Origin of the sequence: Roseovarius sp. MBR-6 (genome assembly GCF_040547525.1) — a bacterium.
In the GTDB taxonomy this organism is placed as follows: Bacteria; Pseudomonadota; Alphaproteobacteria; order Rhodobacterales; family Rhodobacteraceae; genus Roseovarius.
Genome location: NZ_JBEPPW010000008.1, coordinates 56,560 through 157,974, shown reverse-complemented (window position 1 = coordinate 157,974; position 101,415 = coordinate 56,560). Strand labels below are relative to the sequence as shown.

Genomic DNA, 101,415 nt, shown 5'->3' with positions numbered 1-101,415 from the left:
ACGTCAAACTCCCTTCAATCGTTCCAGTATTTGGCACCATAAAGCGCCCACCAAAGCCCGAGCAGCGCCCACCCGCGGTCGGGCCCTCGCGCGGCTCAGAAAATCACGCCAACCGTCCCCTTCAGGCCACGAACGTTCCCCCGTGCCGCATCGATCATGTTGTGTCAGGTGTCGAACGCTCGGCCCGGCCCTTGCCGGTGGATTTAACCCCGCGCGCCATATCTTGTTTCCACGGCGCAAATCCTCTAAACGCACGCCCAAGCGGTCGCAGCCTACCCGCTTTAAAAAACAAGGACACGAGATATGGATACCATCGTCATCTGCTCCGGCGGGCTCGATTCCGTCACGCTTGCCCACAAGGCCGCCGCCGAGCGCAGGCTCGTGGCACTTTTGTCGTTCGATTATGGCCAGCGCCATGTGAAGGAACTCGATAGCGCCGCCGCCTGCGCGCGCCGTCTGGGGGTGGCGCACCGCGTGGTGGATCTGCGCAGCGTCGGTGCCGCGCTGTCGGGGTCGGCGCTGACCGATGAGGTCGCCGTGCCCGACGGGCATTACGCCGAAGAGACCATGCGCATCACCGTGGTCCCCAACCGCAACGCGATCATGCTGGCCGTGGCCTTCGGCATGGCAGCGGCGCAAAAGGCGGATGCCGTGGCGGCGGCGGTGCATGGCGGCGATCATTTCATCTACCCCGATTGCCGCCCCGGTTTCATCGCGGCGTTCCAGGCGATGCAGGATGCCGCGCTTGAGGGCTATGCCGAGGTGACGCTCTGGACACCCTATGTGACCGGATCGAAGGCCGACATCGTGCGCGATGGCGCGCGGCTTGGCGTGCCTTTCGCCGAGACATGGTCGTGCTACAAGGGGGGGCTGCGCCATTGCGGGCGCTGCGGCACCTGCGTGGAGCGGCGCGAGGCGTTTCATCTCGCGGGCGTGCCGGACCCCACGGAATACGACGACCCGGATTTCTGGCGCGCAGCGGTGGAGGGGCGGTAATGTATCGGATCACCAAGGAGTTTCACTTTTCCGCCTCGCATCAGCTCTTTGGCCTGCGCGAGGGGCATCCTTGCGCGCGGCTGCACGGGCATAATTATATCGTGGTGGTGGAACTCGCCGCCGAGGAGTTGGGTGAGACCGGCTTTGTGCGCGATTATCACGATCTGGGCGCGCTCAAGGCCTATATCGACAACGAGCTTGACCACCGCCACCTCAACGAGGTTCTGGGCGATGGCTGCGTCACCGCCGAGCGGCTGGCGAAGCATTTCCACGACTGGTGCGCCGCGCGCTGGCCCGAGGTTGCGGCGGTGCGGGTGAGCGAGACCCCCAAGACATGGGCGGAATACCGGCCATGACCGACCCCATCCGCGTCGCGGAAATTTTTGGGCCGACCATTCAGGGCGAGGGCGCGCTCATCGGGCAGCCCACGGTTTTCGTGCGCACGGGCGGTTGCGATTACCGCTGTTCGTGGTGCGACAGCCTTCACGCGGTGGACGCCGAGTATCGCCACGACTGGCAGCCGATGCAGCCCGAAGCGGTGATGGAAGAGGTCGCGCGCCTCTCGGGCGGGCGGCCCTTGCCGGTGACGCTCTCGGGCGGCAACCCGGCGATTCAGCCGCTGGGGCCGCTGATCGAGGCGGGCCGCGCGGAGGGCTATCGCTTTGCCATGGAAACCCAAGGCTCGGTCGCGCGCGACTGGTTCGCGCGTCTTGACATGCTGGTGCTCAGCCCCAAGCCGCCCTCCTCGGGCATGGCGGTGGATTGGGCGGTGTTCGCGGATTGCGTGGCCGCCGCCAAGGGGGCCGAGACGGTGCTCAAGATCGTCATTTTCGACGAGGCGGATTACCTCTGGGCGCGGCAGGTGGCGGGGCGCTATCCTGACCTGCCGCTGGTGCTCCAACCCGGCAACCACACGCCGCCCCCGCCCGAGGATGACAGCGCGGTGGTCGATCACGACGGGATCAACGCGCGGATGCGCTGGCTGGTCGGGCGGGTGGTCGCCGATGGCTGGTTTGCCGCGCGGGTGCTGCCGCAGCTTCACGTGACGCTCTGGGGCAACCGGCGCGGGGTTTGAGAGGAGAAAGGCGATGGCCGAGAATATCTATGAGGGGCTGAAACAGCTGGGCGGGGTCACGAAGCAACCCCAAAGCCCCGAGGAGGCGGAACTGGAGCGCGTGGCCAATCCGCAGGCCGATGTGGCCTATGCGGTGCGCTTTACCGCGCCCGAGTTCACCTCGCTCTGCCCGATGACCGGCCAGCCGGATTTCGCGCATCTGGTGATCGATTACGTGCCGGGGGCCTGGCTGGTGGAATCGAAATCGCTCAAGCTCTACCTCACCAGTTTCCGCAATCACGGCGCGTTCCACGAGGATTGCACGATTTCCATCGCGCGGCGGCTGGTCGATTTCCTTTCGCCGCAATGGCTGCGCATCGGCGGCTACTGGTATCCGCGCGGCGGCATCCCCATCGACGTGTTCTGGCAAACCGGCCCCGCGCCCGAGGGCGTCTGGCTGCCCGATCAGGGCGTGCCGCCCTATCGTGGGCGGGGGTAGGGGGTGGCACCCGTCATCCTCGGGCTTGTCCCGAGGATCTCTTGTTCCGGGCGAGATCCCCGCTTTCGCGGGGATGACGCCGGTCCGAACCCTCAGCAGGGCACGGTGCGATAGGTGCCGTCACCGTTGGCATAGGCGCACTGGTTGGTGCGCGTGTTGCGCGCGATGAGCGTGCCCGCAGCAGCCCCCGCAAGCGTCGAGGCCACGATCCAGCCCGCGCTCACGTCAAAGGCGGCCGCGCCGATGAGGCCCACGCCCGCGCCGATGGCGGCGCCGGTCAGTTCCCGGTTGTCGGTGGTGTCGAGGCACCCGGCGAGCGCAAGCCCCGCCACTGCCCCGATGATCGTGTTGCGTATCATGTCATGCTCCTGTTCTGCCTGTTACCGATATAGGTATTACGCGACGCGGATGGAAATATTCCCGCGAAAAATACCGCATCGGCAATGAATTGCCGGTCAGGGGATGGGGGGCACCACCTTGCGCCGCGCGCCAGAGAGCGCGTTGCCGGCAATCGCCGCGAGCAGGATCGCGCCGCCCGCGAGCGTGCTCGGCTCGGCCTGTTCGCCCAGAAACAGCCAGACCCAGACCGGCCCGAGCACGACCTCGGCCATGGAGAGAAGCGTCAACTCGGCGGCGGGCAGGCTGCGCGAGCCAAGCGTATAGAGCACGAGCCCGGCACCCACCTGAAACACGCCCATGCCCGAAGCGATGCCCGCGTCGCGCGGCGAGAGTGCAAGCGAGAGGCCAAGGCCCGCACAGATCGCCGCCATCGCCACCGTCCCGATCAGCCCCGAGAGCAGGACGGCGGGCATCATCTCGACCGATTTGCCACGCCGCAGCGCCACGGTGAATACCGCGAAACCAAGCGCCGAGCCGAGAGCCGCAAGATTGCCCCGGAGCGCCGCGCCAGAGGTCTTGTCCCAGACCATCACGGCAATGCCGCACAGCGCGACCAGCATGGCGATCCATGTGGCGCGGCGCACACGCTCGCCGAGAAGCACGCGCCCGAGCAGCGCCGCCATCAGCGGGGCGGCGGCGAAAAGCATCATCGCATTGGCGACCGAGGTGGTCTGAAGCGCAAAGATCGCGCCCGTGTAGGCGGCGACGAGCGCCACCCCGGCGATGAGGCCGGGCCATCCCATCGCGGCAATCAGCGAGAGGGGCGCGCGCCCGCTGCGCAATCGCACCACGGCATAGAGAAACACGCTCATGGCAATCGAGCGGTAGAACAGGATCTGCCAGACAGCGGCGTCGTCGATGAGGCGGATGCCAAGGCCCACGGTGGACCACAGAACGCCCGCCATGAAGACCAGAAAATAGCCCGACATGTCCCGCTCGGGTGTGGCGGCGGTCAGGCTCATGGCGCGCGCTCTTCCTCGGGCATGAGCGGGGGCAGGGGGCTGCCGGGGGCAAAGGTGGTCTCGGCGGTGACGGGAATGGCATCGCCGCGCCGCGCCGCGCGCAATTCCCGCCAGCCGATATAGAGCCCTGCGCCGATGATGAGCGCCATGCCGGTGAGGGTTGCCTGCGATGGCACCTCGGCCCAGACCAGATAGCCGAGCACCACGGCGAAGGGCAGGTAGGTATAGTCGAAGGGTGCCACAAGGCTGGCGGCGGCCACCTGATAGGCGCGCGAGGCCAGCATATAGGCCACCATCCCGATCGCGCCCAGACCGGCGAGGCGGGGCAGGTCGGCGATCACGCCGTCGGGCAGGCCCCAGCGAAGATGGGCCGTTTCGGGTGTCAACGGCACCAGATGCGCCACGCCCCAGCCGATGGGCACGATCATCACCCCCGAGAAGCAGAGCGTGTAGAGCCCGACCGTGAGCGTGCTTTCACGTTCGCCGATGCGGCGCGCGATGATCTGCGAGGCGGCATAGGTGAGCGCGCAAAGAAGCGGCAGCACCGCCACCATCGAGAAATGACCGCCCATCGGGTTCATGGCGATGACCACGCCCGCGAATCCCACGACAAGCGCCGCCGCGCGATGCGCGCCGATCCGCTCGCCCAGAAAGAGCGCGGCCATGAGCGCCGTCATCAGCGGCGCGGAGAAAAAGATCGTGCTGACTTCCGCCAGCCCCATGAACGGGAAGGCCGCGTAGAACATCGCAAAGCCCACGGCAAAGAGAAAGGCGCGCGCCATATGCAAGGGCCAGAGCGCCGAGCGCAGGCTGTGCGGCCCGCCGAGCCACGCAATGAGCGGAACAAGCACCAGCACCGCCACCACCGAACGCGCGAAGAGAAGCGGCCAGACCGGGTAGCTGGTCAGCATCCCCTTCATCACCGCGTCCTGCGCCACGAAAAGCAGCATCGCCACCTCTATGCACACGATCCCCTGCACAGCGCGCGAGGGCACGGGGGCGGGATGGGCGGACATCATCGCCATTGGGGGCCTCCTTGGCCTCGGGGGCAGACAGCCCAAAGGCCTGACCCCGGTGAGCGGGGCGTCTTGGGTCGATCATGCTGTGGGGTGGCGCTTGCGCCGGATGGGATGAGCGTGTCAGGGCGAAAAGCGACTGTCTCGCCTGTTTGCGACGAATATCGCGGGCGTCAGCCCTGCGCGCGGTCCCATGTCGGATGAAAGAGGCCGCCGGGCGAGAGGGTGAATATCTCGGCCCCCGAAGCGGTCACGCCGACCGAATGTTCGAACTGTGCCGAGAGCGACTTGTCGCGCGTCACGGCCGTCCACTCGTCGTCAAGCACCACGGTTTCGGGACGTCCGAGATTGACCATCGGCTCGATGGTGAAGAACATGCCTTCCTCGAGGCGCGGGCCGCTGCCGGGACGCCCGTAATGCAGCACGTTGGGCGGCGCGTGAAACACGCGGCCAAGGCCGTGACCGCAGAAATCGCGCACCACCGACATGCGCTGCGCCTCCACATAGGCCTGAATCGCGTGGCCGATATCGCCGAAGGTGGCACCGGGGCGCACCGCCTCGATTCCCTTCATCAGCGCGTCATGGGTCACGTCGATGAGGCGCGCGGCCTTGCCCGACGGCTTGCCCGCCACATACATCCGGCTCGTGTCACCGAACCAGCCATCGACGATCACGGTCACGTCGATATTGAGGATATCGCCATCCTGAAGCCCGTCATCCTTGCGCCGCTTCTCGTAATCGCGCGAAATGGTTTCTGCCCCGCTCTTGGGGATGGGCGCGCCGGGGATGCCGTGGCAGACAACGTGGTTGACGCTGATGCAGCTTGCGTGGCGATAGCCCTTGTAGCCGATGGTGGCGGATTTGGCCCCGGCGGCGTTGACCTTCTCCTCGATCAGCGCATCGAGCGCCTCGGTCGTCTGGCCGACAAAGACATGGCCCGCCATCTCGTCAAGGATCCGCGCGGCAAGCTGCCCCGCCTTGTGCATACCCGCGAAATCCGCCGCCTCGTGGATGCGGATGCCTTCGCGCGTCTGTCTGCCGCGATGCGGTTCGTTCACGTCATGCCTCGTCGTCTTCGCCGGTTTTCGCTTTAATTAGGGCTATTTGCCGCCAAGGGCCAGAGGTTGCGGCGCGATCGTGGGCAACGAGTGACCGATTGTGATCATGTCGCGCGAAATATCCGCGCAATATGACAGGATCGTGACCCCCGCAGCCTGCGCATGGGCCAGTGCTGCCGCATAGGCCGGGTCAATATCGGCGGCGACGCCGAGAGCGCGCGCATCGCCGCGCTGCACAAGGTAGAAAAGCACGGCGCGCGCCCCCGATTGCGCGACGCGGGCCAGATCGTGCAGGTGACGCGTGCCGCGCGCGGTCACGCTGTCGGGAAATTCGGCAAGGCCGGGTTGGCGCGAGAGGGTGACGGATTTCACCTCCACATAGGCATCGGGCAGGCCGTCGCCCGACAGCAGGAAATCCACCCGGCTTTTCTCGCCATAGCGTTGCTCGGGTCGCACCCGGTCATAGGCGGCCAGCTCTGGGATGGCGCGCGCGGTCAGGGCTGCGCGCAGCACCCGGTTGGCCGCGCCCGTATCGACGCAGACCAGCGCGCCCGGCCCCGTCTCGACCAGCCGCCAGCCATAGCGCAGTTTCCTGCGCGGGTCGTCGTTCGGCTCCACCCATATCCGCGCACCCGGCGCGGCCAGCCCCATCATCGAGCCGGGATTGGCGCAATGCGCCGTGGCCTCGGTCCCGTCATCAAGCCGGATATCGGCCAGAAACCGCTTGTAGCGGCGGATGAGGGTGGCAGGCAGGAGGGGGCTTTGAAAGCGCATGGCGCGGGCCTATACCGGGGCAGGTCGCAGATCAAGGAGGCCGCCATGCCCAACCCCACCGCCGCCATGCTTGTCATCGGGGACGAGATCCTGTCAGGGCGCACGCGCGATGCCAACATGCATTACCTCGCCGGAGAGTTGACGCGCGCGGGTATCGACCTGCGCGAGGTGCGGGTGATCAGCGACGATCCGGAGGCCATCGTCGCCGCCGTGCGGGCCCTTGGCGCCGCCTATGACGTGGTGTTCACATCGGGCGGGATCGGCCCCACCCATGACGACATCACCGCCGAGAACGTGGCGCGCGCCTTTGACCGCCCGATTTCCGTGCGCGATGACGCCCGCGCGATCCTTGCCGCGCATTACGACGCGCGCGGGCAGGAATTGAACGCGGCGCGGTTGCGCATGGCGCGTATCCCCGAGGGGGCCACGCTGATCGAGAACCCGATCAGCGCCGCGCCCGGTTTCACCATCGAAAACGTGCATGTCATGGCGGGGGTGCCGTCCATCTTTCAGGCGATGCTTGCCTCGGTGCTGCCAAAGGTCACGGGCGGCGCACCGCTTCTGTCGCAAAGCTACGAGATCCGGCGCGGCGAGGGCGATATCGCGGCCCCGCTCGGGGATCTGGCCGCGCGCTATCCCGATCTTTCCATCGGCTCCTACCCGTTCATCCGCGAGGGCTGTCACGGCGCGAATATCGTGATCCGGGGGGCCGATGGCGCGCGCGTCGATGCGGCCATGGCCGAGCTTGCCGGGATGTTCCCCGCATGACGCCCGACCTTGACACGCTTTATGCCGTGGCCGAGGCGACTTGGCCGCCCGCCGCGACCCATATCCTCGGCCCGGTCACGCTGCGCGACGGTGAGGGCGGCGGCAAGCGCGTCTCGGCGGCGACCGCGTCGGGGCCGGTGACGGCAGAGGACGTGGCGCGCGCCGAGGCGGAGATGCGCGCGCGCGGTCAGGCCCCCCTGTTTCAGGTGCGGGCGGCAGAGGACAATCTTGACCGGATGCTTGAGGGGCGCGGCTACGGGATCGTCGATCCGGTCAATGTGCTCGTGGCACCGACGGGCGCGCTCACGGGCGAGCGTCCGCCGCGTCTTGCGACATTCGCCGTCTGGGAGCCGCTCGAGATCATGCGCGAGATATGGGCCGAGGGCGGGATAGGTCCGGCGCGCCTCGCGGTGATGGCGCGGGTGAGGGGACCGAAAACCGGCCTCTTCGCGCGTCACGCCGATCAGCCCGCAGGCACGGGATTTGCCGCGATCGCCGCGGGTGTCGCCATGGTCCACGCGCTCGAAGTGCGCGCAGGGCACCGGCGCGCGGGTGTCGGGCGGCTGATGATGGTGCAGGCCGCCCTCTGGGCCGAGGCGCAGGGCGCCGCGCATGTCGCGGTGCTCTGCACCCACGCCAACGCCGCCGCGAACGGGCTTTATGCCGCCATGGGCTTTCGCGTCGCGGGGACGTATCATTACCGCCTGAAGGAGTAGGCCATGACCGACCAACCCACCGCCCTCGATCTGCCCCCCGTCGATCCGCTGCCCGAGGCGACGAGGCGCTATTTCGAGATCTGCGAGGAAAAGCTGGGGATCGTGCCCAATGTGTTGCGCGCCCACGCCTTTGACATCGAAAAGCTTGACGCCTTCACCGCGCTTTACAACACGCTGATGCTGGCCCCCTCGGGGCTCACGAAGCTCGAGCGCGAGATGATCGCGGTGGTTGTCAGTTCCATCAACCGCTGCTGGTATTGCCAGGTGGCGCATGGCGCGGCGGTGCGGGCGCTCTCGGGCGATCCGGCCTTGGGAGAGGCGATGGTGATGAATTACCGCGTGGCGGATATTTCGGCCCGCCAGCGCGCGATGCTCGATTTCGCGGCAAAGGTGACGCAGGCCAGCGCCACCGTCGAGGAGGCGGACCGCGCCGCGCTGCGCGAGCATGGGTTCAGCGACCGCGATATCTGGGATATCGCCAATGTGGCGGGGTTCTTCAACATGTCGAACCGCGTCGCCTCGGCCACCGGGATGGTGCCCAATCCCGAGTATCATTCGCAGGCGCGCTAGGATGCGCGGGCTGGCGGTCCTTGCGCTTGGGCTGCTTCTGGCCCCGGCGGTCCGGGCGCAGGACCTGCCCCTGCCCGAGGGCACCGAGCGCACGGCCGAGGTGATCCGCGAGGCGGGCACGGTTCATCTGCCCACCGGGCCGTTTTCCGGTGGCGCGGTGCCGCGCCAGCGCGTCGATGGCCGCATCACCAGCCGCGCCTGGCGGATGCCGGAACGCGGCCTTGGCACGCTGGCACGGCTTGCCCCCCTGCGCGAGGCGCTGGAGAAGGCGGGTTGGGAACCGGTCTTCGACTGCGCGGCGGACGGGTGCGGCGGCTTCGATTTCCGCTTTGCCACACCGGTGCTGCCCGCGCCTGCCATGTTCGTCAACATCTTCGATTACCGCTATTTTCTGGCGCGGCGCGGCGACGAGCATGCCATGCTCTTCGTCAGCCTCGCGGGCGAGCGTGCCTATGTGCAACTGACCCATGCCGGGCCGGGCGAAGGCCCCGCGCCTGACACCGTGGCGGTTCCGGAATCGGCGACCGGGACCACGGGCGATCTGGTGGCGCGGCTTCGGGCGCAGGGGCATGCGGTGCTGGACGGTCTTGATTTTTCCACCGGGGCCGGGTCTCTCGGAGACGGGCCGCACCCCGATCTTGAGGCGCTTGCGGCCTTCATGGCCGCCTCTCCCGGTGCGCGCATCGCCCTTGTCGGCCATACCGACAGCGTCGGCGGGCTTGAGTCCAACATAGCGTTGTCGCAGGCGCGCGCCGAGGCTGTGCGCCAGCGCCTTATCGCTGTGCACGGGGTCGATGGCACGCGCCTTGAGGCGCATGGCGTGGGCTTTCTTGCCCCGGTCGCGCCCAACACCACGTCCGCAGGGCGCGAGGCCAATCGGCGGGTCGAGGCGGTGTTGCTGGAGTAGCGCCGTCCGGTGTGTTCCGCCTCAGCCGGTGTGCTTTTGGCCCAACACCCGCCCCGCCACAGCGTCGAGCCGCGCCAGAAGCTGCGGATCGCGCTTGTCCGGCGCGGTGAGCAGCGCGAAATCGAGCGCGCGGTCGCAACCATGCGGGCAGGGGGCGCGGACCCCTCCCAGCAGCGTAGGAAGGCGGGCAACAAGGGCGCGGCCCTTGTCGGCATTGCCCGTCAGCGTGGCAATGATGGCGGTGATGTCGACCGCGCCGTGATCCGGGTGCCAACTGTCGTAATCGGTGATCATTGCCACGCAGGCATAGCAAAGCTCGGCCTCGCGGGCGAGCTTGGCCTCGGGCATACCGGTCATGCCGATCACGTCGAACCCCCAGTGATCGCGGTAGAGGCGAGATTCGGCCATGGTCGAGAATTGCGGCCCCTCCATCGCCAGATAGGTGCCGCCGCGATGCACGGTGATGCCCGCGTCCTGCGCCGCCCGTTCGCAGGCGTCCGAGAGGCGCGCGCAGGTCGGGTGCGCCACGCTCACATGCGCCACGCAGCCGGGGCCGAAAAAGGATTTCTCGCGCGCGAAGGTGCGGTCGATATATTGATCGACAAGGACAAAATCGCCCGGCGCAAGCTCCTCGCGGAACGACCCGCAGGCCGAGACGCTGATCACGTCCGTGACGCCCAGCCGTTTCAGCGCGTCGATATTGGCGCGGTAGGGAACCGAGGTGGGGCTATGGACATGGCCGCGCCCGTGACGGGGCAGAAAGGCCATGGGCACGCCGCCCAAGGTGCCGGTCAGGATCGCATCCGAGGGCGGCCCCCAGGGCGTTGCCACCTCCTGCCAGCGGGCCTCTTCCAGCCCGTCGATCTCGTAGAGCCCCGATCCGCCGATCACCCCGATCATGGTATTTGCCATTGCCCAAGCCTTTCACTGTCCCAGCAGAAGGCTTAGGCCGGATCGCGGCAAAAGAAAATGCCCGCGCGGGTCCGTGATCCCGCGCGGGCCGGGCCTGCCCTCCTCCCCGGATCGCAGGCCCGGTGGCGGAGGGTGTCAGCCCAGCATCGCCACAACCTCATCCGTGGTCCAGAGCGCGTTGGCCATGTAACGGAAATTGGTGAGCGCCGCGAGATAACCGTCGCCCTCGGGCAGCATCGCCGCCGCCGTCCCGTCCGAGACCACGGCCACCTCGAACCCCTGTTCAAGGAGTTCGCGCATGTGCCCTTCGGTGCAGAGATTGGCCGACATGCCGGCAAGAATCACCTGATCCACCCCCGCCTTGCGCAATTGCAGCGCGAGGTCATTGGTTTCCGGCCCGTAAACCTTGTGCGGCGAGCAGATGATGGTTTTGCCGTCGAGGATATAGGGCTTGTATTGCGGCATGTAGTCGGCACCCGAGCCCTCGAACCCCTCCATGCTGACGGGGCTCACCCGGTCGAACATGTTGATGGCGTGCATGAGTTTTTCCAGCGCACCCTCGAATTTCCAGCCCTTGTCGGTCGGGTAGTAGTAATGCGGCGAGATGGCGACGGGGATATCCGCGCCCTTGGCGGCCTTGAACAGGCGCTCGATGTTCTCGACGGTGTTGTTGGCCGTGACACTCCCGCCGACCGCGCCCCAGGCGACGCCATCGGGCGACAGAAAGTCGATCTGCGGATCGGTGACGACAAGGGCGGCGCGGGAAAGGTCCAGCACCATGTCGCTTGGCGGCAGGAACGGCTCGGCCGGCGGGGCATAGGGGTTGTCCTGCGCCCGCGCGCCGGTGGCGGCAAGGCCTGTGGCAGCAGCGGCAAGGGCGGCGGTGCCGGTCAGCGCGGCGCGGCGGGTGAATTTGGGGTCGTGATCGTGGTCATGGCAACTGCACATGGGGTCCTCCTTTGGTGAATCCTGTCGGCAGTCTGGAGGGGGTGATGTGCCTTTGCGTCCTGAATCTGTGGCGTCATATCAATTTTCCGTGCCTTTTCTCTCGGGTTGCGGCAGGATCGGATCATGCAGACGCACCCCCATGACCGCATTCTCGACGCGCTCGAGATCAGCGCCGAGCCCTTTGCCATCTGCGCGCTCGAGGGCGTGTGCAGCATGGGGTTGGGGCGCAATCCGCGCGCAACGCTGCATTACGTGCTGGGCGGCGAGGGGGTGCTGTCGGTGCAGGGGCGGGCACCGCTTGACCTTGCGCCGGGGCGGCTGGTGCTGGTGCCCGCGAGCCGCAGCCATTCGCTTGTCAATCGCGGCGGCGCGCAGGCGGGGCTGCCCGCGTGCCGTCCGGCGGGGCTCGATCTGGAAAGCCATGTGGCGCGCGGTGAGGGGGCGGGGGTGATGGTGGTGCTGTGCTCGACGATCTCGCTGGGGCTGCGCGGCACACATGGGCTTATTGATCTGTTGCGCGCGCCGCTCAGCCTTGATGTGGCCGCAAGCCCGGTGGCGGCGCAGGCGATGACGGCGCTGGTGGCGGAGATGGGGACCGAGCGGCCCGGACAGCGCGCGATGGTGCGCGCGCTGCTGCTGCAATGCCTGATCGAGATGCTGCGCACGCGGCTGGAGGCGGGCGATCCTGGGGTTATGTGGCTCGGCGCGCTGGCCGATCCGGGGCTTTGGCGGGGTTTATGCACGATGCTGGACGATCCGGGGCGCCCCCATACGCTCGAAAGCCTCGCCGAGGCGGCGGGGCTGAGCCGGTCCCGCTTTGCCGCGCGATTCCAGGCCGCCTATGGCCAGGGCGCGATGACGCTCTTGCGCGATCTGCGGCTGGCACGGGCGGCGCAGATGCTGGCCGAGCGGCGCGCGCCGGTGGATCAGGTGGCGCGCGCGGTGGGGTTTCAAAGCCGCAGCGCCTTTTCCCGCGCCTTCGTCGCCATGTGGGGGGAAACGCCGCGCGCCTTTCGCGGGCGGCGGGGCGATCAGGCCGCCGAGCGGGTGCAGAACCGTGCCTGATTGCGGCCCCGCGCCTTGGCGGCATAGAGTGCGCGGTCGGCCTCTTCCAGCAGCACCTGCATGGTGGGTGCGGGCAGTCCGGGGCGCGCTTCGGCCACGGTCACGCCAAGGCTGAGCGTGACGGCGATGGGCGCGCGTGCGCCCGGCACGGCAACCGGCGTGGCGCGGATCGCATCGCAGAGCCGCTCGGCCACCTCCTGCGCCTCGGCGCGGGTGGTGTCGGGCAGGGCGATGAGAAACTCCTCGCCGCCGATCCGGGCCAGAAGATCGCCCGCGCGCAGATGCGTGCGCAGACGTTCGGTCACCGCGACAAGCACCGCATCGCCCGCCGCGTGGCCATGGCGGTCGTTGACCTGTTTGAAGAAATCGAGATCGGCCACCATCACGGCAAGGCTCTTGCGGGTGAGCGGCAGGCGCGCGATCTGCCGTTCCAGCCAGGGCAGGGCATGGCGGCGGTTATGGGCCCCGGTCAGCGGGTCGCGCAGCGCCGCCTCGAGCCCCGAGCGCATCTGTGCGCGCAAGGTCTCGTTGCGGCGCTTGCGCGCAAGCTGACGGGCGAGGCGTTCGTCGAATTCCTCGGGCGCGACCGGCGCAAACAGCACGTCATCCGCCCCCATGTCGAGCAGCGTCACCGCGAGCGCCGCGGCATCGCGGTCGAGCAGGACCAGAACCGGCGCGTGGCGCGTGCCCGGCGTGGCCTTGAGGTCAGCCAGAAGGCGCAAGCCCTCCTCGGCCTGCGCGAAACCGAGGGTAAGCACAAAGGCGTCCTGCGCCGCGGGCGGGGGGGCGTCGTCGAGCGCGCGGCAACTCAGCCGGTGCGGCGTGCCCTCGCCGAGAAGGGCGCGCAGCGTCAGCGCTGCGGCGCGGTCGGGGCCGAAGAGGGCCACCTGTCCGGGAAGGGCAAGGGGTGCCCGCGCCTCGGCAAAGCCCGATGTGCTGCCGGTCTGGCCGATCAATTCCTCCTCGGCGTTGCGCTGGCGCAGGAGGTTGCGCAGCCGCGCGAGCAGCAGCGGCTCGGATACCGGCTTTGTCAGCACCTCATCGGCACCCGCACGCAGAAGTGCCAGGCGCTTGGGTGTGTCATCCTCGCTCTGGAGCAGGACGACGGGCACATGGGCAAGACGCTCGACCCGGCGCAGCGCGCGCAGGAGCGGCTCGGCGCTCTGCCCGTCGAGGCGCGCATTGGCAAGGATGAGGTCGGGCGGTTCGGCCGTGGCAAGGCGCAACGCCTCGCGCGCCGTGCCTGCCTGCACCACGCGATACGGCGTGGAGGAAAGCCTGACCTTCAGGACGATGCGGTTGGTGGCCAGATCGTCAACGATGAGAATGGTGCCCGACATTGCGGCTGCGCCTTTGATCTGAGCGTTTACCTTTGCCACAGTCTCGCGCTAAGTGGTTAAGAAAACCTTTCCGGAAATTAACAAAGATGACCATGCGATGACGATAGAGCGGGAATCCGCCGAGACGGTCGCGCTTCAGGCGCTGGCCTGGCTGGCCGGGAATGACGAGTTGTGGCCGGTGTTTCTGGGCGCGACAGGGGCCTCGGAGGCGGATTTTCACGCGCGCGCGGCGGAGGCGGAGTTTCTGGGCGCGGTGCTGGATTTCCTGATGATGGATGATGAATGGGTGGTGGGTTTCTGTGACGCGCAAGGCCACAAATACGATGTGCCGATGCGGGCGCGCGCGGCCCTTCCGGGCGGGCAGGAGATGAGCTGGACATGAGATTGCGCGCCGATGCGGTGCTGTTCGACAAGGATGGCACCCTCTTTGATTTTCACGCCACCTGGAGCCATTGGGCGCATGAGGTGCTGCACGATCTGGCGGCGGGCGATGGCGCGCTTGTGGTGCGGCTTGCCGCTGCGGTCGATTACGACCTTGCCGCGCGCCGGTTCCGCCCGACAAGCCCGGTCATCGCCGGGACCAACCGCGAGGCGGCGGAATGTCTGGCCGGGGCGCTGCCGGGGCGCGGCGTGGCCGCGATCGAGGAGCACCTGATGCTGAGCGCGGCGCAAGCGCCGCTGGCACCCGCCGTGCCGCTTGGGCCCTATCTCGACGGGCTGCGCGGGCAGGGTCTGCGCCTTGGGGTGATGACCAATGACACCGAATACGGCGCGCGCGCGCATCTGGGCGCGGCGGGGGTGCTGGAGCGGTTCGATTTCGTCGCGGGGTTCGATTCGGGGCACGGGGCCAAGCCATCGCCGGAGCCGTTGCTGGCCTTCGCGCGCGCGGTCAGCGTGGCCCCGACGCGCGTGGTCATGGTGGGCGACAGCACCCATGACCTGATCGCCGGGCGCCGGGCGGGCATGGCCTGTGTCGGCGTGCTCACCGGCACGGCGCTGGCCGGGGATCTCATGCCCTTCGCCGATGCGGTCCTGCCCGATATCGGCCATCTGCCCGGCTGGCTGGCGGCGTGACGCGCCATCCGCTCTTCGGGCTGGCGCTGGCCGTGTTCGGGGCGCTGATCCTCACGCCCGATGCGCTTTTCATGCGGCTCTCGGGCATGGCGGGCTATCAGATGGTGGGCTGGCGCGGGGGGCTGATGGGGGCGGTGATGCTGTGCCTCTGGGCCGTCACGGCGCGGGCGAAAGCGCGCGATCTGGCGGCGCTGGCGACGGGGATGGGCGCGCTGCTGGTGGTGACGCAATACGCCAACATGACACTGTTCAGCCTTGGCATCGCGCACGCACCGGTGGCGGTGATGCTTCTGGGGGTGGCGTGCGCGCCGGTCTTTGCCGCGCTTTTGTCCTGGCTGGTGATGGGCGAGCGGACGCGCCCCGCCACCTGGGCCGCCATCGTGGCGGTGCTGGCGGGGCTGGCGCTGGCGGTATCGGGGGGCGACGGCACGGGCGCGGGCAGCGCGGGGTTGGGCCTTGCGGCGGGGCTGGGGGTGGCGCTGGTTCTGGCGCTCAACTTCGTGCTCTTGCGCGCACGCCCCGACATGCCGATCCCGCTCGTGCTCGGGCTGGGGGCGGTGCTGGCGGGGGCGACCGGTTGGGCGGTGACAGGACCGGCGCAGATGACCGAAGGCACGGTCTGGGCCATCGCGGTTTGTGGTCTTGTGATCCTTCCGGTGTCTTTCCTGTCATTGTCGATGGCCTCGCGCCACACCCATGCGTCGAATGTGAGCCTGCTCCTGCTGCTTGAGACGGTGCTTGGCCCGCTCTGGGTCTGGCTGGGCGTGGGGGAACGACCGACGCCGGTGATGCTTGCCGGGGGTGCTGTGGTGGTGGTGAGCCTCGCGCTCTATCTCTGGCATGAGGGGCATCGGCGCGCCGAGGGGAAAAAACGACAGGCTGCGTCGCAAAGCGGCGGGTGACGCGCCCGCACACGGTGTTTCGTGGGGGGCACGAGCACCGGGAGGGCGCGACATGGCCGAAGATCTCAAACGCAGGACACGCAGCGGCGGGCGCGCGGGCAATGCCGCGCGGCGCGGGGGTGCCGCGATCGAGCAGATGCCGTGGAATCCGCCGATCAATATCGACCGACCCGTTGAGCCGCTTTCGCCGGAGGGCGTGCTGGCGATTCATGACGGCGCGATGCGGATCCTCGAAGAGATCGGGATCGAGTTTCTGAACCCCGAGGCGGTGGCCATTCTGCGCGCCTCGGGCGGGTGCGAGATCACTGGCGAGAATGTCCGCATGGGCCGCGATTTCGTCATGGAGATGATCGCCAAGGCGCCCGAAAGCTGGACCATCACGCCGCGCAACCCGGATCGCCGGATCACCATGGGGGGCAATCATCTCAACTTCGGCAATGTCTCCTCGCCGCCCTCCTACTGGGACATGAAGATCGGGCGCAAGGTGTCGGGCACCCGCGAGATGTGCCAGAACCTTCTGAAACTGACGCAGTATTTCAACTGCATCCATTTTGCGGGCGGTTATCCGGTGGAGCCGCAGGACATTCACCCGAGCATCCGTCACCTGGACGTTCTCTATGACAAGCTGACGCTGACCGACAAGGCGATGCACGCCTATTCCCTGGGCGCGGAGCGGGTGGATGACGTGATGGAGATGGTCAGGATTGCCGGGGGCCTCAGCCACGAGGACTTCGAGGCGACCCCGCGCATGTATACCAACATCAACTCCACCTCACCGCTCAAGCATGACTATCCGATGCTCGATGGCTGGATGCGGCTGGCGCGGCGGGGGCAGGGGCTGGTGGTGACGCCCTTCACGCTGGCCGGGGCGATGGCACCGGTGACGATGGCGGGGGCTGTGGCGCAGTCGATTGCCGAGGCGCTCTGCGCGGTGGTGCTGGCGCAGATCATCCGCCCCGGCGCGCCCTGTGCCATCGGCACCTTTACCAGCAACGTGGACATGAAATCCGGCGCGCCCGCGTTCGGCACGCCCGAATACATGCGCGCCACGCAGATGACCGGGCAGTTGGCGCGGTTCTACAGGTTGCCGCTGCGCGCGAGCGGGGTCTGCGCGGCCAATGTGCCCGACGGGCAAGCGATGTGGGAGACCTCCAACAGCCTGTGGTCGGCGGTGCAGGCAGGCGCGCATATGGTCTATCACGCCGCCGGATGGCTCGAGGGCGGGCTGATTGCCTGCCCGGAGAAATTCATCATGGATTGCGAGATTTTACAGCAGATTCAGCGGTATATGGACCCGGTTCTGACGGCGACCGGCCCCGAGGAAATCGCCGTGGACGCGATCCGCGAGGTTGGCGACAAGGGGCACTTCTTCGGCATCCAGCACACGCAGGACCGCTACACCACGGCGTTCTACGCGCCGTTCCTGAGCGACTGGCGCAACTACGAGGCGTGGGAGGCGGCAGGTGCAGTGTGGACGCCCGCGCGCGCGCATCAGGTGTTTCAGGACATCATCGCAGGGTTCGAGGCCCCGCCGATGGACGAGGCCATCCGCGAGGAACTGGCGGGTTTCGTCGCCCGGCGCAAGACCGAGGGCGGGGCGCCGACGGATTTCTGAGATGGGGCCGAAAACGGCATCGGTATTTCTGGCGGGGGTGCGTCGAGGACGTCGCTGAAAGGCCGTGTTTGGCCTTGAGCTGACATTCGCCCCCTGTCCCCCGCGCGGAATCAAGGCGCGCCTTGGCGCGCCGCCGCGCGAGCGCCCGACCGCCCCCCGGGCGGGCGCTTTTTCGACGTTGAAACCCCTACAATCGTTCCAGTATTTGGCACCATAAAGCGCTCACCAACGCTGTTGCAGCGCCCACCCGCGGTCGGGCCCTCGCGCGGCTCCACCAATGTCAGCAACAGGCCACGAACGTTCCCCCGTGCAGCATCGGGCACTTTGTGTCAGGTGTCGAATACTACTGCTCTGCACCTGGCGTAGGACTCCCGGCGCTTCTCGCTGTGGCATGGTTGGCGGATGAGACGCTCGGACATCTGCCTTCACCTTGGCTCCGCCGACCGATCCGAGCGTCAGGATTTGATTATCAACCGCATCGCGTCGCGCAAGCTTGTCTGGCGTGCGGGGATCGTGCTTGCCACGGTCGACGGCCATGGCACCTTCGAGATCATGCGGCGAACGAACATGTCGAAGCCCACGGTTCGGCGCTGGCAAGAGCCGTATCTCGATGAGGGCGTGGCGGGGGGCAGCTCACCCGGTCTGTTCAAGCTGCCGCTCGGACAGACCGCCGGGATGCCATGTCGGCAAAGGCCGCGCCGGATCCTTACCCCTAATCCGAGCTCGATTTATCCCGATTTACACTGAAATCAGTGCGTCCAGACCTGACGGCGATAGGTTGCAAAGTTCTCGCCATAGCCGCCGGGGCGAATGTTGGCCTTGCGCGGTTTGGGGTCCTGCACCACGGCGTCTATGCCATGATCCTTGGCATAGTCGAGCGCCGCCTCCTTGGTGGGAAACCGCAGACGCACCTGCGCCTGAGTGTCGCCCGACGAGGTCCAGCCCATCAATGGATCGACCTCGCGCGCCGTTCCGGGGACGAATTCCAGCACCCAATGCCGTGTTTTGGCGGTGCCCGACTGCATCGCAGTGCGGGCGGGTTTGTAGATGCGCGCAGCCATGGGAACACTCCTGATTTCAGCCTCTGACTTATCCCAAAATGGGGACGATGACGCAAGGGGCAAGGTCAAATGGGCGCACTCGACCGGTTCGCGACATCGGGTTGAGCGTCGCCTCGGTCACATACCGTGACGTAATTGTGTAAAATGCAAAATTTCATGGAATCGTAACAGGTTTGGTGCAAGTCTGTCCGGATGGCACAGGGCGCTTACCCACTTTACTCCAGAGCGGAACGCGTGGCCGATGGCGCGGTGCACGTGACCGGGCTATTGGCCGCCGTGACCGGGGTGGCGATGCTTCTGGCGATGTGGGCGCTCAGGATGGACGGGGTGACGCTCGCGGCGGTGCTGGTCTATTCGCTGGCGCTGATTGCGATGCTCGGGGCCTCGGCGGCCTATCACCTCTTTGCCCATACCCCGGCGCGCCCGGTGCTGCGCCGCCTAGACCATGCGGCGATCTATATCAAGATTGCGGGCACCTTCACGCCGCTCGGCGTGATTTTGAACACCGCTTTCGGCTACGCGGTGCTGGCGGCGGTCTGGGCGCTGGCGCTGGCGGGCGCGGTGTCCAAATTGCGCCGCCCGCGCGGCCAGATGACAACCCATTGGCTGCCCTATATCGCGCTCGGCTGGCTCGGGGTCGCGCTCATCCTGCCGCTTGCGGGTGTGCTGCCGGGGCCAAGCCTTGGCTTCATCGTGGCAGGCGGGCTGCTCTACACGGCGGGGGTGGTGTTCTACGCCTGGGAAAGCCTGCGCTTTGCCAACGCGATCTGGCACCTCTTCGTGGCGCTGGCCACGGGGTGCTTCTTTCTGGGTATCAGCACGGCGCTGGCGACCGCGCTCTGACGCGCCGCCTCAGGCGCGGCGACCGGCCTTGAGATCGGCGAAGAGATCGACGTTGCGGCAATAATCCGGCGCGGTCCCGCTGTCGGGCCGCGCGTCCAGCCAATGCTCGCAGTCACCGGGATTGGCGCAGCCGGTGCAGGCGAGAACGGCATCCCCCAAGTCACCGGGGGTCAGCAACCCCTCCATCATTTTCTCCTCCAGATCAACACCCTGAACCGTGGCCATACGGTCTACAAGGCCGGCGTGATGTTTGAGCGTGCGGGCACTTTGCATGGGAACTCTCCTGTTGATTGCGCAGAAGGGTGCCGCAAAGAGGACATTCACGCTTTGATCTGCGTCAAATCAGGCCCCACGCCTCAGAGCTTTGAGGCCACCCGGCGCACCGTCTCGATGCGCTGCGCATTTGGCGGGTGGGTTCCGAGAAAGCGGTTCCCCGGATCAGGGATCTGCGAAAAGAATTCGACCCCGCGCACCGGGTTATAGCCCGATTTATGGGCGATCACGGTGCCAAGCGCGTCGGCCTCAAGCTCGAACTCCTTGGAAAAGGCGCGCCCGCCCACGCCCGCGCCGAGGCGCGCCGCCTGATCCACAGCACCCTGTCCGGCACCGGTGACGGCGGCAATGCCGCCGAGGATGAGCGCGCCCGCGGCCGCACTTTGCTGCTGGCGCGGGATATGGCCCGCGATGTGATGCGCGGCCTCGTGGCCCATGACGAAGGCCAGCTCATCCGCGTTGCGCACCGAGGCGATCATCGGCAGGGTGAAGGCAAGGATCGGCTGGCCGTTGCGGTCAAGCGTCTGGTAGGCGTTCACGGGCTGTCCGGGGCGGTCATCCACCACGATGCGGAAATCGCAATTGGAGCTTGGCGCGCGGGCGCGGCATTCGCGTTCCGCAACCGGCTCCACCCGCTGCACCACGGTCAGGAACTGCTGCACCTTGTCGCGCGTGACCACGGGCGGGGCCGGGCGCTGCGCGGCGGCGGGCTGCGGCGCGGGGCGGGTGGTCTGACTGGTCTGCGTCACCTCGACACAGGAGGCAAGGCCGATCAGGGCAAGGCAGGCAATCCAGCGCATGACAACTCCTCGTTAAACTCGACTGCCTTCGTTTTAGCAGGGTTGCGCCGCCCCGCCACCCCCTTTGCCCCTGCGCGCCATCGCCCGTTGCAATCCTCCGCCGACGCGATACGCTATCCCCATGTTTTCCATCGAACACGAATTCGACTCGACCGTGATCACCCTTGTGGACGAGGGCGAGGTGCCCTTGGCCGAGGATGTCATCGTCAACGCCTTCGAGGAATGCGTGACGATCGAGCAATACGACCCGCGCACCGACCGGGTGCAGAAGATCACGCTGTCGATGACGCAATTGCGCGATCTGGGTGCAGCGCTCGACCTGCCCGAGGGGGTCTATCTGCGCGAAGCCAGCCCCTGAGCCTTAGCCGCCAATCCGCGCCAGCATCCGCGCGGCGGCGACCGTGGGCGTGATCTCACCGCGCGCGACCTCCTGGGCGAAACCCTCCATCAGGGCGCGATTGGCGGGCGTCTCGAGCCGCGCGAGCAGGCCCTGTTTCACCTCTTCGACGAACCAGCTTTGCGCCTGTGCGATGCGGCGGGCGGCGAAATGCCCCTCCGCGCGTCGCCAGTCGACCAGCGCACGCATCTCGTCCCAGGCCGCCGCCAGCCCGTCCTCGGCCAGCGCCGAGACCGTCAGCGCCTTGGGAAAGCCCTCGGGGTCCTGCGCGCGCTTGCGCAAGAGGCGCAGCGCGCCCGCATAATCCGACCGCGTGCGCATCGCCGCCGGTTTCAGATCGCCATCGGCCTTGTTGACAAGGATGAGATCGGCGATTTCCATGATCCCGCGCTTGACGCCCTGCAACTCGTCGCCGCCCGCAGGCGCCAGCAACAGCACGAAGATATCCGCCATCTCGGCCACCACGGTTTCGGACTGGCCCACGCCCACGGTCTCGATCAGCACCACGTCATATCCCGCCGCCTCGCACAGCATCACCGCCTCGCGCGTGCGCCGTGCCACGCCGCCCAGATGCGTCCGGCTGGGCGAGGGGCGGATGAAGGCGTTCGGATCGCGCGAAAGCCGCTCCATCCGCGTCTTGTCTCCGAGGATCGAGCCGCCTGAGCGCGCCGAGGAGGGATCGACAGCGAGCACCGCCACGCGCAGCCCCTGCGCGGTCAGCATGAGCCCGAAGCTTTCGATGAAGGTGGATTTGCCCACCCCCGGCGTGCCCGAGAGGCCGATACGGATGGCCGTGCGCCCGGCCCGGTTGACCCGTTCGAGAAGCTGCGCCGCCGCCGCGCGGTGATCGGGCCGCGCGCTCTCGATCAGCGTTATGGCACGGGCCAGCGCGCGGCGGTCGCCGTGCAAAACCCTGTCGCTGAGATCGTCCTCGGTCATGGGGCCGCCCTTTGGTGCGGGGTCTTCTTGCCCCGGGCGGCCGCGCGTGTCCAGAGCGGGAGAGATGAGTATTTTTGGAACAGTGAAACGGGGCCGCGCCTCTGGCCAAGCGGGCGCGCCTGTCCGATAAGCGGGGGATGAGCCTGCGACTGCCCATTCTCGACGCTGTTCCCGACCTGCTGGTCGCCTTGCGCGCGCGCGGGCGCGCCGTATTGCAGGCCCCGCCCGGGGCGGGCAAGACCACGGTCGTGCCGCTCGAGATGCTGCGCGCGGGGCTGGTTTCTGGGCGCATCGTGATGCTCGAGCCGCGCCGTCTGGCGGCACGTGCGGCGGCGGAGCGCATGGCCGAGAGCCTTGGCGAGGCCGTGGGCGAAACCGTGGGCTACCGCATCCGGGGCGAGGCGCGGGTATCGCGCGCGACGCGCATCGAGGTGGTGACCGAGGGGATATTGACGCGCATGGTGCAGGGCGCGCCCGACCTGCCCGGCGTGGGCGCGGTAATCTTTGACGAGTTTCACGAGCGTTCCCTCAATGCCGATCTGGGTCTGGCGCTTTGTCTCGAGGTGGCGGGCGCGCTGCGCGAGGATCTGATGCTGCTGGCGATGTCGGCCACGCTCGACGCCGGGCCGGTGGCGGCGCTGATGGGGGATGTGCCGGTGATCACCTCGGAGGGGCGCAGCTTTCCGGTCACGACCCGCTGGCTGGACCGGCCCCTGCCCAAGGGCGCGCGCCTGCCCGAGGTCGTGGCCGATCTTGTGGCGCGGGCCGTGGCCGAGACGGCGGGCGGCGTGCTGGTCTTCCTGCCCGGCGAGGGCGAGATCCGCCGCACAGAGGCGCTGCTGAAAGGTCGCCTGCCATCCGGGTGCCAGATCCGGCCCCTCTTCGGCGCGATGGATTTCGCGGCGCAGCGCGCCGCCATCGCGCCGGTGACTTCGGGGCGCAAGGTGGTGCTGGCCACGGCCATCGCCGAGACCTCGCTCACCATCGAGGATATCCGCGTGGTGGTGGATGCAGGCCGCGCGCGGCGCGCGCGGTTCGATCCCGGCTCTGGCATGGCGCGGCTTGTGACCGAGCGGGTGACCCGCGCCGAGGCGGCGCAACGGGCAGGGCGCGCGGGCCGCGTGGCCGAGGGGGTCTGCTACCGGCTATGGACGCGCGGCGAGGAGGGCGCGCTTGGCCCCTTTCCGCCTGCCGAGATCGAGGCCGCCGACCTGACCGGTCTGGCACTGGAGCTGGCGCTCTGGGGGGCCGCGCCCGAGGCGCTGCCCTTTCTCACCCCGCCCAATCCCGGCAGCTTTGCCGAGGCGCGCGCGCTGCTCACGGATCTCGGTGCGCTCGATGCGCGCGGCGCGATCACCGCGCATGGCCGCCGCCTTGCCGCGCTGCCCTTGCATCCGCGTCTGGCGCATATGCTGAGCGTGGCGGGGCCGGAGGCTGCGGACCTTGCCGCGTTGCTGGCCGAGCGCGACCCGTTGCCGCGTGCCGCGCCTGTGGACCTTGCGCTCCGGCTCGGGGCGGTGCGCGATCCGCGCGGCTATGCCGGGCGTCATCCGTGGGAGGCGCATCGCGGCACGGTGGAGCGTATCCGCACCGAGGCCAGACGCCTGCGGGCGCAGGCGCAGGGTCGTGACGGCGGGCAGAGTGCGGCGGAGATGGCCGCGCTCGCCTATCCGGACCGCATCGGGCTGCGCCGCAAGGGCGAGGCGCCGCGTTTCGTGCTTTCGGGTGGCAAGGGGGCGGTGCTGCCCGAGGGCGATCCGCTGGCGGGGGCGCGGCTCATCGTGGCGACGGACCTTGACGGCGACCCGCGCGAGGCCCGCATCCGGCAGGCCATCGCCATATCCGAGGCGGAGGTTCGCGGGCTTTATGCCGGGCGTATCGGCTGGCACGATGTCTGCGCCTGGGACCGGCGCGTGCGGCGCGTGGTGGCGCGGCGGCGGGAGCGGCTTGGCGCGCTGGTGCTCGACGACCGGACCTGGCCCGACGTGCCGCCCGAGGCGGTGGCGCGCGCCATGCTCGAGGGCGTGCGCGATCTGGGGCTGGTCTGGAGCGCGCCTGCGCGGCGGCTGGCGGCGCGCGTGGCGCTTCTGCGCGCGCGCGATCCGTCCCTGCCGGACATGTCCGAGGCGGCGCTGATGACGGGGCTGGAGGCGTGGCTCCTGCCGCATGTCGCGGGGGTGAAAACGGCGGAGGACTGGCGGGGCTTCGACATTGCCCCGGCGCTTGAGGCGATGCTGACATGGGACCAGCGCCAGACGCTCGACCGCGCCGTGCCGAGCCAGTTCACCACCCCGCTCGGGCGGCGCATTCCCATCGACTATTCCGGCGAGGCACCCGAGATCACGCTGCGCCTGCAAGAGATGTTCGGCCAGACCACCCATCCGGCCGTGGCGGGCCAGCCGCTGCGCGTCACGCTGCTGTCGCCGGCGGGCAGGCCGCTTCAGACGACGATGGACCTGCCGGGGTTCTGGGCCAGTTCCTATGCGGAGGTGCGCAAGGAGATGCGCGGCCGTTACCCTCGTCACCCCTGGCCCGAGGATCCGACCGAGGCCGACCCGACGCTGCGCGCCAAGCCCCGCAACACTTAGTGATTTGCTAAATCATTCATTTGCACTTAAACTATAGGATCAATGAATAAGTCGATCGCCCACCCGAGCAGGGGTCCGAATGGTCAAGATGTCCTCTCTTTCTGCGCGCGCTGGCGCGGCGGCGACGCACCCGCCTGACATGCAGGTCGCGGCGCTTTGCTGGCGCAAGGTGAAGGGACAAAAAGAGATCCTGCTCATCACCAGCCGCGACACCGGGCGCTGGATTGTGCCCAAGGGCTGGCCCATCGAGGGGCTGACGCCTGCGCAATCGGCGCTGCGCGAGGCCTGGGAAGAGGCGGGCGTGCGCGCCGAGGCCGACAAGGCGCGGCCCTGCGGGCAATTCCGCTATGAGAAAATTCTCAAGGATGGCAGCGGCGTGCTCCTGGTGACGCAGGTTTACAAGGTGCGGTTGCGTGCGGATGGTCTGGCGAGCAGCTTTCCCGAGGCGGGCCAGCGTCAACGCCTCTGGGTGCGCCCCAAAAAGGCCGCGCAGATGGTGGAAGAGCCCGAATTGCAGGATATCCTGCGCGCCTTCTGACCCCGCTCAGCGCGGCACAAGCACCCAGTAATCGAGATCGAGCAGCACCTGGGCCAGGTATTTGCCGTCCTCGCCGCGCAGCGTGAAGGGTGCGCCGCCCTTCGTGGCGACCAGCCGCAGGCGCAACGCGCCCACCCCCGGCGCGGGCGTCTCGGCGCGGTCCAGCACCTCGGACCAGGCGCGCAGCGTGTCGCCCGCGAAACACGGGTTGGCGTGGCTGCCTGCGTTCACCGCCACGATCATCTGCGCATTGGCGAGGCCATTGAACGACAGCGCCCGCGCCATCGAGATGACATGCCCGCCATAAATGAGCCGCTTGCCATCCTCGCGCAAACTCGCGTCGAAATGGGTCTTGGCGGTGTTCTGCCAGAGGCGCGTGGCCAGCATATGCTCGGCCTCCTCGATGGTCACGCCATCCACGTGGTCGATCTGCTCGCCCACCGTGTAATCGCCCCAGCGATGCGGCTCTCCGGCAAGGAGAAAATCGTAGCGCGTGAAATCGAGGCCCGCAGGTATCACCAGATCGTCCGCCGCGACCGAGGCGGCAAGCGCAGGCACCACCGGCGCGGGGGCAGGGGCGGCGCTGTCGCGCTTGCGCACCATCACCCAGCGGACAAATTCCATCACCGTCACGCCATGCTGGTTGGTGCCGGAGGTGCGCACATAGACCACGCCGGTCTTGCCAGAGGAGTTTTCCTTGAGCCCGATCACCTCGGATTGCGAGGCGAGCGTGTCACCGGGCCAGACGGGCCGCAGCCAGCGCGCCTCGGCATAGCCCAGATTTGCCACGGCATTGAGCGAGATATCCGGCACCGACTTGCCGAACACGATGTGAAACGCCGCCAGGTCGTCCAGCGGGCTGGCGCGCAGGCCGCAGGCGCGGGCAAATTCGTCCGAGGAATAGAGCGCATGGCGCGCCGGATAAAGCGCGTGATAAAGGGCGCGCTCGCCCCCCGAGACGGTGCGCGGCACGGCGTGGCGGATCACCTCGCCCAGCCGGTAATCCTCGAAGAAGCGGCCCGGGTTTGTCTTGGCCATGCTCACTGCTCTCCCAGCTTGATGTCGGGGGAATAGGTGCCGGGCACCTCCTTGATGACCGCCTGACCGCAGCGCATCACGCCGTTGGCCGCGTCGAACGCATAGGTGGGGTCGCCATGGAGCGACCACCCCTTGTTGAGTGCGGCGGTCACCTTGTGACAGAAGGCCGAGGTGTCATCGGCGGTCAGAAAACGATAAAGCTGCATGGGTTTACCCCGGAAATGGCCAGACGCCCAGCCAGTTGTGAATGAAGGTCATCACAAGGAAGAGCACCACCGTGATGATGACCAGCAGGATGTCGCGCTTGGCCTCGCCCGGTTTCGGGCGGTTCCAGTCCTCGGCACGGTTGATCATCACCACCTCCAGCACCGCCCAGCCAAGCAGGCCGCCAAAGAGGATCAGCGAGGCCAGATCACCATTGACCAGCAGGTGCGCCACCGCCCAGACCTTGACGGCGGTCAGTTGCGGATGGCGGATCGCGCCGCGCAGCCGCCCCTTGGTGGCGCTCATCCCGTAAAGGAACACCGCGCCAAGCATCATCAGGTTGTTGACATGCACCGTCCAGGCGGGCGGGAACCAGACATTCACGAACTCCGCCTGCCGGTAGCCCACCACCATCAGCACCAGACCGGCGAGGATACCCACGGCCGCCAGCCCCTTGCCAGCCTTGCCCATCCGCGCGCGCAGATCGGGGGCCACGCGCTTGAAGAGATGCGCGGCGGTCCAGAGGATCAGTCCGAGGATGAGATAGGTCATTGCGCGCTACTCCGCTGCCAGGTCGCGTATCGCTTGGGCCTGTGCAAGGATGCGCTGCGCCGTGACCACATGCAGATTCTCGACGATCTGCCCGTCCACGACCGCGATCCCCTGACCCGAGGCTCGGCTTTCTTCATACGCGGCAATCTGGCGTTCGGCCAGTTCGATTTCGGCCTCCGTGGGGGCAAAGGCGGCATTGGCGATGTCGATCTGCGCGGGGTGGATCAGCGTCTTGCCGTCGAAGCCCAGATCGCGGCCCTGTTCGCATTCGACACGCAGCCCGTCGTCGTCCTTGAAGCGGTTATAGACCCCGTCCACCGCCACGATCCGCGCCGCGCGTGCCGCCAGAACGATGGTTTGCAGCGCCAGCATCAGCGGCATACGGTCGGGCTGCGCCCTTGTCCGCAGATCCTTGGCCAGATCATTGGTGCCCGCGACCAGCCCCGCGACGCGCGCATGGGCCGCGATTTCGCGCGCGCCCAGGATCGAGAGCGGCGTTTCCATCATCGCCCAGACGGCTATGTCGGGCCCGATGATCTCGGTCAGCGTGTCGATATCCGAGGGTGCGTTGACCTTGGGCAGCAGGATCGCATCGGCCCCGGCATCGGCAAATGCACGCGCATCGGCCAGCCCCCATTCCGTGCTCAGCGCGTTGATCCGCACGATTTTCGCGCGCCTGCCATAGCCGCCCTCTTGCAGTGCCGCGCGCAGCGTGGCGCGGGCCTCGGCCTTGGCGTCGGGGGCGACCGCGTCCTCCAGATCGAAGATGATCGCATCGGCGGGCAGGCCGCGCGCCTTGTCGAGCGCGCGCTCCTTGGAGCCGGGAATATAGAGCACGGAACGATAGGGTTGGGTGCTGGCCATGGTCGCCCTCGTATTTGGGAAATTTTCTTGCGCAGGGATGCCATTTTTCGGCGGAAATGTTCAAGCAGTTTCTGCCGCGACGCAGCATCAAGGGCGGTGACTCCGCGTTAACCAAGTCTTCACGCCTTTTGCGGCATGATTTTCCCGACGGCAGGGACCAACCGGGAAAGGGTATGACGATGAACCGATACGTTCTGGCACTGGCCTTGGCGTCTCTTGCGGGGCCGGTTTCGGCGCAGCAGGGCGCGGCCTGCGCCCCGCGCGAGGCCGTGGTGAAACGTCTGGCCGAGGCGTATGGTGAAACGCGGCAATCCATGGGGCTCGGCTCGCAGGGCGCTGTGATCGAGGTGTTCGCCTCCGACACGTCGGGCAGTTGGACAATCACGGTCACGGGCACCAATGGCATCACCTGTCTGATTGCGGCGGGGCAAGCGTTCGAGAGCATGGCCGGCGCCATGCCCGTGCCCGGGAACGACGCCTAGGCCCCGCGTCCATGCGGCGCGGGGCGCGCTTTCGCTTTCCGGTAAAGATGCAGGTCATCCACATTCCTGCGTGCCGGTGCAGGTGGCATATATGGGCTTGAGCGGGTGTTGAAAGCCGCCGCGCGGTGCCCGCCGCCCGTCACGCCGGACGTGTCCCGCTTATATGGGCGCAGCTTTGGTGCGACGGGTTATATGGGCGCACCTTTGGCGCGGCGGCGCGTTCTGCGCCTTTATTCCGCGCAGTGGCACCAAGCTTCCAACGATCGCTTCAGTTCATTTCCGCCCGCAAGGCACTCCCGCCACGCCTGTTCACAGGCGGCGATCACCACACCCCGTCAAAAATCAACTTGGCCCCCGTCACTGTCAGCAGCACATAAGTGATCGCAAAAAACGCGCGCTCGGGCACGACGCGGTGCGCGCGCACACCGATCCATGCACCGATCAGGGCAAAGGGCGCTAGCATCAGCGCAACGCTCAGCGTCTCGCGCGTGAAGAGGCCAAGAAAGCCGTAGGGCACTGCCTTGGCGATATTTATCACAAAGAAGACCGCCACCGTCGTCGCCTGAAACCCGGTTTTGCCCAGCCCGCGCGACAAGAGATACACCGCCGCAGGCGGCCCGCCCGCATGGCTCACGAAGCTGGTGAACCCGGCCACCATCCCGGCCAGCAGCCCTGCACCCACCGGCAGGGGTCGCGCTGCGCCGCGCACCAGTCGCGCCCGCACCGCCAGTTGCCAGGCCACGAAGCCCACTGCGACCGCCCCGATCAACACCCGCATCAGGTCCGCATCGGCCACCCGGTAAAAGGCCATGCCAAGAGCCACGCCCGGCAACCCGCCCAGCACCAGAACCCGCGTCTCTTCGCGCCCCCATTGCCGCCAATAGGGCCGCAGCGTCGCCACATCGATGACCATCAAAAGCGGCAGCATGATCCCGAGCGCCACACCCGGCGGCGCCACGATCGCCAGAATCGCCGCGCCCGCAAAGGCCGCGCCCGAGCCGAATCCGCCTTTCGATATCCCGGCGAAAAGCGCGGCAAAGACCCCGGCGGCGAAGATCTCCCATGTCACCCCCATCGGCCAAGCCCCCGTTTCCAAACGCCGCTTCTGGCATACGACGGTATGCCGCAGGCACCCACCGCCGCATCGTGACCTGCGGCAGGCTTGCATGACACAGAATTTCAGACTACGCCACGCCGCAACTATGCAACCTGTGGAGACAGATCCAATGGCCAGACCCAAGATCGCGCTGATCGGCGCGGGACAGATCGGCGGCACGCTTGCCCATCTTGCCGCGCTGAAGGAACTCGGCGACATCGTGCTTTTCGACATCGCCGAGGGCACGCCCGAGGGCAAGGCGCTCGATATCGCCGAATCCGGCCCCTCCGAAGGCTTTGACGCGGTGCTCAAGGGCACGCAGTCCTATGCCGATATCGCCGGGGCCGATGTCTGCATCGTCACCGCCGGCGTGGCGCGCAAGCCGGGGATGAGCCGTGACGATCTTCTGGGCATCAACCTCAAGGTCATGAAATCGGTGGGCGAGGGGATCGCGGCCAACGCGCCCGACGCGTTTGTGATCTGCATCACCAACCCGCTCGACGCGATGGTCTGGGCGCTACAGCAATTCTCGGGCCTGCCCGCGCACAAGGTCTGCGGCATGGCCGGTGTTCTGGATAGCGCGCGCTTCCGTCACTTCCTCAGCGTCGAGTTCGGCGTGTCGATGCGTGACGTGACCGCTTTCGTTCTGGGCGGGCATGGCGATACGATGGTGCCCTCGGTGCGTTATTCGACCGTTGCGGGCATCCCGCTGCCGGATCTGATCGAGATGGGCTGGACCACGCAGGACAAGCTCGACGCCATCCTGCAACGCACCCGCGACGGCGGCGCCGAGATCGTCGGCCTGCTGAAAACCGGCTCGGCCTTCTATGCGCCCGCCACGTCGGCCATTGAAATGGCCGAGGCCTATCTCAAGGATCAAAAGCGCGTCCTGCCCTGCGCGGCCTATTGCGATGGCGAGCTGGGCGTGAAGGACATGTATGTGGGCGTGCCCACGGTGATCGGCGCGGGCGGGATCGAGCGCATCGTCGAGATCAAGCTCACCAAGGATGAGCAGGCCATGTTCGACAAGTCGGTCGAGGCCGTGAAAGGCCTCGTGAAGGCCTGCAAGGAAATCGATCCGTCGCTCGCATGACGCAAGGCCGTTAGATTTAGATCAGGGCTGGAGCATATCCAGCCCTGATTCCTTTTGAGATGCAGAAAACGGTTTGAGCGCCGCTTGTGATCACAGGAATTATTCGTGTGATCACAAAATGCAGAATTTCGGCGCAAATTTTCCATCACGGCGAAAAATCCTTTAAATCACCCGTCATTCCGTGCCTATACCTGTTCCGATCACAGCAAAACGGGACAGGTTCATGAACATCCACGAGTATCAGGCGAAGGCGCTTTTGCGGGCTTACGGGGCTCCGGTTTCGGATGGGCGCGTTGTTCTGCGCGCGGAGGAGGCGAAGACGGCGGCGGGGGGTCTTGACGGGCCGGTCTGGGTCGTGAAGGCGCAGATCCATGCCGGGGGTCGTGGCAAGGGCAGGTTCAAGGAAGCGGGTGCCGGCGAGGCGGGTGGCGTGCGTCTGGCGCGCTCGGTCGAGGAGGCCGCCGAGGAGGTGCGCCGGATGCTGGGGCGCACGCTGGTGACCAAGCAGACCGGGCCTGCGGGCAAGCAGGTCAACCGCGTCTATATCGAGGATGGCGCGGGCATCGCGCGCGAGCTTTACCTCGCGCTGCTGGTGGATCGCGGCACGAGCCGCATCTCCTTTGTGGCCTCGACCGAGGGCGGCATGGATATCGAGGAGGTGGCCGAGAGCACGCCCGAGAAGATCCTCAGCTTCGCGGTCGATCCCGCCACCGGCTATCAGCCCTTCCATGGCCGCCGCATCGCCTTTGGCCTTGGCCTCACCGGCGGTCAGGTCAAGCAATGCGTGGCGCTGATGGGCATGCTCTACAAGGCGTTTGTCGAAAAAGACATGGAGATGCTGGAAATCAACCCGCTGATCGTGACCGACAAGGGCGATCTCAGGGTGCTTGATGCCAAGATCAGCTTTGACGGCAACGCGATCTATCGCCACGCCGATATCGCCGAATTGCGCGACACCACCGAAGAGGACCCCAAGGAGCTTGAGGCCTCGAAATACGACCTCAACTATATCGCTCTGGATGGCGAGATCGGCTGCATGGTCAACGGTGCGGGGCTGGCGATGGCCACGATGGACATCATCAAGCTCTACGGGGCGGAGCCGGCCAACTTCCTCGACGTGGGCGGCGGGGCGACCAAGGAAAAGGTCACCGAGGCGTTCAAGATCATCACCTCCGATCCGCAGGTCAAAGGCATCCTCGTCAACATCTTCGGCGGCATCATGCGCTGCGATGTGATCGCAGAGGGCGTGGTCGCGGCAGTCAAGGAGGTCGGCCTCAAGGTGCCGCTGGTGGTGCGCCTCGAAGGCACCAATGTCGAAAAGGGCAAGGAGATCATCAACAATTCCGGCCTCGACGTGATCGCCGCCGACAACCTCAAGGACGGCGCGCAGAAGATCGTGAAGGCGGTTAAGGGGTAGGGCGATTTGCTGGGGGTGATGTTCTTCGGAGGTCTGCTTTTGGGCACGATTTCATACATGGTGGCCATGAAATCCGTCGGTGAGCGGCGCGGGGTCCGCGGCGTGCTGATCCTGATGATCGGCTGCATTGGCGTGCTCTGGGGATTTCAGGCCCTCGCCCTTCATGCACTGCCCGAATGTGCGCAAACCTTTCGTGAATGGGTCTGGGCGATTCTCGTCTTTTCCCCCTCATGCGATACCAACCCGCTTCGCGATGCCACCGAGGGTTTGGGTTTCGGTTTCCGACCCGCCTTTGCAATCATCATCATCTTTCTTTCGTTCCTGGGCCTGGTCATCGCCCGGGGCGAAGCTCGAAAATAGGGAGAACGCCACAATGGCAGTCCTCGTAGACGAAAACACGCGTGTCATCTGTCAGGGCCTCACCGGCTCTCAGGGCACGTTCCACTCTGAACAGGCCATCGCCTATGGCACGAAAATGGTCGGCGGCGTGACCCCCGGCAAGGGCGGCAGCACGCATCTTGACCTGCCGGTGTTCAACTCGGTGCATGAGGCCAAGGCCGTGACCGAGGCCAATGCCTCCGTCATCTACGTCCCGCCCCCCTTTGCCGCCGATTCGATCCTCGAGGCGATTGATGCCGAGATGGAGCTGATCGTCTGCATCACCGAAGGCATCCCCGTCTTGGACATGATGCGCGTCAAGCGGGCGCTGGAAGGCAGCAAATCGCGCCTCATCGGTCCCAACTGCCCCGGCATCATCACGCCCGACGCCTGCAAGATCGGCATCATGCCCGGCCATATCCACCGGCGCGGCTCTGTCGGCGTCGTCTCGCGCTCCGGCACGCTCACCTATGAGGCGGTCAAGCAGACCTCGGATGTGGGCCTTGGACAATCGACCTGCGTCGGCATCGGCGGCGACCCGATCAAGGGGACCGAACATATCGACGTGCTGGAATGGTTCCTCGCCGATGACGAGACGCAGTCGATCATCATGATCGGCGAAATCGGCGGCTCTGCCGAAGAAGAGGCCGCGCAGTTCCTGAAAGACGAGAAAAAGCGCGGCCGCTGGAAACCGACCGCAGGCTTCATCGCCGGACGCACCGCCCCTGCGGGCCGCCGCATGGGCCATGCAGGCGCCATCGTGGCGGGCGGCAAGGGCGGTGCCGAGGACAAGATCGAGGCGATGAAATCCGCGGGCATCACCGTGGCCGAAAGCCCCGCCAGCCTCGGCGAGGCGGTGCTCAAGGCCATCGGCTGACGCATCCGGGCCAGGCCGGGGGCGTGTCCCCGGCCCAGCCCAACCAACAGGGTTCCAAGCTCCTCCGAGGTGCCAAAATGACCGACCAATCCCCCAACGACCAGTTCCACGCCTCCTCCTTCATGCAGGGCGCGAATGCCGAATACCTGGAGCAGCTTTACGCCCGCTACGCCCATGATCCGGGTGCGGTCGATGAGGCGTGGCGCGCCTTCTTCGATCAGTTGGGCGATGGTCACGACGATGTGCGCCGCGAGGCGCAAGGTGCCTCATGGGCGCGCGCCGACTGGCCGCCCATGCCGTCCGATGATCTGACTGCCGCGCTGACCGGCGAATGGCCCGCCGAGCCGGAATTGAAGGACGCGGGCAAGAAGATCGCCGCGAAAGCCGATGAAAAGGGCGTGAAGCTCAGCGATGAGGACGTCAAGCGCGCGGTGCTCGATAGCGTACGCGCGCTCATGCTCATCCGCGCCTATCGCATCCGGGGCCACCTCATCGCCGATCTCGACCCGCTCGGCCTGCGCGAGCAGGGCCACCAGCCCGAGCTTGACCCGAAATCCTACGGCTTCACCGAGGCCGACATGGACCGGCCCATCTTCATCGACAACGTGCTTGGCCTGCAAATCGCGAGCCTGCGCGAGATCCTCGCCATCGTGCGGCGCACCTATTGCGGCACCTTCGCGCTGCAATACATGCATATCTCGGACCCCGAACAGGCCGCCTGGCTCAAGGAGCGGATCGAGGGCTATGACAAGGAAATCTCCTTTACCCGCAGGGGTCGCAAGGCGATCCTGAACAAGCTGGTGGAGGCCGAAGGCTTCGAGAAATATCTCCATGTCAAATACATGGGCACCAAGCGGTTCGGCCTCGACGGTGGCGAGAGCCTCATTCCCGCGATGGAGCAGATCATCAAGCGCGGCGGGCAGTTGGGCGTGCAGGATATCGTCATCGGCATGCCGCATCGCGGGCGGCTCAACGTGCTGGCCAATGTCATGGGCAAGCCCTACCGCGCGCTTTTTCACGAGTTTCAGGGCGGCTCCTCCAAGCCCGAGGATGTCGACGGCTCGGGCGATGTGAAATACCACCTCGGGGCCAGTCATGACCGCGAGTTCGACGGCAACACCGTCCATTTGTCGCTGACCGCCAACCCCAGCCACCTCGAGGCGGTGAACCCGGTGGTGCTGGGCAAGGTCCGCGCCAAGCAGGATCAGTTGAACGATACCGAGCGCACCAAGGTGCTGCCGATCCTCTTGCACGGCGACGCGGCCTTTGCCGGTCAGGGTGTCGTGGCCGAGGGCTTCGGTCTCTCGGGCCTCAAGGGGCACCGCACCGGCGGCACCATGCATATCGTGGTGAACAACCAGATCGGCTTTACCACCGCGCCGCATTTCTCGCGGTCCTCGCCCTATCCCACGGATATCGCGCTGATGGTCGAGGCACCGATTTTCCACGTCAACGGCGACGATCCCGAGGCGGTCGTTCATGCCGCCCGCGTCGCCACGGAATTCCGCCAGAAATTCCACAAGGACGTGGTCATCGACATCATCTGCTATCGCCGCTTCGGCCATAACGAGGGGGATGAGCCGATGTTCACCAACCCCTTGATGTATAAAAAGATCAAGCAGCAGAAAACCACGCTCGCCCTCTATACCGACCGGCTCGTGAAGGACGGTCTCATCCCCGAGGGCGAGGTCGAGGACCTCAAGGCCGCGTTCCAGTCCTTCCTTGCCGACGAGTTCGAGGCGGGCAAGGATTACCGCCCGAACAAGGCCGACTGGCTCGACGGCAAATGGTCGGACCTCAACCCGCACAAGGGCAAGTATGAGCGCGGCGAGACGGCGATCCCGTCCGAGACCTTCAAGGAGGTGGGCGCGGCGCTGACCCATGTGCCCGAGGGGGTCACCGTTCACAAGACGGTCGAGCGCCTGCTCGAGGCCAAGCGCCAGATGTTCGAGACCGGCGAAGGCTTTGACTGGGCCACCGCCGAGGCGCTGGCCTTCGGCTCGCTCCTGACCGAGGGCTATCGCGTCCGCCTCTCGGGCCAGGACAGCACGCGCGGCACCTTCAGCCAGCGTCATTCCGCCTTCATCGACCAGGACACCGAAGAGCGGTATTACCCGCTCAACAATATCCGCGAGGGCCAGGCACCATACGAGGTCATCGATTCGATGCTCTCGGAATATGCGGTGCTCGGGTTCGAATACGGCTACAGCCTCGCGGAACCCAAGGCCCTTACCCTCTGGGAGGCGCAGTTCGGCGACTTCGCCAACGGCGCGCAGATCATGTTCGATCAGTTCATCTCCTCGGGCGAAAGCAAGTGGCTGCGGATGTCGGGCCTCGTGTGCCTGCTGCCGCATGGCTATGAAGGGCAGGGGCCGGAGCATTCCTCCGCCCGGCTGGAACGGTTCCTGACGATGTGCGGCGGCGATAACTGGATCGTGGCCAATTGCACGACGCCTGCGAACTATTTCCACATCCTGCGCCGTCAGCTCTACCGCACCTTCCGCAAACCGCTCATCCTGATGACGCCGAAATCGCTTCTGCGGCACAAGATGGCGGTGTCGAAAACCTTGGATTTCGTCACCGGCTCCTCCTTCCACCGGGTGCTGTGGGACGATGCCCAATACGGCAATTCCGACACGAAACTTGTCGCCGACAAGAAGATCCGCCGCGTCGTCATGTGCTCGGGCAAGGTCTATTACGACCTGCTGGAAGAGCGCGACCGCCGCGGGATCGACGACGTCTACCTGATGCGGATCGAACAGTTCTACCCGTTCCCGGCCATGTCGATGGTCAAGGAGCTGGAGCGCTTCAAGGGCGCGGAAATGGTCTGGTGCCAGGAAGAACCCAAGAACCAGGGTGCCTGGTCCTTCATCGAGCCGAATATCGAATGGGTGCTCACGCGCATCGACGCCAGGCACAAGCGCCCGGTCTATGCCGGCCGCCCCGCTGCCGCCTCGCCCGCCACGGGCCTTGCCAAGCAGCACAAAGCACAACAAGAGGCGCTGGTGGATGCCGCGCTCTCCATCGAAGGAAACAAGTGATGAGCACCGAAGTCCGCGTCCCCACCTTGGGCGAATCCGTCACCGAGGCCACCGTCGCCACATGGTTCAAGAAACCCGGCGATCAGGTCGCTGCCGACGAGATGCTGTGCGAGCTTGAAACCGACAAGGTGACGGTCGAGGTGCCCAGCCCGACGGCGGGCACCCTGGGCGAAATCGTGGCGCAGGAGGGCGAGACCGTGGGCGTCGACGCCCTTCTTGCCACCATCACCGCAGGCGAGGGCAAGGCCGCCCCGGCGAAAGCCGACAAGCCCGAGGTCAAATCCGCGCCGACCGACACGGGCAGCGATAAGGGCGGCGAGAGCATCGACGTCATGGTGCCCACCCTTGGCGAAAGCGTGACCGAGGCCACCGTTTCCACCTGGTTCAAGAAGGTGGGCGACCGTGTCGAGGCCGACGAGATGCTGTGCGAGCTGGAGACCGACAAGGTCTCGGTCGAGGTGCCCGCCCCCGCCTCCGGCACGCTGACGGAAATCCTCGCAGGCGAGGGCGAGACGGTGCAGGCGGGCGGCAAGCTCGCGCTCATGTCCTCGGGCGAGGGCGCGGCAAGCCCCGCCAAATCGGACGCCGCTCCGGCAGAGGAAAGTCCGGCCAAAGCCTCCGGCAAGGATGTCGAAGACGCCCCTTCGGCGAAAAAGGCCATGGCCGAGGCGGGCGTCAGCCGCGATCAGGTCACCGGCTCGGGCCGTGACGGTCGCGTGATGAAAGAGGATGTCGCCAAGGCAGGGCAGGCCCCGAAAGCCGCGCCCGCCGCCCCCGCCCCGGCCGCGCAGGCCCCCCGCGCGCCCTCCCCGGCCGAGGATGCCGCGCGCGAGGAACGCGTCAAGATGACGAGGCTCCGCCAGACCATCGCCCGCCGCCTCAAGGACGCGCAGAACACCGCCGCCATGCTCACCACCTATAACGAGGTCGACATGACCGAGGTGATGGCGCTGCGCAACCAGTACAAGGACGAGTTCTTCAAGAAGCACGGCGTGCGCCTCGGCTTCATGTCGTTTTTCACCAAGGCCTGCGTCCACGCCCTGAAAGAGGTGCCCGAGGTCAATGCCGAGATCGACGGCACCGATATCGTCTACAAGAACTTTGTCCATATGGGCATCGCGGCAGGCACCCCCACCGGCCTCGTCGTGCCGGTCATTCGCGACGTGGATCAGATGGGCTTTGCCGCCATCGAGAAGGCCATCGCCGAGAAAGGCGCCCGCGCCCGCGACGGCAAGCTCTCGATGGCCGAGATGCAGGGCGGCACCTTCACCATCTCCAACGGCGGCGTCTACGGCTCGCTCATGTCCTCGCCCATCCTCAACCCCCCGCAATCGGGCATCCTCGGCATGCACAAGATCCAGGACCGGCCCATGGTGGTGAACGGCGAGATCAAGGCCCGCCCGATGATGTATCTCGCGCTCAGCTACGACCACCGCATCGTCGACGGCAAAGGCGCGGTGACATTCCTCGTGCGCGTGAAAGAAGCACTCGAAGATCCCCGGCGGTTGTTGATGGATTTGTGAGCCCCGCGTGACAGACCCGCTTTATGAATGGGACGCCGCCAAGGCCGAAAACAACATGGCCAAACACGGCGTCCCCTTCACGGCGGTGCAGGGTTTCGACTGGAGCAGCGCGATAGAGGCCGAAGATACACGCTATGACTACGGCGAGACCCGGATGCAGGCCCTTGGCAAGATCGACGGGCGATACCACGTTCTTGTCTATGCTTGGCGCAACGCCCGCATCCGCGTAATCTCGTTGCGCAAGGCCAACCGAAGGGAAATCCCATGAGCATCCGCCCAAAACCGCCCGAAGATTTTGACGAGAACCCACCCCTCGACGCGGATTTCTTCACCCGCGCCCGCCCCGCCACCCCCGGCGAAGCCGCCCGCCTGCGCGCGGCTCTGGAACGGATCGTGAAGGCGCATGAGGCGGGGCGGTCTCTCGACGAGGCGATTGCCAAGGCGCGTGAAACGCTGGCGGTGGGGGGATGAGACGGTCAGATATTCTCATCATCGACGGCAACGGTGCGGTGACGTTCTTGGTGCGCGTGAAAGAGCCCCTCGAAGGCCCGTGCCGGTTGCTTATGGACTTGTGAGGCAGAAGTTTGGTGAATAGCGTAATTGAAATAATCATTGAGCGTTGGCGTTTTCAGGAACGCCAATGCTTTTACGCTTTTTCTGCCGCTGGTGCCGCTATCGGTTACGCTATCGTTACATCAAGTAATTTAGCGTCAGGATCAGCTATAAGATTTTTAATGGCAGCTTTAATTTTGTGGACTTTCTCGATGTTGTGCGGCCTGAAGTTACTTTCACTTTTAAGTTTGGCTCAAAGAATGTCCCTCGCAGCGATGCGACTAAAAGGGAATACTGCGGAACTCAAAATTGCTGACACTGAGTTTATACATGATGACAAAATTGTTGGAAGAAAGATTAGCTGCTATCGAAATCTTCAGGTCATATTTCTTTTAATAGGGGCGCTCGTATACTTGCCCTCGGTTGTTGATTTTGCGCTGGCGTTTGATCTAACACCGATGCCGGCGGATAGATAATGACCCCCGAACTCACCGCCCTCACCCTCGCCGCCCTCCTGCAAGCGGTCCAGTTCCTCCTCTACGCCATCCCGGCGAATCTGGAGCTTGGCCCCGGCTACACCATGTCCGCGCGTGACCGCGAGCCGTCGAAACAACTCTCGCCCAAAACCGCCCGCCTTGGCCGCGCGCTCAACAACCATTTCGAGGGGCTGATCCTCTTCACCATCGCCGTGCTCACCGTCACGCTATCGAACCAATCCACGCAATTCACCGCCGCCTGCGCCTTTACCTATCTCGCCGCGCGCGTGCTCTACATCCCCGCTTACTATTTCGGCCTCAGACCGGGCCGCTCGCTCATCTGGTCCGTGGGCTTCGCCGCCACCCTGCTCATGCTGCTGGCGGCGCTCCTCTAGATGCTTCATCTTGCCCCAAATATTCCGGGGGAGTCGCCCATCGGGCGACGGGGGCAGCGCCCCCGCCCTGACCCAAACGAAAGGAACTGACCCATGGCCTCTTACGACGTGATCATCATCGGCGCCGGCCCCGGCGGCTATGTCTGCGCCATCCGTTGCGCGCAACTGGGCCTCAAGACCGCCGTGGTCGAGGGCCGCGAGACACTGGGCGGCACCTGCCTCAACGTCGGCTGCATCCCGTCGAAGGCCCTCCTGCACGCCTCCCACATGCTCCATGAAGCGGAACACAATTTCGCGAAAATGGGCCTCAAGGGCAAATCCCCCTCGGTCGACTGGAAAGAGATGCTGGCCTACAAGGATGATGTCATCGGCCAGAACACCAAGGGCATCGAATTCCTGTTCAAGAAGAACAAGATAGACTGGCTCAAGGGCTGGGGCAGCATCCCCGAGGCGGGCCGCGTCAAGGTCGGCGATGACACCCATGAGGCCAAACATATCGTCATCGCGTCCGGCTCTGAATCCGCCAGCATCCCCGGCGCGGATGTCACCATCGACGAGAAAATCGTCGTCACCTCCACCGGTGCGCTGGAACTGCCCAGGATCCCCAAGACCATGGTGGTGATCGGCGGCGGTGTCATCGGGCTGGAGCTTGGCTCGGTCTATGCCCGCCTCGGCACCTCGGTCACGGTGGTGGAATATATGGATCAGGTCACCCCCGGCATGGACGCCGAGGTGCAAAAGACCTTCCAGAGAATATTGAAAAAACAAGGGCTTGACTTCGTCATGGGGGCAGGTGTCCACACCGTCGAGACGCTCAAGACCAAGGCCAAGGTCGCTTACAAGCTGCGCAAGGATGACAGCGAGCATCAGCTTGACGCCGATGTGGTTCTCGTTGCCACGGGCCGCAAACCCTATACCGAGGGGGTCGGCCTCGATGCGCTTGGCGTCGAGATGACCAAGCGGGGCCAGATCGCTGTCGGCAAGGACTGGCAGACCAATATCAAGGGCCTCTACGCCATCGGCGACGTGATCGAAGGGCCCATGCTGGCGCACAAGGCCGAGGATGAAGGCATGGCCGTGGCCGAGGTGCTGGCGGGCAAGCACGGGCACGTCAACTACGGCGTCATTCCCGGCGTGATCTATACCCACCCCGAGGTCGCCAATGTGGGCGAGACCGAGGAAACCCTGAAAGAGCAGGGCCGGGCCTACAAGGTCGGCAAGTTCTCCTTCATGGGCAATGGCCGCGCCAAGGCCAATTTCGCGGGCGACGGGTTCGTGAAAATCCTCGCCGACAAGGAAACCGACCGCATCCTCGGTGCCCATATCATCGGCCCCGCGGCGGGCGATCTCATCCACGAGATCTGCGTCGCGATGGAGTTCGGGGCAAGCGCCGAGGATCTGGCGCTGACCTGCCACGCGCACCCGACCTATTCGGAGGCGGTGCGCGAGGCGGCGCTTGCCTGCGGCGACGGGGCCATTCACGCGTGACGGATGCCCCGCGCGTCTCGGTCATCATCCCGGCCTTTCGCGCGCATGACAGCCTGCCTGCCGCGCTCGCCTCGGTGGCGGCGGCGGGCCTGCCGCCCGGAGAGGTCGAGGTGGTCATCGCCCCCGACGATGGTGACGATTACGCAGGGCTTCCGCATCACGGCCTGCGTGTGGTCCGCTGTCCGGCGCATCATGTGGCCAGCGGGGCAGGGGCCGCGCGCAACCGCGCGCTGGCGCAGGCCTCGGGGCGGATGGTGGCCTTTCTCGACGCCGATGACACATGGGAAACGGGCTATCTCGCGGCTCTCTTGCCGCTCGCCGAGGCGCAAGGCGTGGCCTTCGGGCGCACGCGGGTGCTTGATGCGGGTCGCCCGCTTATGGATCTGCCGGACCACCGGAGCGCGCGCCTCGGCATCGCCGATCTTGGCATGGGGGCCAGCTTTCACCCGGTGATGGCGCGCGCGCTGGCAGGGCCGTTTCGCAGCCTGCCTTCACAGGACGTGCTGCATGCTGCCGAGGCGCTCTCGGCGGCTGGGGGCCATGCGCCGCTGGCCCCGATCCATTACAACCTGCATCTCAACGCCCGCAGCGCCACGGCGGATCGCGGCTTTGCGCTGCGCGTGCAGGGGGCCTATGCCCGCATCCTGCGCGATATCGAGACCGGACGCACTGGCCTGCGCCCCGAGCACTGGTCCATGGCCCGCTCGGCCTTCGAGGCCAAGGCGCGCCTCAATCGCGCCTATATGCGGGCCGGGGGCCAGCGTCCGTTTTATGCGTTTCTGAAGGCGCGCGCAGAGCGTTAGGTCGGATGCATCAGAGCCGGATTGCCGAGATTAGCCGCCCGTAATCCGCCTCATTCGCATGGGTGCTGCGGCGGTAGGAATAGAAGCGTTCGGGGTCCGCATAGGTGCAATGGCGCGTCCATTCCGCATGGCCCACGCCTGCGCGGCGCAGCCTGTAAAGGCCATAGCCGGGCAGGTCGAACTGATAACGGTCGCCGTGGCCATTGGCAAAAAAGCGGGCGCTTTCGGGCGTGTGGGCAAGGAACTCCTCGAGCAGTTCGGGGCCGACCTCGTAGGCGCTCTGGCTGATCGTCGGCCCGATCACGGCGGTGATGCTGGCGCGCCGTGCGCCGAGTCCTTCCATCGCCTCGATCGTGGCCTCGAGCACCCCGGCCTGCGCGCCGCGCCATCCGGCATGGGCCGCTCCGATCACGCCGGCATCGGTGTCGGCGAAGAGCACCGGCTGGCAATCGGCGGTCAGAACGGCCAGTGCCACGCCCGGCGTCGCCGTCACCATGGCATCGGCGCGCAGCTTTTCGATCAGAGGGCCGGTGACCGGCACGACATCCGCCGAATGGACCTGATGCACGGTCACAAGGTGACCGGGTGCCACCTGCATCGCATCGGCCACGCGGGCGCGGTTGATGGTCACGATCTCGGCCTGATCCGACGACCCCGCGCCGCAGTTGAGGCCCGAGAATATCCCCGAGGACGCGCCGCCGCGCCGGGTAAAGAACCCGTGGCGCAGGGGGGCAAGCGCGTCGGCGGTGATGATCTCGAGCGTCATGGGTCCAGTCCGGGTGGCGGTGGCGCGCCGGGAGGGTAGAGCCCCAGCACCTTGAAGAGCGTCCCCATTTCCTGCGCGTCGGTCAAGCGCCGATATGCAGCAAGGTGGCTGTCCAGCGCCGCCCCCGAAAGGCCGCGCGCCAGTGCCTCGGCCCGTCGGGCCAGCCCGAGACGCTCCAGAAACACGCCCTGCGGCGTGAGGCGGGTATGGGCAGCGGGGGCGGCGGCACGGGCGAGCGCCTCGAAATCAACATGCGCGGTCAGGTCCGCAGCGCCCGGTGCGGCAAAGGGGTCGGTGGGCGCATGACCCGCCACGGCCTGAAACGTGTCCCCCAAAGAACGCCAGTCGCCATAGTCGATCAGCAGCGCAGCACCGCCATGCCCGGCGATGCGGGCACCGACATGTGCGGCGATGGCCGCCCCCGGCGCGCAGGTCTCCACGATGTCGCCCGGCCGCGTATCCGCCTGCCGGTGATCGAGCGCGGGCAGGGTGCATTCGGGCCCGAGGCCGAGGGTAAGGCGGTCCCGGGTCAGGCCCACAACCCGCTCGTGCCAGCCGCTTTCGCCGCGCTGGAACTGGCGCACGGGCAGCGCGTCAAAGAACTCGTTGGCGACAAGGTAAAGCGGGGCCTCGGGCAGATCCTCCACCCGGCCGCACCATGTCACATCGCCGCGCCCGAGGGTCGCGGCCTGCACCTTGCGCAGGGTGGGCGAGGTCTCGACCAGATGCAGCCGCATCGCGGCGTGAAAGCCGGGAACAGCGCGGGTCGCGCGCAAAAGGTCCGCCATGAGCGTGCCGCGACCGGGGCCGGTCTCTGCCAGCGTGAACGGCGCAGGTGCCCCCTGATCAAGCCAGCACTGCGCAAGGCACAGCCCCAGCAACTCGCCGAACATCTGGCTGATTTCCGGCGCGGTGGTGAAATCGCCGCCCGCGCCGAACGGGTCGCGCGTGGCGTAATAGCCGTGGGATGGGTCCACCAGGCAGGTGGCCATATACTCGGCAAGGCTCATCGGGCCGCTTGCACGGATGCGCGCGGCGAGGGCCCCGGCCAGCGCGGTCATGCAGGCAATGCCCGCCGTCGCGCCCAAAGGACCATGCCAAGCCCGAAGGCAATCATCGGCAGCGACAGCGCCTGCCCCATGGTCAACCCGTAGCCACCGACGTGAAAGGCAAGCCCCAGCGGATTGCCGGGGGTGATGAACTGCGCATCGGGCTGGCGGACGAATTCCACCGCGAACCGCGCCATCCCGTAGCCTGCAAAGAAAAGCCCCGTCAGTGTGCCGGGAAGGCGCAGCGCGCCGCGCCGCCAGCCCAGCCACAAGAGCACCGCGCCGAGGATGAGCCCCTCGAGCGCCGCCTCGTAAAGCTGCGAGGGATGGCGCGCGCACATGCCCGCCAGCGCGCCCGCGCAATCCTGTGCAGCAGACCCTGGAAAGATCACGCCCCAGGGCAGGTCGGTCGGCCGCCCCCACAATTCGGCATTGATGAAATTGGCGATCCGCCCAAGCAAAAGGCCCACCGGCGTCACCATGCAGAGCGCATCCGCGACCGAGACCCAGTTGATGCCGCGCGCGCGCGAAAACAGGATCACCGCCAGCACTACCCCCATCAGACCGCCGTGAAAGGCCATGCCGCCCTCCCAGACCTGAAGGATCTGCGCGGGGTTCGACAGGTAGTAGCCGGGCTGGTAGAACAGCACATATCCCAGCCGTCCGCCCAGGATCACGCCAAGGATCACCCAGGTGAGCAGATCCTCGACATCCGCAGGCTTCATCGGGGCGGCACCACCGGGCCAGAGCGCCGGCCGCTTGACCGTGGCCACGACGATCCGCCAGCCGATCACGATGCCGACGATATAGGCCAGCGCATACCAGCGCAGGGCGAATTCCATGCCGAAGATCGGGATCGTGAAAATCTCTGGCGATATGTCGGGGAAGGGGAGGGCTGCTTGCATGGGGTCTCAATGCCTTTGGCCTGTGGGGAAAGTCAACCTTGTGATCGTCTCGCGCCCGACCATATAAAGGGCGAATGTAACGCCGGAGGTAAGTGCCATGCAGACGCGCAACAAGGTGCTCGACGATCTGAGCCAACTCATGACCAACGCCATGGGCGTGGCGCAGGGCGCGCGCACCGAGGCCGAGACAGCGATGAAATCGCTGATCGACCGCTGGCTGGCGGATCGCGATTTCGTCACCCGCGAGGAATTCGACGCCGTGCGCGCCATGGCGCAGAAGGCCCGCGAGGAGAACGAGGCGCTCAAGGCCCGGATCGAGGCGCTGGAAAAGAGCGCAGGCTGATCGCGGCTTGTGATCACAATTTTCGCGCAGATACGCGGCAAGTGTGAATCTGTAGCAGCAAGAGACTCAATGCCGCTCTGCGGCATGGATCGGACGCGGGTTTCCGGCCAGATGTGATCACACGATTATTTATGTGATCACAAAGCCCCGTTTTTTGCGGCGAATTGTCAGGTTAACCCGGATTTTTATGAGCTTGCAGGTGACAGCCGCGGCAAAAACCTCCAAAACGGACGCAGCTTGTGCGGCCGCCATGCCGCCGCCGACCACCCCAAGGAGGTTTCCATGGCCGAGACCAAGCCGGTTGAACGCCCGCTTTCCCCGCATTTGCAGGTCTATCGCCCGCAACTCACCTCGATCACCTCGATCCTGACGCGGATCACCGGCAACGCGCTGATCATAGCGGCGCTCCTGATCGTGTGGTGGCTGCTCGCGGCCTCGACCTCGGACGCCTATTTCGCGCTGGCCGATGCGGTGCTGACCTCCTGGTTCGGCGATCTGGTGCTGACGCTCTCGCTCTGGGCGGTGTGGTATCACTATCTGGCGGGACTGCGGCATCTTTATTTCGACGCGGGCAAGGGCATGGACATTCCGACGGCGGAGAAACTGGGCTGGGGTTGCATCATCGGCTCGGTCGTTCTGACCGTCATCACGCTGCTTTTGGTCTGAGGAGGTTGTCATGCGTTATCTGACCGCACGCAAACGCGCCGAGGGCAAGGGTGCCTCGGGCACGGGAACCGAGCATTTCTGGTATATGAAACTGTCGGGCGTGGGTCTTGCGCTCATCATCCCGGTGTTTCTGGTGGCCTTCGGGCGCACGCTTGGCGGCGACCGGGCCGAGGTTCTGGACAACCTCGCGCATCCCGCCATGGCAATCCTGACGGCGCTGGTGCTCTTCTTCGGGCTGCGCCACTTCGCCGCCGGGGCGCAGACCATGATCGAGGATTATACCCATGGCAGCACACGCCGGGGCCTGATTATCGCGGTGACCGTTCTAAGTTACGGGATGATCGCCACCGGGCTTTTTGCCCTTGCCAAGATCGCGCTGTGAGGACCTGAAAACATGGCTGCTTATGAATACGAGACGCATGATTATGACGTCGTGGTTGTGGGCGCGGGCGGCGCGGGGCTGCGCGCGACGCTGGGGATGGCCGAACAGGGGCTGCGCACGGCTTGCGTGACCAAGGTGTTCCCGACCCGCTCGCACACGGTGGCCGCACAGGGCGGCATCGCGGCAAGCCTTGGCAACATGGGCCCCGACAGCTGGCAATGGCACATGTTCGACACCGTGAAGGGCTCGGACTGGCTGGGCGATACCGACGCGATGGAATATCTCGCGCGCGAGGCCCCCAAGGCGGTCTATGAGCTGGAGCATTACGGCGTGCCGTTCTCGCGCACCGAGGAGGGCAAGATCTATCAGCGCCCGTTCGGCGGGCACACGACCGAATATGGCGACGGCCCGCCCGTGCAGCGCACCTGTGCGGCAGCCGACCGCACCGGCCACGCGATCCTGCACACGCTCTATGGCCAGAGCCTCAAGCAGAAGGCCGAGTTCTACATCGAGTATTTCGCCATTGATCTGGTGATGACCGATGGTGCCTGCACCGGCGTTGTCTGCTGGAAGCTCGACGATGGCACGATCCACGTCTTCAACGCCAAGATGGTCGTGCTCGCCACCGGCGGCTATGGTCGGGCGTATTTCAGCGCGACCTCTGCCCATACCTGCACCGGCGACGGCAACGGCATGGTGGCGCGGGCGGGGCTGCCGCTGCAAGACATGGAATTCGTGCAGTTCCACCCCACCGGGATTTTCGGTGCCGGGTGCCTGATTACCGAGGGCGCGCGCGGCGAAGGCGGCTATCTGACCAATTCCGAGGGCGAGCGCTTCATGGAGCGCTATGCGCCCAACTACAAGGACCTTGCCCCGCGCGACTATGTCAGCCGCTGCATGACCATGGAAATCCGCGAGGGGCGCGGCGTGGGGGCGGGGGGCGATCACATCCACCTCAACCTGTCGCACCTGCCGCCCGAGGCGCTGCACCTGCGCCTGCCCGGCATTTCCGAGAGCGCGCGCATCTTCGCCGGCGTGGACGTGACCAAGGAGCCGATCCCGGTTCTGCCCACCGTGCATTATAACATGGGCGGTATCCCGACGAACTATTGGGGTGAGGTTCTGAACCCGACCAAGGAGGATCCGGTCGCCGTGGTTCCGGGCCTGATGGCCGTGGGCGAGGCGGCCTGCGCCAGCGTTCACGGGGCCAACCGGCTTGGCTCCAACTCGCTGATCGACCTTGTCGTGTTCGGGCGCGCGGCGGCAATACGTGCGGGCAAGGTGGTGGACGCCGAAAGCGCCGTGCCCGCCACCAACGCGGCAGAGGTCGACAAGGCGCTCGACCGGTTCGACGGGCTGCGCCACGCCAAGGGCGCGATCCCGACCGCCGATCTGCGCCTCGAGATGCAAAAGACCATGCAGGCCGATGCCGCCGTGTTCCGCACCGACAAGACCCTGGCCGAAGGGGTCGCAAAGATGACGGCGGTTGCGGGCAAGATGGGCGATCTTTCGGTTACCGACCGCTCGCTGATCTGGAACAGCGACCTGATGGAAACGCTGGAGCTGACCAACCTGATGCCCTGCGCGCTGGCCACCATTTTCGGGGCCGAGGCCCGCAAGGAAAGCCGCGGTGCGCACGCCTCCGAGGATCACCCGACGCGCGACGACAAGAAATGGCGCGTGCACACGATTGCCCGGATCGGTGAGACGGATGTGGCTCTCAGCTATCGCCCGGTGATCGAGACGCCGCTCACCACCGAGGCCGAGGGCGGCATCAGCTTGAAGAAGATTGCGCCGAAAGCACGCACCTTCTGATGCGGATCGCGTTGGCAAGTCTTGCGCTTCTGGCGCTCGGTGCCTGCGAGGCCACCAATCAGGTGGCCGACGGCATCGCGCGCGAGCGGGCCAAGGCGGTGGTCAACAGCGTTGTCACCCAGAGATTTCCGGGGGTGAACCCCGCCCCCGTCACCGATTGCATCATCGATGCGGCCTCGGCGCGCGAAATCATCCAGATCGCGGGCGCTAGCGTCTCGGGCGTGACGCCCGAGACCGCGCAACAGGTGATCACGATCGCGCAACGCCCCGAAGCGGTGCAATGTATCGCCAGAAACAGCCTGACCCTTTGGGGCGGCTGACACGGAGGAACGAGAGATGGTTCAACTTACCCTGCCCAAGAACTCGCGCATGGTCACCGGCAAGACATGGCCCAAGCCCGAGGGGGCCAAGAACGCGCGCAAGTTCCAGATCTATCGCTGGAACCCCGACGACGGGCAAAACCCGCGCGTCGATACCTATTTCGTCGATCTGGATGATTGCGGGCCGATGGTTCTGGACGCGCTCATTTATATCAAGACGAAAATCGACCCGACACTGACCTTCCGCCGCTCCTGCCGCGAGGGGATTTGCGGCTCCTGCGCGATGAATATCGACGGCATCAACACGCTCGCCTGCATCTACGGCATGGACGAGATCAAGGGCGACGTGAAGATCTACCCGCTGCCGCATATGCCGGTGGTCAAGGACCTGATCCCCGACCTCACGCATTTCTACGCGCAGCACGCCAGCATCATGCCGTGGCTCGAGACCAAGACCAACCGCCCGGCGAAAGAGTGGCGGCAGTCGATCGAGGACCGCGAAAAGCTTGACGGGCTTTATGAATGCGTGATGTGCGCGTCCTGCTCCACCTCCTGCCCCTCCTATTGGTGGAACGGCGACAAATACCTCGGCCCCGCCGCCCTCCTGCACGCCTATCGCTGGATCATCGACAGCCGCGACGAGGCCACCGGCGAGCGGCTCGACGAGTTGGAAGACCCGTTCAAGCTCTACCGCTGCCACACCATCATGAACTGCACGAAAACCTGCCCCAAGGGCCTCAACCCCGCCAAGGCGATTGCAGAGATCAAGAAGATGATGGTCGAGCGGCACGTTTGAGCGAAAGCAGGGAGCATGGAAAGCGACGGATTATGGTTTGCGCTGCTCCTTGCCCTTGGTGCCGGGACGGCGATGCCGATTGGCGCCGCGCTTGCGCTTTCGGCCACCTGTCGAAAACTCCCCGCCGCTGCCACCCATGGCATAGTGGCCTTTGGTGGCGGGGCGCTTCTGGCGGCCATTGCGCTGGTTCTGGTGCCCCATGCACGCGAGGACCTGACGGCTCCGCTTGCGCTCGGAGCCTTCGCCGCCGGGGGCATCGCGTTTTTCGTCATCGACCGCTTTCTCGAAATGCGCGGCGGGCGTGGCTCGCAGCTCATGGCGATGCTGCTCGATTTCCTGCCCGAGGCGATGGCCATCGGCGCGATGCTCGTGGCCGAGATCGAGAGTGCGCTCTTGCTGGCAGGGCTGATTTTCCTTCAAAACCTGCCTGAAGGCTTTGCTGCCTTCCGCGACATCGTGAGCGGCGGCGCGGTGCGGGGGCGCAGGATCGTGCTGCTTTTCGCCGGGCTTGCGCTGCTCGGGCCGGTCTGCGCCGCGCTCGGCTTCGGTTTCCTGTCCGAGATGCCGCAGGTGCTCGGGGTCATCATGATGTTCGCCGCGGGTGGAATCCTTTATCTGATCTTTCAGGACATCGCACCGGCCGCACATGACGGGCACAGCTGGCTGCCCCCGCTCGGCGCGGTTTTCGGCTTCACGCTGGGGCTGGCGGGCGATCTTCTGATCGGCTGAAGGTATGGGCGGCGAGGTGCGCGCATAACCCCGTGCCCCCCGCTTGACGGGCGCGGTGAAAGCAAATATCACCAGCCCAATCGCAGGGGTATAGCTCAGTTGGTAGAGCGACGGTCTCCAAAACCGTAGGTCGCGGGTTCAAGCCCTGCTGCCCCTGCCAATTTTCAAGACCGGACCAGAGGTAAGCGCGCTTCGCGCGATGCGTGTGCGCGGCGGCTCTATACACCTAAACTTTGCCCAAAATACCGCTCAAATGTGTTGAAAATCGGAAATGCCCCGGTTTTGACGCGGGTTCGCCACTTTTGCGCCACATTTGCGCCCCAGTAAAAACATGTATCGGCAATGCCTGAGGGTTGCGCCGGGCCGCGTGGGGGCGTGGAAAAGAGAGTGCTGCTGTTATGGGACCTGATCGTGCCCGGGGTGAGACCCCATCCAAACATTTCTTTCTCGATGCCGAGGAATTTGCCGCGAAGCCGCCTGCGGATGCCGCGACGACGGAAATTGCCGTTCGCAACGCGGTCACGACCATCGGCAAGATCATGCGCGAGGAGCGCACGATGCGCCGCCGTGACGGCCTGCCCGTGCTAGAGGATCAACTGGTGCTCGAGGCCGTCGCACCACCCCGCCGCAAACCCGGCCTGCCCAATCCGGGGCTCTTGATCGCGCGGGTGCGCGGGTGGCGGCCACGACCGGTGCATGCAGGTTGGGCGCTTCTGTTTCTTGCCGTTGTGATCTGGCCGCGGGCGGTGCTCATCGCCATGCTGGCCGTGTTCGTGCTCTGCCTGTTCGGCGTCGCGCTTTTCGGGCAGCCGCGTCTGCAAGCGATCCGTCACGACCTGTCCGCGCGCCTCAGGGAGATTCGCGCGAAAGTTTCGCCGGAGGCCGACGACGACGCGTTCGACCACATGCCGGACCCCTTTGATCGCATCGGCGACGCGGGGCGGAACCGTCTCGGCTCTTGAATTCGCGGTCCGTGCCGCGTATGTCGCGGCAGGACACAGTCAGGAAAGACGGCACAGATGGCAGGCACGAACCCGCTTCAGTTCATTCAGCAGGTCCGATCGGAAGTGGCCAAGGTCGTCTGGCCAACCCGCCGAGAGGTGGTGTTGACGACGGTGATGGTGTTCATCCTCGCCACGCTGACGGCGATTTTCTTCGCACTGGTCGATCTGGCGATCCGGGGCGGGCTTCAGGCGGTGCTGGGCATCTTCGGCTGAGCCGACCGTCTTTTGCCGGTTGACCTTGCACGCTCTCCGGGCGCAACCTGCGGGCGACGGCATGTGAGGGCGCGAGGCACGTGGCAGATACATTCTGGACATTCGGATCGGGCACTGGCGGGACGGGCTCGGGGCAGGATGACCGCAGCGTGTTCGACCGGGCCATCGACGTCCTGCGCGCCGATGTCACCGCTGCGGCGGCGATGGCCACCAATGACGCGCAGGTGCGGCTGCTCTATCAGCGGCAGATTTCCGAGGCGGCAAGCGCATTGGAACGGGCGGCGCGCAGCGGTCAGTTGAGTTGGTCGCAGGCCGCGGATGAGGCGATGATTTTGCGCAACACGACGCTCGAGGCGCTGCGCGGGCGGACCTCGCCGGTCGGGCGCGCGCTCGCAGAGCAGATGAAGGCGTCGGGTCTGAACCGGCAAACTCTTCTGGCCCGCTATACCGAACGGCTCTTCGGGTCCGGAGCGCGGTTTGACCGCTTGTCGGCGGCGGAACAGCAGCGTGTTTATGCCGAGGTCGTGCGCGCCTCCGGGCGGTCGAACCCGCAGGTCAACGCGATGATGCAACGCGCGTCGCGATTTGGCCGGGGACTGATCGTGCTGAGCATCGGAGTATCCGTCTACAATATAGCTGTCGCCGACGATCCCGGCGCGCAGGCGGTCGAAGAGGGCGCGGTGATAGGCGGCGGCATCGCGGGTGGCATCGCGGGCGGCGCGGCGGCGGGGCTCGTCTGCGGCCCCGGCGCGCCGGTCTGTGTCGGCATCGGGGCTTTTGTCGGCGGCGCGCTCGCAGCCTTCGGCGTGAGTCTGTTCTTCTGATGGTCACCGGGCCGACCTGGCAGGTTCTGGAACACCGCGAGCAGTCCGAAGAGCCCGCCATGCGGGTGCGCTGTGCTCCATCCGGCCCCGATCTGTGGGTGCCGGGACGGCATGTTCTGGCGGTGTTCGAGGTCGGGACGGAGTGGCTTCTGTTCGCCGATCACGACAGCCCGTTCGAGGAATCGCTTGAAATCTGTCTCCTGTCGCGGGCGGGACTGACGGATCAGGTGAGCCTTGCGTTTTTCGGCTGGGCAAGTGCCGGGATCGTGCCCGAGCGGATCGCCGAACGTGTCTTTGGCTTCACGTTTCCCGCCACGCGGCGATGGCGGCTGGAGCTGGGCGCGCGCCCTGCACCGGTGCGGCCGCGTCTGGGGGTGCATCGCCACGGGCGCTGGCTCTCGCGGCTCTGGCTCTCGGGTGCGGGGCAGGGTGCAGAAAGCCCTTGAATTCACGGCGAAACGGGGCTAGTTCGCCCCACAGTCCGGATGAAAGGCGCGCGGCGATTCGTGTTGCGCGCCACTTTTAATTTTCGGCGATGCGGTCACAACCGCTTGAAAGAATACAAAAAACCGGCCTCGTGCCGGGAAGCAAGGGCAAGGTCGGCAATGGCAAAGCGGTGGTACTCGGTCAGCGTTCTCTCGAATTTCGAGAAGAAGATCGCCGAGCAGATCAGGCAGTCGGTGATCGACAATGGCCTTGAGGACGAGATCGACGAGGTTCTCGTGCCCACCGAAGAGGTGATCGAGATCCGTCGTGGCAAGAAGGTCACCGCCGAGCGACGCTTCATGCCGGGCTATGTGCTCGTGCACATGGAGATGTCGGACAAGGGCTATCACCTGATCAACTCGATCAACCGGGTGACCGGGTTCCTTGGCCCGCAGGGCCGCCCGATGCCGATGCGCGACAGCGAGGTTCAGGCGATCCTTGGCCGTGTGCAGGAGGGCGAGGAAAGCCCGCGCACCCTCATCCACTTCGAGGTGGGCGAGCGGGTCAAGGTCAATGACGGCCCGTTCGAGGATTTCGACGGCATGGTAGAATATGTCGACGAGGATCATCAGCGCCTGAAGGTGTCGGTGTCGATCTTTGGCCGGGAAACCCCGGTCGAACTGGAATTCACGCAGGTCACGAAACAGACCTGATCCCCGTGAGCCGTGGGAGGCGAGGCGGCCGCGGCCGCCGGACCGCACCACACAACAAGAGAGCCGGAGGGGCGCGCCCTGACGGCGTTGGAAGCGAAGGAGAGGCCGGATGGCCAAGAAACTGATCGGGACGCTCAAGCTTCAGGTGAAAGCCGGGCAAGCCAATCCCAGCCCGCCCGTCGGCCCGGCCCTGGGCCAGCGCGGCATCAACATCATGGAATTCTGCAAGCAGTTCAATGCCAAGACCGCAGACATGGAGCCCGGTGCGCCGTGCCCGACCGTGATTTCCTACTATCAGGACAAGTCCTTTGTCATGGACATCAAGACGCCGCCCGCGTCGCATTACCTGAAGAAGGCCGCCAAGTTGAAGGGCGGCTCCAAGACGCCGGGCCGCACCACGGCGGGCACCGTCACCATCGCGCAGGTGCGCGAGATTGCCGAAGCCAAGATGCAGGATCTCAACGCCAATTCCGTCGAGGCGGCGATGCAGATCATTCTCGGCTCCGCGCGCTCCATGGGCATCGAGGTGAAGTAAGATGGCAAAACTTGGAAAACGGACCCGTGCCCTGCGTGAAGCTTTTGCCGGCAAGGACAATGTGACGGTCGAAGAGGCGATTGCCCTGATCAAGGGAAATGCCAGCGCGAAATTCGACGAAACCGTTGAAGTCGCCATGAATCTCGGCGTCGATCCGCGCCATGCGGACCAGATGGTGCGCGGCGTCGTGGGCCTTCCCAACGGCACCGGCAAGACCGTGCGTGTTGCCGTCTTCGCCCGTGGCGCCAAGGCCGATGAAGCGCAGGCCGCAGGTGCCGACATCGTCGGCGCCGAGGATCTGATGGAGATCGTGCAGGGCGGCAAGATCGAGTTCGATCGCTGCATCGCCACGCCCGACATGATGCCCGTGGTGGGCCGTCTCGGCAAGGTGCTTGGCCCGCGCAACCTCATGCCCAACCCCAAGGTCGGCACCGTGACCATGGATGTGGCGCAGGCGGTCAAGGACGCCAAGGGCGGGCAGGTCCAGTTCAAGGTCGAAAAGGCCGGGGTCATCCATGCCGGGATCGGCAAGGCCTCGTTCGACGCCGAGAAACTGGCCGAGAACCTGCGTGCCTTCGTCTCTGCCGTGCAAAAGGCACGGCCCGCAGGTGCCAAGGGCACCTATGTCAAGAAAATCTCGCTTTCGTCCACCATGGGCGCGGGCGTGTCGGTCGACGTCAACAGCGCCGTCACCGAATGAGATCTCGCCCCGGTCCGTCAAGGGCCGGGGCGGATGGCGGGGCCATGCGGCCCTGTCCTGTCCGAGACGGAGGGTTCGTCGCAACCGCGGCGAATAAATCCTTCCTGAGATGGGGAACGAGATGAGATTCCAGCCGGGCGCTTTGGCTCTCGGGTGATCTTGGCCTCGGGACCCCTTGTTTTGGACCCGAACGCCGTCCCCTCGGGGGTGGCAAACCTGAGCCGGGGGGAAACCCCCAAAGTTGGAGTGAAACTGTGGATAGAGCCCAGAAAGAGAAAGTGGTCGAGGAACTCGGCCAGATCTTCGAAAGCTCTGGCGTCGTGGTGGTTGCCCACTACACGGGTCTGACAGTTGTCGAAATGCAGGATCTTCGTGCCCGCGCCCGTGCGGCAGAGGCATCGGTCCGCGTTGCCAAGAACAGGCTCGCCAAGATCGCCCTTGAGGGCAAGCCCTGCGCAAGCATCGCTGACTACCTCTCGGGCATGACCGTGCTCACCTTCTCCGAAGACCCCGTGGCAGCAGCCAAGGTGGCCGAGGACTTTGCCAAGGCGAACAAGAAGTTCGAAATCCTTGGCGGGGCAATGGGTGAGACGGCTCTGGACCGGGCCGGTGTCGAGGCCGTGTCGAAAATGCCGTCGCGCGAGGAGCTTATTGCCTCCATCGTCGGCTGCATCGGCGCGCCTGCTTCGAACATCGCCGGGGCCATTGGCGCACCTGCCTCGAATATCGCGAGTATCCTCTCGACGATCGAGGAAAAGGCCGAGGCTGCATAAGGCAAGACTGTCACATTCGCGTAGGGTCGTGCCCGACGTTGGAACACATCTAGAAAACGGAAAGAGCTGAAAAATGGCTGATCTGAAAAAACTCGCGGAAGAGATTGTCAATCTGACGCTTCTCGAAGCACAGGAACTGAAAACCATCCTCAAGGACGAGTATGGCATCGAGCCCGCCGCTGGCGGCGCTGTGATGATGGCGGGCCCTGCCGGCGATGCCGGCGGCGAAGCCGCCGAAGAGCAGACCGAATTCGACGTGATCCTGAAATCGGCCGGTGCGTCGAAGATCAACGTCATCAAAGAGGTCCGCGCGATCACGGGTCTTGGCCTCAAGGAAGCCAAGGACCTCGTCGAGGCCGGTGGCAAGGCCGTCAAGGAACAGGTCTCCAAGGCCGAAGCCGAAGAAGTCAAGGCCAAGCTGGAAGCAGCCGGCGCCGAGGTCGAACTCAAGTGATCCCGCCTGTGGCGGGATCATCCCGGGCCTGACCCGGGATCTCCTGCCGCACGGCAGCGCCCCGGGGCCTGTCCGGTGCGTTTCAGGATTACAGAACCAAAAGGCTGGATCCGGGCATATCCGGGTCCAGCCGAACCTGTCTCAGAGAGGCCCCGCCCGTGCCGGGGGTTCTTTCAGGCGAGGTTCTTGCGATCGGGAGGCCGTCATTGGGACGATGGCCGCGAATGGATCGCCCCGCCCTCTCTGAGGCCCTCGGCGCTGGTGCCCGACAGCGACCGCGGCCGGTGAGAAACGAAAGGTGAGATCGACATGGCAAAGAGCTACCTTGGCCAGAAGCGTTTGCGCAGGTATTACGGCAAGATCCGCGAAGTGCTGGAAATGCCGAACCTCATCGAGGTTCAGAAATCGTCCTATGACCTGTTCCTGAACTCCGGCGATCAGCCCCAGCCGCTTGACGGCGAGGGGATCAAGGGCGTGTTCCAGTCGGTCTTTCCGATCAAGGATTTCAACGAGACCAGCGTGCTGGAATTCGTCAGCTACGAGCTTGAAAAGCCCAAGTATGACGTCGAGGAATGCATGCAGCGCGACATGACCTATGCCGCTCCGCTCAAGGTCAAGCTGCGCCTGATCGTGTTCGATGTGGACGAGGATACCGGCGCGAAATCCGTGAAGGACATCAAGGAGCAGGACGTGTTCATGGGCGACATGCCGCTCATGACCCATAACGGCACCTTCATCGTCAACGGCACCGAACGCGTGGTCGTGAGCCAGATGCACCGCTCTCCCGGCGTGTTTTTCGATCACGACAAGGGCAAGACACATTCCTCGGGCAAGCTTCTGTTCACCTGCCGGATCATTCCCTATCGCGGCTCCTGGCTCGATTTCGAGTTCGACGCCAAGGATCTCGTGTTTGCCCGCATCGACCGTCGCCGCAAGCTGCCGGTGACGACGCTGCTCTATGCGATGGGTCTCGATCAGGAAGGCATCATGAATGCCTATTACGACACCGTCAGCTACAAGCTGAAGAAAAAACAGGGCTGGGTCACCAAGTTCTTCCCCGACCGCATCCGCGGCACCCGCCCGACCTATGACATCATCGACGCCAAGAGCGGCGAAGTGCTGTTCGAGGCAGGCAAGAAGGTCACGCCGCGCGCGGTCAAGCAGTTGATCGACGAAGGCAAGGTGACCGATCTTCTGGTGCCGTTCGACCACATCGTCGGGAAATATGTGGCGCGCGACATCATCGACGAGGAAACGGGCGCGATCTATGTCGAGGCTGGCGATGAGTTGACGCTTGAGCACGACAAGGACGGCACGATCACCGGCGGCACGCTTCAGGACCTGCTCGATGCCGGGATCACCGAGATCCCGGTGCTCGATATCGACGGCGTGGCGGTCGGTCCCTACATCCGCAACACCATGGCCGCCGACAAGAACATGGGGCGTGAGACCGCGCTCATGGATATCTACCGCGTCATGCGCCCCGGCGAGCCGCCCACCGAAGAGGCCTCTGCGGCGCTTTTCCAGACGCTGTTCTTCGACTCGGAGCGCTATGACCTCTCGGCCGTCGGCCGGGTCAAGATGAACATGCGCCTTGCGCTCGACAAGCCCGATACGCAGCGCACGCTCGACCGCGAGGATATCGTGGCCTGCATCAAGGCGCTGGTGGAGCTGCGCGACGGCAAGGGCGATATCGACGATATCGACCATCTCGGCAATCGCCGCGTGCGCTCGGTAGGCGAGTTGATGGAGAACCAGTATCGCGTCGGCCTTCTGCGGATGGAGCGCGCGATCAAGGAACGCATGTCCTCCGTCGAGATCGACACGGTCATGCCGCAGGATCTGATCAACGCCAAACCGGCAGCGGCGGCGGTGCGCGAGTTCTTCGGCTCCTCGCAGCTGTCGCAGTTCATGGACCAGACCAACCCGCTCTCGGAAGTGACGCACAAGCGCCGCCTCTCGGCGCTCGGGCCGGGCGGCCTCACGCGCGAACGCGCGGGCTTCGAGGTGCGCGACGTGCATCCTACCCATTACGGCCGGATGTGCCCCATCGAGACACCGGAAGGGCCGAATATCGGCCTGATCAACAGCCTCGCCACCTTCGCGCGGGTGAACAAGTATGGCTTCATCGAGACCCCCTATCGCCGCGTGAAGGGCGGTCAGGTGACCGACGAGGTGGTCTACATGTCCGCCACGGAGGAGATGCGCCACACCGTCGCTCAGGCCAACGCCGCGCTCGACGAGAGCGGGCACTTCGTCAACGAGATGGTCAACACCCGGCAATCGGGCGAATACATGCTCGCCCCCAACGAGAATGTGGACCTGATCGACGTGAGCCCGAAACAGCTCGTCTCGATCGCGGCCTCGCTCATTCCCTTCCTCGAGAATGACGACGCCAACCGCGCGCTGATGGGCTCGAACATGCAACGGCAGGCCGTGCCGACGCTGCGTTCGGAGGCACCGCTTGTCGGCACCGGCATCGAGGGCAAGGTGGCCGTCGACAGCGGGGCCGCGATCATGGCCCGCCGCGCCGGTGTGATCGACCAGGTCGATGCACAGCGCATCGTCGTGCGCGCGACCGAGGATCTCGAAATCGGTGATCCCGGCGTGGATATCTACCGCCTGCGCAAGTTCCAGCGTTCGAACCAGAACAGCTGCATCAACCAGCAGCCGCTGGTGAATGTCGGCGACACGGTCGAGAAGGGCGAGGTCATCGCCGATGGCCCCTGCACCGACATGGGCGAGCTGGCGCTCGGCAAGAACGTGATCGTCGCCTTCATGCCCTGGAACGGCTACAACTACGAAGACTCGATCCTGATCTCGGAACGCATCGTGCGCGATGACGTGTTCACAAGCGTCCATATCGAGGAATTCGAGGTGGCCGCCCGCGATACCAAGCTCGGGCCGGAAGAGATTACCCGCGACATTCCCAACGTGGGCGAGGAGGCGCTGCGCAATCTAGACGAGGCGGGCATCGTCTATATCGGTGCAGATGTGCAGCCGGGCGATATCCTCGTGGGCAAGATCACCCCCAAGGGCGAGAGCCCGATGACGCCGGAGGAAAAACTCCTCCGCGCGATCTTCGGCGAAAAGGCCAGCGACGTGCGCGACACAAGCTTGCGCGTGAAGCCGGGCGATTTCGGCACGGTGGTCGAGGTGCGTGTCTTCAACCGTCACGGCGTGGAGAAGGACGAGCGCGCGCTCCAGATCGAGCGCGAGGAGGTCGAGCGTCTTGCGCGCGACCGTGACGACGAATTGGCGATCCTCGACCGCAACATCTATGCGCGTCTGAAAACGCTCATTCTCGGCAAGGTGGCGGTCAAGGGGCCCAAGGGCGTCAAGGCCAATTCCGAAATCACCGAGGAATTGCTCGGGACGCTGACCAAGGGTCAATGGTGGCAGCTTGCCCTCAAGGACGAGGCCGACGCCAAGATCGTCGAGGCGCTGCACGACCAGTATGAGGCGCAGAAGCGAACGCTCGATGCCCGTTTCGAGGACAAGGTCGAGAAGGTGCGCCGGGGCGACGACCTGCCGCCGGGCGTGATGAAGATGGTCAAGGTCTTCATCGCCATCAAGCGCAAGCTGCAACCGGGCGACAAGATGGCCGGGCGGCATGGCAACAAGGGCGTCGTATCAAAGGTCATCCCGATCGAGGACATGCCGTTCCTTGCCGATGGCACCCCGGTCGATATCTGCCTCAACCCGCTCGGTGTGCCGAGCCGGATGAACGTGGGTCAGATCCTCGAGACCCATATGGGATGGGCCGCGCGCAGCCTCGGGATCAAGATCGACGATGCGCTCAGCGATTATCGCCGCACCGGTGATCTGACCCCCGTGCGCGAGGCGATGCGCCACGCTTACGGCGAGGATGTCTATGAAGAGGGCATCAAGGGCATGGATGACGCCACGCTCGTTGCTGCCGCCGGCACCGTGACGAACGGCGTTCCCATTGCCACGCCGGTCTTCGACGGCGCGAAAGAGGGCGACGTCAACGATGCGCTGCGTCGCGCGGGTTTTGACACGAGCGGCCAATCGGTGCTCTTTGACGGGCGTTCGGGCGAGCAGTTCGCGCGTCCCGTGACCGTGGGCATCAAGTATCTCCTGAAGCTGCATCACCTTGTCGATGACAAGATCCACGCGCGTTCGACCGGGCCTTACAGCCTCGTCACGCAGCAGCCTCTGGGCGGCAAGGCGCAGTTCGGCGGCCAGCGCTTCGGCGAGATGGAGGTCTGGGCGCTCGAGGCTTACGGTGCCGCCTATACTTTGCAGGAAATGCTCACCGTCAAGTCGGATGACGTGGCGGGCCGCACCAAGGTCTATGAGAGCATCGTCAAGGGCGAGGACAATTTCGAGGCCGGTATCCCGGAATCGTTCAACGTGCTCGTCAAGGAAGTGCGCGGCCTCGGCCTCAACATGGAACTCCTGGATGCGGAGGAGGATGAGTAAGCGCCACGCTCCGGACCCTTTCAAAGGGTCCGGTCCGTTTTCTTTTCAAGAAAACGGCGCTCTGCCTCTCTTCACCGCCAGCCTTCAAGGATCAGACAATGAACCAGGAACTTACCAACAACCCGTTCAACCCGGTGGCCCCTGCCAAGGCGTTCGACGAAATCAAGGTCTCGCTCGCCTCCCCCGAGCGCATCCTCTCGTGGTCTTACGGCGAGATCAAGAAGCCCGAGACGATCAACTACCGCACGTTCAAGCCTGAACGTGACGGTCTCTTCTGCGCGCGTATCTTTGGTCCGATCAAGGATTACGAATGCCTCTGCGGCAAATACAAGCGCATGAAATATCGCGGCGTCGTCTGCGAGAAATGCGGCGTCGAGGTGACGCTGCAAAAGGTCCGGCGCGAGCGTATGGGCCATATCGAACTGGCCGCACCCTGCGCCCATATCTGGTTCCTGAAATCGCTGCCCTCGCGCATCGGTCTCATGCTTGACATGACGCTGCGCGATCTGGAGCGGGTGCTCTACTTCGAGAATTACGTGGTGATCGAGCCGGGTCTCACCGATCTCACCTACGGTCAGATGCTGACCGAAGAAGAGTTCATGGATGCCCAGGACGCTTACGGCATGGACGCCTTTACCGCCAATATCGGTGCCGAGGCGATCCGCGAGATGCTGGCCAATATCGACCTCGAAGCCGAGGCCGACCGCCTGCGCGAAGAGTTGAAAGAGGCCACGGGCGAGCTGAAGCCCAAGAAGATCATCAAGCGCCTCAAGGTGGTCGAGAGCTTCCTCGAGTCCGGCAACCGCCCGGAATGGATGGTGCTCACCGTGCTGCCGGTCATTCCGCCGGAACTGCGCCCGCTGGTGCCGCTCGACGGTGGCCGCTTCGCCACCTCGGATCTCAACGACCTTTACCGCCGCGTGATCAACCGCAACAACCGCCTCAAGCGCCTGATCGAGCTGCGCGCGCCCGACATCATCGTGCGCAACGAAAAGCGGATGCTGCAAGAGGCGGTCGACGCGCTCTTTGACAACGGCCGCCGTGGCCGCGTGATCACCGGCGCCAACAAGCGCCCGCTGAAATCGCTTTCCGACATGCTCAAGGGCAAGCAGGGCCGTTTCCGTCAGAACCTTCTGGGCAAGCGGGTGGATTTCTCGGGCCGTTCGGTCATCGTGACCGGCCCCGAGTTGAAACTGCATCAGTGCGGGTTGCCGAAAAAGATGGCACTCGAACTGTTCAAGCCGTTCATCTATTCGCGGCTCGAGGCCAAGGGCCTTTCCAGCACGGTGAAACAGGCCAAGAAGCTCGTTGAAAAAGAGCGCCCCGAGGTCTGGGACATCCTCGACGAGGTGATCCGCGAGCATCCCGTCATGCTCAACCGCGCGCCGACGCTGCACCGTCTGGGCATTCAGGCGTTCGAGCCGATCCTGATCGAGGGCAAGGCGATCCAGCTTCACCCGCTGGTCTGTGCCGCCTTCAACGCCGATTTCGACGGTGACCAGATGGCCGTTCACGTGCCGCTCAGCCTCGAGGCGCAGCTTGAGGCGCGGGTGCTGATGATGTCCACCAACAACGTGCTCAGCCCCGCCAACGGCGCGCCGATCATCGTGCCGTCGCAGGACATGGTGCTTGGCCTCTACTACGTCACGCTGGAACGCGAGGGCATGAAGGGCGAGGGCATGGTGTTCTCGTCGCTCGACGAGGTGCAGCACGCGCTTGATGCGGGCGAGGTGCATCTTCATGCGCGCGTGACCGTGCGCGTGGCGCATATCGACGAGGAGGGCAACGAGGTCTTTTCCCGCGTCGAGACGACGCCGGGCCGCGCCAAGCTTGGCGCGCTTTTGCCGCCCAATGCCAAGGCCCCGTTCAGCCTTGTGAACCGCCTTCTGCGCAAGAAGGAGGTGCAGCAGGTCATCGACACGGTCTACCGCTATTGCGGCCAGAAGGAATCGGTCATCTTCTGCGACCAGATCATGACCATGGGCTTCCGCGAGGCGTTTCGTGCGGGCATTTCCTTCGGCAAGGACGACATGGTGATCCCCGAGTCCAAGTGGCCCCTCGTCGAGGAGACCCGCGCCCTCGTCAAAGGGTTCGAGCAGCAATACATGGACGGCCTCATCACCCAGGGCGAGAAATACAACAAGGTCGTCGATGCCTGGTCGAAGTGTAACGACAAGGTCACCGAGGCGATGATGGCCACCATCTCGGCCGAGCACCGCGATGAGAATGGCGGCGTGAAGGAGCCCAACAGCGTCTACATGATGGCGCACTCCGGTGCCCGTGGCTCGGTCACGCAGATGAAGCAGCTTGGCGGGATGCGCGGCCTGATGGCCAAGCCCAATGGCGACATCATCGAGACGCCGATCATCTCGAACTTCAAGGAAGGTCTGACCGTTCTTGAATATTTCAACTCGACCCACGGCGCGCGCAAGGGCCTTTCGGACACCGCGCTCAAGACCGCGAACTCCGGCTATCTGACCCGGCGTCTGGTGGACGTGGCGCAGGATTGCATCGTGCGCGAGCATGATTGCGGGACAGAACGCGCCGTGACCGTCGAGGCGGCCGTGAACGACGGCGAGATCGTGGCCTCGCTCGCCGAGCGCAGCCTTGGCCGGGTTGCGGCCGATGATATCGTCGATCCCGACAGCGGCGTCGTGCTTGTGTCCAGGGGTCAACTCATCGACGAGCGCACCGCCGACATGATCGAGGTTTCGGCTGTGCAGACCGTGCGCCTGCGCTCGCCACTGACCTGCGAAGCCGAGGACGGTGTCTGTGCCACCTGCTACGGGCGCGATCTGGCCCGCGGCACGCTTGTGAATATCGGAGAGGCGGTGGGGATCATCGCCGCCCAGTCGATCGGCGAACCGGGCACGCAGCTCACCATGCGGACCTTCCACATCGGCGGCGTGGCGCAGGGTGGGCAACAGTCCTTCCTCGAAGCAAGCCAGGAGGGCACGATCAGCTACGAGAACCCGCAGGTTCTGGTGAACTCGCGCGGCGAGACGCTGGTCATGGGCCGCAACATGAAGGTGTTGATCCGCTCCGATGCCGGGGTCGAGCTTGCCAGCCACAAGGTCGGCTACGGCACGCGGATCTTCGTCGCCGAGGGCGACAAGGTGGTGCGCGGGCAAAAGCTCTTCGAGTGGGACCCCTACACGCTGCCGATCCTCGCCGAGAAATCCGGCACGGCGAAATTCGTCGATCTGATCACGGGCCTGTCGGTGCGTGACGTGACCGATGACGCCACCGGCATGACCCAGAAGATCGTGACCGACTGGCGCGCCGCACCGCGCGGCAACGAACTCAAGCCCGAGATCTTTGTCATCGGCGCGGATGGAGAGCCGATGCGCAACGACGCGGGCAACCCGGTGACCTATCCGATGTCGGTGGACGCGATCCTGTCGATCGAGGACGGCCAGGAGGTCGAGGCCGGCGACGTGGTCGCGCGCATCCCGCGCGAGGGCGGCAAGACCAAGGACATCACCGGCGGTCTGCCGCGGGTGGCCGAGTTGTTCGAGGCGCGCCGCCCCAAGGATCACGCGATCATCGCCGAGGTCGATGGCTATGTGCGCTTTGGCAAGGACTACAAGAACAAGCGCCGCATCACCATCGAGCCGGTGGACGACAGCCGCGCACCTGCCGAATACATGGTCCCCAAGGGCAAGCACATTCCGGTTCAGGAGGGTGATTATGTCCAGAAGGGCGATTACATCATGGACGGCAACCCCGCGCCGCATGACATCCTCGCCATCATGGGGGTCGAGGCGCTGGCCAATTACATGATCGACGAGGTGCAGGAGGTGTACCGCCTGCAAGGCGTGAAGATCAACGACAAGCATATCGAGGTGATCGTTCGCCAGATGCTCCAGAAATGGGAAATCGACGAATCGGGAGACACCACCCTGCTCAAGGGCGAGCATGTCGACAAGGTGGAGTTCGACGAGGCCAATGCCAAGGCAGAGGCCAAGGGCGGGCGTCCGGCAACGGGTGGGCCGATCCTTCTGGGGATCACCAAGGCCTCGCTGCAAACCCGGTCGTTCATCTCGGCAGCCTCGTTCCAGGAAACGACCCGCGTGCTGACCGAGGCGTCGGTCCAGGGCAAGCGCGACAAGCTTGTGGGCCTCAAGGAAAACGTGATCGTCGGGCGTCTCATCCCGGCGGGCACGGGGCGCGCGACGCAGGAAATGCGCCGCATCGCAACGGCGCGCGACAGCATCGTGATCGAGGCGCGCCGCGAAGAGGCCGAAGCGGCCGCAGCCCTCGCCGCCCCGATCATCGAGCGGGACATGAGCGCCGACGACGTTTTCGACAACTTCGTCGAAACCCCCGAGAGCCGCGACGACTGATCGCCACCTATCGCCAATTCGGAAAAGCCCGGCCATCTGGCCGGGCTTTTTCGTTGGAAGGGTCGGCAGACGGACCGGGGGGCTGGTGGCCTGGCCTTGACCCGAGGCAGTTAACCCATTGCCGTCTTGTTCAGCGTCTCCAGCGGAATATGACAGCGGATCACATGCCCTGCACCTGCCCCGCGGGCGGGGGGCGTGTCGGTCTCGCAGATCGCCCCGAGCTTGACCGGGCATCGCCGCTGGAACGGACAGCCCCGCGCGGGCGGGGCGAGTTCGGTGGCATCCTCGGCCAGCAGGCGCGGCGCGTGGTCGGGGTCGGGGGCCAGCACCGCCCCCAGAAGCACCTCGGTATAGGGGTGGTTGGGCGCGCCATAAACCGCCGCTGCCGGCCCCGTCTCGCAGATGCGCCCCTGATAGAGCACCGCCACCCGGTCCGACAGCGCGCGCACCACCGTGAGATCATGGCTCACGAAGATGAACGCCGTGCCGTGGCGCGCCTTGAGATCGTTGAGCAGATCGAGCACGGCGGCCTGCACCGAGACATCGAGCGCCGAGGTGATCTCGTCGCAAAGCACAACCTCCGGGCCCGCCGCAAAGGCGCGCGCCACCGCCACGCGCTGTTTCTCGCCCCCCGAGAGCTGACCGGGCCGCCGGTCCAGGTAATGTGCGCCAAGCCGGACGGTTTCGAGCAATTCGGCGGCCCGGTCGGCCAGCGCGCGGCCCTGAAGCCCGAAATAGAGCCGCAGCGGTTGCGCAAGGATTTCGCCCACCGATTGACGCGGGTTGAGGCTCTCGTCGGGGTTCTGGAAAATCATCTGGATGCGGCGCAGGTCCGTCGGGCTTCGGCGCTCGAGGGTGCCCGCCAGCGGCGTGCCGTCGCCAAGCGCGATCCCTCCGGAGGCGGGTGCCAACAGCCCGGCGATGGCGCGCAGGATCGTGGACTTGCCGCTGCCCGATTCACCGACAAGGCCAAGCGTCTCGCCCCGCCGCAAGTCAAGTGTGATCCCCTCGACGGTGGCGGGCGGCGGCGCAGCCCCGCGCAGCCGCGCCAGCCAACCGGGCCGGTCATACCGCACCGAAACCCCGTCGAGCGAAAGCGCGCAGGGGCTGTCCGCCGCGCAGGCCGGGGCGTCGCGCCCCGCACCGCGCGCGACCGCCTCGCCGGGAAAGAGACAGCGCGCGGCCTGCCCGTCCTCGGTGGTGGCCATGTTGGGCCGCTCGGCGCGGCACGCCTCTGTCGCCAGCGTGCAGCGCGGCGCAAAGGCGCAGCCATTGCGCGCCACATCAGGGCCGGGCGGCCGCCCGTCCAATGCGCTTGGCAGACCTTGCGCGCCAAGCCGGGGAATCGCCGCCAGCAGTGCAGCCGCATAGGGATGGGCGGGCGCGCGCAGCACCGCGCGGGCAGGCCCCGTCAGCACCGTCTCGCCGGCATAAAGCACCTGCACCCGGTCGCAGACCCGCGCGATCACCCCCAGATCGTGGCTGACATAGACCATGGCCATGTCCCGCTCGCGCGCCAGATCGCGCAAGAGGTCCAGAATATGCGCCTGTGTCGTCACATCGAGCCCGGTGGTCGGCTCATCGAGCAAAAGCGCATCCGGCTCTCCCGCCAGCGCCATGGCAATCGCCACCCGCTGCTGCTGCCCGCCCGACAGTTCATGCGGATAGCGCCGCAGGGTCGTTTCCGGCTCTGGCAGGCGGACCTGTTCCAGAAGCGCGCAGGCGCGCGTGTGATGGGTCGCGGGGTCGTGGTCGCAATGCAGGCGCAACGCCTCCCCGATCTGCGCGCCGATGCGCTGCGTGGGCGTCAGCGCCTGCCCGGAATTCTGCGGAATGAGGCCCAGCTTGCCCCCCCGGATGCGCGCAAGCTCCGCAGGCGGCAGGCCGAACATGTCGCGCCCGTCATAGATCACCTCGCCCCTGAGCCGTTGCAGGCCGTGCCGCAGATAGCCCATGGCCGCGAGCGCCAGCGTGCTCTTGCCCGACCCGCTCTCGCCGACGATGCCAAGGCTCTCGCCCCGGCACACGCTCAGGTCCACCTCGTGCAGAACCGGCAGGACCGTGCCCGCGCGGCTGCGGAACCCGACGCAAAGCTTGCGGATATCAAGAAGCGGGCGCGCGGCCATCTCAGATCACCGCCTTGCGGCTGCGGTCAAGGCCAAGCGTCTTGGCCAGCGCATCGGCAGTGAGGTTGATGCCGATGATCAGCGAGGACAGCGCCAGCACCGGTGCGATCACGCCCACGGGCGCAAGCGACATGTAGACCCGCGCATCGGAAATCATCAGCCCCCAGTCCGGGCGCGGCGGGGCCACGCCGAAGCCCAGAAACGACAGCGCGGAAAACCCGAGCAGCATCCAGGACCAGCGCATCGCGCCCTCGACCAGCAGCGTGTCGGTGACATTGGGCAGGATTTCGCGCCGCACGATGTCAAAGGGCCGGTGCCCGCGCGCCCGCGCCGCCGAGACGAAATCGCGCGCCACCACCTCATGCGCCGCCGCGCGCGCCACGCGGATCACCGGGATGCCGAAGAAAAACGCCAGCGTCGGCAAGAGCACCTCGCCGCCGGTGCCAAAGACCGTGATCAGCACCAGAAGCGGCAGGATACCCGGCAGCGCGAGGAACGCATCCACCAGCCGCATCGCCACCTCATCGACCCAGCCGCCGCGCAGACCCAGCCAGACGCCCGCAAGCCCGCCCCAGAGCATCGCCACCGGCGTGGCGATGCCGGTGATCACCAGCGCCTCGCGCCCGCCCAGCATCACGCGTGACAGCACGTCGCGCCCCAGATGATCGGTGCCCAGCCAATGCGCCGCCGAGGGCTCGGCCAGCGTGAGCGTGGCCTCCATCGCCTTGTAGTCATAGGGAACGATCCACGGGCTGAAGATCGCCATAAGCGCATGAATCACCACCAGCGTGACGCCGATTGCACCCGAGGGCCGCGCCACGACCTCGCGCAGGAGCGTGCCCGCGCGCCTGCCCCGCGTGGCGGCCAGCGCGCTCATCGCCGCGCCTGATGGCTGCGCAGACGCGGGTTGAGCATCAGGCTCAACAAGTCCGCCACGAGGTTCACGGCCACATAGGTCGCCGCCACGATCATCGTGATCGCCTGCACCACCGGCAGGTCGCGGCTCGAGATCGCGTCGATCAGAAGCCGCCCGAGACCGGGATAGTTGAACACCACTTCCACCACCACCACGCCGCCCAAGAGCCACGCCACGGTCAGCGCGATGACATTGATCGCGGGCAAAAGCGCATTGGGCAGGGCGTGCCGGAACACCACCCGCCAGTAGGGCACGCCCTTGAGCGTGGCCATCTGCACATAATCGCTCGCCATCGCCTCGATCACCGAGGCGCGGATCATCCGCATCACATGGGCGATCATCAGCATCGTCAGCACGGTCGAGGCGAGGATGAATTCGGGAAAGAACTCCAGCGGCGGCGCATCGGCGGGGGTCAGCACGATAGCGGGCACCCAGCCCAGCCAGATCGCGAAAATGAGGATCAGGATCGTCGCGGCGACGAATTCCGGGATCGTCATGGCCAAAATCGCGCCGGTCGAGAACAGAAGGTCCGGCCAGCGGTCGCGCGTCAGCCCCGCGATGACACCCAGCGAAATCGCCAGCGGGATGCCAACGGCCAGCGCCCCCGCCGCCAGCAGAAGCGAGTTGCGCACCCGGTAGCCCACCATCTGCGCGATGCTTTCCTGCCCGTTCGCTGACATGCCGAAATCGCCCTGAACCACGCCCGCCGCCCAACTCAGGTAACGCTCGAGTGCGGGCACCTCAAGGCCAAGCGCCTTGCGGCAGGCGTCAAGCGCCTCGCCATGCGCGTCGCGTTCGAGAATGGCGGTGCAGGCATCGCCGGGCAGGGCCTCGACCCCCAGAAAGATGATCACCGAGACAAGCCACACGGTCACGAGACCAAGCGCCAGCCGCCGTGCGATCACCCCCAACATCGTCGTCTCCCCGCTATGGCCCCCGGAGGCTCGTTTTGTGATGAGCCTAGACCAGCCGTGGCGTCGCCGTCGAGACAAGGTTTCATGTCGGTGCCGGGAAATGCATCACATTCCGCCGCAGGGAGGTGGAAATTGCACTTTGCACATGCGACTAAGTCGCAATCTACTTGACGAAGTTGCGAGCGGCTCGCATATTCCAGCCATGTCACACAGCACCGACAGGATACCCATGCGAGTCCGACGCGAAACAGGCGTGCCTCTCGGGCACCTGGGCCGCCGCCACCTGCTTGCCCTTGCCGCCGCCTTCGCGGGGGTCGGGGCCGCGCGCGCGGCCACCGCGCCGCTGGACGTTGTCGCCACCACCGGCATGATCGCCGATACCGCCCGCGCGATCGGTGGCGATGCGGTCAGCGTGCGCGCGCTGATGGGGCCGGGGATCGACCCGCATTCCTTTCGCCAGACCCGCAGCGACATCGCAGCACTCACCCGCGCCGATCTGGTGCTCTGGCACGGGCTCTATCTTGAGGCGCAGATGGAGGATTTCCTTGCCCGTCTCGGCGCGCGCCAGCCGGTCGTTGCCGTGGGCGAGGCGGTGCCCCCAGGTCTGCGCATTGCGCATCCCGATTACGCGGGACGGTTCGATCCGCATGTCTGGATGGTGCCTGATCTCTGGCGGCATGTGGCCGACGGGATTGCCGTTGCCCTGTCCGGGGCGCGGCCCGAGGCGCAACGGGAGTTTGCCGACAATGCCCGCGCCTTGCGTGCCGATCTTGACCGGCTCGGCCGTTATGCGCGCGACACCCTCGCCACCGTCCCGACCAAGGCGCGCGTGCTGGTGACGGCTCATGACGCCTTTGGCTATTTCGGCCGCGCCTACGGGTTCGAGGTCGAGGGGATTCAGGGCATCTCGACCGAATCCGAGGCGGGCCTCGCCCGCATCGGTGAACTGGTCGAGATGCTGGTCGCGCGCGGCATTCGGGCTGTCTTTGTCGAAAGCACCGTCTCGGAGCGCAATATCCGCGCCCTCATCGAAGGCGCGGCGGCGCGCGGCCACGAGGTGCGCATCGGGGGCGAGTTGTTCTCGGACGCGATGGGCCTTCCCGGCACCTATGAAGGCAGCTATATCGGCATGATCGACCATAATATCACCACCATTGCCCACGCCCTTGGCGGACGGGTGCCCGCGCGCGGCCTCAACGGCAAGCTGGCGGCAGGGGGATGACCATGGCACTCGAACTGGTGCGCGAAAAAACGATTGATCAAAACCCTCTGGCCATTCGCGGCCTGACGGTTTCCTATGCCGAGAAACCGGCGGTCTTCTCGGTGGACGTGAGCTTTGAGGCGGGCCAGATGACGGCCATCGTCGGCCCGAACGGTGCCGGGAAATCGACCCTTCTGAAGGCCGCGCTCGGCATCCTGCGCCCGCTTTCCGGGCAGGTCACGGCCTTTGGCGCGCCGCTTGACCGGGTGCGCGCGCGCATCGCCTATGTGCCGCAACGCGCCAGCGTGGACTGGGATTTTCCGGCGCGCGTGATCGACGTGGTGATGATGGGGCTTTACCGCGATCTGGGCCTTCTGGGCCGTATCCGCCCCCGTCACCGTGCCCGCGCGCTGGAAAGCCTCGCGCGCGTCGGGATGGAGGGCTTTGCCACCCGCCAGATCGGTCAGCTTTCGGGTGGCCAGCAACAGCGCGTCTTTCTTGCCCGCGCGCTGGCGCAAGGGGCCGATCTCTACCTGCTGGACGAGCCTTTCGCCGGGGTCGACGCCGCCACCGAGCGCGCGATCATCGGCGTGCTCAAGGGCCTGCGCGACGCGGGCAAGACCGTCGTGGCCGTGCATCATGACCTGACCACCGTGCCCGCCTATTTCGACCGTGCCTTTCTTCTCAACATCTCGGCCATCGCCGAGGGGCCCGTGGCCGAGGTCATGACCGAGGCCAACCTGCGCGCGGCCTATGGCGGGCGGCTGGGCGCTGTCCAACAGGCGGTCTGAGATGCTCTGGCAGGCTCTCGGCCTCGGGCTTGGCTATAACGCCACGCTGGTCACGCTGGGCGCGGCCATGCTCGGGATCGCGGCGGGGGCGACGGGGGTTTTTCTTTATCTCGCGCGCCGCGCGCTGGTGAGCGACGCGATCGGCCACGCCACCTTGCCCGGCGTGGTGGCGGGGTTTCTGGTGATGGTGGCGCTGGGGGGCGAGGGGCGGTTCCTGCCGGGGCTGATGCTGGGCGCGGCGGTCTCGGCGGGGCTGGGGCTTGCCTGTGTGTCCTGGCTCACGGCGCGCACGCGGCTGCATGAGGACGCGGCCATCGGCGCGGTTCTGTCGGTGTTCTTCGGCGCGGGCGTGGTGCTTCTGACCGTGGTGCAGGTGCTGGAAACCGGGCGGCAGGCGGGGCTTGAGACCTTCCTTCTGGGGGCCACCGCCGGGATGCTGCGCGCCGAGGCGCTGAGCATCGCGGCGGGTGGTGCTGCGGTTCTGGCGCTGGTGGTGCTGCTGCGCCGCCCGATGGTGGCCGTGGCCTTCGATCCCGGGCACGCGGCGGGGCAGGGGATCAACCTGCGCGCGGTCGATCTGGCGATGATGGGGCTGGCGCTTGCCGTCACCGTGGTGGGGCTCAAGGTGGTGGGCGTGGTGCTGATCGTGGCGCTGCTGATCATCCCGCCGGTGGCGGCGCGGCTCTGGTCCGAGCGGGTCGGGGTGATCGTGCTGCTGGCGGGGGCCTTCGGCGGGCTGTCGGGCTATCTTGGCGCGGCCATCTCGGCCACGGCCCCGGACCTGCCCACGGGGCCGCTCATTGTGCTGGCAAGTTTCGCGCTCTTCATCCTGTCGCTGCTCTGTGCGCCCGCGCGCGGCGTGCTGGCGGCGGGGCTGCGCCACTGGCGGTTTCAGCGTCGGGTGCATCTGCGCCAAGGACTTCTGGCGCTGGCCAGTGGCCATCCGGTCTATGAGCCGCTGACGCTGCGGCTGCTGGCCCGCCGGGGCCTTGTGCGCGCCGACGGGGTGGCGACGGAGGCGGGCCGTGCCCAAGCCGCGCGCGCGCGTCTTGACGAGCGACGCTGGCACATGCTGCGCAGCCTGCCGGAATTCGAGGCCGCGGCCGCGCGCCATGACGGGCTGAGCCCCTTGTCCGAGGTGCTGACCCCCGATCAACTGGCCGCGCTCGACAGGCATCTGGGGCCGGAGGGGGCGCTGTGATGGGGGCGGAATTTGTCATGCTCTCGCTCGCGCCGCTGGTGATCGGCGTGCTTGCGGCCATTGCCTGCGCGCTGCCGGGTAATTTCCTGTTGTTGCGGCGGCAGGCACTCATCGGCGACGCCATCAGCCATGTGGTGCTGCCCGGTATCGTCGTGGCCTTCCTGCTCTCGGGTCGGGTGGCGGCGGTGCCGATGATGCTGGGCGCGGGCGGCGCGGCGCTGGTGTCGGTTCTGCTCATCGAGGTGATCCGGCGGTTGGGGCGGATCGAGCCGGGGGCGGCCATGGGCGTGGTCTTTACCGCGATGTTTGCGGGTGGCGTGCTGCTCTTGGAGCAAAGCGCCGCCTCGGGCGTGCATCTTGACGTGCAGCACGCGCTTTACGGCAATCTCGAAAGCCTGATCTGGCTTGACGGGTATGGCTGGGGCGCGCTGCTCGATCCGCAGGCGCTGCGTGGCCTGCCGCCCGAACTGATGCGCATGGCGGTGGTGACGTTTGCCGTGGCGCTCTTTACCGGTGTGCTCTGGCGCGCGCTGGTGATCGCCACTTTCGACGAGGGATTTGCCCGCACACTTGGCCTGCCGGTGCGCGCGCTGTCGCTGGCGCTCGTGGCCGTGGCGGCGATGGCGGCGGTGGCGGCATTCGATGCGGTCGGCTCGATCATCGTCATCGCCATGTTCATCTGTCCGCCCGCCGCCGCGCGGCTGATGACCGACCGGATGGGCGGGCAGGTGGCGTGGAGCCTTGGCTTTGCCACGCTCTCGGCGGTGCTTGGCTATGTGCTGGCGGGCTATGGCCCGCTCTGGCTCGGATATCAGAGCGCGGTCAGCGCGGCGGGTATGATCGCCACCGTGTCTGGCGTGATCCTTGCGCTTGTGGCGCTTGTCGGCCCGCGCCGCCGGGGCGTGGCGGCAGGGCAGGGGGCGTGATCGCGCGTCACGGTGCGATGACGACGCGCAACCGCTCTTTCCCCCAGCCATCCACCGAGCAATGCGCGCGGATGAAGACCTCTCGTGTGCCCTCGGGTAGATCGACGCTGAGCGAGCGCGTAAAGGGCTGTTCGTTGACATGCGGATGATGGAGCAGGCGATAGCCAAGGCGCGTGCCCGTGGCATCGAGCACTTCCCAGCCGTCGGCATAGTGATCCCAACCGGTATCCGGATGCGCGATCGTCACATCCACGCGATAGGCCGCATCGGTTCGCGTCAGGGTGGCATCGACGATTTCCGGCTCTGCCGCCATCGCGGGAGTGGCGGCAAGGCAGGCACAAAGGGCAAGCACATGTCTCATGACGCCATTATAACGCAAACTTTTCCGCCGCGCAGTCACTTATCCGGGCGCATCAGCACCGCGCGCGATTCAGAGGCGAATTCGCGCCGCAAGAGCACCCCGAGCGTCAGCGCCACCGCCAGCAAAAGCGGCCAGGGTCCCAGCAGCCAGGCCGCCGCCGCCAGTGCGAAATAGAGCGCGCGCAAACCCCGGTTGAAGCCGCGCGCGGCGGTGATGTTGATCGCGCCGGCCTTGTGTGCGCGCGGCAATGCGGCGGGGTCCGCAGGGTCATTGGGCACCGCCGCCATGACCACGGCGCAATAGCCGAAAAGGCGATTGGCCCAGACGAACTTCAGGAAGGCATTGGTCAGGAAGATGATGATGGTCAGGATCTTCACCTCCCAGACGATCACCGGATCGGTGCCGGCCGTCAGGTCGTCCGCGATTCCGATGAGCCGCTCCACATCCCCCAGAAGCGCCAGCGCGCCACCAATGGCAATCAGCGTGGCCGAGGCAAAGAACGACGTGCCCTGCCGCAGCTGTCCGATCACCTGCGAATCGAAGATACGCGGATCACGGGCGACGAATTGCACCATCCATTCGCGGCGATACCGCGCCATCAGGTTCGACGTGGAGGGAAACCGCGCGGGCGCGTGTTCGATCAGAAGCGTGACACAGGCCCATCCTGTGATCAGCGCCGCCACCGCCCACAGGTCGAGCGTGGTGAAATGGCCAAGCGCCTGCGCCAGCACCTCCATCGCTCAGAACGGCTGCACGACCACGGTCCAGAGCACCGCGATGGCCCCGAACACGCTGATTTCGTTGAAAACGCGCAGGTAGCGGTCACTCTCGGTGAAGACGCCCCGCCGCGCGCGCAGCACCAGCCGCCCGGTCCAGCCGTAATGCAGCGCCAGCGCCAGCACCAGCGCGATCTTGAGATGCGTCCAGCCCGGCCAGCCCAGCCAATGCGCGAGCAAAAGCCCGGTGGCGATGGCGATGATCCCGAGGCCAAGCGAGAAGCGGTAGAGCCGGATCGTCAGATCCCCGAGCGGGCCGAATTCGCCCAGCCGGTCCCATTCGCGGTGCCAGTAGATGAGGGCGCGCGGCACGGCGAAAATCGACGTCATCCAGCCCATGACGCAGAGAATATGAATGATCTTGACCCAGTCCATGTGCGATGACTGCCCGAGCACGCGAGCCCATGCAAGGCTTCGCGCGCAAGGCGGGAAAAAAGGACTCGCCTTGGGGTCAAATTGGTTATATAAACTTACCAATATCAGGAGATGCTCATGGAAATGCCCGTTCCGAACCCGGCGATCCTGTCGCGCAAGGCCGAACTTGTGGCGCGGCTGCTCAAGGTCCTGCCCGCTGACGCGGTGATCTCGGACCCGGCGGAAACCCGCGCCTATGAATGCGACGCGCTCACCGCCTACAAATGTCCGCCGCTGGTCGCCATACTGCCCGGCTCGACGCAGGAGGTCTCGGACGCGCTGGCGATCTGTCATGAGATGGGCGTGCCGGTGGTGCCGCGCGGGTCCGGCACCTCACTCGCGGGGGGCGCGCTGCCGACGGCGGACAGCGTGATACTCGGCGTCGCGCGCATGAACGCGGTGCTGGAGACCGATTACGACAACCGCCTGATCCGCGTGCAGACCGGGCGCACCAATCTGAGCGTGACCGGCGCGGTGGAGGAACACGGATTTTTCTATGCCCCCGATCCCTCGTCGCAGCTTGCCTGCGCCATTGCGGGCAATATCGCGATGAATTCGGGCGGCGCGCATTGCCTCAAATACGGTGTCACCACCAACAACCTGATGGGCGTGACCATGGTGCTGATGGACGGCACGGTGGTGGAGCTGGGCGGCGCGCATCTCGATGCGGCGGCGTATGACCTGCTGGGCCTTGTCTGCGGTTCCGAGGGGCAGTTGGGCGTGGTGACCGAGGCCACGTTGCGCATCCTGCGCAAGCCCGAGGGCGCGCGCCCCGTGCTGATCGGGTTCGACAGCAATGAGGTCGCCGGGGCCTGTGTCTCGGACATCATCAAGGCGGGCGTGCTGCCGGTGGCGATCGAGTTCATGGACCGCCCCTGCATCCGCGCGACCGAGGATTTCGCCCATGCCGGATACCCTGACTGCGAGGCGCTGCTGATCGTCGAGGTCGAGGGATCGGATACGGAGATCGACGCGCAACTCGCGCTGATCGAGGCGATCGCCCGCCGCCACGACCCGGTGGAACTGCGCCAGAGCAAATCGGCCGAGGAAAGTGCCAAGATATGGCTGGGGCGCAAATCCGCGTTCGGGGCGATGGGGCAGATCAACGATTACATGTGCCTCGACGGCACCATCCCGGTGAGCGCGCTGCCGCTGGTGCTGCGCCGCATTGGTGAGATGTCAAAGGAATATGGCCTTGACGTGGGCAACGTGTTCCATGCGGGCGACGGCAACATGCACCCGCTCATCCTCTTTGATGCCAACAAGCCGGGCGATCTGGAGCTTTGCGAGGAATTCGGTGCCGAAATCCTCAAGCTCTGCGTCGAAGTGGGCGGCTGCCTCACCGGCGAGCATGGCGTGGGGATCGAGAAACGCGACCTGATGGCGCATCAATACGCACCCGACGATCTGGCGGCGCAGATGGATGTCAAGGACGTGTTCGATCCGGGCTGGCTTCTGAACCCGGCCAAGGTCTTTCCGCTCGAGGCCTCCCAAGGGCGGCGCGCCGCCTGAGAGCGATTGATTCGAGTATTTTTGGAACAGTGAAATGACACCCCAGACAGAGGCCGAACTGGCCGCAATCATCAAGGCGGCGGACGGGCCGTTGCGCATCGAGGGCGGCGGCACGCGGCCCGTCGGGGGCGCGACCAATGGCGCGCGACTGTCCACATCGGCCATGCGCGGGATCGAGCTTTACGAACCGGGCGCGCTGACGCTGGTGGCGCGCGCGGGCACGCCTCTGGAGGAGGTCGAGGCGGCGCTGGCGAAAGAAGGGCAGCGCCTTGCCTTCGAGCCGATGGACCATCGCGGGCTGCTGGGCACAGCGGGCACGCCCACCATCGGCGGGGTGGTGGCGGCCAATGTCAGCGGCCCGCGCCGCGTGCAGGCCGGGGCCTGCCGCGATTTCCTTCTGGGCGTGCGTTTTGTCGATGGGGCGGGACGGATCGTCAAGAATGGCGGGCGGGTGATGAAGAATGTCACCGGCTATGACCTCGTGAAGCTGATGGCCGGGAGTTACGGCACATTGGGTGTGCTGACCGAGGTGGCGCTCAAGGTTCTGCCCGCGCCGCAGATGGCGGCGACGTTGCGCCTTGACGGGCTGGACGATGCGCAGGCGGTCACGGCCTTGTCCCGGGCGCTCGGCTCGCCCTTCGAGGTCACGGGGGCGGCGCATCTGCCGGGCAGGGGGACGGTGTTGCGCATCGAGGGCTTTGCCGCGTCGGTGGCCTACCGGGCCGAGCGCCTGGCGGCGCTCCTTGCCCCGTTCGGTGCGGTGGCGGTGGAGGACGATCCCGACGCGGTGGCGGCCACCTGGCGCGATATCCGCGACGTGGCCGCCTTTCACGGGCGCGCGGGCGATGTCTGGCGGCTCTCGGTCAAGCCCTCGGACGCACCCGGCATCGTGGCCGGGCTTGCCGGGGTCGAGGCGCTATATGACTGGGGCGGGGGCCTTGTCTGGCTGCTGGCGCCCGAGGGGCGCGCGAACTCCATCCGCGCGGGCGTCGATGCCAAAGGCGGTCATGCCACGCGGGTGCGGGGCGACGGGGCCGACGCCTTCCATCCCCTGCCCGCGCCGGTGGCGGCGCTTCAGGCCGGGCTGCGGCAGCGGTTCGATCCGCGCGGCCTGCTCAATCCGGGCCTGATGGCGCGCGTGTGAGGGAGAGAGCATGAAAACCGAGTTCACGCCTGCGCAACTGGCCGATCCGAAAATTGCCCGCGCCAACCAGATCCTGCGGTCCTGCGTGCATTGCGGCTTCTGCACCGCGACATGTCCCACCTATCAGGTGCTGGGCGACGAGCTGGACAGCCCGAGGGGGCGGATCTACCTCATCAAGGACATGCTGGAAAACGACCGCGTGCCGGACGAAAAGACGGTGAAACATATCGACCGCTGCCTGTCGTGCCTGGCTTGCATGACCACCTGCCCGTCGGGGGTGCATTACATGCATCTTGTCGATCAGGCACGCGAATATATCGAGGAGCGGTATCGCCGTCCCCTTGGCGACCGCGCCCTGCGCTGGATATTGGCGCGCATCCTGCCCTATCCGATGCGGTTTCGCGTGGCGCTTCTGGGGGCCAGGATCGTGCGGCCTTTTGCGCGGCTGATGCCCGATGCCCGCCTGCGCGCCATGGTGGAGATGGCCCCGAAACACATTCCCCCCGTCAGCCGGAATGACGACCCGCAAAGCTTTGCCCCGAAGGGCGCGCGCAAGATGCGGGTGGCGTTGATGACGGGCTGTGCGCAGCGTGCGCTCAACACCGATATCAACGACGCGACCCTTCGCCTGCTCACCCGGCTTGGCTGCGAGGTGGTGGTGGCCGAAGGTGCGGGCTGCTGCGGGGCGCTGACGCATCACATGGGCAAGACCGCCGAGAGCCACGCCACGGCGGCCCGCAATATCCGCGCATGGGCGCGCGAGATGGACGGCGAAGGCCTCGATGCCATCGTCATCAATACCTCGGGTTGCGGCACCACGGTCAAGGATTACGGGCATATGTTCCGGCTTGAGCCGCTGGCCGCAGATGCCGCGCGGGTGAGCGCCATCGCGATGGATGTGAGCGAGGTTCTGATGCGGCTCGATCTGCCGGAGGGCGGCGACAAGGGCCTGACGGTGGCCTATCACGCCGCCTGTTCGCTGCAACACGGGCAGAAGATCAAGACCTATCCCAAGGACCTGCTGAAACGTGCCGGGTTCACCGTGGCCGAGCCCGCCGACAGCCATCTGTGCTGTGGCTCGGCCGGGACCTACAACCTGATGCAGCCCGCGATCTCGAAGCAGTTGAAGGAGCGCAAGCTGCGCACGCTGGAGGCGGTCAAGCCCGATATCATCGCCGCCGGGAATATCGGCTGCATGATGCAGATCGGCTCGGGCACGGCCGTGCCCGTGGTGCACACCGTCGAGTTGCTCGACTGGGCCACCGGCGGGCCGCAGCCGCCTGCGATGTCGCGCGCGGCCGGGGGGCTTTCGGGGGTTCCCATTCTGCGCTGAACGCGGTCATATTCTGGCCCAGAACCCTTGCTAGCCGGAAAGGGTATTCGCGGACCCGGAGAGACCATGCTGCGTGCGCTTGCCCTTCTTGTCTGTCTTGCCTCACCGCTGGCCGCGCAGGACAGCCGCCTCGAGCGGCTTGACATGGGCGATGCCGCCCGCGCCTGGGAGGCGGTGGGGCGGCTCGAACTGGGCGGGCGCGGGTTCTGCACCGGCGCCCTCATTGCGCCCGATCTGGTGCTGACGGCGGCGCATTGCCTTTATGACAAGACGACCGGCGCGCGACTCGATCCGGCGCGGATCGAATTCATGGCAGGTTGGCGCAACGGGCGCGCCGCTGCCTATCGCTCGGTGCGGCGGGCCGTCACCCATCCCGCCTATGATTTTGCAGGCCAGGTCACCTCTGAGCGCGTGCGCAATGATGTGGCGTTGCTGGAGCTCTATCACCCGATCCGCAACAGCCATGTCACCCCGTTCGAGACCGACGAACGCCCGCGAAAGGGCCAGCAGATCGGTGTGGTGAGCTATGCCAAGGACCGGTCCGAGGCCCCGTCCCTGCAACAGGTCTGCGAGGTTCTGGCGCGACAGGACGGGGTTCTGGTCATGTCCTGCGATGTGAATTACGGCGCGTCCGGCGCGCCGGTGTTTTCGTTCGAGGGGGGCCGCGCGCGCATTGTCTCGGTGGTGTCGGCCATGGCCGAGGTTGACGGGCGCAAGGTCGCGCTCGGCACGCAACTGCTCGAGCCGCTCGACACCCTGCGCGCGGCGCTTGATGCGGGGCAAGGCGTCTTTCAGGAGGCCGCGCCGAAAATGCTGTCCTCGGGCACGCGCCGCGACACGGGCGCCAAATTCGCGCGGCCGTGAGGGGGCTTTTTGCTCTTGTGCTGGCGCTGATGACGGGCGGCGCGGCGCTGGCGCAAAGCGGGCTGGACCGGCTGACGCAGCGTGATCAGCTTTTCGGGTGGGAGGCGGTCGGGCGGCTCGATATCGGGCGCGCGGGCTATTGCACCGGGGTGCTCATCGCGCCCGATCAGGTGCTGACGGCGGCGCATTGCCTTTATGATCGCAGCCGCGCGCCCGTGCGCGCGGGCAGCCTGCGCTTTCGTGCCGGGCTGCGGGACGGGGTGGCGATCGCGGAAAGCGGGATCAGCGGCTATGTGGTGGCGGCGGGTTACGACCCGGCCAGCGGCATGGCGGCGCAGAATGTGCGCCGCGACGCCGCACTTTTGCGCCTTGCCACCCCGATCCCGAGCGCCGTGGCCGCGCCTTTTGCCCTTCATGGCGCGCCCGCGCCCGGACAGCGGGTCAGCCTTGTGTCCTATGGCCGCGACCGCGACGAGGCCCCGTCCTGGCAGCGCGATTGCGGGATGCTGTGGCAGCAGGACGGGTTGATGGCGTTCGACTGTGACGTGATCTTCGGCTCTTCGGGCGCGCCGGTCTTTGCCCGCTCCGGCAGCCGCGCGCGGATACTGTCGCTGGTCAGCGGCGGCACCACGGCGGGGCGTCAGGTGGCGTTCGGGATGGACCTTCCCGCGCTTGTCGACGATCTCAAGCGCGCGTTGCGCGCCCAAGGGGCCAGCCCTGCGGCACCCGGCTTCAAGCGCGCCACGGTCGGGCAGGGGCAGGCCTCTGGCGCGCGTTTCGCACGGCCCTGAGGTGTCTTTCGGGGGTCTTGACAGGCCGCTTTCCCCTTCCCAAATCTGTGTGGTCCCGGTGCCATTACGGGCCGGGCAGATGCGCCTGTCCCGTGAGGGAAGGCAAAATTGTTATCGCTTCAAGGAGGATGACCATGCGTAACTTCGATCTTGCACCGCTTTACCGGGCCACCGTCGGCTTTGACCAGATCGCCGACCTGCTTGACCGGGTGATGGCCAGCGACGTGAGCCAGCCGACCTATCCGCCCTACAACATCGAAAAGACCGCCGATGATGCCTATCGCATCTCGATCGCGGTCGCGGGCTTTGCCGCCGAGGATCTGGGCGTCGAGGTCAAGGAGGGCGCGCTCGTGGTCACGGCGCGCAAGCGCGAGGAGGATGAGGGCCGCACCTATCTGCATCGCGGCATCGCCACCCGCGCGTTCGAGCGGCGCTTTCAACTGGCCGATCATGTCCGCGTGACCGGGGCCAGCCATGCCGACGGGATGCTCCATATCGAGCTTCAGCGCGAGGTGCCCGAGGCCCTCAAGCCCCGCCGCATCGCCATCTCCAGCGCCTACAAGGCGTCCGACAAGGACGTGATCGACGCCGAAAAGGTGAACTGATCCGAAAGGGCTGGCCCGGTCGATCCGCGACCGGGCCTTTGACCTTTACGCCGCCTTGACCATCCGCGCCACCGGGGCGCTCCCTTCGATCAGGGCGCGGTGAAGGGCGATAATGCCCTGCTCCATCTCTCCCGCCCCGATCACGAATTGCACATCCACCCCGCGCGGCGTCTGATGGGCGGCAACCACGTCGATCTCTGCATTTTCCAACGCGACGAGGCCACGGCTGAGCACCTTCAGCCCCTTGAGATCCCGCCCGATGGGCGACACAAGCGCGAGGGTCCGCGCGGAAACCTGCGCCGCCGGATAAAGCGCCTCCAGATCCCGCGCCACGCGCCGCACCGTTTTCAAGGAGGCCTGCACGTAATGGGTGATCGTGTTGGCGTTCGAGGTCTTGGAGACGATCCAGACATTGTGCCGCTTGAGCGCGTCGAGAATCGCGGCGTCATAACCCTTGACGCCCACCATGTCCTGTTCGAACAATTCCAGCGCAACCACCTTGAGACCGGTCACGATCTCGACCGCCGGGGTATCGGTCGGCTGATCGTCGATCAGCGTGCCGGGATCGCCGGGATCGAAGGCGTTGGTGACGCGCAAGGGCACCTCGGCCTGCCGCAGGGTCTTGGCGGCCTTGGGATGAATCGCCTCCATCCCCAGGTTGGAGAGCTGATCGGCCACGTCATAATTGGTGTGCCCCAGCTTGCGCACGGCGTCTTCGCCCACCAGTTTCGGATCGGCCGAGGAGAGGTGAAATTCCTTGTGAATGATCGCCTCGCGCGCGCCCGTGTGGGCGGCGATGCGGGCGAACGTGACCTCGGAATAGCCGCGATCAAACTCGCGCATCAGGCCTTCGCTGCATTGCGCATAGCCGGTCACGATGGGCATTTCGGTCTCGAGATCCACATCGCTCAACCCCGCCGCAATCCGCTCGGCCAAGGTATGCTCGGTCTCGTCGCGCCAGCCGCTGAGGTCGATGAAGCGCGCATTGACGCCCGCGCGCTGCAACAGAAGCGTGGTGACAAAGGCCGAATGCGCCTCGCCCAGACCCGAGAGCAGTTCGCGGATGACCATCATGTGATCGCCAAGGCGAAAATGCCCATAGGAACACAGCCGTTGCAGATCGAAGAGGCAGGACCGCGCGCCCTCAATCCGCTCGCGCACGAATTCATCGGCCATGCTGCGGTCGCCGGGATTGTCGAGGATGTCGCCATGCGCGGCGCGCATCGCGTGGCCCACCTCGGTCAGCGCATCAAGCCAGCCGTGATCGTCATCGTTGTTGGCAAAGCGCGCATAGACGCCCGGTTGCCCGGATTTCTTGTGCTCCAGCAACAGGTTGGTGATGCCGCCAAAGGCCGAGACGACGAACGCGCGCCCATAAAGCGCCGCGCCCGTCCGGTCCCCGATAAACAGTGTGTCCAGCAGTTCATTGACACGGCTCATTGACGTGCCGCCGATTTTCTCGACGGTATGGGTTGGAAATGTCATATCCCTCATGCCGGGGCTTTGCGCCCCGACCCTCTCAGCTTGTTTCGAGCGAATAGGAGCCGTCGGCCTGATGCACTTCCTTGCCGGTCACCGGCGGGTTGAAGCAGCAGGCCATCACAAGCTCTTCGTCGGCGCGCAGGGTGTGGCGGTCGTGCTTGTCGAGCGCATACATGACGCCGGGCTTGATCTCATGCGTCTCGCCAGTTGCCAGATCGGTGATCGAGCCTTTGCCCTGCATGCAATAGACGCTCTCGAAGTGGTTCTTGTATTCGAACGTGTGTTCCGATCCCGGCTCGAGGAACGTGATGTGGAACGAAAACCCCATCCCGTCATCCGCGAGCAGCATCCGCACGCTTGACCATTGCGCATCCGAAACAACCCGGTTGCGTTCTTCCTCGATGATCTTGTTGAAGTCTCTGACGATCATTTTGCGTTACTCCGCAGCTATTTTCTGGGTCTCGGTCACATCCCGCACCGCCTGCGCGAGGATGTCCAGCCCTTTGGCAAATGTGTCTTTCGGCGTGGTCAGCGGAGCAAGCACCTTGACCACCTCATCGCGTGCGCCCGAGGTCTCGATGATGAGGCCCTTCTCAAAGGCCCGCGCGCAGATAGCGCCCGCCAGATCACCGCAGCCCACATCGACGCCCTGCATCATGCCGCGCCCCTTGAGGCGGGCACCGGGGATTGTGTCGGCGATGCGCGACAGCGCGTCGCGCAGCATCGCGGCCTTTTCGGCCACCTCGTTCTGGAAGGTGTCGTCCTTCCAGAACTTCTCCAGCGCCACGCGCGCGGTGACAAAGGCATGGGTGTTGCCCCGGAACGTGCCGTTATGCTCGGCCGGGCCCCAGATATCATGCTCGGGCTTGATCAAGAGCGCGGCAAAGGGCAGGCCCATGCCGGAAAAGCTCTTGGCCATGGGGATGAGATCCGGCTCGATCCCCATTTCCTCGAAGCTGAAGAAGGTGCCCGTGCGCCCGCAGCCGGCCTGAATGTCATCGACAATCAGCAGCGCGCCGTGATCCTTGGCGATCCGCGCGATGCCCTGCATGAAGGCGGTGGAGGCAGCGTTCAACCCGCCCTCGCCTTGCACCGGCTCGATGATGAAGGCGGCGGGCGCATCGACGCCGCTTGACGGGTTGCCGAGCATTTCCTCGATGATGCGCAGGCTGTTCACATCCGCACCAAAGGCACCCTCGAACGGCATATGCGTGGTGCCGCAGAGCGATCCGCCGCCCGCGCCCGCGCGCTTGCCCGCATTGCCGGTGCAGGACAGCGCGCCCATGGTCATGCCGTGAAACCCGTTGGTAAAGGCAATGATGTTGCGCCGACCCGTGACCTTGCGTGCCAGTTTCATCGCGGCCTCGACCGCGTTGGTGCCCGTGGGGCCGGTCATCATCACCTTGTAGTCCATGTTGCGCGGTTTCAGGATGATCTCCTCGAACGCGCGCAGGAAATCGGCCTTGGCACCGCTGTGCATGTCAAGGCCGTGGGTGATGCCATCGGCGGTGATATGGTCAATCAGCGCGGCCTTCATGTCCGGGTCATTGTGCCCGTAGTTGAGCGACGAGCACCCGGCGAGAAAGTCGATATAGGTGCGGCCCGTCGCATCGGTCAGTTCCGAGCCGGTCGCCCTGACGAAGGACGTGGGAAAGCTGCGGCAATAGCTGCGCGCCTCGCTCTCGCGGCGGGCATAGATTTCAAGATCGTCTGATTGCTCAGTCGGCATGGCATGTTCCTTCATGTGATCGGGGGATGGCGGAGAGGGGGCCCGAGGCTCAGGCCGCCTTTTTCATCCGCTCTTTCATGGTGATCGTGACCATGTATTCGGTGTCGTGCAGATCGTCGAAATGCTGTGCTTTCGTGAAATAGGGCGCGCTGGTCAGGGCGGCGTCCTTGATGCTGGTGAACTTGCGAAAGAGCGCCCAGCTCGCGGCATTGTCGCGGGTGATCGTGGTCTGCAGCCGCGTCACGTTCTTGCACACCTCGCGCGACAGAAGCCCGCGCAGCATCAGCGTGCCAAGACCGGTGCCGCGCGCCTTTTCCGAAACGGCGACCTGCCAGACAAAAAGCGTCTCGGGATCGTCCGGCAGGAGATGGCCCGACACCCAGCCCACGATCTCACCGTCCATCTCGGCGACGATGCAGGTGTCGCGGAAATGGTCGCACTGGATCAGGTTGCAATACATGGAATTTTCGTCGAGCGGCTTGCACTCGCGGATCAGGCGCCAGATCGCGGCCCCGTCCTCTGCTCCCGGCTTGCGCAGGGAAGGCATGGTTTTTCGAAACATTTCCATCGCATGTCGCATGAGTGCAGGCCTCTGTTGTTGCTTTGATTGACTAAATAAAATACTTAGCTTATAAAATCAACACCTGATCCGAAAATATCACATCTCCGTCAAACAAGTCTAAAAACGGTGGTTTTCGGGGAATAATCCGTAATTTAAATGTTCAATATGCGAATTAAAGACCACAGGGGGCCAGAGATTGCAATTGAGTGAAAGCTTTGCGACCATTGCTTCGATCACCAAAGGAGGCCGCATGGATCGCACTGACCAGAGCCTGATCGCGCTGCGCCGCATCCTGCGCGCAACCGAGATCTACGGACAGAAACTCGCCAATGCGGCTGGGGTGACTGCGGTGCAGTTCCGCGTGCTGCAAATCGTCGCCGAGCGCGGCCAGACCACCGCCACCGACATCGCGCGCCGGATGCGCGTCAGCCAGGCGACGGTGACCTCATTGGTGGACAAGCTTGTGAAACACGGCATGGTCACGCGCGAGAAATCCGCAGCCGACCGCCGACAGACGAACATCGTCATCACGCCGCGCGGGCGCGACACGATCCGCCGCGCGCCCGATGCGCTGCAACAGCGCTATGTGCGGAAATTCGAGGCGCTTGCCGATTGGGAGCAGGCGCAGCTTGTCGCCTCGCTCGAACGCATCGCAGCCATGCTCGATGCCGACGCGCTGGATGCGTCGCCCGTGCTCGACACGGGCGATCTGCGCGACGCGTCCTGATTGGGCTCAGCCGTAGACGGCTTCCTTGCCGAAATGCTTGGTCAGCATGTAATAGACCACCGCGCGATACTTGTTGCGCTCGGACCGGCCGTAGGTTTCCAGCACCTGATTGATCGCATCCGTCAAGGCGGGGCTGTCGGCAAGGCCCAGCTTCCTGATCAGGAAATTGGTCTTGACCGTTTCAAGCTCTGCGGGCTGTCCCGCCGCCACGGTCGCCGCATCGGCGTTGTAGATCGCGGGGCCACACCCGATGGTCACCTTGGTGAGCAGGGCCATATCCGGCTCCATCCCGCATTTGTTGCGCAAATCGTCTGCGTAGCGCGCAATCAGATCGTCACGTTTTCCCATGAAATCACTCCCTATGTCCCGGCGCCTCCCGGACGGCCATTCACCGCGCCCGCACGAACGCACCGCGGGAAACATACCCAGACAGGCGCGGGCCGCAAAGGGAAAACGCGCAGCCTCTTCCCCGCGCATGTCTTGAACGGCGGAAAACAGTTCTTAAGTGAAAGAAAGGTCTTTGAACCTTGACTCGACGCCGGAGACCCGACGCCATGAGCCAGACGATCACAGCCGAAATCGGTTTGCCGCAAAACCCCACGCGCCGCCGCTCTGACGGCCCGCTTTGCCCTGAACGGCAATCCGCCTGTCATGCGGCGGGCCTGCCGCTTGCCTATGATCCCGCGCAAACGGGCTGGGTGCCATCGGGGGCCATCGACGATTTTCACACGCAGGCGATTGTGCCCTCCGCCTCCGCGCGTCTGGGCTTTCGCGCGTGGCGGAGCGGGGATATTGACCGGTTCCATGCCCTGCTCGACGATCCGGAGGTCTGGGCCTTTCTGCCGCAGCCCTATCCCGCCCCACTCAGCCGTGCCAATGCCGCCACACTTGTCGAGTTGGCCAATGCCAGCCCGCATCACATGGTCCACGCCGTTACGCACCGGGGCGCGCCCATCGGGCAGGCGCGGCTTGAATTCGCGGGGCAAGGCCGCGCCGAGATCAGCTATTGGTTGGGCCGCGCCTATTGGGGTCGGGGGTTTGGCCGCGATCTTGTGCGCGCCTACACGGCCTTTGCGGCGACCGAAGCGGGCGATATCCACACGATCTTCGCCCGGATCCACCCCAAGAACACCGCGTCGCGCCGCGTGGTGCAATCCGCAGGCTACACATACGAAGGGCCGGACCCACAGGATCCGGCCCTCGATCTCTTTTCGCGCGCCGTTCAGTAGCGGTAGTGCTCGGGCTTGAAAGGGCCCTCGGGAGACACGCCGATATAGGCCGCCTGTTCGGGGCTGAGCTGCGTGAGCTTGACACCGATCCGGTCGAGATGCAGCCGCGCGACCTTTTCATCGAGATGCTTGGGCAGCACGTAAACCTCGTTGCCGTAGTGATCGCCCTTCGTCCAAAGTTCGATCTGCGCCAGCACCTGATTGGTGAAGGACGCCGACATGACAAAGGACGGGTGCCCGGTGGCATTGCCGAGGTTCAGAAGACGCCCCTCGCTGAGCAGGATGATGCGATTGCCCGAGGGCATCTCGATCATGTCCACCTGTTCCTTGATGTTGGTCCATTTGTGGTTCTTGAGGGCCGCCACCTGGATTTCATTGTCGAAATGGCCGATATTGCCGACAATCGCCATGTCTTTCATCTCGCGCATATGCTCGATGCGGATCACGTCCTTGTTGCCGGTGGTGGTGATGAAGATATCGGCCGTGGCGACCACATCCTCCAAGAGAACCACCTCGAACCCGTCCATCGCCGCCTGAAGCGCGCAGATCGGATCGGCCTCGGTCACCTTGACGCGGGCACCGGCGCCGCGCAGCGACGCGGCAGAGCCTTTGCCGACATCGCCATAGCCCATCACGACCGCAACCTTGCCCGCCATCATCGTGTCGGTGGCGCGGCGGATACCGTCCACAAGCGATTCCTTGCAGCCGTATTTGTTGTCGAATTTCGACTTGGTCACGCTGTCGTTGACGTTGATCGCCGGGAAGGGCAGTTGGCCCTGCTTGTGCAGATCATAGAGACGGTGCACGCCGGTGGTGGTCTCCTCCGACACGCCCTTGATCTGGTCGCGCAGCTTGGTGAACCAGCCGGGGCTGGCGGCCATGCGCTTGGCGATCTGCGCCTTGATCACCTCTTCTTCCTCGGATTGCGGCACCGGGATGATCTCCTCGCCCGCCTCGGCGCGCGCGCCAAGCAGCACGTAGAGCGTCGCATCGCCGCCATCGTCGAGGATCATGTTCGGCCCATCCGGAAACTGGAACGAGCGGTCGAGATAATCCCAGTGCTCTTCAAGGCTCTGGCCCTTGATTGCGAACACGGGCGTGCCACCCTCGGCAATCGCCGCCGCTGCGTGATCCTGCGTCGAGAAGATGTTGCAGCTTGCCCAGCGGACATCGGCGCCAAGCGCGGTCAGCGTCTCGATCAGCACGGCGGTTTGAATGGTCATGTGCAGGCTGCCCACGATCCGCGCGCCCTTGAGCGGCTTTGCCTCGCCATATTCGGCGCGCAGGGCCATCAGGCCCGGCATTTCGGTTTCGGCGATATCAAGCTCCTTGCGGCCATAGGCGGCAAGCGTGATGTCCTTGACGATGTAATCCTGTGCCATCGGGGGGTGGCTCCTTACCATGCAAATTTGCATGGCAGATAGCACCGGCCCCCCCGATGGGCAATGCGCGTTTATCCGGCCACGCCTTCGGGCGCGGTGGCGGTGGTGCTGTTCCAGTGCTGGCCCGTGGCGACGATGCAGCTGACCCCGTCGGGCCGCGTGACGAAGACGGTAAAACTGCCGGTTTCGTCCGAGGCCCAGACCTCGAGCAACTGTTGCGGGGATTGCAGCCCGCCCCCGGCGAGATGTTCCTTGTAGCGCCCTTCAAGCCGCTCGATGAGGGCCGCGCGCGGCAGGCAGGTCAGGCCCTGCGCCTGCGCCATGTCGGGCGGGGCGAGGGCTGCGGCGCCAAAGATGATCGCGGTGGAGCAAAGACGTTTGAACATGGGGGTCTCCTTTCATGCGGGCGCGGGATGCGCCGGTTTCATGTCAGAAATCTGGGAAACCCCGCGCCGTTTCGCACTAAAACTCGATGCACAAGCGCGTGTGGCGCGCGTGTGCGCCTCTGGCCTTGGCGCGCGCGCCGGGTTAGGTCAGGCCGATGACCAGGCTTACCTTCTCATCTCGCTCGGCACGGCTCCAGTATCACCTTTTGATGGCGCTCTTCCGGCTTGCCGTGACGCGCGGCCTTTATGGCCGGTTCGCGCGGGGCCTTGCGCGATTGTTTCCCGAAGGTAACGCCGTTTCTGTCCACGAGGGTGACGCGCCTCCGTTCCGCATCGCGCTCGGCGACGGTTATTGGACCCGCTTCGCGCTTTATCGTGCGCCCTACGAGCCCGAGGTTGCCGCCGTCCTGCGCGCTTGTGCCGGGGCCACGCCGCTCTTTTGCGATTTGGGGGCGAACAAGGGCTGGTGGACGACCCGCGCCGCGCCGCTTTTTGCACGCGTGATCGCGGTCGAGGCGTCGGCGGCCACCTTCGCCGAATTGCGGGCCAATGCCGCGCACCTGCCCAACGTCACCCTGCACCGGGCCGCCATCCATGCGCGCTCGGGCCAGACGCTCCGCTTTGTGAACACGCATCTCAGCCACGCCTCGGCGCGGTTGATGGGCGACACCCCGGCGGCGGCCGTGGACAAGATCGAGACCGTGCGGACGCTGGCCATTGACGACCTCGTGCCCGAGGGCGTGGCCGCGGTGATCAAGCTCGATATCGAGGGGGCGGAGAGTGCCGCCATCGACGGGGCTGCGCGCGCGCTGGCACAAGGGGCGGTGCTGATCTACGAGGACCACGGCAACGATCCGGCCTGCACGGTCAGCGCGCGCCTTCTTCAGGACGCCGATATGCGGCTGTTTTCCATAGATACGGGCTTGGTTCCCATGCCCGATCTCGCCGCCATCGCGGCGCGCAAGACCGATCCCTACACGGGCTACAACTTTCTGGCCGCGCAGGCCGGATCGCCGCTTTTGGCGGCACTCCGGCGACGTTTTTCGGACAAGTGATCCGTGGGGCAGGGTCCGGCAGGGCCGGAGGGCTGTTCCGTCAGAGGATCGCCATGGCCGACAGCACAAAGGTGCCGATGATCGCGCCATAGACGATCACGACGGCCTGCCAGGAGGCCGAGTGCATACGCAGTTCGCGGTTCAATTCGTCGCGGGTCATATTTGGCCTCCGTATCCTGAGGGTTGTCATCGCGCGACCGGCCTGTCGATCACACCCGCCACATAATGGAAATTTCTGTCCGCACAATGGCTGGAAACAGTTTTATTCATGCGTTTTCGGCAAGGTGTTGCAGCGCAGCATGCATAGCGCACGAAAGCGGAATTCCGGCGTTCGGAACCGGCATCGCGCGCCCGCCTTGACAGGCCCCGTCAGGCGATGACGGAGCCCGCCGATCAGGCCGGTATACCCTGCAACGGCATCACCTCGAGCACGCCCTCGCGCCGTGCCCGGATCGCCTGTGCGGCCGCGTGAGAGCCCGCCAGCGTGGTGAAATAGGGGATGCGGTCATAAAGCGCGACCGCACGGATCTCGCGGCTGTCCTCGACCGCCTGCGCGCCCTCGGTGGTGTTCATCACCAGAGCAATCGCGCCATCCTTGAGCATGTCCACGATGTTGGGGCGGCCCTCATAGACCTTGTTGACCACCTCGCAGGCGATCCCCTTCTCCGTGAGGAAGGCACCCGTGCCGCGCGTGGCGACAAGCGCGAAGCCAAGGCTGGTGAGGATGTCCGCCGTGTCGATCAGTTGCGCGGTCTTGTCGCTGTCGCGCACCGACACGAACACCGTGCCGCCTTCGGGCAGGGTCACGCCCGCGCCCATCTGCGCCTTGAGAAAGGCGCGCGGGAACGACACGTCCCATCCCATCACCTCACCGGTAGAGCGCATTTCGGGGCCAAGGATCGTATCGACGCCGGGGAAGCGGGCAAAGGGCAGCACCGCCTCCTTGACCGAGAACCACGGCATGTCCGGGTCCGCCAGCGTCATCTGGTCAGCCATCGGCAGGGTGCCGGGGCGCGTATCGCGCGGATAGGGGCCGCGATGCGGAAATGCCTCAAGGCTTTCGCCCGCCATGAGCCGCGCGGCGATGGAGGCAATGGCCGAATCCGTGGCCTTGGCCACGAACGGCACGGTGCGGCTGGCGCGCGGGTTCACCTCGATCAGGTAGATGTCATCGCCCTTGACCGCGAATTGCACGTTCATCAGGCCCACGACGCCAAGCGCGCGCGCCAGCGCCTCGGTCTGGCGGGTGATCTCGTCGATGATCCCGCGCGGCAGCGAATAGGGCGGCAGCGAACAGGCGCTATCGCCCGAATGCACGCCCGCCTCTTCGATATGCTGCATGATGCCCGCCACATGAACGCGGGTGCCGTCGCAGAGCGCATCCACATCGCATTCGATGGCCCCCGAAAGATAGCTGTCGAGCAGCACCGGGCTCTTGCCCGACACGACCACCGCCTCGGAAATGTAGCGCTCCAGATGGGCCATGTCGCGCACGATCTCCATCGCGCGGCCACCCAGCACGTAGGACGGGCGGATCACCAGCGGAAAGCCGATTTCCTCGGCGATGGCCAGCGCCTGCGCATCCGTGCTGGCGATGCCGTTATGCGGCTGTTTCAGCCCCAACCGGGTAACGAGCGCCTGAAACCGCTCGCGGTCCTCGGCCAGATCAATCGCGTCGGGCGTGGTGCCGAGAATGGGGATGCCCTCGGCCTCGAGCGCGCGGGCGAGTTTCAGGGGCGTCTGCCCGCCGAATTGCACGATCACCCCGTGCAGCGTGCCGCGCTCCTGCTCCACGCGCAGAATTTCCATGACATGCTCGAAGGTGAGCGGCTCGAAGTAAAGCCGGTCGGAGGTGTCGTAATCGGTGCTGACCGTCTCGGGGTTGCAGTTGATCATGATCGTCTCGTAGCCCACGTCCGAGAGCGCGAAGCAGGCGTGACAGCAGCAATAATCGAACTCGATCCCCTGTCCGATCCGGTTGGGGCCGCCGCCGAGGATCACCACCTTCTTGCGGTCCGAGGGGCGCGCCTCGCATTCCACCTCGCCCATCATCGGGGCCTCGTAGGTGGAATACATATAGGGCGTCTGTGCCTCGAATTCGGCGGCGCAGGTGTCGATGCGCTTGAACACGGCGTGCACGCCAAGGTTCCGGCGCGCGCGGCGCACCTGATCCTCGTCGCGGCCCGTCAGCGTGGCCAGCCGCGCATCGGTAAAGCCCATCATCTTGAGGCGGCGCAATCCGTCCTCGGTCATCGGCAGGCCGTCGCGGCGGATGCGTTCCTCGGCCTCCACGATCTCGCGGATGCGGGCGAGGAACCACGGATCATAGGCCGTGGCGGCGTTGATTTCGTCATCTGTCAGGCCATGGCGCATCGCCTGCGCGATGGTGCGCATCCGGTCAGGGGTGGCCACCGAGAGGGCGCGGGTAATCGCGGCCTTCTCGGGGGCACCCTCGATGGCGATTTCGTCAAAGCCCGTGAGGCCCGTCTCCATCGACGCGAGCGCCTTTTGCAGGCTCTCGTGGATGGTGCGGCCAATCGCCATCGCCTCACCCACCGATTTCATCGCGGTGGTGAGATGCGGCTTGGCTCCGGGGAACTTCTCGAAGGCAAAGCGTGGGATCTTGGTGACGACATAATCAATCGTCGGCTCGAAACTGGCGGGCGTCACCCTCGTGATGTCGTTGTCCAACTCATCCAGCGTATAGCCCACGGCCAGCTTGGCCGCGATCTTGGCAATCGGGAAACCGGTGGCCTTGGATGCCAGCGCCGAAGACCGCGACACGCGCGGGTTCATCTCGATCACCACCATGCGCCCGTCTGCGGGGTTGATCGCCCATTGCACGTTGGAGCCGCCCGTCTCCACCCCGATCTCGCGCAAGACGGCAATCGAGCCGTTGCGCATCATCTGGTATTCCTTGTCGGTCAGCGTCAGCGCCGGGGCCACGGTGATCGAATCGCCCGTATGCACGCCCATCGGATCGACGTTTTCGATGGAACAGACGATGATCGCGTTATCAGCGCGGTCGCGGACCACCTCCATCTCGAATTCCTTCCAGCCCAGAAGGCTCTCGTCGATCAGGATCTGGCTCACGGGCGAGGCATCGAGGCCGGATTTGCAGAAATGGATGTAATCGTCGCGGTTATAGGCGATGCCGCCCCCCGTTCCGCCAAGGGTAAAGGCCGGGCGGATGATCGCGGGCAGGCCCACGTAATCAATCGCCGCCATGCACTCTTCCATGGTGTTGGCGATGGTGGCCTTGGGGTTCTCGATGCCGAGCCGGTCCATCGCCTCGCGGAAGAGCTTGCGATCCTCGGCCATTTCGATGGCCTGCCGGTTGGCACCGATCAACTCCACGCCGAATTTTTCCAGCACGCCCATATCGGCCACCGCCAGCGCGGTGTTGAGGCCCGTTTGCCCGCCCATGGTGGGCAGGAGTGCGTCGGGGCGTTCCTTCTCGATGATGCGCGCCACCACTTCGGGCGTGATCGGCTCGATATAGGTGGCGTCCGCCAGCCCCGGATCGGTCATGATCGTGGCGGGGTTGGAGTTCACGAGGATGACGCGGTAGCCTTCCTCGCGCAGCGCCTTGCAGGCTTGCGCGCCGGAATAGTCGAACTCGCAGGCCTGTCCGATGATGATGGGCCCCGCGCCGATGATCATGATGGATTTGATATCGGTTCTCTTCGGCATGTCGGTCCCCTGACGGCTGGCAGCGGGCGCGGGCCGAAGGGGCCGCGCGCCCAAATTCTCGGGGGTTATAGCTATCGTCCGCCGGGGCGCAAGGGGCATTGCCGACCGGCCCTCAGGACATGCCCGGACCCTCCGGCGCGGTATCGAGAATCACCCGGTCGAGCGCGCCCATCCCCGCGCCATCGCGCTGCGGATAAAGGATCAGCCGGTCGATCACCTGCCCGGCCAGCGCCCCGGCCTCGAAGGTCACGTAACTGGCCTCGGGCGTGGTGAATTGCTCGCGCGCCACCAGATGTGCGCCCAGATAGCCCTCGGCCCGGATCACCGGCGTGCCCGCCTCGGCCTGCCAGTCGAGCGAGACGAAGGTGAAGGGCGCGTCGCGCAGGATCGCCAGCGCGCCGGGTGCGTCCATCCCGCCCTCGATTTCATGTGGCCCGTCGGTGCCGTCGCCCGATTTGCCGGGGCCCGAGATCACAAGGTTGCGCGTCACGAGGCGAAATCCGTCCTCGGCCATCTCGGGCGGGGCCGCGCCCGCACCATGTCCCTCGAACCCGAGCGAAACCGGCCCGGCCCCCGCGGCCCCTGCCAAGAGTGCAAGCACGGCTGCCCCCGTGTGCCGTTTGACCCTCGCTGCCATGTCCCCGCTCCGTGCACGCCCCTCGCGCGCCAGCGTCGCGCGCGCCAGCCACGCTGTCAACGCCATCCCCCTGCGCGAATCCGTGGCAAAGCGACGTTTTTGTGGGTGGCGCGTGCGGGTAGCAAGGCTAAATAGCCCCTACCACGCTGGCGGAGTCATCATGCGGATCAGGTTCGACCACGGCCCCGACGGGGCGGCTTGCGCCTTTGCTGCCCCCGAGCGCCTCATCGTGGCGCAGGAGGCGGCGGAGGTGGCACCTGCGCTTGCCGCGCTCGATGCGGCGCGGGCGGGTGGGGCCTGGGTCGCGGGCTTTGCCAGCTACGAGATGGGCTTCGCGCTCGAGCCGCGCCTTTTGCCTCTGATGCCCGCACGCCGCCGCCTGCCGCTCTTGCAGTTCGGGGTCTATGATGGCCCGCAGGCGGCGGCGGCGCTGGCCGCCTGTCGCGCCGCACTGGGCCGCGCACGGCCCGAATGGGACGCCGCGCGCTATGCGCAGGCCTTCGCGCGGGTTCACGCGCTGATAGGCGCGGGCGACATCTATCAGGCCAACCTGACCTTTCCGCTTGCCCTTGCCGCCACCGGCAGCGCGCAGGCGCTTTTTGCCGCGCTCGCCGCAGTGCAGCCGGTGCGTTATGGTGCCCTGATCGAGGCCGACGGCTTGCCCGCGATCCTGTCGCGCTCGCCCGAGCTTTTCTTTCGCACCGATGCCGCAGGCGGGATCGAGACGCGCCCCATGAAGGGCACGCAACCCCGCAGCACCGACCCGGCCGAGGATGCGCGGCGGCGCTTCTTCCTGCAATCGGACGAGAAGAACCGCGCCGAAAACCTGATGATCGTGGACCTTTTGCGCAACGATATCAGCCGGGTGAGCCTGTCCGGCTCTGTCCGAGTGCCCGAGCTTTTCACCGTCGAGAGCTATGAGACCGTCCACCAGATGACCTCGCGCATCACCGCGCGGCTTTTGCCCGGCACGGGCCTTGCCGCGATCCTCGGCGCGCTCTTTCCCTGCGGCTCGATCACCGGCGCGCCCAAGATCCGCGCGATGGAGATCCTCGCCGGGGTCGAGGCGCGCGCGCGCGACATCTATTGCGGCACCATCGGCTGGGCCGCCCCCGATGGGCGCGCCGAATTCAACGTGGCCATCCGCACGCTGATGCTGGAGGGGGGCGCGGCGCGGCTCGACGTGGGGGGCGGCGTGGTTCATGACAGCACGGCCGCGGGCGAATACGAGGAGGCGCTGTGGAAGGCGCGCTTTGCCCGCCTTGCCGCGCCGGTGACATGAGCGGCTATTCTGCCGCCCGCTTCAGCCCCGCCGCTTCGTCCCGATAAAGGTAGTCGCGGGTCAGCGGCACCGCGTCCTGTTTCGGTGTCATCTGGAACTGGAACACCACCTGATTGTAGAGCCGAAAGGTCAGCTCGCTGGCAATGAGGTAATAGCGCCACATCCGGCAGAACCGATCATCATAGAGCGCGCGCGCCTTGTCGATATTGGCCTCGAACCGCGCGCGCCATTCGCGCAGCGTCTCGGCATAGTGCAGACGCCAGACCTCGACATCGGTGGTCACCAGCTTGTGCCGCTCCACCGCCGACACCGCCTCGGACATGGACGGGCAGTAACCGCCGGGGAAGATGTATTTGAGGATCCACGGGCTTGTCGCCGCAGGCGGCCCCGCGCGCCCGATCGTGTGGATGAGCGCCACGCCGTCATCGGCCAGAAGCCGCCGCACCGTGGCGAAATAGGCGTCGTAATGCGGCACGCCGACATGCTCGAACATGCCCACCGACACGATGCGGTCGAAATGTCCCGTCACGTCGCGGTAATCCATCAACTCGAACCGCGCCCGGTCTGCCAGCCCCGCTTTTTCGGCGCGCATGTTGGCCATGGCGTGCTGTTCGCGCGAGAGGGTGACGCCCGTGACATCGGCCCCGAAGTCGCGCGCGAGCATCAACCCCATACCGCCCCAGCCGCAGCCGATATCGAGCACGCGCATCCCCGGCTCTATCAGCAGCTTCTTGGCGATATGCTGTTTCTTGGCCTCTTGCGCCTCTTCCAGGGTCATGCCCTCACGTGCGAAATAGGCGCAGGAATATTGCCGGTCCGCATCAAGGAAGAGATCGTAGAGATCGCCCGACAGGTCATAATGATGCGCCACGTTGGCCTGTGCGCGCGCCGCCGGGTTGAACTGATCCCACCGCCGCTTGAGCCAGCGCAGCGCCTCCAGCGGGCGGCGGAACGCGGGCTGTCCCTGTGCCGCGATGTTGACCATGGCAAGGCTGAGAAAGCCGTAGACATCATCGCCCTCGACGGTGAAGGAGCCGTCCATATACCCCTCTCCCACCCCCATGTCGGGCGAAAGCACGATGCGGCGCGGCAGGCTCGGGTCGCTCATCGCCACGGAGATTTCGGGGCCATCGCCGGGGCCATAGCTGCGCCGCACCCCGTCGGGATATGTCACATGAAGCCGCCCCTGGCGGAAGAAATGGCGCAACAGCCGGTCAAGCGCACTGGTCCACATCGCACACCTCCAATCCCGCGCCTCATCGGCGCATTCTTCGGCGGTCTGTTCCTGCTCCACTCCCCCCTATTCTACCGAAATCGCCTTGTCTGTAAACGGCTTCTGCCGTGCCCCCGAGACGAACGCATTAGGCCGGTATCGGTGTGCGCAGGACAGGCCGACGCCGAGGGAGGGGCGCTATCGCTGCGTTTCGAGGACGGGCAGGCGGCCTTGCGATCCGGGCCTGGTGGCACGTCAGGACGCGGGTCGCAAAGAAAAAGGGCCGGTCCTCACGGACCGGCCCCCGACATGATCTTTCGGCAGGACCTATTCCTGCTGACCCATGAACATGAGCAGGAACTGGAACATGTTCAGGAAGCTGATGTAGAGGCTCAGCGCGCCGTCATAGGCGGCCTTGTCCAGCCATTCCTGATCGCCATGCGCGGCATGGGCGACATAGGTGCTCTTGATCTCCTGCGTGTAGAAGGCCGTCAGCCCCGCGAAAATCAGCAGGCCGATGGCCGAGATTGCGAACATCATCGCGGGCGATTGCAGAAAGATGTTGAGGATCATCGCCACGATCAGGCCGATCACGCCCATGATCAGGAAGGTGCCCCAGCCCGAGATGTCCTTTTTCGTGGTGTAGCCCCAGAGCGAGAGGCCGGCGAAGGCAATCGCCGTCACGAGAAAGGTCTGCACGATCGAGAAACTGGTAAAGACCAGAAAGATCGAGCTGAGCGAGATACCGATCAGCGCCGCGAAGCCGAAGAAGGCAAGCTGCACGCCCGCAGCCGACGCGCGGCGCATCACAGCGCCCCAGCCAAGGAAAATGAACGCAAGCGGTGCCAGCATCACCACCCATTTGAGCGGCGAGAGATAAAGCGCCGCACCAAGGCCCGAAAGCAGCTTGCCGTTGGGAAGCTGCGCGGCGGCCGCCGAAGGATCGGTGGTCACCGCCAGCCCGGCGATGGCCCATGCCGCCAGCGCGGTGATGAGCATGCCGACGGACATGGTGCCGTAGACCTTGTTCATGTGCGCGCGCAGGCCCGCGTCAATCTCGGCGGTGCGAACGCCCGGCGCCGTCCGGATTGTGTTGAACTCTGCCATAGATACCTCCAGTTGAATGGCCACCCCGTCGCGGGGCTTTGGGGGTAATATCGGCAAGGCAGGCGGGCGTTTCAAGTATTTCCGACGGTTTTCCGCATGTTTTTGCGCGGGGGCCGCGCAACGGCCCGTGAATCACGCAGGCAGGTCCCAGAACGGGCGTCCCGCCTCGTGCTTTGCCTCGGCGCGGGTCAGGCCCAGATCGGCCAGCGCGGCGTCATCCAGCCGCTCGAGCGCGCGGCGCTGCTGCCAGACCGCGATCATGCGCAAAACGGCAGAGCGGTGCGGCAGGTCAAAGGGCAGGGCGGGGGCAAGGGCGCGGGGCGACATGGGTTATCCTTCTCTTGACGTGACGCGGTGGTCATGGTCCATCTCTCGCGTTGATCTTTTCGCGCAATCGGATCAATTTTGAAAATGAATGTTTGTGGAATGCACCATCACAAGGATTGAACGATGCGCAACCTCGACATCGCCACCCTGCGCGCGATCGTCGCCGTGGCCGATCATGGCGGCGTCACGCGGGCGGCGGCCATGCTCAACCTCACGCAATCCGCCGTCTCGATGCAGATCAAGCGGCTGGAAGAGATGCTGGGGCTTGCGCTGTTTGACCGGGCCAACCGGCGCGTGGCGCTCACGGCCTCGGGCGAGCAGCTTTTGCGCTATGCCCGGCGCATTCTCGACCTCAATGACGAGGCCGTGGCGCGGCTGACCGAGCCGGTCTATGAGGGCGAGTTGAGCCTCGGCATCCCGGATGACATCGTCTACCCGGTCGTGCCGCGCGTGCTCAAGCAGATCAACGCCGCCTATCCGCGTGTCAACGTCAACCTGCGCGCCAGCAATACCGTGCGGTTGCGTGCGGCGCTTGCGCGCGGCGAGATGGACCTGATCCTGACCACCGAGGAAGGGGTGGAGCCCGGCGGCGAGACCCTGACCGAAATCCCCCTGCGCTGGAGCGGGGCGCGGGGCGGGCACTGCTGGAAGCGCCGCCCGCTGCGCCTTGCCTTCACGCGCACCTGCATTTTCCGCAGCGTGGTGGAGCGCCGTCTCGATGCGGCGGGGATCGACTGGGAAATGGCGGTCATCTCGGACGATGTGCGCGCGGTCGAGGCGTTGGTGAGCGCCGATCTTGCCGTGGGGGCGCTGCTGGAGACCTCGATCCCGTCGCAGCAAGAAGCGATTGCGGCAGGCGATGCGCTCCCCGATCTTGGGGCGCAGAAAATCAACCTCTATGCGCGCGCGGGCGGCGATCCGCTGATCGGGGCGATGGCCGGGTTTCTGCGGCAGGGCTTCGGCTGCGAGGCGGCGGTGGCGGCGCGGCCCCGCCCGGCGCAGTCGGACGCGGCCTGAGCGCCCCCGAGGTGCCGATACCACCGGGCAGAGCTTGCACGTCAATGGTGGGGCTTACCTGTCGTCGTGACCGGGGGCGGTGGTGACCACGACCTTGCCGGTGGATTTGCGCGCGCGCAGCAACTCGAGCGCCTCGCCCGCGCGCTCCAGCGGCAAAACATGGCTGACATGCGGGCGCAATTGTCCGGCCTCATACCAGTTCAGAAGCCGGCGCAGGCTGTCGGTCACCACCTCGGGGCGGAATGTCAGGTAGCCGCCCCAGTAGAGACCCATCACGCTCAGGTTCTTGACCAGCAGATGATTGGCGGGGATTTGCGGCACCTCGCCACTGGCAAAGCCGATGCTGAGAATCCGCGCCTCGGGACGGCAGGCGCGCATCGCGGCCTTGAACTGTTCGCCGCCCACCGGATCATAGACCACGTCCACGCCGCCAAGCGCGCGGCAGGTCTCGCGGATATCGTCCCTGGCCGCATCGATCAGGTGATCGGCCCCGGCGTCGCGCGCCGCGGCAAGCTTGTCGGCCCCGCGCGCGCAGGCGATGACTCGCGCGCCCATCAGCTTGCCGATCTCCACCGCCGTCAGGCCCACGCCCCCCGCCGCGCCGAGAACGAGCAGCGTCTCGCCCGGACGAAGCCGCGCCTTGTGGTCGAGCGCGACATGGCTCGTGCCATAGGCGATCTGAAAGGCCGCGGCGTCGGTAAATCCCATGGCCTCGGGCAGCACCACGGCGCGCGCCGCCGGAAAGGTGCCGAATTCGGCAAGCCCCCCCTGACCGCCGAACACCGCCACCCGGTCGCCGCGTGCCAGCCCCTCGACGCCGGGGCCAAGTGTCTCGACGGTGCCCGCCACCTCCATCCCGAGGGTAAAGGGGGCCTCGGGCGTGTCCTGATACCGGCCCTCGATCATCAGCAAATCCGCGAAGTTGAGCCCGCAGGCGGCGATGCTGACGCCGATTTCGCCCGGTCCGGGGGGGGACGCGACGATCTCGGCGATGGCGGGGGCGGCTCCTGTCCGGGCGATGTGATAGGCGCGCATGGGGGTCCTCCTCGTCTGCCTGGGCGTTGTGGGTAAGCGGGTGCTGCGGGTCTGTCTATCCGATTCGCGCGCCGGTGGCCCGCGTGATGCTGACGTGATGATGACGTTACGTAAGCATCTATCCAATCGGGTAGATACCCGCATAAATTGCGGGACCTTTGATCAAATCCCTCGCGGTAAGCGCGAAAAATCTTGTAACGCAAAGGAATTTTGGTAGGGTCACGGGAACGCTGCTGGGATGCGTGGCGGTCGTTTGTCGACACGGGGATTTGATCGCCCGTGTTATTGTCAGGTAGTTTATCGAGAGGAAAGAACATGCCGCACCCCGTGGATGTCCATGTTGGCAAGCAGATCCGGCACCGCCGCTGGTTGACGGGTATGACCCAGCAACAACTGGCAGAGGCGGTCGGGATCAAGTTCCAGCAGATCCAGAAATACGAGACCGGCGCGAATCGTGTGAGCGCATCGCGGCTGTGGGATATCGCCGAGGCGCTGGAGGTGGACATTTCGTTCTTTTTCGACGGGCTCACCAAGGAAGAGGGCGGCGGGACGACGCTTCCGGCCGATATCATCGGTGACAAGGAGGCGCTCGATCTGGTGCGCTCCTATTACGCGATCCCGGAAAACCAGCGCCGCCGCCTGTTCGATCTTGCCCGCGTGTTGAGCGAGGTGGCTTGAGGCCATCCGCCCTGCAGGCTATGGCACCCACGAACACTGTGGTGGGGCCGGACAATGGATCACGATGCGATCATGAAAACCGCGCACGCGCTGGCGGATGCCGCGCGGGCGGCGATCCTGCCCTATTTCCGGGGCGATGCGCTCGATACCGAGAACAAGCACGCCTCGGGCGGGTTCGATCCCGTGACGGCGGCCGACCGCGCCGCCGAGCGCGCGATGCGCGACGTGCTGGCGCAGATGCGCCCCGGGGACGGTATTCTGGGTGAGGAATACGGTGCGCAAGAGGGCACAAGCGGTCTGACCTGGGTGCTTGATCCGATCGACGGCACCCGTGCCTTCATGGCGGGCGCTCCCACCTGGGGGGTGCTGGTCGCGGTGGCAAACGGCAGCGGCCCGATCTACGGTCTCATTGACCAACCCTATATCGGCGAGCGGTTCGAGGGCGGATTTGGCCGCGCGCGGATGACCGGGCCGCAGGGCACGCGCGTCTTGCGCACCCGTGGCAGCCGGCCACTGGCAGACTGCGTGCTGTTCACCACCTTCCCCGAAGTGGGCAGCCCCGAAGAGGGGGCCGCTTTCGCCGCCCTGTCGCGGCAGGTGAAACTGACGCGTTACGGGCTCGATTGCTATGCCTATGCGCTGCTCGCCGCCGGACAGATCGATCTGGTGGTGGAGGCGGGGCTGGCGGCCTATGACATTCAGGCCCCGATTGCCGTGATCGAGGCAGCAGGCGGCATCGTGACGGATTGGAACGGGGACCCCGTGCATGAGGGCGGCCGCGCCGTCGCGGCGGCAGGTCCCGAGCAACACGCGGCGGCGCTCAGGATCCTGTCGGGTCTGGCCTGATCTCAGCCGAAGATGCGCGGTTTGAGTTTGAGGATTGTCGCGCCCATTTCCGCGCTGATCTCGCGCGCTGCCGCAAGCGCCTCCTGATGCGCGCCATAGCCCTTGGCGACCGCCGCCTCGATGGTGGCACTCTGCACCAACGCGGCCACAAGCGCCGGATGATCGCGCGCATAGCCCGGCCCGAAGGCCGCATCTATGGCGGCAATGGCCTCCGAGAGATGACGGGCGGAATCGGTCATGGGAGGCTCCTTTCTCGTTGTCCGGAGGAAGTAGCGCGTCCGCCTGCGCGGTAAATCTCGGTCCCTGCGATTGTTTTCCGCGCCTGCACTCCGTATTCAGGCGCAGGACCACACCGACCGCGCGAAAGGGGAGACCATGGCCGAGACCGATGACGACCTGATCCCCGATCCGGCCCCCGAGGCCGAGGATGACACGCCGCTCAGCCGCGCGCGCATCTCGCGCATCATGTATGCGCTCGACACCGGGGACCGCGATCTTCTGTGGTCCGAGATGGAATCGCTCCACGCCGCCGACATCGCCGACCTTCTCGAGCAGATCAATGCCTATGACCGGCGCCGACTGATCACCCTCTACGGTCAGGAATTCGACGGCGAGATCCTGTCGGAACTGGACGAATCCATCCGCGAGGAGGTGATCGGCCTTCTGACGCCCGAGGTTCTGGCCGAGGCGGTGCGCGAGCTTGATTCCGACGACGTGGTGGACCTGGTCGAGGATCTGGAGGACGATCAGCAGGCCGCGATCCTCGATATTCTGGAGGACAGCGACCGTGTCGCGGTTCAGCAATCGCTCACCTATCCGGAATATTCCGCCGGTCGCCTCATGCAGCGCGAAGTGGTCATGGCCCCCGAACACTGGAACGTGGGCGAGGCCATCGATTTTCTGCGCAATGCCGAGGAATTGCCCGAACAGTTCTATCATGTGACGCTGGTCGATCCGCGCCTGCACCCGGTGGGCAATGTCACGCTTGGGCGCCTGATGGCCTCGCGCCGCGCGGTGCCCTTGCGCGATCTGGTGGAAGAGACGTTTCACCTTTTCAAGGTCACCGATGAAGAGGCCGATGTCGCCTATGCCTTCAACCAGTATCACCTGATTTCCGCGCCGGTGGTGGACGAGGACGGGCGGCTTGTGGGCGTCATCACCATCGACGACGCGATGATCGTGCTCGATGAAGAGCACGAAGAGGATATCCTGCGCCTTGCCGGGGTGGGCGAGGAGGGCGGCTTTTCCGGGCCGCTGATGGTGACGATCCGCAACCGGGCGCTGTGGCTTTTCGTCAACCTGCTGACGGCGATCCTTGCCTCTCTGGTGATCAACCGTTTCGCCGATACGATCGACCAGATGGTCGCCTTGGCCGTGCTCATGCCCATCGTCGCCTCGATGGGCGGCAATGCGGGCACGCAGACGATGACGGTGGCGGTGCGGGCGCTGGCCACGCGCGACCTGACCGCGCGCAACGCGCTGCGGATGATCGGACGCGAGATCACCGTGGGCGCGGCCAATGGTGCCGTTTTCGGCGTGGTGATGGCGCTTGTGGCGGGGGTCTGGTTCGGTGTGCCGGTGCTGGCCGCCGTGATCGCAGTGTCCATGCTGCTCACGCTGGTGGCCGCGGCGTTTGGCGGAATCGCCATTCCCAT

At 65.7% G+C, this 101,415-nt stretch carries 107 protein-coding genes and 1 tRNA gene (1 of these 108 only partly in view); 68 read left to right on the top strand and 40 right to left on the bottom strand.

Annotation, left to right across the window (positions count from 1 at the left end; translation table 11 throughout):
* The first annotated feature begins 303 nt into the window (after nucleotides 1–303).
* Genes queC through queF form a run of 4 tightly spaced genes read left to right on the top strand, consistent with a single transcriptional unit; the run spans nucleotide 304 to nucleotide 2,549 of the window.
* The gene (gene queC / locus ABIE57_RS12240) at nucleotides 304–996 is read left to right on the top strand and encodes a 7-cyano-7-deazaguanine synthase QueC (RefSeq protein ID WP_354539310.1); all 693 of its coding nucleotides are present in this window, start codon (nucleotides 304–306) and stop codon (nucleotides 994–996) included.
* Entirely contained in the window at nucleotides 996–1,352 is a 357-nt protein-coding gene (locus ABIE57_RS12235; protein ID WP_354539309.1) for a 6-pyruvoyl trahydropterin synthase family protein, read from the top strand. The genes queC and ABIE57_RS12235 overlap by 1 nt, the downstream gene beginning before the upstream one ends.
* The gene (gene queE / locus ABIE57_RS12230) at nucleotides 1,349–2,071 is read left to right on the top strand and encodes a 7-carboxy-7-deazaguanine synthase QueE (RefSeq protein WP_354539308.1); all 723 of its coding nucleotides are present in this window, start codon (nucleotides 1,349–1,351) and stop codon (nucleotides 2,069–2,071) included. The genes ABIE57_RS12235 and queE overlap by 4 nt, the downstream gene beginning before the upstream one ends.
* Nucleotides 2,072–2,084: 13 nt before the next feature.
* Nucleotides 2,085–2,549: a preQ(1) synthase gene (queF, locus tag ABIE57_RS12225; RefSeq protein WP_354539307.1), complete on the top strand. Its 465-nt coding sequence runs from the start codon at nucleotides 2,085–2,087 to the stop codon at nucleotides 2,547–2,549.
* A gap of 92 nt (nucleotides 2,550–2,641) precedes the next feature.
* On the opposite strand, the gene ABIE57_RS12220 is transcribed toward queF, so the two are convergent.
* From ABIE57_RS12220 to sfsA, 5 genes are all read right to left on the bottom strand, one after another.
* The gene (locus ABIE57_RS12220) at nucleotides 2,642–2,908 is read right to left on the bottom strand and encodes a glucose-6-phosphate isomerase (RefSeq protein WP_354539306.1); all 267 of its coding nucleotides are present in this window, start codon (nucleotides 2,906–2,908) and stop codon (nucleotides 2,642–2,644) included.
* A gap of 96 nt (nucleotides 2,909–3,004) precedes the next feature.
* A complete protein-coding gene (locus ABIE57_RS12215; protein ID WP_354539305.1) occupies nucleotides 3,005–3,910 on the bottom strand; it encodes a DMT family transporter in 906 nt (301 codons plus the stop codon).
* The gene (locus tag ABIE57_RS12210; RefSeq protein ID WP_354539304.1) at nucleotides 3,907–4,935 is read right to left on the bottom strand and encodes a DMT family transporter; all 1,029 of its coding nucleotides are present in this window, start codon (nucleotides 4,933–4,935) and stop codon (nucleotides 3,907–3,909) included. Before ABIE57_RS12210 ends, ABIE57_RS12215 begins: the two co-directional genes overlap by 4 nt.
* Before the next feature lie 164 nt (nucleotides 4,936–5,099).
* Nucleotides 5,100–5,984 carry a type I methionyl aminopeptidase gene (gene map, locus ABIE57_RS12205; RefSeq protein WP_354539303.1) on the bottom strand — a complete coding sequence of 295 codons (885 nt, stop codon included), beginning with the start codon at nucleotides 5,982–5,984 and terminating at the stop codon, nucleotides 5,100–5,102.
* 42 nt (nucleotides 5,985–6,026) lie between these two features.
* Nucleotides 6,027–6,758, bottom strand: a complete 732-nt coding sequence (gene sfsA / locus ABIE57_RS12200) for a DNA/RNA nuclease SfsA (protein WP_354539302.1) — start codon at nucleotides 6,756–6,758, stop codon at nucleotides 6,027–6,029.
* 45 nt (nucleotides 6,759–6,803) lie between these two features.
* Here sfsA and ABIE57_RS12195 point away from each other — a divergent pair, with 45 nt between their 5' ends.
* From ABIE57_RS12195 to ABIE57_RS12180, 4 genes are read left to right on the top strand one after another with little or no spacing between them, the layout of a single operon-like run.
* Entirely contained in the window at nucleotides 6,804–7,526 is a 723-nt protein-coding gene (locus ABIE57_RS12195) for a competence/damage-inducible protein A (RefSeq protein ID WP_354539301.1), read from the top strand.
* Nucleotides 7,523–8,242, top strand: a complete 720-nt coding sequence (locus ABIE57_RS12190; protein ID WP_354539300.1) for a GNAT family N-acetyltransferase — start codon at nucleotides 7,523–7,525, stop codon at nucleotides 8,240–8,242. Before ABIE57_RS12195 ends, ABIE57_RS12190 begins: the two co-directional genes overlap by 4 nt.
* Before the next feature lie 3 nt (nucleotides 8,243–8,245).
* Nucleotides 8,246–8,812 (top strand): peroxidase-related enzyme, encoded by a 567-nt coding sequence (locus ABIE57_RS12185; RefSeq protein WP_354539299.1) that lies wholly within the window; start codon nucleotides 8,246–8,248, stop codon nucleotides 8,810–8,812.
* 1 nt (nucleotide 8,813) lies between these two features.
* On the top strand, nucleotides 8,814–9,719 hold the full coding sequence (locus tag ABIE57_RS12180; RefSeq protein WP_354539298.1) for an OmpA family protein: 906 nt from the start codon (nucleotides 8,814–8,816) through the stop codon (nucleotides 9,717–9,719).
* A gap of 21 nt (nucleotides 9,720–9,740) precedes the next feature.
* Here the strand turns inward: ABIE57_RS12180 and ABIE57_RS12175 are convergent, their stop codons facing one another.
* Together ABIE57_RS12175 and ABIE57_RS12170 are read right to left on the bottom strand one after the other, a co-directional pair.
* On the bottom strand, nucleotides 9,741–10,631 hold the full coding sequence (locus ABIE57_RS12175; protein WP_354539297.1) for an S-methyl-5'-thioadenosine phosphorylase: 891 nt from the start codon (nucleotides 10,629–10,631) through the stop codon (nucleotides 9,741–9,743).
* Nucleotides 10,632–10,766: 135 nt separating this feature from the next.
* Nucleotides 10,767–11,579: a cysteine hydrolase family protein gene (locus ABIE57_RS12170; RefSeq protein ID WP_354539296.1), complete on the bottom strand. Its 813-nt coding sequence runs from the start codon at nucleotides 11,577–11,579 to the stop codon at nucleotides 10,767–10,769.
* 123 nt (nucleotides 11,580–11,702) lie between these two features.
* On the opposite strand from ABIE57_RS12170, the gene ABIE57_RS12165 reads away from it, so the two are divergent.
* Entirely contained in the window at nucleotides 11,703–12,644 is a 942-nt protein-coding gene (locus ABIE57_RS12165) for an AraC family transcriptional regulator (RefSeq protein WP_354539295.1), read from the top strand.
* Here the strand turns inward: ABIE57_RS12165 and ABIE57_RS12160 are convergent.
* The gene (locus tag ABIE57_RS12160; protein WP_354539294.1) at nucleotides 12,611–13,984 is read right to left on the bottom strand and encodes a diguanylate cyclase; all 1,374 of its coding nucleotides are present in this window, start codon (nucleotides 13,982–13,984) and stop codon (nucleotides 12,611–12,613) included. The genes ABIE57_RS12165 and ABIE57_RS12160 overlap by 34 nt on opposite strands.
* Before the next feature lie 97 nt (nucleotides 13,985–14,081).
* Between ABIE57_RS12160 and ABIE57_RS12155 the strand changes: the two genes are divergently transcribed.
* The 5 genes from ABIE57_RS12155 to ABIE57_RS12135 all read left to right on the top strand — a co-directional run bounded on the left by ABIE57_RS12155 (nucleotide 14,082) and on the right by ABIE57_RS12135 (nucleotide 18,322).
* Entirely contained in the window at nucleotides 14,082–14,366 is a 285-nt protein-coding gene (locus tag ABIE57_RS12155; protein ID WP_354539293.1) for a DUF3572 domain-containing protein, read from the top strand.
* On the top strand, nucleotides 14,363–15,058 hold the full coding sequence (locus tag ABIE57_RS12150) for an HAD family hydrolase (RefSeq protein WP_354539292.1): 696 nt from the start codon (nucleotides 14,363–14,365) through the stop codon (nucleotides 15,056–15,058). Before ABIE57_RS12155 ends, ABIE57_RS12150 begins: the two co-directional genes overlap by 4 nt.
* Nucleotides 15,055–15,960: a DMT family transporter gene (locus ABIE57_RS12145; protein ID WP_354539291.1), complete on the top strand. Its 906-nt coding sequence runs from the start codon at nucleotides 15,055–15,057 to the stop codon at nucleotides 15,958–15,960. The genes ABIE57_RS12150 and ABIE57_RS12145 overlap by 4 nt, the downstream gene beginning before the upstream one ends.
* Before the next feature lie 52 nt (nucleotides 15,961–16,012).
* Nucleotides 16,013–17,575 (top strand): trimethylamine methyltransferase family protein, encoded by a 1,563-nt coding sequence (locus tag ABIE57_RS12140; protein ID WP_354539290.1) that lies wholly within the window; start codon nucleotides 16,013–16,015, stop codon nucleotides 17,573–17,575.
* Between the two features lie 402 nt (nucleotides 17,576–17,977).
* Nucleotides 17,978–18,322, top strand: coding sequence for a helix-turn-helix domain-containing protein (locus ABIE57_RS12135; RefSeq protein WP_354539289.1), 345 nt, complete (start codon nucleotides 17,978–17,980; stop codon nucleotides 18,320–18,322).
* A 2-nt stretch (nucleotides 18,323–18,324) separates the two neighbouring features.
* Here ABIE57_RS12135 and ABIE57_RS12130 read toward each other — a convergent pair whose 3' ends face one another.
* On the bottom strand, nucleotides 18,325–18,636 hold the full coding sequence (locus tag ABIE57_RS12130) for an ETC complex I subunit (RefSeq protein ID WP_354539288.1): 312 nt from the start codon (nucleotides 18,634–18,636) through the stop codon (nucleotides 18,325–18,327).
* A gap of 192 nt (nucleotides 18,637–18,828) precedes the next feature.
* Between ABIE57_RS12130 and trhA the strand changes: the two genes are divergently transcribed.
* Entirely contained in the window at nucleotides 18,829–19,479 is a 651-nt protein-coding gene (gene trhA / locus ABIE57_RS12125) for a PAQR family membrane homeostasis protein TrhA (protein ID WP_354539287.1), read from the top strand.
* A 9-nt stretch (nucleotides 19,480–19,488) separates the two neighbouring features.
* On the opposite strand, the gene ABIE57_RS12120 is transcribed toward trhA, so the two are convergent.
* Both ABIE57_RS12120 and ABIE57_RS12115 read right to left on the bottom strand, forming a co-directional pair.
* Nucleotides 19,489–19,752: a DUF6455 family protein gene (locus tag ABIE57_RS12120; protein ID WP_354539286.1), complete on the bottom strand. Its 264-nt coding sequence runs from the start codon at nucleotides 19,750–19,752 to the stop codon at nucleotides 19,489–19,491.
* 83 nt (nucleotides 19,753–19,835) lie between these two features.
* On the bottom strand, nucleotides 19,836–20,552 hold the full coding sequence (locus ABIE57_RS12115; RefSeq protein WP_354539285.1) for a M48 family metallopeptidase: 717 nt from the start codon (nucleotides 20,550–20,552) through the stop codon (nucleotides 19,836–19,838).
* A gap of 121 nt (nucleotides 20,553–20,673) precedes the next feature.
* On the opposite strand from ABIE57_RS12115, the gene ABIE57_RS12110 reads away from it, so the two are divergent.
* The gene (locus ABIE57_RS12110; protein WP_354539284.1) at nucleotides 20,674–20,910 is read left to right on the top strand and encodes a DUF8831 family protein; all 237 of its coding nucleotides are present in this window, start codon (nucleotides 20,674–20,676) and stop codon (nucleotides 20,908–20,910) included.
* Nucleotides 20,911–20,913: 3 nt separating this feature from the next.
* Here the strand turns inward: ABIE57_RS12110 and meaB are convergent, their stop codons facing one another.
* The gene (gene meaB / locus ABIE57_RS12105; protein ID WP_354539283.1) at nucleotides 20,914–21,888 is read right to left on the bottom strand and encodes a methylmalonyl Co-A mutase-associated GTPase MeaB; all 975 of its coding nucleotides are present in this window, start codon (nucleotides 21,886–21,888) and stop codon (nucleotides 20,914–20,916) included.
* A gap of 137 nt (nucleotides 21,889–22,025) precedes the next feature.
* On the opposite strand from meaB, the gene hrpB reads away from it, so the two are divergent.
* Nucleotides 22,026–24,476: an ATP-dependent helicase HrpB gene (gene hrpB / locus ABIE57_RS12100; protein WP_354539282.1), complete on the top strand. Its 2,451-nt coding sequence runs from the start codon at nucleotides 22,026–22,028 to the stop codon at nucleotides 24,474–24,476.
* Between the two features lie 88 nt (nucleotides 24,477–24,564).
* Nucleotides 24,565–25,014, top strand: coding sequence for an NUDIX hydrolase (locus ABIE57_RS12095; RefSeq protein ID WP_354539281.1), 450 nt, complete (start codon nucleotides 24,565–24,567; stop codon nucleotides 25,012–25,014).
* Between the two features lie 6 nt (nucleotides 25,015–25,020).
* Here ABIE57_RS12095 and ABIE57_RS12090 read toward each other — a convergent pair whose 3' ends face one another.
* From ABIE57_RS12090 to ABIE57_RS12075, 4 genes are read right to left on the bottom strand one after another with little or no spacing between them, the layout of a single operon-like run.
* Nucleotides 25,021–26,052: a MaoC family dehydratase gene (locus tag ABIE57_RS12090; protein ID WP_354539280.1), complete on the bottom strand. Its 1,032-nt coding sequence runs from the start codon at nucleotides 26,050–26,052 to the stop codon at nucleotides 25,021–25,023.
* A 2-nt stretch (nucleotides 26,053–26,054) separates the two neighbouring features.
* The gene (locus ABIE57_RS12085; RefSeq protein WP_354539279.1) at nucleotides 26,055–26,258 is read right to left on the bottom strand and encodes a DUF1737 domain-containing protein; all 204 of its coding nucleotides are present in this window, start codon (nucleotides 26,256–26,258) and stop codon (nucleotides 26,055–26,057) included.
* Between the two features lie 4 nt (nucleotides 26,259–26,262).
* Nucleotides 26,263–26,808, bottom strand: a complete 546-nt coding sequence (locus tag ABIE57_RS12080; RefSeq protein WP_354539278.1) for an NnrU family protein — start codon at nucleotides 26,806–26,808, stop codon at nucleotides 26,263–26,265.
* Nucleotides 26,809–26,814: 6 nt separating this feature from the next.
* On the bottom strand, nucleotides 26,815–27,672 hold the full coding sequence (locus ABIE57_RS12075; protein WP_354539277.1) for an HpcH/HpaI aldolase/citrate lyase family protein: 858 nt from the start codon (nucleotides 27,670–27,672) through the stop codon (nucleotides 26,815–26,817).
* A 179-nt stretch (nucleotides 27,673–27,851) separates the two neighbouring features.
* On the opposite strand from ABIE57_RS12075, the gene ABIE57_RS12070 reads away from it, so the two are divergent.
* Entirely contained in the window at nucleotides 27,852–28,154 is a 303-nt protein-coding gene (locus tag ABIE57_RS12070) for a hypothetical protein (protein WP_354539276.1), read from the top strand.
* A gap of 322 nt (nucleotides 28,155–28,476) precedes the next feature.
* On the opposite strand, the gene ABIE57_RS12065 is transcribed toward ABIE57_RS12070, so the two are convergent.
* Nucleotides 28,477–29,229 (bottom strand): sulfite exporter TauE/SafE family protein, encoded by a 753-nt coding sequence (locus ABIE57_RS12065; protein ID WP_354539275.1) that lies wholly within the window; start codon nucleotides 29,227–29,229, stop codon nucleotides 28,477–28,479.
* 151 nt (nucleotides 29,230–29,380) lie between these two features.
* Between ABIE57_RS12065 and mdh the strand changes: the two genes are divergently transcribed.
* From mdh to ABIE57_RS12005, 12 genes are all read left to right on the top strand, one after another.
* The gene (gene mdh / locus ABIE57_RS12060) at nucleotides 29,381–30,343 is read left to right on the top strand and encodes a malate dehydrogenase (RefSeq protein WP_354539274.1); all 963 of its coding nucleotides are present in this window, start codon (nucleotides 29,381–29,383) and stop codon (nucleotides 30,341–30,343) included.
* Nucleotides 30,344–30,566: 223 nt separating this feature from the next.
* The gene (gene sucC / locus ABIE57_RS12055) at nucleotides 30,567–31,760 is read left to right on the top strand and encodes an ADP-forming succinate--CoA ligase subunit beta (RefSeq protein ID WP_354539273.1); all 1,194 of its coding nucleotides are present in this window, start codon (nucleotides 30,567–30,569) and stop codon (nucleotides 31,758–31,760) included.
* Nucleotides 31,761–31,766: 6 nt separating this feature from the next.
* Nucleotides 31,767–32,120 (top strand): hypothetical protein, encoded by a 354-nt coding sequence (locus ABIE57_RS12050; protein WP_354539272.1) that lies wholly within the window; start codon nucleotides 31,767–31,769, stop codon nucleotides 32,118–32,120.
* Between the two features lie 13 nt (nucleotides 32,121–32,133).
* Nucleotides 32,134–33,015: a succinate--CoA ligase subunit alpha gene (gene sucD / locus ABIE57_RS12045; protein WP_354539271.1), complete on the top strand. Its 882-nt coding sequence runs from the start codon at nucleotides 32,134–32,136 to the stop codon at nucleotides 33,013–33,015.
* Nucleotides 33,016–33,092: 77 nt separating this feature from the next.
* A complete protein-coding gene (locus tag ABIE57_RS12040) occupies nucleotides 33,093–36,056 on the top strand; it encodes a 2-oxoglutarate dehydrogenase E1 component (protein WP_354539270.1) in 2,964 nt (987 codons plus the stop codon).
* Nucleotides 36,056–37,579 (top strand): 2-oxoglutarate dehydrogenase complex dihydrolipoyllysine-residue succinyltransferase, encoded by a 1,524-nt coding sequence (gene odhB / locus ABIE57_RS12035; protein WP_354539269.1) that lies wholly within the window; start codon nucleotides 36,056–36,058, stop codon nucleotides 37,577–37,579. Before ABIE57_RS12040 ends, odhB begins: the two co-directional genes overlap by 1 nt.
* A 7-nt stretch (nucleotides 37,580–37,586) precedes the next feature.
* Nucleotides 37,587–37,847 carry a BrnT family toxin gene (locus tag ABIE57_RS12030; RefSeq protein WP_354539268.1) on the top strand — a complete coding sequence of 87 codons (261 nt, stop codon included), beginning with the start codon at nucleotides 37,587–37,589 and terminating at the stop codon, nucleotides 37,845–37,847.
* A complete protein-coding gene (locus ABIE57_RS12025) occupies nucleotides 37,844–38,050 on the top strand; it encodes a hypothetical protein (RefSeq protein ID WP_354539267.1) in 207 nt (68 codons plus the stop codon). Before ABIE57_RS12030 ends, ABIE57_RS12025 begins: the two co-directional genes overlap by 4 nt.
* 116 nt (nucleotides 38,051–38,166) lie before the next feature.
* Nucleotides 38,167–38,607 carry a hypothetical protein gene (locus ABIE57_RS12020; protein ID WP_354539266.1) on the top strand — a complete coding sequence of 147 codons (441 nt, stop codon included), beginning with the start codon at nucleotides 38,167–38,169 and terminating at the stop codon, nucleotides 38,605–38,607.
* Nucleotides 38,607–39,002: an MAPEG family protein gene (locus ABIE57_RS12015; protein ID WP_354539265.1), complete on the top strand. Its 396-nt coding sequence runs from the start codon at nucleotides 38,607–38,609 to the stop codon at nucleotides 39,000–39,002. Before ABIE57_RS12020 ends, ABIE57_RS12015 begins: the two co-directional genes overlap by 1 nt.
* 93 nt (nucleotides 39,003–39,095) lie before the next feature.
* Entirely contained in the window at nucleotides 39,096–40,490 is a 1,395-nt protein-coding gene (lpdA, locus tag ABIE57_RS12010) for a dihydrolipoyl dehydrogenase (protein WP_354539264.1), read from the top strand.
* On the top strand, nucleotides 40,487–41,293 hold the full coding sequence (locus ABIE57_RS12005) for a glycosyltransferase family 2 protein (RefSeq protein WP_354539263.1): 807 nt from the start codon (nucleotides 40,487–40,489) through the stop codon (nucleotides 41,291–41,293). Before lpdA ends, ABIE57_RS12005 begins: the two co-directional genes overlap by 4 nt.
* A 10-nt stretch (nucleotides 41,294–41,303) precedes the next feature.
* Here ABIE57_RS12005 and pgeF read toward each other — a convergent pair whose 3' ends face one another.
* Genes pgeF through lgt form a run of 3 tightly spaced genes read right to left on the bottom strand, consistent with a single transcriptional unit; the run spans nucleotide 41,304 to nucleotide 44,013 of the window.
* Entirely contained in the window at nucleotides 41,304–42,059 is a 756-nt protein-coding gene (gene pgeF, locus ABIE57_RS12000) for a peptidoglycan editing factor PgeF (RefSeq protein WP_354539262.1), read from the bottom strand.
* Nucleotides 42,056–43,120, bottom strand: coding sequence for a class I SAM-dependent methyltransferase (locus ABIE57_RS11995; protein ID WP_354539261.1), 1,065 nt, complete (start codon nucleotides 43,118–43,120; stop codon nucleotides 42,056–42,058). The genes pgeF and ABIE57_RS11995 overlap by 4 nt, the downstream gene beginning before the upstream one ends.
* A complete protein-coding gene (gene lgt, locus ABIE57_RS11990; protein WP_354539260.1) occupies nucleotides 43,117–44,013 on the bottom strand; it encodes a prolipoprotein diacylglyceryl transferase in 897 nt (298 codons plus the stop codon). Before lgt ends, ABIE57_RS11995 begins: the two co-directional genes overlap by 4 nt.
* A 97-nt stretch (nucleotides 44,014–44,110) precedes the next feature.
* On the opposite strand from lgt, the gene ABIE57_RS11985 reads away from it, so the two are divergent.
* The 19 genes from ABIE57_RS11985 to rpoC all read left to right on the top strand — a co-directional run bounded on the left by ABIE57_RS11985 (nucleotide 44,111) and on the right by rpoC (nucleotide 63,498).
* A complete protein-coding gene (locus tag ABIE57_RS11985) occupies nucleotides 44,111–44,356 on the top strand; it encodes an accessory factor UbiK family protein (protein ID WP_354539259.1) in 246 nt (81 codons plus the stop codon).
* 282 nt (nucleotides 44,357–44,638) lie between these two features.
* Nucleotides 44,639–45,022, top strand: coding sequence for a succinate dehydrogenase, cytochrome b556 subunit (sdhC, locus tag ABIE57_RS11980; protein WP_354539258.1), 384 nt, complete (start codon nucleotides 44,639–44,641; stop codon nucleotides 45,020–45,022).
* A 10-nt stretch (nucleotides 45,023–45,032) separates the two neighbouring features.
* Nucleotides 45,033–45,404 carry a succinate dehydrogenase, hydrophobic membrane anchor protein gene (gene sdhD, locus ABIE57_RS11975; protein ID WP_354539257.1) on the top strand — a complete coding sequence of 124 codons (372 nt, stop codon included), beginning with the start codon at nucleotides 45,033–45,035 and terminating at the stop codon, nucleotides 45,402–45,404.
* Nucleotides 45,405–45,416: 12 nt separating this feature from the next.
* Nucleotides 45,417–47,219, top strand: a complete 1,803-nt coding sequence (gene sdhA, locus ABIE57_RS11970; RefSeq protein ID WP_354539256.1) for a succinate dehydrogenase flavoprotein subunit — start codon at nucleotides 45,417–45,419, stop codon at nucleotides 47,217–47,219.
* The gene (locus tag ABIE57_RS11965) at nucleotides 47,219–47,539 is read left to right on the top strand and encodes a succinate dehydrogenase (protein ID WP_354539255.1); all 321 of its coding nucleotides are present in this window, start codon (nucleotides 47,219–47,221) and stop codon (nucleotides 47,537–47,539) included. Before sdhA ends, ABIE57_RS11965 begins: the two co-directional genes overlap by 1 nt.
* 16 nt (nucleotides 47,540–47,555) lie before the next feature.
* Entirely contained in the window at nucleotides 47,556–48,335 is a 780-nt protein-coding gene (locus ABIE57_RS11960) for a succinate dehydrogenase iron-sulfur subunit (protein WP_354539254.1), read from the top strand.
* Nucleotides 48,336–48,350: 15 nt separating this feature from the next.
* On the top strand, nucleotides 48,351–49,064 hold the full coding sequence (locus ABIE57_RS11955) for a ZIP family metal transporter (RefSeq protein ID WP_354539253.1): 714 nt from the start codon (nucleotides 48,351–48,353) through the stop codon (nucleotides 49,062–49,064).
* 84 nt (nucleotides 49,065–49,148) lie between these two features.
* Nucleotides 49,149–49,224: transfer RNA gene (locus ABIE57_RS11950), tRNA-Trp, on the top strand.
* A gap of 238 nt (nucleotides 49,225–49,462) precedes the next feature.
* Nucleotides 49,463–50,026 carry a hypothetical protein gene (locus ABIE57_RS11945; RefSeq protein ID WP_354539252.1) on the top strand — a complete coding sequence of 188 codons (564 nt, stop codon included), beginning with the start codon at nucleotides 49,463–49,465 and terminating at the stop codon, nucleotides 50,024–50,026.
* A 57-nt stretch (nucleotides 50,027–50,083) separates the two neighbouring features.
* Nucleotides 50,084–50,281, top strand: coding sequence for a preprotein translocase subunit SecE (gene secE / locus ABIE57_RS11940; RefSeq protein ID WP_354539251.1), 198 nt, complete (start codon nucleotides 50,084–50,086; stop codon nucleotides 50,279–50,281).
* Between the two features lie 80 nt (nucleotides 50,282–50,361).
* The gene (locus ABIE57_RS11935) at nucleotides 50,362–51,105 is read left to right on the top strand and encodes a hypothetical protein (protein WP_354539250.1); all 744 of its coding nucleotides are present in this window, start codon (nucleotides 50,362–50,364) and stop codon (nucleotides 51,103–51,105) included.
* Nucleotides 51,105–51,551 carry a hypothetical protein gene (locus ABIE57_RS11930; protein WP_354539249.1) on the top strand — a complete coding sequence of 149 codons (447 nt, stop codon included), beginning with the start codon at nucleotides 51,105–51,107 and terminating at the stop codon, nucleotides 51,549–51,551. The genes ABIE57_RS11935 and ABIE57_RS11930 overlap by 1 nt, the downstream gene beginning before the upstream one ends.
* A gap of 159 nt (nucleotides 51,552–51,710) precedes the next feature.
* Nucleotides 51,711–52,244 (top strand): transcription termination/antitermination protein NusG, encoded by a 534-nt coding sequence (gene nusG, locus ABIE57_RS11925; RefSeq protein ID WP_354539248.1) that lies wholly within the window; start codon nucleotides 51,711–51,713, stop codon nucleotides 52,242–52,244.
* A gap of 109 nt (nucleotides 52,245–52,353) precedes the next feature.
* Nucleotides 52,354–52,779 carry a 50S ribosomal protein L11 gene (rplK, locus tag ABIE57_RS11920; protein WP_354539247.1) on the top strand — a complete coding sequence of 142 codons (426 nt, stop codon included), beginning with the start codon at nucleotides 52,354–52,356 and terminating at the stop codon, nucleotides 52,777–52,779.
* Between the two features lies 1 nt (nucleotide 52,780).
* Complete coding sequence (rplA, locus tag ABIE57_RS11915; RefSeq protein WP_354539246.1) at nucleotides 52,781–53,479, top strand: 50S ribosomal protein L1; 699 nt, start codon at nucleotides 52,781–52,783, stop codon at nucleotides 53,477–53,479.
* Nucleotides 53,480–53,733: 254 nt separating this feature from the next.
* Nucleotides 53,734–54,252, top strand: coding sequence for a 50S ribosomal protein L10 (gene rplJ, locus ABIE57_RS11910; RefSeq protein ID WP_354539245.1), 519 nt, complete (start codon nucleotides 53,734–53,736; stop codon nucleotides 54,250–54,252).
* A 73-nt stretch (nucleotides 54,253–54,325) separates the two neighbouring features.
* Nucleotides 54,326–54,706 carry a 50S ribosomal protein L7/L12 gene (gene rplL / locus ABIE57_RS11905; protein ID WP_354539244.1) on the top strand — a complete coding sequence of 127 codons (381 nt, stop codon included), beginning with the start codon at nucleotides 54,326–54,328 and terminating at the stop codon, nucleotides 54,704–54,706.
* 309 nt (nucleotides 54,707–55,015) lie between these two features.
* Entirely contained in the window at nucleotides 55,016–59,152 is a 4,137-nt protein-coding gene (rpoB, locus tag ABIE57_RS11900) for a DNA-directed RNA polymerase subunit beta (protein ID WP_354539243.1), read from the top strand.
* A gap of 98 nt (nucleotides 59,153–59,250) precedes the next feature.
* Nucleotides 59,251–63,498, top strand: a complete 4,248-nt coding sequence (gene rpoC, locus ABIE57_RS11895) for a DNA-directed RNA polymerase subunit beta' (protein WP_354539242.1) — start codon at nucleotides 59,251–59,253, stop codon at nucleotides 63,496–63,498.
* A 110-nt stretch (nucleotides 63,499–63,608) separates the two neighbouring features.
* On the opposite strand, the gene ABIE57_RS11890 is transcribed toward rpoC, so the two are convergent.
* From ABIE57_RS11890 to ABIE57_RS11880, 3 genes are read right to left on the bottom strand one after another with little or no spacing between them, the layout of a single operon-like run.
* Nucleotides 63,609–65,624 carry a dipeptide ABC transporter ATP-binding protein gene (locus ABIE57_RS11890; RefSeq protein ID WP_354539241.1) on the bottom strand — a complete coding sequence of 672 codons (2,016 nt, stop codon included), beginning with the start codon at nucleotides 65,622–65,624 and terminating at the stop codon, nucleotides 63,609–63,611.
* Between the two features lies 1 nt (nucleotide 65,625).
* Nucleotides 65,626–66,501: an ABC transporter permease gene (locus ABIE57_RS11885; protein ID WP_354539240.1), complete on the bottom strand. Its 876-nt coding sequence runs from the start codon at nucleotides 66,499–66,501 to the stop codon at nucleotides 65,626–65,628.
* Nucleotides 66,498–67,454, bottom strand: a complete 957-nt coding sequence (locus ABIE57_RS11880; protein ID WP_354539239.1) for an ABC transporter permease — start codon at nucleotides 67,452–67,454, stop codon at nucleotides 66,498–66,500. Before ABIE57_RS11880 ends, ABIE57_RS11885 begins: the two co-directional genes overlap by 4 nt.
* A 202-nt stretch (nucleotides 67,455–67,656) precedes the next feature.
* On the opposite strand from ABIE57_RS11880, the gene ABIE57_RS11875 reads away from it, so the two are divergent.
* The 4 genes from ABIE57_RS11875 to ABIE57_RS11860 are packed head-to-tail and all read left to right on the top strand — an operon-like array spanning nucleotide 67,657 to nucleotide 71,573.
* Nucleotides 67,657–68,676 carry a metal ABC transporter solute-binding protein, Zn/Mn family gene (locus ABIE57_RS11875; RefSeq protein ID WP_354539238.1) on the top strand — a complete coding sequence of 340 codons (1,020 nt, stop codon included), beginning with the start codon at nucleotides 67,657–67,659 and terminating at the stop codon, nucleotides 68,674–68,676.
* Entirely contained in the window at nucleotides 68,673–69,446 is a 774-nt protein-coding gene (locus tag ABIE57_RS11870) for a metal ABC transporter ATP-binding protein (protein WP_354539237.1), read from the top strand. Before ABIE57_RS11875 ends, ABIE57_RS11870 begins: the two co-directional genes overlap by 4 nt.
* A gap of 1 nt (nucleotide 69,447) precedes the next feature.
* On the top strand, nucleotides 69,448–70,647 hold the full coding sequence (locus tag ABIE57_RS11865) for a metal ABC transporter permease (RefSeq protein ID WP_354539236.1): 1,200 nt from the start codon (nucleotides 69,448–69,450) through the stop codon (nucleotides 70,645–70,647).
* Nucleotides 70,647–71,573 carry a metal ABC transporter permease gene (locus tag ABIE57_RS11860; protein WP_354539235.1) on the top strand — a complete coding sequence of 309 codons (927 nt, stop codon included), beginning with the start codon at nucleotides 70,647–70,649 and terminating at the stop codon, nucleotides 71,571–71,573. The genes ABIE57_RS11865 and ABIE57_RS11860 overlap by 1 nt, the downstream gene beginning before the upstream one ends.
* A gap of 7 nt (nucleotides 71,574–71,580) precedes the next feature.
* Here the strand turns inward: ABIE57_RS11860 and ABIE57_RS11855 are convergent, their stop codons facing one another.
* The 3 genes from ABIE57_RS11855 to ABIE57_RS11845 are packed head-to-tail and all read right to left on the bottom strand — an operon-like array spanning nucleotide 71,581 to nucleotide 73,085.
* Nucleotides 71,581–71,934 carry a hypothetical protein gene (locus ABIE57_RS11855; RefSeq protein WP_354539234.1) on the bottom strand — a complete coding sequence of 118 codons (354 nt, stop codon included), beginning with the start codon at nucleotides 71,932–71,934 and terminating at the stop codon, nucleotides 71,581–71,583.
* A 35-nt stretch (nucleotides 71,935–71,969) separates the two neighbouring features.
* Entirely contained in the window at nucleotides 71,970–72,671 is a 702-nt protein-coding gene (locus ABIE57_RS11850) for a DUF599 domain-containing protein (protein ID WP_354539233.1), read from the bottom strand.
* 3 nt (nucleotides 72,672–72,674) lie between these two features.
* Entirely contained in the window at nucleotides 72,675–73,085 is a 411-nt protein-coding gene (locus ABIE57_RS11845; RefSeq protein ID WP_354539232.1) for a CopD family protein, read from the bottom strand.
* A gap of 117 nt (nucleotides 73,086–73,202) precedes the next feature.
* Here ABIE57_RS11845 and ABIE57_RS11840 point away from each other — a divergent pair, with 117 nt between their 5' ends.
* From ABIE57_RS11840 to ABIE57_RS11815, 6 genes are all read left to right on the top strand, one after another.
* A complete protein-coding gene (locus tag ABIE57_RS11840; protein ID WP_354539231.1) occupies nucleotides 73,203–74,636 on the top strand; it encodes an FAD-linked oxidase C-terminal domain-containing protein in 1,434 nt (477 codons plus the stop codon).
* Between the two features lie 34 nt (nucleotides 74,637–74,670).
* Nucleotides 74,671–75,780: a glycolate oxidase subunit GlcE gene (gene glcE, locus ABIE57_RS11835; protein ID WP_354539230.1), complete on the top strand. Its 1,110-nt coding sequence runs from the start codon at nucleotides 74,671–74,673 to the stop codon at nucleotides 75,778–75,780.
* Nucleotides 75,781–75,790: 10 nt separating this feature from the next.
* Nucleotides 75,791–77,113 carry a glycolate oxidase subunit GlcF gene (gene glcF, locus ABIE57_RS11830; RefSeq protein ID WP_354539229.1) on the top strand — a complete coding sequence of 441 codons (1,323 nt, stop codon included), beginning with the start codon at nucleotides 75,791–75,793 and terminating at the stop codon, nucleotides 77,111–77,113.
* Nucleotides 77,114–77,179: 66 nt separating this feature from the next.
* Complete coding sequence (locus ABIE57_RS11825) at nucleotides 77,180–77,977, top strand: trypsin-like serine peptidase (protein WP_354539228.1); 798 nt, start codon at nucleotides 77,180–77,182, stop codon at nucleotides 77,975–77,977.
* Nucleotides 77,974–78,768, top strand: a complete 795-nt coding sequence (locus ABIE57_RS11820; RefSeq protein ID WP_354539227.1) for a trypsin-like serine peptidase — start codon at nucleotides 77,974–77,976, stop codon at nucleotides 78,766–78,768. Before ABIE57_RS11825 ends, ABIE57_RS11820 begins: the two co-directional genes overlap by 4 nt.
* 134 nt (nucleotides 78,769–78,902) lie before the next feature.
* Nucleotides 78,903–79,373, top strand: a complete 471-nt coding sequence (locus tag ABIE57_RS11815) for an Hsp20 family protein (RefSeq protein WP_354539226.1) — start codon at nucleotides 78,903–78,905, stop codon at nucleotides 79,371–79,373.
* 45 nt (nucleotides 79,374–79,418) lie between these two features.
* Here the strand turns inward: ABIE57_RS11815 and ABIE57_RS11810 are convergent, their stop codons facing one another.
* The 4 genes from ABIE57_RS11810 to ectA are packed head-to-tail and all read right to left on the bottom strand — an operon-like array spanning nucleotide 79,419 to nucleotide 83,152.
* Nucleotides 79,419–80,858, bottom strand: coding sequence for an aspartate kinase (locus tag ABIE57_RS11810; protein ID WP_354539225.1), 1,440 nt, complete (start codon nucleotides 80,856–80,858; stop codon nucleotides 79,419–79,421).
* 34 nt (nucleotides 80,859–80,892) lie between these two features.
* Nucleotides 80,893–81,285 (bottom strand): ectoine synthase, encoded by a 393-nt coding sequence (locus tag ABIE57_RS11805; protein WP_354539224.1) that lies wholly within the window; start codon nucleotides 81,283–81,285, stop codon nucleotides 80,893–80,895.
* 6 nt (nucleotides 81,286–81,291) lie between these two features.
* Nucleotides 81,292–82,584: a diaminobutyrate--2-oxoglutarate transaminase gene (ectB, locus tag ABIE57_RS11800; RefSeq protein WP_354539223.1), complete on the bottom strand. Its 1,293-nt coding sequence runs from the start codon at nucleotides 82,582–82,584 to the stop codon at nucleotides 81,292–81,294.
* 49 nt (nucleotides 82,585–82,633) lie between these two features.
* Nucleotides 82,634–83,152, bottom strand: a complete 519-nt coding sequence (gene ectA, locus ABIE57_RS11795; protein ID WP_354539222.1) for a diaminobutyrate acetyltransferase — start codon at nucleotides 83,150–83,152, stop codon at nucleotides 82,634–82,636.
* Between the two features lie 244 nt (nucleotides 83,153–83,396).
* Between ectA and ABIE57_RS11790 the strand changes: the two genes are divergently transcribed.
* Nucleotides 83,397–83,873, top strand: a complete 477-nt coding sequence (locus tag ABIE57_RS11790; protein WP_354539221.1) for a MarR family winged helix-turn-helix transcriptional regulator — start codon at nucleotides 83,397–83,399, stop codon at nucleotides 83,871–83,873.
* 6 nt (nucleotides 83,874–83,879) lie between these two features.
* Here the strand turns inward: ABIE57_RS11790 and ABIE57_RS11785 are convergent, their stop codons facing one another.
* Complete coding sequence (locus tag ABIE57_RS11785) at nucleotides 83,880–84,221, bottom strand: DUF2853 family protein (protein WP_354539220.1); 342 nt, start codon at nucleotides 84,219–84,221, stop codon at nucleotides 83,880–83,882.
* A 206-nt stretch (nucleotides 84,222–84,427) separates the two neighbouring features.
* On the opposite strand from ABIE57_RS11785, the gene ABIE57_RS11780 reads away from it, so the two are divergent.
* A complete protein-coding gene (locus ABIE57_RS11780) occupies nucleotides 84,428–85,102 on the top strand; it encodes a GNAT family N-acetyltransferase (protein ID WP_354539219.1) in 675 nt (224 codons plus the stop codon).
* Here ABIE57_RS11780 and ahcY read toward each other — a convergent pair.
* Complete coding sequence (gene ahcY / locus ABIE57_RS11775; RefSeq protein ID WP_354539218.1) at nucleotides 85,096–86,484, bottom strand: adenosylhomocysteinase; 1,389 nt, start codon at nucleotides 86,482–86,484, stop codon at nucleotides 85,096–85,098. The two genes, ABIE57_RS11780 and ahcY, sit on opposite strands and share 7 nt — an antisense overlap.
* Before the next feature lie 71 nt (nucleotides 86,485–86,555).
* Entirely contained in the window at nucleotides 86,556–86,870 is a 315-nt protein-coding gene (locus ABIE57_RS11770) for a hypothetical protein (RefSeq protein ID WP_354539217.1), read from the bottom strand.
* A gap of 155 nt (nucleotides 86,871–87,025) precedes the next feature.
* Here ABIE57_RS11770 and ABIE57_RS11765 point away from each other — a divergent pair, with 155 nt between their 5' ends.
* Nucleotides 87,026–87,925, top strand: coding sequence for an FkbM family methyltransferase (locus ABIE57_RS11765; RefSeq protein ID WP_354539216.1), 900 nt, complete (start codon nucleotides 87,026–87,028; stop codon nucleotides 87,923–87,925).
* 393 nt (nucleotides 87,926–88,318) lie between these two features.
* On the opposite strand, the gene carB is transcribed toward ABIE57_RS11765, so the two are convergent.
* Entirely contained in the window at nucleotides 88,319–91,618 is a 3,300-nt protein-coding gene (gene carB, locus ABIE57_RS11760) for a carbamoyl-phosphate synthase large subunit (protein ID WP_354539215.1), read from the bottom strand.
* Nucleotides 91,619–91,730: 112 nt separating this feature from the next.
* Nucleotides 91,731–92,321: a hypothetical protein gene (locus tag ABIE57_RS11755; RefSeq protein WP_354539214.1), complete on the bottom strand. Its 591-nt coding sequence runs from the start codon at nucleotides 92,319–92,321 to the stop codon at nucleotides 91,731–91,733.
* A 94-nt stretch (nucleotides 92,322–92,415) separates the two neighbouring features.
* On the opposite strand from ABIE57_RS11755, the gene ABIE57_RS11750 reads away from it, so the two are divergent.
* The gene (locus ABIE57_RS11750) at nucleotides 92,416–93,537 is read left to right on the top strand and encodes an aminodeoxychorismate synthase component I (protein ID WP_354539213.1); all 1,122 of its coding nucleotides are present in this window, start codon (nucleotides 92,416–92,418) and stop codon (nucleotides 93,535–93,537) included.
* 4 nt (nucleotides 93,538–93,541) lie between these two features.
* Here ABIE57_RS11750 and ABIE57_RS11745 read toward each other — a convergent pair whose 3' ends face one another.
* The 3 genes from ABIE57_RS11745 to ABIE57_RS11735 form a co-directional block, all read right to left on the bottom strand.
* A complete protein-coding gene (locus ABIE57_RS11745) occupies nucleotides 93,542–94,771 on the bottom strand; it encodes a class I SAM-dependent methyltransferase (RefSeq protein WP_354539312.1) in 1,230 nt (409 codons plus the stop codon).
* A gap of 306 nt (nucleotides 94,772–95,077) precedes the next feature.
* Nucleotides 95,078–95,857: a Bax inhibitor-1/YccA family protein gene (locus tag ABIE57_RS11740; RefSeq protein ID WP_354539212.1), complete on the bottom strand. Its 780-nt coding sequence runs from the start codon at nucleotides 95,855–95,857 to the stop codon at nucleotides 95,078–95,080.
* Nucleotides 95,858–95,989: 132 nt separating this feature from the next.
* Nucleotides 95,990–96,184, bottom strand: a complete 195-nt coding sequence (locus ABIE57_RS11735) for a DUF1127 domain-containing protein (RefSeq protein WP_354539211.1) — start codon at nucleotides 96,182–96,184, stop codon at nucleotides 95,990–95,992.
* 123 nt (nucleotides 96,185–96,307) lie between these two features.
* On the opposite strand from ABIE57_RS11735, the gene ABIE57_RS11730 reads away from it, so the two are divergent.
* Nucleotides 96,308–97,201 carry a LysR family transcriptional regulator gene (locus ABIE57_RS11730; protein ID WP_354539210.1) on the top strand — a complete coding sequence of 298 codons (894 nt, stop codon included), beginning with the start codon at nucleotides 96,308–96,310 and terminating at the stop codon, nucleotides 97,199–97,201.
* A 54-nt stretch (nucleotides 97,202–97,255) separates the two neighbouring features.
* On the opposite strand, the gene ABIE57_RS11725 is transcribed toward ABIE57_RS11730, so the two are convergent.
* Complete coding sequence (locus ABIE57_RS11725; RefSeq protein WP_354539209.1) at nucleotides 97,256–98,236, bottom strand: NADPH:quinone oxidoreductase family protein; 981 nt, start codon at nucleotides 98,234–98,236, stop codon at nucleotides 97,256–97,258.
* 315 nt (nucleotides 98,237–98,551) lie between these two features.
* Between ABIE57_RS11725 and ABIE57_RS11720 the strand changes: the two genes are divergently transcribed.
* Both ABIE57_RS11720 and ABIE57_RS11715 read left to right on the top strand, forming a co-directional pair.
* On the top strand, nucleotides 98,552–98,914 hold the full coding sequence (locus ABIE57_RS11720; protein ID WP_354539208.1) for a helix-turn-helix domain-containing protein: 363 nt from the start codon (nucleotides 98,552–98,554) through the stop codon (nucleotides 98,912–98,914).
* Between the two features lie 54 nt (nucleotides 98,915–98,968).
* A complete protein-coding gene (locus ABIE57_RS11715) occupies nucleotides 98,969–99,760 on the top strand; it encodes an inositol monophosphatase family protein (RefSeq protein ID WP_354539207.1) in 792 nt (263 codons plus the stop codon).
* A 2-nt stretch (nucleotides 99,761–99,762) separates the two neighbouring features.
* Here ABIE57_RS11715 and ABIE57_RS11710 read toward each other — a convergent pair whose 3' ends face one another.
* Complete coding sequence (locus tag ABIE57_RS11710) at nucleotides 99,763–99,999, bottom strand: hypothetical protein (protein ID WP_354539206.1); 237 nt, start codon at nucleotides 99,997–99,999, stop codon at nucleotides 99,763–99,765.
* Between the two features lie 136 nt (nucleotides 100,000–100,135).
* Between ABIE57_RS11710 and mgtE the strand changes: the two genes are divergently transcribed.
* Nucleotides 100,136–101,415: the 5' portion of a magnesium transporter gene (gene mgtE, locus ABIE57_RS11705; RefSeq protein WP_354539205.1), read on the top strand. 118 nt of this gene lie beyond the right edge of the window; 1,280 of the gene's 1,398 nt are visible here — the first part of the coding sequence; the start codon lies at nucleotides 100,136–100,138; the stop codon falls past the right edge of the window.

Bases quoted from the DNA above. Each gene is read 5' to 3' on its own strand.
- ABIE57_RS11725 (WP_354539209.1), bottom strand. From the start codon at position 98,236: ATGCGCGCCTATCACATCGCCCGGACAGGAGCCGCCCCCGCCATCGCC.
- ahcY (WP_354539218.1), bottom strand. From the start codon at position 86,484: ATGGCACAGGATTACATCGTCAAGGACATCACGCTTGCCGCCTATGGC.
- ABIE57_RS11785 (WP_354539220.1), bottom strand. From the start codon at position 84,221: ATGGGAAAACGTGACGATCTGATTGCGCGCTACGCAGACGATTTGCGC.
- odhB (WP_354539269.1), top strand. From the start codon at position 36,056: ATGAGCACCGAAGTCCGCGTCCCCACCTTGGGCGAATCCGTCACCGAG.
- ABIE57_RS12160 (WP_354539294.1), bottom strand. From the start codon at position 13,984: ATGTCGGGCACCATTCTCATCGTTGACGATCTGGCCACCAACCGCATC.
- sucD (WP_354539271.1), top strand. From the start codon at position 32,134: ATGGCAGTCCTCGTAGACGAAAACACGCGTGTCATCTGTCAGGGCCTC.
- sdhD (WP_354539257.1), top strand. From the start codon at position 45,033: ATGCGTTATCTGACCGCACGCAAACGCGCCGAGGGCAAGGGTGCCTCG.
- ABIE57_RS12130 (WP_354539288.1), bottom strand. From the start codon at position 18,636: ATGGCTGCGCGCATCTACAAACCCGCCCGCACTGCGATGCAGTCGGGC.
- ABIE57_RS12040 (WP_354539270.1), top strand. From the start codon at position 33,093: ATGACCGACCAATCCCCCAACGACCAGTTCCACGCCTCCTCCTTCATG.
- ABIE57_RS12235 (WP_354539309.1), top strand. From the start codon at position 996: ATGTATCGGATCACCAAGGAGTTTCACTTTTCCGCCTCGCATCAGCTC.
- rplK (WP_354539247.1), top strand. From the start codon at position 52,354: ATGGCCAAGAAACTGATCGGGACGCTCAAGCTTCAGGTGAAAGCCGGG.
- ABIE57_RS11870 (WP_354539237.1), top strand. From the start codon at position 68,673: ATGACCATGGCACTCGAACTGGTGCGCGAAAAAACGATTGATCAAAAC.
- ABIE57_RS12085 (WP_354539279.1), bottom strand. From the start codon at position 26,258: ATGCAGCTTTATCGTTTTCTGACCGCCGATGACACCTCGGCCTTCTGT.
- sdhC (WP_354539258.1), top strand. From the start codon at position 44,639: ATGGCCGAGACCAAGCCGGTTGAACGCCCGCTTTCCCCGCATTTGCAG.
- ABIE57_RS12190 (WP_354539300.1), top strand. From the start codon at position 7,523: ATGACGCCCGACCTTGACACGCTTTATGCCGTGGCCGAGGCGACTTGG.
- mdh (WP_354539274.1), top strand. From the start codon at position 29,381: ATGGCCAGACCCAAGATCGCGCTGATCGGCGCGGGACAGATCGGCGGC.
- ABIE57_RS11860 (WP_354539235.1), top strand. From the start codon at position 70,647: ATGGGGGCGGAATTTGTCATGCTCTCGCTCGCGCCGCTGGTGATCGGC.
- ABIE57_RS12140 (WP_354539290.1), top strand. From the start codon at position 16,013: ATGGCCGAAGATCTCAAACGCAGGACACGCAGCGGCGGGCGCGCGGGC.
- ABIE57_RS12025 (WP_354539267.1), top strand. From the start codon at position 37,844: ATGAGCATCCGCCCAAAACCGCCCGAAGATTTTGACGAGAACCCACCC.
- ABIE57_RS11865 (WP_354539236.1), top strand. From the start codon at position 69,448: ATGCTCTGGCAGGCTCTCGGCCTCGGGCTTGGCTATAACGCCACGCTG.
- ABIE57_RS11840 (WP_354539231.1), top strand. From the start codon at position 73,203: ATGGAAATGCCCGTTCCGAACCCGGCGATCCTGTCGCGCAAGGCCGAA.
- ABIE57_RS11945 (WP_354539252.1), top strand. From the start codon at position 49,463: ATGGGACCTGATCGTGCCCGGGGTGAGACCCCATCCAAACATTTCTTT.
- ABIE57_RS11765 (WP_354539216.1), top strand. From the start codon at position 87,026: ATGACCAGGCTTACCTTCTCATCTCGCTCGGCACGGCTCCAGTATCAC.
- ABIE57_RS11790 (WP_354539221.1), top strand. From the start codon at position 83,397: ATGGATCGCACTGACCAGAGCCTGATCGCGCTGCGCCGCATCCTGCGC.
- ABIE57_RS12195 (WP_354539301.1), top strand. From the start codon at position 6,804: ATGCCCAACCCCACCGCCGCCATGCTTGTCATCGGGGACGAGATCCTG.
- hrpB (WP_354539282.1), top strand. From the start codon at position 22,026: ATGAGCCTGCGACTGCCCATTCTCGACGCTGTTCCCGACCTGCTGGTC.
- ABIE57_RS12170 (WP_354539296.1), bottom strand. From the start codon at position 11,579: ATGTGCAGTTGCCATGACCACGATCACGACCCCAAATTCACCCGCCGC.
- ABIE57_RS11750 (WP_354539213.1), top strand. From the start codon at position 92,416: ATGCGGATCAGGTTCGACCACGGCCCCGACGGGGCGGCTTGCGCCTTT.
- lpdA (WP_354539264.1), top strand. From the start codon at position 39,096: ATGGCCTCTTACGACGTGATCATCATCGGCGCCGGCCCCGGCGGCTAT.
- ABIE57_RS12185 (WP_354539299.1), top strand. From the start codon at position 8,246: ATGACCGACCAACCCACCGCCCTCGATCTGCCCCCCGTCGATCCGCTG.
- ABIE57_RS11875 (WP_354539238.1), top strand. From the start codon at position 67,657: ATGTCACACAGCACCGACAGGATACCCATGCGAGTCCGACGCGAAACA.
- lgt (WP_354539260.1), bottom strand. From the start codon at position 44,013: ATGCAAGCAGCCCTCCCCTTCCCCGACATATCGCCAGAGATTTTCACG.
- ABIE57_RS11880 (WP_354539239.1), bottom strand. From the start codon at position 67,454: ATGTTGGGGGTGATCGCACGGCGGCTGGCGCTTGGTCTCGTGACCGTG.
- ABIE57_RS11965 (WP_354539255.1), top strand. From the start codon at position 47,219: ATGCGGATCGCGTTGGCAAGTCTTGCGCTTCTGGCGCTCGGTGCCTGC.
- rpoB (WP_354539243.1), top strand. From the start codon at position 55,016: ATGGCAAAGAGCTACCTTGGCCAGAAGCGTTTGCGCAGGTATTACGGC.
- ABIE57_RS12115 (WP_354539285.1), bottom strand. From the start codon at position 20,552: ATGCGCTGGATTGCCTGCCTTGCCCTGATCGGCCTTGCCTCCTGTGTC.
- ABIE57_RS12070 (WP_354539276.1), top strand. From the start codon at position 27,852: ATGAACCGATACGTTCTGGCACTGGCCTTGGCGTCTCTTGCGGGGCCG.
- ABIE57_RS11955 (WP_354539253.1), top strand. From the start codon at position 48,351: ATGGAAAGCGACGGATTATGGTTTGCGCTGCTCCTTGCCCTTGGTGCC.
- ectA (WP_354539222.1), bottom strand. From the start codon at position 83,152: ATGGAAATGTTTCGAAAAACCATGCCTTCCCTGCGCAAGCCGGGAGCA.
- ABIE57_RS12180 (WP_354539298.1), top strand. From the start codon at position 8,814: ATGCGCGGGCTGGCGGTCCTTGCGCTTGGGCTGCTTCTGGCCCCGGCG.
- ABIE57_RS11730 (WP_354539210.1), top strand. From the start codon at position 96,308: ATGCGCAACCTCGACATCGCCACCCTGCGCGCGATCGTCGCCGTGGCC.
- glcF (WP_354539229.1), top strand. From the start codon at position 75,791: ATGAAAACCGAGTTCACGCCTGCGCAACTGGCCGATCCGAAAATTGCC.
- ABIE57_RS12210 (WP_354539304.1), bottom strand. From the start codon at position 4,935: ATGGCGATGATGTCCGCCCATCCCGCCCCCGTGCCCTCGCGCGCTGTG.
- ABIE57_RS11740 (WP_354539212.1), bottom strand. From the start codon at position 95,857: ATGGCAGAGTTCAACACAATCCGGACGGCGCCGGGCGTTCGCACCGCC.
- ABIE57_RS11985 (WP_354539259.1), top strand. From the start codon at position 44,111: ATGCAGACGCGCAACAAGGTGCTCGACGATCTGAGCCAACTCATGACC.
- meaB (WP_354539283.1), bottom strand. From the start codon at position 21,888: ATGACCGAGGACGATCTCAGCGACAGGGTTTTGCACGGCGACCGCCGC.
- rpoC (WP_354539242.1), top strand. From the start codon at position 59,251: ATGAACCAGGAACTTACCAACAACCCGTTCAACCCGGTGGCCCCTGCC.
- queC (WP_354539310.1), top strand. From the start codon at position 304: ATGGATACCATCGTCATCTGCTCCGGCGGGCTCGATTCCGTCACGCTT.
- ABIE57_RS12090 (WP_354539280.1), bottom strand. From the start codon at position 26,052: ATGGCCAAGACAAACCCGGGCCGCTTCTTCGAGGATTACCGGCTGGGC.
- ABIE57_RS12215 (WP_354539305.1), bottom strand. From the start codon at position 3,910: ATGAGCCTGACCGCCGCCACACCCGAGCGGGACATGTCGGGCTATTTT.
- sdhA (WP_354539256.1), top strand. From the start codon at position 45,417: ATGGCTGCTTATGAATACGAGACGCATGATTATGACGTCGTGGTTGTG.
- ABIE57_RS12155 (WP_354539293.1), top strand. From the start codon at position 14,082: ATGACGATAGAGCGGGAATCCGCCGAGACGGTCGCGCTTCAGGCGCTG.
- ABIE57_RS11710 (WP_354539206.1), bottom strand. From the start codon at position 99,999: ATGACCGATTCCGCCCGTCATCTCTCGGAGGCCATTGCCGCCATAGAT.
- ABIE57_RS12165 (WP_354539295.1), top strand. From the start codon at position 11,703: ATGCAGACGCACCCCCATGACCGCATTCTCGACGCGCTCGAGATCAGC.
- secE (WP_354539251.1), top strand. From the start codon at position 50,084: ATGGCAGGCACGAACCCGCTTCAGTTCATTCAGCAGGTCCGATCGGAA.
- ectB (WP_354539223.1), bottom strand. From the start codon at position 82,584: ATGCCGACTGAGCAATCAGACGATCTTGAAATCTATGCCCGCCGCGAG.
- ABIE57_RS12120 (WP_354539286.1), bottom strand. From the start codon at position 19,752: ATGCAAAGTGCCCGCACGCTCAAACATCACGCCGGCCTTGTAGACCGT.
- rplA (WP_354539246.1), top strand. From the start codon at position 52,781: ATGGCAAAACTTGGAAAACGGACCCGTGCCCTGCGTGAAGCTTTTGCC.
- ABIE57_RS11720 (WP_354539208.1), top strand. From the start codon at position 98,552: ATGCCGCACCCCGTGGATGTCCATGTTGGCAAGCAGATCCGGCACCGC.
- queF (WP_354539307.1), top strand. From the start codon at position 2,085: ATGGCCGAGAATATCTATGAGGGGCTGAAACAGCTGGGCGGGGTCACG.
- sucC (WP_354539273.1), top strand. From the start codon at position 30,567: ATGAACATCCACGAGTATCAGGCGAAGGCGCTTTTGCGGGCTTACGGG.
- ABIE57_RS11770 (WP_354539217.1), bottom strand. From the start codon at position 86,870: ATGTTCAAACGTCTTTGCTCCACCGCGATCATCTTTGGCGCCGCAGCC.
- nusG (WP_354539248.1), top strand. From the start codon at position 51,711: ATGGCAAAGCGGTGGTACTCGGTCAGCGTTCTCTCGAATTTCGAGAAG.
- ABIE57_RS11805 (WP_354539224.1), bottom strand. From the start codon at position 81,285: ATGATCGTCAGAGACTTCAACAAGATCATCGAGGAAGAACGCAACCGG.
- ABIE57_RS11780 (WP_354539219.1), top strand. From the start codon at position 84,428: ATGAGCCAGACGATCACAGCCGAAATCGGTTTGCCGCAAAACCCCACG.
- trhA (WP_354539287.1), top strand. From the start codon at position 18,829: ATGGCACAGGGCGCTTACCCACTTTACTCCAGAGCGGAACGCGTGGCC.
- ABIE57_RS11850 (WP_354539233.1), bottom strand. From the start codon at position 72,671: ATGGAGGTGCTGGCGCAGGCGCTTGGCCATTTCACCACGCTCGACCTG.
- sfsA (WP_354539302.1), bottom strand. From the start codon at position 6,758: ATGCGCTTTCAAAGCCCCCTCCTGCCTGCCACCCTCATCCGCCGCTAC.
- rplL (WP_354539244.1), top strand. From the start codon at position 54,326: ATGGCTGATCTGAAAAAACTCGCGGAAGAGATTGTCAATCTGACGCTT.
- glcE (WP_354539230.1), top strand. From the start codon at position 74,671: ATGACACCCCAGACAGAGGCCGAACTGGCCGCAATCATCAAGGCGGCG.
- ABIE57_RS11995 (WP_354539261.1), bottom strand. From the start codon at position 43,120: ATGACCGCGCTGGCCGGGGCCCTCGCCGCGCGCATCCGTGCAAGCGGC.
- ABIE57_RS12065 (WP_354539275.1), bottom strand. From the start codon at position 29,229: ATGGGGGTGACATGGGAGATCTTCGCCGCCGGGGTCTTTGCCGCGCTT.
- ABIE57_RS12080 (WP_354539278.1), bottom strand. From the start codon at position 26,808: ATGACCTATCTCATCCTCGGACTGATCCTCTGGACCGCCGCGCATCTC.
- ABIE57_RS12015 (WP_354539265.1), top strand. From the start codon at position 38,607: ATGACCCCCGAACTCACCGCCCTCACCCTCGCCGCCCTCCTGCAAGCG.
- carB (WP_354539215.1), bottom strand. From the start codon at position 91,618: ATGCCGAAGAGAACCGATATCAAATCCATCATGATCATCGGCGCGGGG.
- ABIE57_RS11825 (WP_354539228.1), top strand. From the start codon at position 77,180: ATGCTGCGTGCGCTTGCCCTTCTTGTCTGTCTTGCCTCACCGCTGGCC.
- ABIE57_RS11745 (WP_354539312.1), bottom strand. From the start codon at position 94,771: ATGTGGACCAGTGCGCTTGACCGGCTGTTGCGCCATTTCTTCCGCCAG.
- ABIE57_RS12075 (WP_354539277.1), bottom strand. From the start codon at position 27,672: ATGGCCAGCACCCAACCCTATCGTTCCGTGCTCTATATTCCCGGCTCC.
- ABIE57_RS11755 (WP_354539214.1), bottom strand. From the start codon at position 92,321: ATGGCGTTGACAGCGTGGCTGGCGCGCGCGACGCTGGCGCGCGAGGGG.
- ABIE57_RS11715 (WP_354539207.1), top strand. From the start codon at position 98,969: ATGGATCACGATGCGATCATGAAAACCGCGCACGCGCTGGCGGATGCC.
- pgeF (WP_354539262.1), bottom strand. From the start codon at position 42,059: ATGACGCTCGAGATCATCACCGCCGACGCGCTTGCCCCCCTGCGCCAC.
- ABIE57_RS12150 (WP_354539292.1), top strand. From the start codon at position 14,363: ATGAGATTGCGCGCCGATGCGGTGCTGTTCGACAAGGATGGCACCCTC.
- ABIE57_RS11855 (WP_354539234.1), bottom strand. From the start codon at position 71,934: ATGAGACATGTGCTTGCCCTTTGTGCCTGCCTTGCCGCCACTCCCGCG.
- ABIE57_RS11885 (WP_354539240.1), bottom strand. From the start codon at position 66,501: ATGAGCGCGCTGGCCGCCACGCGGGGCAGGCGCGCGGGCACGCTCCTG.
- ABIE57_RS11735 (WP_354539211.1), bottom strand. From the start codon at position 96,184: ATGTCGCCCCGCGCCCTTGCCCCCGCCCTGCCCTTTGACCTGCCGCAC.
- ABIE57_RS12095 (WP_354539281.1), top strand. From the start codon at position 24,565: ATGTCCTCTCTTTCTGCGCGCGCTGGCGCGGCGGCGACGCACCCGCCT.
- ABIE57_RS12175 (WP_354539297.1), bottom strand. From the start codon at position 10,631: ATGGCAAATACCATGATCGGGGTGATCGGCGGATCGGGGCTCTACGAG.
- ABIE57_RS11810 (WP_354539225.1), bottom strand. From the start codon at position 80,858: ATGACATTTCCAACCCATACCGTCGAGAAAATCGGCGGCACGTCAATG.
- ABIE57_RS11845 (WP_354539232.1), bottom strand. From the start codon at position 73,085: ATGGACTGGGTCAAGATCATTCATATTCTCTGCGTCATGGGCTGGATG.
- ABIE57_RS11960 (WP_354539254.1), top strand. From the start codon at position 47,556: ATGGTTCAACTTACCCTGCCCAAGAACTCGCGCATGGTCACCGGCAAG.
- ABIE57_RS11890 (WP_354539241.1), bottom strand. From the start codon at position 65,624: ATGGCCGCGCGCCCGCTTCTTGATATCCGCAAGCTTTGCGTCGGGTTC.
- ABIE57_RS11815 (WP_354539226.1), top strand. From the start codon at position 78,903: ATGCGTAACTTCGATCTTGCACCGCTTTACCGGGCCACCGTCGGCTTT.
- ABIE57_RS12110 (WP_354539284.1), top strand. From the start codon at position 20,674: ATGTTTTCCATCGAACACGAATTCGACTCGACCGTGATCACCCTTGTG.
- ABIE57_RS12135 (WP_354539289.1), top strand. From the start codon at position 17,978: ATGAGACGCTCGGACATCTGCCTTCACCTTGGCTCCGCCGACCGATCC.
- ABIE57_RS12220 (WP_354539306.1), bottom strand. From the start codon at position 2,908: ATGATACGCAACACGATCATCGGGGCAGTGGCGGGGCTTGCGCTCGCC.
- queE (WP_354539308.1), top strand. From the start codon at position 1,349: ATGACCGACCCCATCCGCGTCGCGGAAATTTTTGGGCCGACCATTCAG.
- ABIE57_RS11930 (WP_354539249.1), top strand. From the start codon at position 51,105: ATGGTCACCGGGCCGACCTGGCAGGTTCTGGAACACCGCGAGCAGTCC.